The organism is Halomonas litopenaei, from assembly GCF_017303055.1.
In the GTDB taxonomy this organism is placed as follows: Bacteria; Pseudomonadota; Gammaproteobacteria; order Pseudomonadales; family Halomonadaceae; genus Halomonas; species Halomonas litopenaei_A.
In genome coordinates, this window is the sequence record NZ_JAEKJT010000001.1 from 682,523 (window position 1) to 797,865 (window position 115,343).

The 115,343-nt window shown below is 61.1% G+C and carries 97 protein-coding genes and 1 pseudogene (2 of these 98 running past the window's edge); 65 read left to right on the plus strand and 33 right to left on the minus strand.

The features are described 5' to 3' along the window. Together JF545_RS02915 and JF545_RS02920 are read left to right on the plus strand one after the other, a co-directional pair. A protein-coding gene (locus tag JF545_RS02915) for a [NiFe]-hydrogenase assembly chaperone HybE (RefSeq protein ID WP_206938580.1) crosses the window boundary here: on the plus strand, nucleotides 1-328 show its 3' portion. It extends 146 nt beyond the left edge of the window; the window shows 328 of its 474 coding nt (coding positions 147-474); the start codon falls outside the window, past its left edge; it ends in the stop codon at nucleotides 326-328. 136 nt (nucleotides 329-464) lie between these two features. Then, a complete protein-coding gene (locus JF545_RS02920; RefSeq protein ID WP_206938590.1) occupies nucleotides 465-1,232 on the plus strand; it encodes a 3-hydroxybutyrate dehydrogenase in 768 nt (255 codons plus the stop codon). A 69-nt stretch (nucleotides 1,233-1,301) separates the two neighbouring features. On the opposite strand, the gene JF545_RS02925 is transcribed toward JF545_RS02920, so the two are convergent. Together JF545_RS02925 and JF545_RS02930 are read right to left on the minus strand one after the other, a co-directional pair. Then, nucleotides 1,302-1,841 carry a response regulator transcription factor gene (locus JF545_RS02925; RefSeq protein WP_206938592.1) on the minus strand — a complete coding sequence of 180 codons (540 nt, stop codon included), beginning with the start codon at nucleotides 1,839-1,841 and terminating at the stop codon, nucleotides 1,302-1,304. A gap of 21 nt (nucleotides 1,842-1,862) precedes the next feature. After that, nucleotides 1,863-3,122: an ATP-binding protein gene (locus tag JF545_RS02930; protein WP_206938594.1), complete on the minus strand. Its 1,260-nt coding sequence runs from the start codon at nucleotides 3,120-3,122 to the stop codon at nucleotides 1,863-1,865. A 332-nt stretch (nucleotides 3,123-3,454) separates the two neighbouring features. Between JF545_RS02930 and JF545_RS02935 the strand changes: the two genes are divergently transcribed. Further along, complete coding sequence (locus tag JF545_RS02935; protein ID WP_206938596.1) at nucleotides 3,455-4,801, plus strand: efflux RND transporter periplasmic adaptor subunit; 1,347 nt, start codon at nucleotides 3,455-3,457, stop codon at nucleotides 4,799-4,801. Continuing rightward, a complete protein-coding gene (locus tag JF545_RS02940) occupies nucleotides 4,798-7,959 on the plus strand; it encodes an efflux RND transporter permease subunit (protein ID WP_347401302.1) in 3,162 nt (1,053 codons plus the stop codon). The genes JF545_RS02935 and JF545_RS02940 overlap by 4 nt, the downstream gene beginning before the upstream one ends. A 139-nt stretch (nucleotides 7,960-8,098) precedes the next feature. Here the strand turns inward: JF545_RS02940 and JF545_RS02945 are convergent, their stop codons facing one another. From JF545_RS02945 to JF545_RS02955, 3 genes are all read right to left on the minus strand, one after another. Then, nucleotides 8,099-9,649 carry an alkaline phosphatase D family protein gene (locus tag JF545_RS02945; protein ID WP_206938597.1) on the minus strand — a complete coding sequence of 517 codons (1,551 nt, stop codon included), beginning with the start codon at nucleotides 9,647-9,649 and terminating at the stop codon, nucleotides 8,099-8,101. Between the two features lie 579 nt (nucleotides 9,650-10,228). Beyond that, entirely contained in the window at nucleotides 10,229-11,266 is a 1,038-nt protein-coding gene (locus tag JF545_RS02950) for an aromatic ring-hydroxylating dioxygenase subunit alpha (RefSeq protein ID WP_206938599.1), read from the minus strand. A gap of 78 nt (nucleotides 11,267-11,344) precedes the next feature. Continuing rightward, a complete protein-coding gene (locus tag JF545_RS02955) occupies nucleotides 11,345-12,319 on the minus strand; it encodes a PDR/VanB family oxidoreductase (RefSeq protein ID WP_206938600.1) in 975 nt (324 codons plus the stop codon). Between the two features lie 275 nt (nucleotides 12,320-12,594). On the opposite strand from JF545_RS02955, the gene JF545_RS02960 reads away from it, so the two are divergent. The 3 genes from JF545_RS02960 to JF545_RS02970 all read left to right on the plus strand — a co-directional run bounded on the left by JF545_RS02960 (nucleotide 12,595) and on the right by JF545_RS02970 (nucleotide 16,148). Beyond that, nucleotides 12,595-13,503 carry a LysR family transcriptional regulator gene (locus JF545_RS02960; protein WP_206938601.1) on the plus strand — a complete coding sequence of 303 codons (909 nt, stop codon included), beginning with the start codon at nucleotides 12,595-12,597 and terminating at the stop codon, nucleotides 13,501-13,503. 274 nt (nucleotides 13,504-13,777) lie between these two features. Then, nucleotides 13,778-15,367, plus strand: coding sequence for a peptide chain release factor 3 (locus tag JF545_RS02965; RefSeq protein WP_206938603.1), 1,590 nt, complete (start codon nucleotides 13,778-13,780; stop codon nucleotides 15,365-15,367). Between the two features lies 1 nt (nucleotide 15,368). Continuing rightward, entirely contained in the window at nucleotides 15,369-16,148 is a 780-nt protein-coding gene (locus JF545_RS02970) for a TatD family hydrolase (RefSeq protein ID WP_206938611.1), read from the plus strand. Between the two features lie 28 nt (nucleotides 16,149-16,176). Here the strand turns inward: JF545_RS02970 and JF545_RS02975 are convergent, their stop codons facing one another. Then, nucleotides 16,177-17,205, minus strand: a complete 1,029-nt coding sequence (locus tag JF545_RS02975; protein ID WP_206938613.1) for a YgfZ/GcvT domain-containing protein — start codon at nucleotides 17,203-17,205, stop codon at nucleotides 16,177-16,179. Between the two features lie 243 nt (nucleotides 17,206-17,448). On the opposite strand from JF545_RS02975, the gene JF545_RS02980 reads away from it, so the two are divergent. From JF545_RS02980 to JF545_RS03010, 7 genes are all read left to right on the plus strand, one after another. Next, the gene (locus tag JF545_RS02980) at nucleotides 17,449-17,646 is read left to right on the plus strand and encodes a hypothetical protein (RefSeq protein ID WP_206938615.1); all 198 of its coding nucleotides are present in this window, start codon (nucleotides 17,449-17,451) and stop codon (nucleotides 17,644-17,646) included. Next, on the plus strand, nucleotides 17,646-18,053 hold the full coding sequence (locus JF545_RS02985) for an OsmC family protein (protein ID WP_206938617.1): 408 nt from the start codon (nucleotides 17,646-17,648) through the stop codon (nucleotides 18,051-18,053). The genes JF545_RS02980 and JF545_RS02985 overlap by 1 nt, the downstream gene beginning before the upstream one ends. A gap of 184 nt (nucleotides 18,054-18,237) precedes the next feature. Continuing rightward, nucleotides 18,238-20,268, plus strand: a complete 2,031-nt coding sequence (gene uvrB, locus JF545_RS02990) for an excinuclease ABC subunit UvrB (RefSeq protein ID WP_206938619.1) — start codon at nucleotides 18,238-18,240, stop codon at nucleotides 20,266-20,268. Between the two features lie 129 nt (nucleotides 20,269-20,397). Then, nucleotides 20,398-21,216 (plus strand): endonuclease VIII, encoded by an 819-nt coding sequence (gene nei / locus JF545_RS02995; protein ID WP_206938621.1) that lies wholly within the window; start codon nucleotides 20,398-20,400, stop codon nucleotides 21,214-21,216. Nucleotides 21,217-21,357: 141 nt separating this feature from the next. Next, on the plus strand, nucleotides 21,358-22,863 hold the full coding sequence (locus tag JF545_RS03000; protein ID WP_206938623.1) for a fumarate hydratase: 1,506 nt from the start codon (nucleotides 21,358-21,360) through the stop codon (nucleotides 22,861-22,863). A gap of 184 nt (nucleotides 22,864-23,047) precedes the next feature. Next, complete coding sequence (gene cls / locus JF545_RS03005) at nucleotides 23,048-24,481, plus strand: cardiolipin synthase (protein WP_206938625.1); 1,434 nt, start codon at nucleotides 23,048-23,050, stop codon at nucleotides 24,479-24,481. Between the two features lie 236 nt (nucleotides 24,482-24,717). Continuing rightward, nucleotides 24,718-25,635: a LysR substrate-binding domain-containing protein gene (locus JF545_RS03010; RefSeq protein WP_206938627.1), complete on the plus strand. Its 918-nt coding sequence runs from the start codon at nucleotides 24,718-24,720 to the stop codon at nucleotides 25,633-25,635. Nucleotides 25,636-25,676: 41 nt separating this feature from the next. On the opposite strand, the gene JF545_RS03015 is transcribed toward JF545_RS03010, so the two are convergent. After that, a complete protein-coding gene (locus tag JF545_RS03015) occupies nucleotides 25,677-26,768 on the minus strand; it encodes a bifunctional nicotinamide-nucleotide adenylyltransferase/Nudix hydroxylase (protein WP_206938629.1) in 1,092 nt (363 codons plus the stop codon). 149 nt (nucleotides 26,769-26,917) lie between these two features. On the opposite strand from JF545_RS03015, the pseudogene JF545_RS03020 reads away from it, so the two are divergent. Both JF545_RS03020 and yccX read left to right on the plus strand, forming a co-directional pair. After that, nucleotides 26,918-27,814: pseudogene (locus tag JF545_RS03020) on the plus strand (YihY/virulence factor BrkB family protein); the annotation flags it as partial. Nucleotides 27,815-28,012: 198 nt separating this feature from the next. Next, nucleotides 28,013-28,279: an acylphosphatase gene (gene yccX, locus JF545_RS03025; protein ID WP_347401304.1), complete on the plus strand. Its 267-nt coding sequence runs from the start codon at nucleotides 28,013-28,015 to the stop codon at nucleotides 28,277-28,279. 143 nt (nucleotides 28,280-28,422) lie between these two features. Here yccX and JF545_RS03030 read toward each other — a convergent pair whose 3' ends face one another. The 3 genes from JF545_RS03030 to JF545_RS03040 form a co-directional block, all read right to left on the minus strand. Continuing rightward, nucleotides 28,423-29,364, minus strand: a complete 942-nt coding sequence (locus tag JF545_RS03030) for a nucleoside hydrolase (protein ID WP_206938637.1) — start codon at nucleotides 29,362-29,364, stop codon at nucleotides 28,423-28,425. Nucleotides 29,365-29,422: 58 nt separating this feature from the next. Further along, complete coding sequence (locus JF545_RS03035; RefSeq protein ID WP_206938639.1) at nucleotides 29,423-30,334, minus strand: ribokinase; 912 nt, start codon at nucleotides 30,332-30,334, stop codon at nucleotides 29,423-29,425. A gap of 221 nt (nucleotides 30,335-30,555) precedes the next feature. Further along, a complete protein-coding gene (locus JF545_RS03040) occupies nucleotides 30,556-31,488 on the minus strand; it encodes a D-2-hydroxyacid dehydrogenase (RefSeq protein WP_206938641.1) in 933 nt (310 codons plus the stop codon). A 229-nt stretch (nucleotides 31,489-31,717) separates the two neighbouring features. Here JF545_RS03040 and JF545_RS03045 point away from each other — a divergent pair, with 229 nt between their 5' ends. After that, nucleotides 31,718-31,993, plus strand: a complete 276-nt coding sequence (locus tag JF545_RS03045) for an FmdB family zinc ribbon protein (RefSeq protein WP_206938642.1) — start codon at nucleotides 31,718-31,720, stop codon at nucleotides 31,991-31,993. Nucleotides 31,994-32,036: 43 nt separating this feature from the next. Further along, nucleotides 32,037-33,815 carry an aspartate--tRNA ligase gene (gene aspS / locus JF545_RS03050; RefSeq protein ID WP_206938644.1) on the plus strand — a complete coding sequence of 593 codons (1,779 nt, stop codon included), beginning with the start codon at nucleotides 32,037-32,039 and terminating at the stop codon, nucleotides 33,813-33,815. A 132-nt stretch (nucleotides 33,816-33,947) separates the two neighbouring features. Here the strand turns inward: aspS and ubiM are convergent, their stop codons facing one another. Then, the gene (ubiM, locus tag JF545_RS03055; protein ID WP_206938652.1) at nucleotides 33,948-35,216 is read right to left on the minus strand and encodes a 5-demethoxyubiquinol-8 5-hydroxylase UbiM; all 1,269 of its coding nucleotides are present in this window, start codon (nucleotides 35,214-35,216) and stop codon (nucleotides 33,948-33,950) included. 253 nt (nucleotides 35,217-35,469) lie between these two features. On the opposite strand from ubiM, the gene ruvC reads away from it, so the two are divergent. From ruvC to JF545_RS03105, 10 genes are all read left to right on the plus strand, one after another. Continuing rightward, entirely contained in the window at nucleotides 35,470-36,009 is a 540-nt protein-coding gene (gene ruvC / locus JF545_RS03060; protein WP_206938654.1) for a crossover junction endodeoxyribonuclease RuvC, read from the plus strand. Nucleotides 36,010-36,234: 225 nt separating this feature from the next. Next, the gene (ruvA, locus tag JF545_RS03065; RefSeq protein ID WP_206938656.1) at nucleotides 36,235-36,840 is read left to right on the plus strand and encodes a Holliday junction branch migration protein RuvA; all 606 of its coding nucleotides are present in this window, start codon (nucleotides 36,235-36,237) and stop codon (nucleotides 36,838-36,840) included. A gap of 1 nt (nucleotide 36,841) precedes the next feature. After that, nucleotides 36,842-37,870: a Holliday junction branch migration DNA helicase RuvB gene (gene ruvB, locus JF545_RS03070; protein ID WP_206938665.1), complete on the plus strand. Its 1,029-nt coding sequence runs from the start codon at nucleotides 36,842-36,844 to the stop codon at nucleotides 37,868-37,870. 18 nt (nucleotides 37,871-37,888) lie between these two features. Further along, complete coding sequence (tolQ, locus tag JF545_RS03075; protein ID WP_224852098.1) at nucleotides 37,889-38,578, plus strand: protein TolQ; 690 nt, start codon at nucleotides 37,889-37,891, stop codon at nucleotides 38,576-38,578. Nucleotides 38,579-38,593: 15 nt separating this feature from the next. Then, a complete protein-coding gene (gene tolR, locus JF545_RS03080) occupies nucleotides 38,594-39,034 on the plus strand; it encodes a protein TolR (RefSeq protein ID WP_206938666.1) in 441 nt (146 codons plus the stop codon). 8 nt (nucleotides 39,035-39,042) lie between these two features. Continuing rightward, nucleotides 39,043-40,230 carry a cell envelope integrity protein TolA gene (tolA, locus tag JF545_RS03085; protein ID WP_206938668.1) on the plus strand — a complete coding sequence of 396 codons (1,188 nt, stop codon included), beginning with the start codon at nucleotides 39,043-39,045 and terminating at the stop codon, nucleotides 40,228-40,230. A 101-nt stretch (nucleotides 40,231-40,331) separates the two neighbouring features. Continuing rightward, nucleotides 40,332-41,588: a Tol-Pal system beta propeller repeat protein TolB gene (tolB, locus tag JF545_RS03090; protein ID WP_222163897.1), complete on the plus strand. Its 1,257-nt coding sequence runs from the start codon at nucleotides 40,332-40,334 to the stop codon at nucleotides 41,586-41,588. 60 nt (nucleotides 41,589-41,648) lie between these two features. Further along, nucleotides 41,649-42,191, plus strand: coding sequence for a peptidoglycan-associated lipoprotein Pal (gene pal, locus JF545_RS03095; RefSeq protein ID WP_206938672.1), 543 nt, complete (start codon nucleotides 41,649-41,651; stop codon nucleotides 42,189-42,191). A 31-nt stretch (nucleotides 42,192-42,222) separates the two neighbouring features. Next, nucleotides 42,223-43,029, plus strand: coding sequence for a tol-pal system protein YbgF (ybgF, locus tag JF545_RS03100; RefSeq protein WP_206938674.1), 807 nt, complete (start codon nucleotides 42,223-42,225; stop codon nucleotides 43,027-43,029). A 13-nt stretch (nucleotides 43,030-43,042) separates the two neighbouring features. Next, nucleotides 43,043-43,819, plus strand: a complete 777-nt coding sequence (locus tag JF545_RS03105; protein ID WP_206938676.1) for a YciK family oxidoreductase — start codon at nucleotides 43,043-43,045, stop codon at nucleotides 43,817-43,819. Nucleotides 43,820-43,941: 122 nt separating this feature from the next. Here JF545_RS03105 and JF545_RS03110 read toward each other — a convergent pair whose 3' ends face one another. Together JF545_RS03110 and ubiG are read right to left on the minus strand one after the other, a co-directional pair. Next, on the minus strand, nucleotides 43,942-44,604 hold the full coding sequence (locus JF545_RS03110; RefSeq protein ID WP_206938678.1) for an HAD-IA family hydrolase: 663 nt from the start codon (nucleotides 44,602-44,604) through the stop codon (nucleotides 43,942-43,944). Continuing rightward, nucleotides 44,601-45,320, minus strand: coding sequence for a bifunctional 2-polyprenyl-6-hydroxyphenol methylase/3-demethylubiquinol 3-O-methyltransferase UbiG (ubiG, locus tag JF545_RS03115; RefSeq protein WP_409995835.1), 720 nt, complete (start codon nucleotides 45,318-45,320; stop codon nucleotides 44,601-44,603). Before ubiG ends, JF545_RS03110 begins: the two co-directional genes overlap by 4 nt. 150 nt (nucleotides 45,321-45,470) lie before the next feature. Between ubiG and galU the strand changes: the two genes are divergently transcribed. After that, nucleotides 45,471-46,361, plus strand: coding sequence for a UTP--glucose-1-phosphate uridylyltransferase GalU (gene galU, locus JF545_RS03120; RefSeq protein ID WP_206938682.1), 891 nt, complete (start codon nucleotides 45,471-45,473; stop codon nucleotides 46,359-46,361). 4 nt (nucleotides 46,362-46,365) lie between these two features. Continuing rightward, nucleotides 46,366-47,658, plus strand: a complete 1,293-nt coding sequence (locus JF545_RS03125; protein WP_206938684.1) for a nucleotide sugar dehydrogenase — start codon at nucleotides 46,366-46,368, stop codon at nucleotides 47,656-47,658. 7 nt (nucleotides 47,659-47,665) lie between these two features. On the opposite strand, the gene JF545_RS03130 is transcribed toward JF545_RS03125, so the two are convergent. Then, nucleotides 47,666-48,211: a Fe-Mn family superoxide dismutase gene (locus JF545_RS03130; protein ID WP_206938686.1), complete on the minus strand. Its 546-nt coding sequence runs from the start codon at nucleotides 48,209-48,211 to the stop codon at nucleotides 47,666-47,668. A 207-nt stretch (nucleotides 48,212-48,418) separates the two neighbouring features. Here JF545_RS03130 and JF545_RS03135 point away from each other — a divergent pair, with 207 nt between their 5' ends. From JF545_RS03135 to tamB, 3 genes are all read left to right on the plus strand, one after another. After that, nucleotides 48,419-49,288: a hypothetical protein gene (locus tag JF545_RS03135; RefSeq protein ID WP_206938688.1), complete on the plus strand. Its 870-nt coding sequence runs from the start codon at nucleotides 48,419-48,421 to the stop codon at nucleotides 49,286-49,288. Between the two features lie 29 nt (nucleotides 49,289-49,317). Beyond that, nucleotides 49,318-51,192, plus strand: coding sequence for an autotransporter assembly complex protein TamA (gene tamA, locus JF545_RS03140; protein WP_315900678.1), 1,875 nt, complete (start codon nucleotides 49,318-49,320; stop codon nucleotides 51,190-51,192). A gap of 84 nt (nucleotides 51,193-51,276) precedes the next feature. Continuing rightward, nucleotides 51,277-55,278, plus strand: coding sequence for an autotransporter assembly complex protein TamB (tamB, locus tag JF545_RS03145; RefSeq protein ID WP_242520579.1), 4,002 nt, complete (start codon nucleotides 51,277-51,279; stop codon nucleotides 55,276-55,278). 54 nt (nucleotides 55,279-55,332) lie between these two features. Here tamB and JF545_RS03150 read toward each other — a convergent pair whose 3' ends face one another. The 8 genes from JF545_RS03150 to can form a co-directional block, all read right to left on the minus strand. After that, nucleotides 55,333-56,367 carry a hydrolase gene (locus JF545_RS03150; protein ID WP_242520580.1) on the minus strand — a complete coding sequence of 345 codons (1,035 nt, stop codon included), beginning with the start codon at nucleotides 56,365-56,367 and terminating at the stop codon, nucleotides 55,333-55,335. Between the two features lie 147 nt (nucleotides 56,368-56,514). Next, entirely contained in the window at nucleotides 56,515-57,468 is a 954-nt protein-coding gene (locus JF545_RS03155; RefSeq protein WP_206938692.1) for a LysR family transcriptional regulator, read from the minus strand. 120 nt (nucleotides 57,469-57,588) lie between these two features. Continuing rightward, a complete protein-coding gene (locus JF545_RS03160; protein ID WP_206939265.1) occupies nucleotides 57,589-58,650 on the minus strand; it encodes an ABC transporter ATP-binding protein in 1,062 nt (353 codons plus the stop codon). Nucleotides 58,651-58,670: 20 nt separating this feature from the next. Beyond that, entirely contained in the window at nucleotides 58,671-59,693 is a 1,023-nt protein-coding gene (locus tag JF545_RS03165) for an ABC transporter ATP-binding protein (protein ID WP_206938694.1), read from the minus strand. A gap of 10 nt (nucleotides 59,694-59,703) precedes the next feature. Next, nucleotides 59,704-60,645 (minus strand): ABC transporter permease, encoded by a 942-nt coding sequence (locus JF545_RS03170; protein ID WP_206938697.1) that lies wholly within the window; start codon nucleotides 60,643-60,645, stop codon nucleotides 59,704-59,706. Beyond that, on the minus strand, nucleotides 60,642-61,688 hold the full coding sequence (locus JF545_RS03175; RefSeq protein WP_206938698.1) for an ABC transporter permease: 1,047 nt from the start codon (nucleotides 61,686-61,688) through the stop codon (nucleotides 60,642-60,644). Before JF545_RS03175 ends, JF545_RS03170 begins: the two co-directional genes overlap by 4 nt. Nucleotides 61,689-61,788: 100 nt before the next feature. Then, entirely contained in the window at nucleotides 61,789-63,360 is a 1,572-nt protein-coding gene (locus JF545_RS03180) for an ABC transporter substrate-binding protein (protein WP_206938699.1), read from the minus strand. A gap of 560 nt (nucleotides 63,361-63,920) precedes the next feature. Next, nucleotides 63,921-64,568 carry a carbonate dehydratase gene (can, locus tag JF545_RS03185; RefSeq protein ID WP_206938703.1) on the minus strand — a complete coding sequence of 216 codons (648 nt, stop codon included), beginning with the start codon at nucleotides 64,566-64,568 and terminating at the stop codon, nucleotides 63,921-63,923. Between the two features lie 220 nt (nucleotides 64,569-64,788). Between can and gorA the strand changes: the two genes are divergently transcribed. Then, nucleotides 64,789-66,150, plus strand: coding sequence for a glutathione-disulfide reductase (gene gorA / locus JF545_RS03190; protein ID WP_206938705.1), 1,362 nt, complete (start codon nucleotides 64,789-64,791; stop codon nucleotides 66,148-66,150). A 309-nt stretch (nucleotides 66,151-66,459) separates the two neighbouring features. Here the strand turns inward: gorA and JF545_RS03195 are convergent, their stop codons facing one another. The 4 genes from JF545_RS03195 to JF545_RS03210 form a co-directional block, all read right to left on the minus strand. Next, on the minus strand, nucleotides 66,460-66,777 hold the full coding sequence (locus JF545_RS03195; protein WP_206938707.1) for a hypothetical protein: 318 nt from the start codon (nucleotides 66,775-66,777) through the stop codon (nucleotides 66,460-66,462). Between the two features lie 72 nt (nucleotides 66,778-66,849). Beyond that, a complete protein-coding gene (locus JF545_RS03200; protein WP_206938709.1) occupies nucleotides 66,850-67,296 on the minus strand; it encodes a hypothetical protein in 447 nt (148 codons plus the stop codon). A 4-nt stretch (nucleotides 67,297-67,300) separates the two neighbouring features. Beyond that, nucleotides 67,301-72,127, minus strand: a complete 4,827-nt coding sequence (locus tag JF545_RS03205; RefSeq protein WP_206938711.1) for an RHS repeat-associated core domain-containing protein — start codon at nucleotides 72,125-72,127, stop codon at nucleotides 67,301-67,303. Nucleotides 72,128-72,446: 319 nt separating this feature from the next. After that, entirely contained in the window at nucleotides 72,447-75,818 is a 3,372-nt protein-coding gene (locus tag JF545_RS03210) for a type VI secretion system Vgr family protein (RefSeq protein ID WP_206938719.1), read from the minus strand. Between the two features lie 604 nt (nucleotides 75,819-76,422). Here JF545_RS03210 and ectA point away from each other — a divergent pair. The 11 genes from ectA (at nucleotide 76,423) to JF545_RS03265 (ending at nucleotide 87,679) form a co-directional block, all read left to right on the plus strand. Continuing rightward, nucleotides 76,423-77,001, plus strand: coding sequence for a diaminobutyrate acetyltransferase (gene ectA / locus JF545_RS03215; RefSeq protein WP_206938721.1), 579 nt, complete (start codon nucleotides 76,423-76,425; stop codon nucleotides 76,999-77,001). A 91-nt stretch (nucleotides 77,002-77,092) separates the two neighbouring features. Next, nucleotides 77,093-78,358 (plus strand): diaminobutyrate--2-oxoglutarate transaminase, encoded by a 1,266-nt coding sequence (gene ectB / locus JF545_RS03220; RefSeq protein WP_206938723.1) that lies wholly within the window; start codon nucleotides 77,093-77,095, stop codon nucleotides 78,356-78,358. A gap of 136 nt (nucleotides 78,359-78,494) precedes the next feature. Then, nucleotides 78,495-78,887: an ectoine synthase gene (locus tag JF545_RS03225; protein WP_206938725.1), complete on the plus strand. Its 393-nt coding sequence runs from the start codon at nucleotides 78,495-78,497 to the stop codon at nucleotides 78,885-78,887. Between the two features lie 238 nt (nucleotides 78,888-79,125). Further along, nucleotides 79,126-80,115, plus strand: coding sequence for a SphA family protein (locus JF545_RS03230; protein ID WP_206938727.1), 990 nt, complete (start codon nucleotides 79,126-79,128; stop codon nucleotides 80,113-80,115). A gap of 516 nt (nucleotides 80,116-80,631) precedes the next feature. Beyond that, nucleotides 80,632-81,633 (plus strand): TRAP transporter substrate-binding protein, encoded by a 1,002-nt coding sequence (locus JF545_RS03235; protein ID WP_206938729.1) that lies wholly within the window; start codon nucleotides 80,632-80,634, stop codon nucleotides 81,631-81,633. A 227-nt stretch (nucleotides 81,634-81,860) separates the two neighbouring features. After that, nucleotides 81,861-82,487 carry a TRAP transporter small permease gene (locus JF545_RS03240; RefSeq protein ID WP_315900677.1) on the plus strand — a complete coding sequence of 209 codons (627 nt, stop codon included), beginning with the start codon at nucleotides 81,861-81,863 and terminating at the stop codon, nucleotides 82,485-82,487. Nucleotides 82,488-82,489: 2 nt separating this feature from the next. Further along, on the plus strand, nucleotides 82,490-83,770 hold the full coding sequence (locus tag JF545_RS03245) for a TRAP transporter large permease (RefSeq protein ID WP_206938731.1): 1,281 nt from the start codon (nucleotides 82,490-82,492) through the stop codon (nucleotides 83,768-83,770). 41 nt (nucleotides 83,771-83,811) lie between these two features. Further along, nucleotides 83,812-84,954, plus strand: a complete 1,143-nt coding sequence (locus tag JF545_RS03250) for a mandelate racemase/muconate lactonizing enzyme family protein (protein ID WP_206938733.1) — start codon at nucleotides 83,812-83,814, stop codon at nucleotides 84,952-84,954. Continuing rightward, nucleotides 84,951-85,814 carry an amidohydrolase family protein gene (locus tag JF545_RS03255; RefSeq protein ID WP_315900676.1) on the plus strand — a complete coding sequence of 288 codons (864 nt, stop codon included), beginning with the start codon at nucleotides 84,951-84,953 and terminating at the stop codon, nucleotides 85,812-85,814. The genes JF545_RS03250 and JF545_RS03255 overlap by 4 nt, the downstream gene beginning before the upstream one ends. Before the next feature lie 141 nt (nucleotides 85,815-85,955). Beyond that, nucleotides 85,956-86,759 (plus strand): NAD-dependent epimerase/dehydratase family protein, encoded by an 804-nt coding sequence (locus tag JF545_RS03260; RefSeq protein ID WP_206938735.1) that lies wholly within the window; start codon nucleotides 85,956-85,958, stop codon nucleotides 86,757-86,759. A gap of 161 nt (nucleotides 86,760-86,920) precedes the next feature. Next, nucleotides 86,921-87,679 (plus strand): FadR/GntR family transcriptional regulator, encoded by a 759-nt coding sequence (locus JF545_RS03265; protein ID WP_206938736.1) that lies wholly within the window; start codon nucleotides 86,921-86,923, stop codon nucleotides 87,677-87,679. 5 nt (nucleotides 87,680-87,684) lie between these two features. Here JF545_RS03265 and JF545_RS03270 read toward each other — a convergent pair whose 3' ends face one another. After that, nucleotides 87,685-88,221 carry a DUF3833 domain-containing protein gene (locus tag JF545_RS03270; protein ID WP_206938738.1) on the minus strand — a complete coding sequence of 179 codons (537 nt, stop codon included), beginning with the start codon at nucleotides 88,219-88,221 and terminating at the stop codon, nucleotides 87,685-87,687. A gap of 362 nt (nucleotides 88,222-88,583) precedes the next feature. After that, complete coding sequence (locus JF545_RS03275) at nucleotides 88,584-89,510, minus strand: LysR family transcriptional regulator (RefSeq protein WP_206938740.1); 927 nt, start codon at nucleotides 89,508-89,510, stop codon at nucleotides 88,584-88,586. Nucleotides 89,511-89,629: 119 nt separating this feature from the next. On the opposite strand from JF545_RS03275, the gene JF545_RS03280 reads away from it, so the two are divergent. From JF545_RS03280 to yidD, 8 genes are all read left to right on the plus strand, one after another. Continuing rightward, nucleotides 89,630-90,544, plus strand: a complete 915-nt coding sequence (locus JF545_RS03280; protein ID WP_206938742.1) for an alpha/beta hydrolase — start codon at nucleotides 89,630-89,632, stop codon at nucleotides 90,542-90,544. 119 nt (nucleotides 90,545-90,663) lie between these two features. After that, nucleotides 90,664-91,593 (plus strand): alpha/beta hydrolase, encoded by a 930-nt coding sequence (locus tag JF545_RS03285; protein ID WP_206938744.1) that lies wholly within the window; start codon nucleotides 90,664-90,666, stop codon nucleotides 91,591-91,593. A 687-nt stretch (nucleotides 91,594-92,280) separates the two neighbouring features. Then, nucleotides 92,281-93,132, plus strand: a complete 852-nt coding sequence (locus tag JF545_RS03290) for an ATP-dependent zinc protease family protein (RefSeq protein ID WP_206938746.1) — start codon at nucleotides 92,281-92,283, stop codon at nucleotides 93,130-93,132. 60 nt (nucleotides 93,133-93,192) lie between these two features. After that, nucleotides 93,193-94,707: an inactive transglutaminase family protein gene (locus tag JF545_RS03295; protein WP_206938748.1), complete on the plus strand. Its 1,515-nt coding sequence runs from the start codon at nucleotides 93,193-93,195 to the stop codon at nucleotides 94,705-94,707. Nucleotides 94,708-94,710: 3 nt separating this feature from the next. Then, nucleotides 94,711-95,691 (plus strand): alpha-L-glutamate ligase-like protein, encoded by a 981-nt coding sequence (locus tag JF545_RS03300; protein ID WP_206938750.1) that lies wholly within the window; start codon nucleotides 94,711-94,713, stop codon nucleotides 95,689-95,691. A gap of 71 nt (nucleotides 95,692-95,762) precedes the next feature. Further along, nucleotides 95,763-96,260 carry a transcriptional repressor gene (locus tag JF545_RS03305; protein ID WP_206938751.1) on the plus strand — a complete coding sequence of 166 codons (498 nt, stop codon included), beginning with the start codon at nucleotides 95,763-95,765 and terminating at the stop codon, nucleotides 96,258-96,260. After that, on the plus strand, nucleotides 96,257-96,697 hold the full coding sequence (gene hisI / locus JF545_RS03310; protein WP_206938761.1) for a phosphoribosyl-AMP cyclohydrolase: 441 nt from the start codon (nucleotides 96,257-96,259) through the stop codon (nucleotides 96,695-96,697). Before JF545_RS03305 ends, hisI begins: the two co-directional genes overlap by 4 nt. A 232-nt stretch (nucleotides 96,698-96,929) precedes the next feature. Beyond that, a complete protein-coding gene (gene yidD / locus JF545_RS19905; RefSeq protein ID WP_315899984.1) occupies nucleotides 96,930-97,217 on the plus strand; it encodes a membrane protein insertion efficiency factor YidD in 288 nt (95 codons plus the stop codon). 144 nt (nucleotides 97,218-97,361) lie between these two features. On the opposite strand, the gene JF545_RS03320 is transcribed toward yidD, so the two are convergent. Next, nucleotides 97,362-97,781, minus strand: coding sequence for a SufE family protein (locus JF545_RS03320; protein WP_206938771.1), 420 nt, complete (start codon nucleotides 97,779-97,781; stop codon nucleotides 97,362-97,364). 464 nt (nucleotides 97,782-98,245) lie between these two features. Between JF545_RS03320 and JF545_RS03325 the strand changes: the two genes are divergently transcribed. Both JF545_RS03325 and JF545_RS03330 read left to right on the plus strand, forming a co-directional pair. Continuing rightward, nucleotides 98,246-98,674 carry a hypothetical protein gene (locus tag JF545_RS03325; protein WP_206938773.1) on the plus strand — a complete coding sequence of 143 codons (429 nt, stop codon included), beginning with the start codon at nucleotides 98,246-98,248 and terminating at the stop codon, nucleotides 98,672-98,674. Next, nucleotides 98,674-98,832: a hypothetical protein gene (locus JF545_RS03330; RefSeq protein WP_206938775.1), complete on the plus strand. Its 159-nt coding sequence runs from the start codon at nucleotides 98,674-98,676 to the stop codon at nucleotides 98,830-98,832. The genes JF545_RS03325 and JF545_RS03330 overlap by 1 nt, the downstream gene beginning before the upstream one ends. A gap of 89 nt (nucleotides 98,833-98,921) precedes the next feature. Here JF545_RS03330 and JF545_RS03335 read toward each other — a convergent pair whose 3' ends face one another. Further along, complete coding sequence (locus JF545_RS03335) at nucleotides 98,922-100,040, minus strand: tyrosine-type recombinase/integrase (RefSeq protein WP_206938777.1); 1,119 nt, start codon at nucleotides 100,038-100,040, stop codon at nucleotides 98,922-98,924. A 327-nt stretch (nucleotides 100,041-100,367) separates the two neighbouring features. Between JF545_RS03335 and JF545_RS03340 the strand changes: the two genes are divergently transcribed. Continuing rightward, the gene (locus tag JF545_RS03340; RefSeq protein WP_206938796.1) at nucleotides 100,368-101,402 is read left to right on the plus strand and encodes a DNA-binding protein; all 1,035 of its coding nucleotides are present in this window, start codon (nucleotides 100,368-100,370) and stop codon (nucleotides 101,400-101,402) included. A 122-nt stretch (nucleotides 101,403-101,524) separates the two neighbouring features. Here JF545_RS03340 and nfuA read toward each other — a convergent pair whose 3' ends face one another. Beyond that, the gene (gene nfuA, locus JF545_RS03345; protein WP_206938806.1) at nucleotides 101,525-102,115 is read right to left on the minus strand and encodes a Fe-S biogenesis protein NfuA; all 591 of its coding nucleotides are present in this window, start codon (nucleotides 102,113-102,115) and stop codon (nucleotides 101,525-101,527) included. 342 nt (nucleotides 102,116-102,457) lie between these two features. Between nfuA and metH the strand changes: the two genes are divergently transcribed. The 4 genes from metH to JF545_RS03365 all read left to right on the plus strand — a co-directional run bounded on the left by metH (nucleotide 102,458) and on the right by JF545_RS03365 (nucleotide 109,832). Then, entirely contained in the window at nucleotides 102,458-106,159 is a 3,702-nt protein-coding gene (gene metH / locus JF545_RS03350; protein ID WP_206938811.1) for a methionine synthase, read from the plus strand. Next, nucleotides 106,159-107,511, plus strand: coding sequence for an MATE family efflux transporter (locus tag JF545_RS03355; protein WP_206938812.1), 1,353 nt, complete (start codon nucleotides 106,159-106,161; stop codon nucleotides 107,509-107,511). The genes metH and JF545_RS03355 overlap by 1 nt, the downstream gene beginning before the upstream one ends. 130 nt (nucleotides 107,512-107,641) lie before the next feature. Further along, nucleotides 107,642-109,297 carry a nitrite/sulfite reductase gene (locus JF545_RS03360; protein ID WP_206938814.1) on the plus strand — a complete coding sequence of 552 codons (1,656 nt, stop codon included), beginning with the start codon at nucleotides 107,642-107,644 and terminating at the stop codon, nucleotides 109,295-109,297. Continuing rightward, on the plus strand, nucleotides 109,287-109,832 hold the full coding sequence (locus JF545_RS03365; protein ID WP_206938816.1) for a DUF934 domain-containing protein: 546 nt from the start codon (nucleotides 109,287-109,289) through the stop codon (nucleotides 109,830-109,832). Before JF545_RS03360 ends, JF545_RS03365 begins: the two co-directional genes overlap by 11 nt. Nucleotides 109,833-110,063: 231 nt before the next feature. On the opposite strand, the gene smrA is transcribed toward JF545_RS03365, so the two are convergent. Beyond that, a complete protein-coding gene (gene smrA, locus JF545_RS03370; RefSeq protein WP_206938818.1) occupies nucleotides 110,064-110,681 on the minus strand; it encodes a DNA endonuclease SmrA in 618 nt (205 codons plus the stop codon). Nucleotides 110,682-110,859: 178 nt separating this feature from the next. On the opposite strand from smrA, the gene JF545_RS03375 reads away from it, so the two are divergent. From JF545_RS03375 to pdxH, 5 genes are all read left to right on the plus strand, one after another. Continuing rightward, complete coding sequence (locus JF545_RS03375; RefSeq protein WP_206938820.1) at nucleotides 110,860-111,318, plus strand: gamma-glutamylcyclotransferase family protein; 459 nt, start codon at nucleotides 110,860-110,862, stop codon at nucleotides 111,316-111,318. Between the two features lie 134 nt (nucleotides 111,319-111,452). Next, nucleotides 111,453-111,797 carry an arsenate reductase (glutaredoxin) gene (gene arsC / locus JF545_RS03380; protein ID WP_206938822.1) on the plus strand — a complete coding sequence of 115 codons (345 nt, stop codon included), beginning with the start codon at nucleotides 111,453-111,455 and terminating at the stop codon, nucleotides 111,795-111,797. Nucleotides 111,798-111,885: 88 nt separating this feature from the next. Continuing rightward, nucleotides 111,886-112,506 carry an NAD(P)H:quinone oxidoreductase gene (wrbA, locus tag JF545_RS03385; protein WP_206938824.1) on the plus strand — a complete coding sequence of 207 codons (621 nt, stop codon included), beginning with the start codon at nucleotides 111,886-111,888 and terminating at the stop codon, nucleotides 112,504-112,506. Then, nucleotides 112,503-112,895: a DUF2069 domain-containing protein gene (locus tag JF545_RS03390; RefSeq protein ID WP_206938826.1), complete on the plus strand. Its 393-nt coding sequence runs from the start codon at nucleotides 112,503-112,505 to the stop codon at nucleotides 112,893-112,895. The genes wrbA and JF545_RS03390 overlap by 4 nt, the downstream gene beginning before the upstream one ends. A gap of 188 nt (nucleotides 112,896-113,083) precedes the next feature. Then, on the plus strand, nucleotides 113,084-113,725 hold the full coding sequence (pdxH, locus tag JF545_RS03395) for a pyridoxamine 5'-phosphate oxidase (protein WP_206938828.1): 642 nt from the start codon (nucleotides 113,084-113,086) through the stop codon (nucleotides 113,723-113,725). A 128-nt stretch (nucleotides 113,726-113,853) separates the two neighbouring features. On the opposite strand, the gene JF545_RS03400 is transcribed toward pdxH, so the two are convergent. Then, nucleotides 113,854-115,343, minus strand: the 3' portion of a protein-coding gene (locus JF545_RS03400; RefSeq protein WP_206938831.1) for a GNAT family N-acetyltransferase. The gene runs 1,258 nt beyond the window's last position; the window shows 1,490 of its 2,748 coding nt (coding positions 1,259-2,748); the start codon falls outside the window, past its right edge; its stop codon occupies nucleotides 113,854-113,856.

Genomic DNA, 115,343 nt, shown 5'->3' on the forward strand with positions numbered 1-115,343 from the left:
TCATCCAGACTGGCTGCTGGGTGCCTGGCTGACGCCATGTCATCTGTCCCTTGCGCTGGTCAGAGATGTGTCGCAGCCGTCGGCGTCCGAAGCGCCAGGCCTGGGCGACCGTCCCGCCAACGTCCCCACCGATGAGGCTTTCCGTTCTCCATGGTATGTGACCCTGCCACGTGGTGAGTTCGCATTTTATCGGGAGGCGCTAGGCGACAGCTGGCTGTGGCGATGTGAGTTGCTGTCGGATCTGGACGATGTCGATGATATGGGCGAGGCCTGTCGCCTGGCTCAGCGGCTGATGGACCGCGTCATGACGGAAGCTTCCCCAGGCTGAACGATCCCTTGTTTCGACTATGGGATGGCTGGCGCTGCACTGCAGCACTATCTATGCTGGTGCCCTAATGTACGGCGCCGTTAGTGGCGAACCGTACGGGCGATAACCTGCAGACGCCTCGCGCAAGGAGAGAGAGATGAGTGCCAATTCCCCGACCAGGGTCGCACTGGTAACCGGTACCAGCAGTGGCATCGGAGCCGCGGTCGTGGCCGATCTTCGAGCCCAGGGACATGAGGTGCTGGCCGTCGACTTCAACCCGGAAGGGCGCCAGACTGCAGAGGCCGAGGGCGCCGCCTTCTATCAGGCTGACCTGACCCAGGGCGAGGCGTGTCGCGGTGCAGTGGATGAGGCGCTGGCACGTTTCGGTCGCGTGGATATTCTGGTCAACAATGCGGGCATTCAGCATGTCGCACCGATTGTCGATTTTCCCGAAGAGCAGTGGCGCCGGATCATCGATCTCATGCTGACCGCCCCCTTCCTGCTGACCCAGGCCGTGTGGCCGTCGATGCGTGACAATGGCTGGGGGCGGATCATCAACATTGCCTCGGTGCACGCTCAGGTGGCTTCGCCCGGCAAGTCGGCTTATATCAGCGCCAAGCACGGCATGATAGGGCTGACCAAGACCGCTGCATTGGAAGGCGGCGCGCAGGGGATTACGGCCAATGCGCTGTGTCCTGCCTATGTGAAGACACCGTTGGTGGATAACCAGATCAGCGATCAGGCCAAGCTGCATGGCATGGAAGAACAGCAGGTCATCGAGCAAATCATGCTCAAGAACGCTGCGGTGAAGCGGTTGATCGAGCCCAGCGAGGTCGCTTCTCTGGTGGCGTACCTGGCCTCGGATGCGGCTGGCGCGGTTACCGGTGCCAGTTGGAATATCGACCTGGGCTGGACAGCACAGTAGTCATCGCGGCGACGCCACATGGGTCAGACGCCGACAGTCGACCGGCGTCTGACACATCGCACCAGCGCGTCAGCGCCTGACCGGGCGCTTCTGCAGCTTGCGTTGCAGGGTTCTGCGGTGCATGCCTAGCGCTCTGGCGGTGGCTGAGATATTGCCATCGTGCTCCTGCAGAACCTTTTGAATATGCTCCCAGGTAAGCCGGTTGATCGAGGGAGGGTTGTCCGCCACTTCCGTCTCGGGGTTGCCTTCACGCTGCTCTAGCGCGGCCAGCACCTCGTCGGCGTCTACCGGCTTGCACAGGTAGTTGACGGCACCCAGCTTGATCGCCTCCACCGCCGTCGCGATGCTGGAGTAGCCGGTCAGTACCACGACGCGACACTGGGGAACGACCTCCAGCAGTTCGGGCAGCAGTTTCAGCCCGGACTCCTGGTCGAGTTTCAGGTCCAGGGTGGCGACGTCGGGCTGATGACTGCGGGCCAGTTCCAGCGCCTGGGTGGCGTCCAGCGCCACCTTGACGTCATGTCCTCGGCGCTGCATGGCGCGTTCGAGGACGTGGCAGAAGACGTCATCATCATCAATGATCAGTAGCCTGTGTGCGGTGTCTTGCATGATGTCCTCTATCGGGGAGACTCAGCTGACGCGGGGCAGTGACACCTCGGTCAAGGTGCCGCCTTCGGGGTGATTATACAGACTGACGCCACCGCCGAAGCGATTGATGGTGGCATGGGTAAGAAACAGTCCAATACCAAGTCCCTTGCTCTTGGTAGAGACGAAGGTGTCGCCCAGCTGATCGGCAATCGACATGGGAATGCCCGGACCGTGGTCGCGAATGTCGATGACGACCTGATCCGCCGTCCAGTCGAGCTGGATCGCGATGTCGTCCGGTCGTGCATCAGCCGCATTGTTCAGCAGGTTGGTCAGCGCCTGGTCCAGGGTGGTATCGACGGCAATCATCGGTTGTCCCCGGCGTCGCGAGACACTGACTTCATGGGTGACATCCGGCCGCAGGACACGCCAGCGATCGATCACCCCTTCAAGCCAGGTCCTGGCATCGAGTCGTTTGGGCTCATCCTTGCGTTGCAGGTCGGCGCTGTCGACGAGATGGCGCAGGCGGGCCTTGCAGGTATCGACCTGCTGGCGCAGCAGGTCAATATCCTCCACCAGGCGTGGATGGTCGGCATGTTCACTCTTCAATTCGGACAGCACGACCGCCATGGTCGACAGTGGGGTACCCAGCTCGTGGGCGGTGCCGGCGGCCTGTGTTGCCACGGCCAGCACCTGTTCGGAGCGCAGCGCGGCCTCCCGAGTTCGGGCCAGGGCCTGCTCACGATGGCGCAGTGCGTGGGCCATCTTGTAGATGAAGAAGGTGACCAGACCGGCAGACAGGAAGAAATTGAGCCACATGCCGAGCACGTGCAGGTTCACGCTCGAGGCATAGTGAGAGCCCAGCTGCGGTACGGGGTGATAGACCACCATCAGCGCGCTATAGCAGGCCATGGCAGTGATGGCCAGAATCCAGGCATGACGCCAGGGCAAGGTGGCGGCGGCGATGGTTACCGGCACGAGATAGTAGGTGATAAAGGGATTGGTGGCCCCACCAGTGAAATAGAACAACAGCGTCAGGCCGGCGACGTCCAGCAGCAGGTGGAGTAGATACTCGTGGTGGCTGACATCCCGCGGGCGGCCGAGTCGCCACCAGGTGGCGATGTTGATGACGCCCATGGCCACAATCACGGCGATGACGGCAGGGACATCCAGGGCGAAGTCCAGCAGCTCGATACCCACGATGATGGCCACCAGGAAGCCGGTCCAGGTGATTCCCCGCACGAAGGTCAGGCGAACCAGATTACGGTTTGGCGTCGATAGGGGTAGCGGAAGTGCGGCTTGCATGATGTCTCCCTCATTAAGTGGCGGCATGATACCGCATCGCGCAATGGACCGTCGTATGTCTCGAGCTTGCTTGCCGAGATCAAGAGCTTTGGAGCCTGGCGATTGCGTTGTCACCCGAGCTGAGCAACAGTGGCAAGCTGATGTGGCGGCAGCGCTGAGGCCGCGTCGCTGGCCTGGGCAGGCGGAACAACACTGGTAGCGCAATGTCGGCAACGCCATGACAGCGCTTGCGGGAATATCGGTAGCGCAGACATCGCGCTGGTGCGGACATCGACGGCACTCACTTGGCCAAGCCAGCGGCCGTTGATGCAAGAACAAGGGACTGGATGTACATGTTGAAGCGACTGTTACCGCTGTTGATTCTAGGGCTCGGGATCGGAGGATTTCTGCTGCTCAAGGCGACCCGGCCGACGCCGCCTCCGGTGACGGTTGCAGAGCGGGAATGGCCAGTATCGGCAATGACGCTCTCTCTGGGGCGCCACACGCCCAGACTGGCGCTGTATGGGGAAGTGGTCGCGCCCGACCGGGTCGAGCTGATGGCCTCCCTGGATGGGCATATCGCCGAGCGCCCTGTGCGCGAGGGCGAACACGTGGCCGAGGGTGACCTGCTGGTGGCGCTGGCTGACGAGGATATCGACCCGGTGGTGGCGCGGGCGGAGTCTGAGGTGGCGCGACTGGACGCGGAGGTGGAGGCCGAGCAGGTTCGCTTCGACAGCGATGGCAAGGCGCTGGCTCGGGAGCAGGAGCTGCTGAACAATGCCAGAAGCCAGCTTGAACGCATGCGATCCCTGGTCAACCGAAACCTGGCCTCCCGTGCTGAGCTGGACGCCGATGAAAATGACATTGCCCGCGCTCAGGTCACTCTGGTGAGTCGTCAAGGCGAGCTTGACGGTCATCCGGCTAGGCTTGCCAGCCTGGAAGCACAGCGACGCCAGGCACAGGCTGCCTTGTCAGAGGCGCGTCGAGACGCCAGGCGGGCCAGGGTCCAGGCACCCTTTGCAGGGATAGTCAGTCAGGTCCAGATTGCCCCTGGGGACCGTGTCCGCGATGGAGACCCGTTGCTCGAATTGATACCCCTTGCTGGCCTCGAGGTGAGGGCGAGGGTGCCTCGTGGTGTGCAGGCGGAGTTGATGACAGGTCTCGACCAGGGCGTCGACGTCTACGCCTTCGACGATGAAGGGGGGCGCTATCGGCTAAGGGCCTTGTCCGGTCAGGGAGATCCTGCCGGTACGGAAGCCATCTTCGAGGCGCTGCCGTCGACGCCACGTCTGCGTCCTGGGGCATTGGTGTCGCTGTTCGTCGAGCGTCTGGCGGTTGCTGACAGCGCCTTGATCCCGTTCAGCGCCGTGTATGGGGCGGACCGTGTCTATGTGATCGAGCAAGGCCGCCTGGTCCCCATCAGCGTGACCCGGCACGGCGAAGCGCCGGGGCCAGGCGGTGGCTCCTGGATGATCATCAGCGGTGAGGGCCTGGCCGATGGGCAACGCTTGGCCACGACTCACCTGCCCAATGCCATCGAAGGACTGCGGGTGACGGATCTGTCTTCCCGTGAGTCCGAATCAACCTCCCAGCCGCCAGCCCAGCGTCAATCTCAGATCCAGACACCGTCACAGGAACAGAGTACCACCGACACGGCCACGGTCGCCGACACCGCATCCATCGAGGAGGACGCGCCGTGAGCAACGACCCACGGTCCTCGGGTGTCATCGGTTTCTTCACTCGTCATCGGGTCGCCGCCAACCTGGTGATGGTGGTCATGCTGATGGGTGGGGTGCTTGGGCTGAGCCGGATGAACATCCAGTTCTTTCCGGACTTTGCCCTGGACATCGTGTCGGTACAGACGGTCTACACCGGTGCCTCGGCCGAGGACGTCGAGCAGGGCATCACGATCCCGCTAGAGCAGCGGCTGCGCAACCTTGATGGACTCAAGCGGATGACGTCGACCTCCGCCCAGGGGGTGTCGAGTATAACCCTGGAGTTCTACGAGGGGACCGACCCGGTGCTGGCGCTGGACGATGTACGCGAGCAGGTCGACGGCTTCGATAACTTGCCGAGTGCCGCAGAAGAGCCCCGGGTGGCCCGGGCCAAGGAGTATGAACCGGTCGCCCGCCTGCTGGTGTCTGGTGACGTGGATGCGCAGTCGCTGCGGAGCCTGGCAAGGCGCTTCGAGGACGAGCTGCTGGCGGCGGGTATCGATCGGGTGGTCCTTGATGGCATGCCTGAGCAGCAGATCAGTGTGCAGGTGCCCGTGGAGCGTCTGGGGCAGCTTGACTTGACGCTGCCGGAGGTGGCCCAGCGCCTTGATGGCATGTCCGTTGACCTGCCGGCGGGACTTCTCGGCAGCCAGGACGGCGAGCGGGAATTACGTGCGGTGCAGCAGCGCCGTGATGCCCAGGAGTTTGCCGATATCGCGGTGCGTGGCGGACAACGCGTGCGCCTGGCACTGGGAGATATCGCCTTTATCCGTCAGGAAGATCGTCCCCGGCAGATGGCCATGCAGTATGCAGGGCGACCTGCGATCGAGCTGGTGCTGCAGCGCTCCGAGAGCGGCAACTCGCTGGAGGCCGCCACCACGCTGCAGCAGTGGCTGGACACCACTCGGCCCAATCTGCCCCAGAGCATCAAGCTGGATGTCTACGATGAGAGCTGGCAGTTTCTCTCCGAACGTATTGGGCTGTTGATCAACAATGGTCTGGGCGGCCTGGTACTGGTCCTGGGCCTGCTCTATCTATTTCTTCCCGCCAGGGTGGCCCTGTGGGTCGCCATTGGCATTCCGACGGCGTTTCTTGGCGCCATGGCCGTGTTCTGGCTGATCGGTGGATCCGTCAACATGATGTCACTGTTTGCGTTGATCATGGCGCTGGGGGTGATCGTGGATGATGCCATCGTCGTCGGTGAGGACGCTGATGCCCACTTCCGGGCCGGTGAACCCGCGCGGCTGGCCTCATCGGGGGCCGCTAACCGCATGTTATGGCCGGTGGTCGCCTCATCCCTGACCACCGTAGCAGCCTTCATGCCACTGCTGATGGTGGGGGGCATCATCGGCAATATCCTGCGCGATATCCCGGTGGTCATGATCTGCGTTCTGGTGGCCTCGTTGCTGGAGTGTTTCGTGGTGCTCCCGGCCCATCTTCGAAATGCCTTTGGCGTGACTGCCGAGAAGGCTGGCGGGGGGTGGCTTAACCGCCTTAGGGCGCGGTTCGATCGTGGCTTCGATCGTTTTCGAGAGGGGCCGTTTCGGCGCTTCTCCCAGACGACGCTGCGCCATCGGGCCGTGACCCTCTCTGCCGCCACCGCCCTGGTGATACTCACCATTGGTCTGCTGGCAGGGGGACGCCTCGCCTTCAACTTCTTTCCCGCCCCGGAACCCAGTGTGCTGTATGCCAACCTCAGTTTTGTGACGGGTACCGCCAGGGATCAGGTGGAGGAATATCTGGAGGACATGGTCGACGCCCTCGACGACACCGAGCAAGCGCTCGGCGGGAATCTGGTCAAACACGCCGTAGTGCGCATTGGCAGCACCCTTGCGGTGGACGGTAGCGGTCGTACGGGGGATAACGTCGGCAGCATTCTGGTGGAGCTGGTGCCATCGGATCAGCGAGATGTGCGCAACCTGGCCTTCATTCGTGCCTGGCGTGAACGGCTGACAGAACGTCCTGGGCTGGATACCCTGACCATCGTCGAGCAGACCAGTGGTCCGCCCGGCAAGGACGTCAACGTTCGCCTGACCGGTGAATCTGCCGAGGAGCTCAAGCGCGCGGCCGAGTCGCTGGCGCTGAGCCTGGAACAGATACCCGGCGTGCTGGAGCCCGAGGATGACATGCCCTGGGGGCGCGAGCAGCTGATCTACTCCGTCAACGACTATGGCCAGGCCTTGGGCCTTTCGACACGGGAGCTGGGGGATCAGCTGCGGGCTGCCTTCGACGGGGTGCTGGTTCAGACCTATCAGGACGGTGCCGATGAAATCGAAGTCAGGGTGCTGTTGCCGAAGCGGCAGCGTGATCACCTGGCAACGCTACCGCGGCTGATGATTCGGGTTGATGATGGACGTCTGGTGCCCCTGGACCAGGTCATGACGCTGAAGCACCGGCAGGGTTTCGAGGCGCTGAGGCATGCGGATGGTCAGTTGGCCATCGAGGTAGGGGCCGATCTCGACAGCGAAGTCACCAACACCGAGGAAGTGATTGCGGCGCTTGAGGCGTCGGTGCTCCCGGCGCTGTCTGAACGCTACCACCTGCGCTACAGCTACGAGGGCTTGGCCGCGGACCAGCGGGAGACCTTTGCGGACATGCAGACCGGGCTGATCATCGGTCTTGGCCTCATGTACGTGGTGCTGACCTGGGTGTTCGCGTCCTGGAGCCTGCCCCTGATCGTGATGGCAACGATTCCGCTGGCGCTGACCGGTGCGCTGCTCGGTCACTGGTTCATGGGGCTCGACCTGACGATCCTGTCGATCTTCGGCCTGTTTGGACTGTCCGGCATTGTCGTCAACAACGCCATCATTCTGGTCGCGTTCTATCGCATTCAGCGAGAAAAAGGGCTTGGCATCGACGCGGCGTTGAACGAGGCGGTGGTGCAGCGGGTTCGCGCGGTCTTCCTGACCTCACTGACGACCATCGGCGGCTTGACGCCACTGCTGTTCGAGACATCGCTTCAGGCCCAGTTCCTGATTCCCATGGCGGTCACGATCGCCTTTGGCCTTGGGGTGTCGACCTTGCTGGTACTGGCGGTGATTCCAGTGCTGCTCAGCTACCTTGAGCACCTCAGAGAGTGGCTCTATGCCCGCCGCGATGGAACGCCTGGGCAGCCATCGCCAGAGCAACCACAGGAACCTTGATGCTGCATACGCCAGGATAAGGCAGCAGACGGCAGGTGCACGTCCGGCAAGCGGGCAGGTGATCGATTCCAGCATCACCTGCCCGCGGACTCATCAGGCGCCTGCTCTGCGCGCCTGAAAGGTGGGTTGATCCAGCGGCTTATGCCGTCTCAGGTGTCAGGACTTGCTGATGCAGGGTGGCGCCTTCCACGTCCTTGAGGGTAACGGTCAGGGCCAGGCTGTCACCGTCCAGGTCGACCTGGCCGAAGAACTGGTACCCCTCGCTTGGCGGCAGGTTGACGCGACCATCGGCGGGGGCCTTCTGGAACACCACTTGCGGCCCGAAGGTGCCGTCCAGTGTGTTGGGACCAAAGGTGCCTGCGTGAAGCGGTCCGCTGACGAACTCCCAGAACGGGGTGAAGTGCTTGAAGCTGGCGCGCTCCGGTGCGTAATGGTGAGCGGCGGTATAGTGCACGTCGGCGGTCAGCCAGACCACATTGGTAATGCGGTGGTCGGCGATGGCCTTGAGCAAACGCGCAATCTCATGCTCACGGCCGGACGGCAACCCATCATCTGCGTTGGCGACCGCTTCAAAGTTGTCGCCATCACCGACCACCAGGCCGACTGGCATGTCCGAGGCAATGATCTTCCAGGTGGCCGTCGATGCCTTCAGTGCCTCGATCAGCTCATCCACCTGGCGCTGCCCCATCAAGGCCGATGCCGGGTCCGTGGCGGCCTGCTGATTGGTGCTGTTGGCGGCGCGATGGGTGCGCATGTCGAGCATGAACATCTCGAGCTCTGGCCCATAGTGGAAACGCCGGCGGATCATCTCCGGGGCTTCTGGCCGCTGACGAATCGGCATGTGTTCCAGGAAGGCGCGACGCGCTCGAGCCGCCAGCAGGGAGACGTTCTTTTCGCTGTAGCGGGGATCATCAAGGATTTCCCCGGGGTACCAGTTGTTGACCGTCTCGTGATCATCCCATTGGGCAAACATCGGCACCTGGGCATTGAAGCGCTTGAGGTTGTCATCCAGCAGGTTGTAGACATACTGGCCGCGGTACTCTTCCAGGGTCTCGGCAACCTTGCTCTTGGCTTCGGTCATGCGATTGCGCCAGACGCTACCGTCTTCCAGATTGACCGTTTCCTCGAGCGGGCCGTCGGCGTAGATAGTGTCCCCGGAGTGCAGGAAGAAGTCCGGAGACTGCTTGAGCATGGTGTCGTAGATACGCATGCCGCCCCGTGACTCATCGATGCCCCAGCCTTGACCGACGGTATCCCCGGACCACACGAAGCGCACCGAGCGTGCGCGCTGGCCTGGCATGACCAATCGGCCCACTGTGGGCTCGCTCAGGGCTCGGGCATCGCCGAGCGCTGCGTAGCGCACGCGGTAATGCACTTCTTCCATGTCGCCCAGCCCGGTGATATCCAGCTTCGTGGTCAGGCCACTGGTGGGCAGGGCGGTAGGACCCTGTAACGTGCGGGCGTTGGCAAATGTCGGGTTGTCCGCGATCTCCACCAGCATCTGGGCGGGACGGTCTACACGGGACCAGAGAATGGCGCGGTCCTGGGTAACATCGCCGGTCATCACCCCTGAGGTCAGCAGGGGGCGGCGTGCCTCGGCTAGCACAATGCCTGGTGCTGCGGTCATCAATCCTAGTCCCGCGCCGGCCTTGAGGCCTAGGCCGAGAAACTGGCGTCGTGTGGTAAACATGGGGCTCTCCTTGTCATACGGTCCGGGGGATGCTGTCGTCAGCGGGCAGAGGTCGCGACAGGGGGCTATCGACAGGGGGCTTTCGACAGGGGCTATTGATAGGGGCTATCGAGAGAAACTACCGATAGGGACTATCAAGAGACGTTGTCGACTTCCCAGATCAGGTGCCTGGCGTGGGCAATCGGTTGCGTATCAGGGTGGCGACCTGAGGCGGCAACCCGTCTTAAGCGTTGCTGCTCAGAGCCCTTCTGTTTTGTCCCCTCTGTGCTGCTCACTGATTGGACGTGCAGCCAGGCGTGGATAGCGTGGCCTGGATAGCGTGGAGTGGGTCAAACCGAGCGCTGACGACGGGAAATAGTGTCGTGCCGGCGCGTGACAAACTGATCGCAGAGATATGTCACTACGGTGTCTGGTGCCCGTGGCGATGACAGTACCGTTAGTCGGTGGCGTCCAAGGGAGGCTTCCGAAGGAGGCTTGCGTGCAGGCGCTAACCGCCGGCGCCACCCGGCAGACGAGGCTCCCGGGTGGCGCTGGTGGGTGTACGCGCCCGTGAGCGGGCGCCATGGCAGCGATGAAGGATCAGGCAGAGTCGGTGGGTTGTTCTGCCGCGACCCGGCGCTCGACCATCTTGCGGATCCTGGCAGGGGCGTTGTCGATACCCAGACGGACTCGCTCGCGAATGCCGGTGCGATCCTGTTCCTTCTGAATTTCCTCAAGAATGTCGAGGTCCTCGTTGAAGGTCAGGGTCATCAAGTGCTCCACGTCGCGATCTACGTCGTCGTTGGTGGGGTGATAGTTGCGCACGTGCAGCCAGAAGTAGTGGGTGGTCGAGTCGCTTTCAGGCGTCAGGAAATTGAAACTGTAGGAGCGTAGTCCCTTGTCCTTGTTGTCCTCGGTAGGTTCGACGCCGGTATCGATGCCGCCGAAATCGACGTAGGACACCGACGGCATGTGCAGGTAATAGTACTGCCAGCGGTCGGTATTCCCCTTGAAGTTACCCATCTTTTCAAACAGCGGTACTGGCGGCTCATCCTTGATCCAGCGGTAGGCCAGCACGTGGCTGTCACCCTGTTCTACCTTGACGCTGACGTCGCTGGCGCTGGCACCACCAATAGTACGCTTGTGCACATAGGTCGTATGGGCTGGATCCACCAGGTTGTCGGTGATGTTCAGATAGTTCGACTTGAAGTGCAGATACTGGCCATCCACCAGTCCCCAGCCGTCTTCACCGTAGTGGGGCACCTCCACAATCTGCGAGGGGTCGGCAAGCTCTGGTTCACCCATCCAGATCCATACGGCGTTGTAGCGTTCCACGACCGGGAAGGCTCGCACCTTGGCGCTGGGCGGAATATTGGGCTGTCCAGGGATGCGCGAACACTTGCCTGTGCAGTCGAACATCATGCCGTGGTAACCACATTCGACCTCGTCGCCTTTCAACTCGCCCAACGATAGTGGCGCCAGCTTGTGAGGGCAGCTGTCGAGAAGGGCGGCGGGTTCGCCGTTCTCGCGGCGATACATGACCACGGGTTCATTGAGAATGGTGCGTGGCAGTAGCTTGCGCTGCACTTCTTCGCTCCAGGCGGCGACGTACCAGGCATTGCGAATGAATTGAGCCATGGTGTTTCTCCTCTCTTGTTATTCGGTCGTGTTTTTCGGTGGTATCTACTCGATGGGGCTATCAATGGATCAAGGGGGTTACGCTTTGAGTGACAGACTGGGGGTTGTGGATCGCGATACGCAGATGCACATGGAACTATTTGACTCGTGGTCTTCTTCGCTCAGGCAGTAGTCGCGGTGCTCTGGGGTGCCGTCGATGACGTCCACCGCGCAGACCCCGCACTCACCGCGATTGCAGTCGTACAAGGGGTCCAGGCCGGCGGCGATCATCACTTCGAGAATGGTCTTGTCGGGCGGCACCTCGAGGGTCATGCCGGATTCGGTCAGTTCAACCTGGAAGCCGGTGTCACCTGTCTGCTGTGCGGTACTCGCAAACAGTTCAAAATGCACCTGTTCCGCTTCCCAACCGTTGGCCTTGGCCGTTGCAATGACGGCGTCGATCAGTCCGCGAGGGCCACAGACATAGAGGTGCTTGCCGGGGGCTGGGGGGCCCATCAGGGTAGCGAGCTGCAGGCCTTTGCTCGGGTCTCCACCGTCGAAGCACAGGTGAGCATGCTGTCCGCACAGGCTTTCGATATGTGCTCGATAGGCCATAAGCCCCGGCGCTCGAGCGCCGACATGCATCTCATAAGAAGCGCCCTGTGCCTGCAACTGTGTGGCCATCGAGAGTATGGGGGTGATACCGATGCCGCCGGCGATCAGGACGTGGTGCGTGCCATCCTGTGCCAGAGGGAAGTCGTTGCGTGGACAGGATGCGCGAACAGTGACACCTTCCTTCAAACCATGCATGTAGGCGGAACCGCCGCGGCTTTCTGGCTCCAGCTGCACGGCAATCTCGTAGTGAGAGGTGGGATCCTGGCTATTGACCAGGGAGTAGGCACGCTCATCTCGGCTGCCGTCAGCTAGCTGGACCTCTACTTTCAGGTGTGCGCCGGGAGTGAAGGCTGGCAGCGCCTGGCCGTCAGGGGATACCAGCTCGAAGGCTTTGATGGTGGGGGTCAGCTGGCGAATCCGGCGTACGGTCAGTGTGAGGCGAGTCTCTGCGGTTGGCATTATTGTTTCCTCTCTTGGCATCACGGCTGACTCCACTGTAGGAAGCCCCGACCACGAGAAAAACGCGGATATTGGAGAAAATAATTGCGTCGATGGGATAGTGGCTGGAGTCGTGTCTGAGATGGCCCTCAAGAGAGCCCTTAAGAGAGCCCTTAAGAGAGCCCCGCACGACACAAGACGTCAGCTGAGCGACGGTTATGCTGGCGCTGAGCAAGGTGACGATAGCCAGGATCGGCTCTAATCGTGGGTGTCCATGGAACAAGGAAGCGAGCGTCATGACCTACCCGAATGCCAACAGCATGCTGTGGTTCGCCTGCATCGTGGATCTAGGAAGCTTCGGGCAAGCCTCTGAGCGGCTGGGAATACCCTCCAGCACCTTAAGTCGCAAGTTGAGGGAGCTGGAACGCAACCTGGGGATACGGCTCCTGGAGCGCACCACCCGGCGTATGCACCTGACCGAGGCCGGCGCAGTGTTCTATCAACACTGTGTGGCCATGCGGCGGGAAGTCGAAGATGCACAGCTGGCCGTGGGCCAGCTGCAGTCGACCCCGAGTGGTGTGCTGAAGGTGGCGTCGCTCTACACCTTTGGTTCTCAGTACCTGGCGCCGCTGTTGGGAGGTTTTCTGCAGCAGTATCCAGATATCCGCCTGCAACTGACCTTGAACGATACCGCGGTGGACCTGCTTGCCGAGGGAACGGATATCGCGCTTCATGTGGGGCCGGTGGAGCAGGGGGGCTATCGCTTTCGTAAACTGGGCGAAGCGGTGATGCGGCTGTACGCAAGCCCCACGTATCTGGACCGTCATGGACGGCCTAGACACCCGGACGAACTGGTCAACCACGTAACGCTTGCCCAGTCGCCCAACCCCGAGAGAGAGCGGGTGGTGTGGCAGCTCTGGCAGCCGGAGCATGAAGCCCTGCGTGTGCAGCTAAGGCCTGCGCTGGTCTCCAATGAACCGCTGTCGGCGCTGAACACTGCTCTTGGGGGGCATGGTATCTATTTTGGGACCTCGCTGATGGCCAGGCCCCACCTCGCGGAAGGGGCCCTGGAGGCCGTACTGCCGTCCTGGCGTGGCCCGACGCTGGAATTCCACGCGGTGTTTCCCAGTCGTAGTGGGCTGCCACCCAAGGTGCGCGTGTTTATTGACTATCTGGCGGAGCATATAGAGGAGAGTCTGGCCTAGGGCTCGTCTGAAAAGTGCCTGCACTCATCGCTTACATTCAGGCTTATCGACGTTTCGGAGGAAACATTCAGAGAAACGGGACTGAGCCGTTGGGCTTCATCGACGGTGAGCCGGGTCAGCAGGTCGTCCCGGGCCCAGGCTGAGGAGGCAACCACAGCGGATGTCCTGTCTGGGTGGATGCAGGCAGGGGCCTCGTCGCGGTATCATGGCGACTTTGCACACGGCGCCAAAGTGCCCGTGTCCCCACTCGACGAGCAAGCAGGCGTAAGTCTTCATGTCCAACCCCAAGCAGGCCCAGGAAACCGGGCTTCGGCGTACCTTTGCCATCATCAGTCACCCGGATGCGGGTAAGACCACCATCACCGAAAAAATGCTGCTGTTCGGAAATGCCATCCAGATGGCGGGGTCGGTGAAGAGCAAGCGTGATGATCGTCATGCCACCTCGGACTGGATGAAAATGGAGCAGGAGCGGGGGATCTCGGTGACGACCTCGGTCATGCAGTTCCCCTATGGCGGACGCATGGTCAACCTGCTCGACACCCCCGGGCACGAAGACTTCTCTGAAGATACCTATCGCACCCTGACCGCGGTGGACTCTGCCCTGATGGTCATCGATGGCGCCAAGGGGGTCGAGGATCGCACCATCAAGCTGATGGAGGTCTGCCGCCTGCGTACCACCCCGATCCTGACCTTCGTCAACAAGATGGACCGCGATATCCGTGACCCCATAGAGGTGATGGACGAGGTCGAGACCGTGCTGAACATCCAGTGCGCGCCCATGACCTGGCCGATCGGGATGGGGCGCCAGTTCAAGGGCGTCTATCACCTCTACAATGATGTCATTCACCTCTACACCCAGGGGCAGGGCAACCGAATCCCCGATGACAAGCGCATCGAGGGATTGGACAGCCCCGAGGTCGACGCCGTGCTCGGGGAAGATGTGGCTGAAGAACTGCGCATGGAGGTAGAGCTGGTGCGCGGTGCTTCCCATACGTTCGACCTTGAGGCGTACCGCCGTGGGGAGCTGACGCCGGTGTACTTTGGTACAGCGATGGGTAACTTTGGTGTGCGCGAGATGCTCGATGGCTTTGTCGAGTACGCGCCGCCGCCCCAATCGCGGGAGACCGATGTGCGCGAGGTGCCCGCTGAAGACGAGCGCTTCACTGGGTTCGTGTTCAAGATCCAGGCCAACATGGATCCCAACCACCGCGATCGCATTGCCTTCCTGCGGGTATGCTCGGGCAAGTATGAGAAGAACATGAAGATGCGCCACGTGCGTATCAAGAAGGACGTCAAGATTGCCGACGCCCTGACCTTCATGGCGGCAGACCGTGCGCATGTGGAAGAGGCCTGGCCGGGTGACATCATCGGTCTGCACAACCACGGCACGATTCAGATCGGCGATACCTTCACGCAAGGTGAGGATATGCGCTTCACCGGGATTCCGCACTTCGCACCTGAGCTGTTCAAGCGCGTGCGGCTGAAGGATCCGCTGAAGATGAAGGCCCTGCAGAAAGGCCTGCAGCAGCTGTCGGAAGAGGGGGCGACCCAGGTGTTCATGCCGGTGGACAACAATGACCTGATCCTTGGCGCGGTGGGTACCTTGCAGTTCGATGTGGTCGCCCATCGCCTGAAGGAAGAGTACAAGGTCGATTGCATCTACGAGGGCGTGAACGTCAATACTGCGCGCTGGGTCTACTGCGACGATGCCAAGATGCTTGAGGAATTCAAGCGCAAGGCTAGTGCCAACCTGGCCATCGATGGCGGTGGTTATCTCACCTATATCGCGCCGACCCGGGTCAACCTGCAGATGACCCAGGAGCGCTGGCCGGACATTCGATTCCGCGAGACCCGCGAGCACTGACATGTTGATCGACGCCCATTGTCATCTGGACAACGCGGCATTTGATCCCGATCGTGACGCTGTCCTGGCCAGGGCGCGTCACGCCGGCGTCGATCAACTGGTGGTGGCGGGCACCCATCGCCAAGGATGGCAGGCAACCCTGCAGCAGAGCCATCACGATCGTGTGCATGTTTGCCTGGGGTTACACCCGGTGTTTCTTGCCCATCATCACCTGAGTGGTGGTGACGACGATCTGGCGGCGCTGGCACGGGCCCTGGATCAGCATCCCGAGTGTGCCGCCGTGGGTGAATGCGGTATCGATGCCCGCTTTGGCGATACTCTCGAGCAGCAGTGGCGACTGTTCGATGCCCAGCTGGCGCTGGCCAAGGAACGCGACTTGCCGGTGGTGGTGCACTGCGTGCGGGCCAATGACGAGGTGGCCAAGCGGCTGCGTCAGCTGGCGCTGCCGGCCGGTGGCGTCATTCATGCCTTTTCCGGGTCCGCGCAGCAGGCGAGCCGGTTCCTGGACCTGGGTTTCGTGCTGGGCCTGGGGGGAGCGGTGACCTATCCGCGCGCGGCGAGGCTGAGGCGGGCCGTCGTCTCGCTACCTGATGACGGTTTCCTGCTGGAGAGCGACAGTCCAGACATGCCGCTATGCGGCCATCAGGGGCAGCGCAACGAGCCTGCCAGGGTGGCCCAGGTATGCGACTGCGTAGCCGAGCTGCGACGGCAGACCAGCGAGCGGGTGGCAGACTGCAGCAGCGCTAACGCCCGCAGGTTGTTTCGGCTGCCACCTGGGTGATGGCAGCCTCGCTGTATCGTTCTGAGACCTAGACCAGCGTCTCCGGATCAAGCCGTTCCACCGCATAGGGCAAATGCAGCAACTTGCACTTCTGGCCCTCGGCCTCAAGCGCCATCTCCTCCGCCTTGGTGTTGAGGACGGCCAACACCTCTACCTGTGCGTAGGCGTCCAAGGCGCTTGCGATGACCTCACCCTGTCGCTTTCCTTCTGCATCCAGCACGTCGGAGCCTGCAGCCGGTAATTGAGTGCCTTCAAGCTGGGCCCGGTAGAGACGCTTCTTTACCTGGCCACGGAAGTGCGCTCGGGCGACGACCTCCTGTCCGGTGTAGCAGCCTTTCTTGAAGCTGATGCCGGCCAGCCCCTCCCAGTTGAGCATCTGGGGCAAGAAGCTGTCCTGCTGGTTGGCGTCAATGAAATGCAGCCCCGCCTGAATATCCGACAGTCGCCAGACGTCATTGCCGACAATGCTGCATTGCTGCGCCAAGCGCTCGAGCAGGGACCTGGCATCTTCCTCCTGAAGCATGATGACGTAGCGATCCCGTTGGCCCGGGTGCGCCAGTACCATCAAGGTGTCCTGGGTGGCCTGATGCCATACGGCTGGCGCTTTAAGGTCACAGTCGACCTCTGCCAGCGCGGCGGCCTCCTGCCCGATCAGGCCGATCATGGCCAGATCATCCCGTTGCTGGAGGGATACCTTGTAGAAGGCGGCAAACTTGCCAAGATGGTTGGCCATTGGGGCGATCAGGCTGCGATGCATCAGCAGGCGATAGTGGTCCGGCGCGGCCTGAATGAGCTGCCCATTGGCCAGCATGCGTCCCTTGGGCGTGCAGAAGCAGGTCAATGGCGCGAAGTCGCCGTTGGCATGCTGGACCTGGGCACTGGTCTGCCCTTGCAGAAAAGCGCTGGCATCGGCGCCGGTGATGTCCAGAGCACTCAGGTGCACCAGCGGTGTGACCACGGTGCCGTCGAGGGCCTGTCGAGGCCCGTCGGGGGTAGTAAACTCGACCTGATCCGGGCCGCTGATATGACCGCCTAGCGCGGTGATCCAATCCGTCATGAGACCGTCCTGTCCGGCGGTAAGAAGTGGGCGCAGCATGTGAGCATCATGCATGTCATGCGCATGCGTGCAATGTGAGGGCGGACCCAGTGTTTTGCAAGCACGCGACCGCCGCCTGTCGGGACGCCGTCTTGTCCCTTCCTGTATTCGAACGGTCGAGGCCGGACGATTGCGCCGCTGTCAGTCATGGCTGCCCATGCTAAGCTTTCGGGTTCGTCCACAGCGTTCAGGAAGTGATATTCGATGGCTCAATATTCTCTTGAGTTTAAGGGCGTGGATAGCGCCGAGCAGGTCAACCAGATCACCACCGCGCTGATGATGCTCGATGGTGTCGACAGCGTAGAAGTCGGTCGGCACGGGGCCGAGGTGGAGGGGAGAGCGCGTCGAGAGGCACTGATTGAGGCGATCAAGCGCCTCAAGCTCGGCATCGAGGTGAAGTGATGACCATCCATGTCACCACCGAGAAAGACGGCAAGCTGAGGCAGCGCGTTTCCATCGAGAGCTTCGACGACATTCTGGTCGACGTGCCGGTGCCCTATGGCGGAGACGGCCTGGCACCGGACCCACACGACTACTTCGACCTGTCGTTAGGCGCTTGCAAGGCCATCACCGCCCAGATGTACGCTCGCCGCAAGGAATGGCCCCTGGAGGGGGTCAGCGTGGTGGTCACCCGCGATGAGCGTGATGAACGCAAGGGGATCTACCGGCTCGATGTGGCGATGACGTTTCACGGAATTGCCGACGCTCAGATGCAGGCACGGCTGGAAGAGATCAGCCACAAGTGTCCCATTCATCGGCTGATGACCAGCTCCACGGTCGAGATCACCACGCGCACCCTGGCAGAGTGAGCGCGTCAGGGCGCCGCTATTGCCTGGCTTCCGCCGCACCCTGGCTTTCGTTGCACCGCTTTACGGCACGTTGGTCGTGGCAGCGATGGTGTGTAGCTAGTGTCGGAGACGTGGGGGTGGCGGTGGGGCTTGAAGGATGGTCGCTTCGCCCCGACCTGTTGAATATCCCTCTGCAGGAGTCACGATGAGCAAGTCGTTCCGTCTTTCATCCAAGTTCAAGCCCGCCGGCGACCAGCCCAACGCTATCTCCGGGTTGGTCGGTGGTCTCGATGCAGGCCTGGCCCACCAGACCCTGCTGGGGGTTACCGGCTCAGGCAAGACCTTCACCATGGCCAATATCGTCGAGCGGCTCCAGCGGCCGACGATCGTCATGGCACCCAACAAGACGTTGGCCGCCCAGCTTTACGGCGAGTTCAAGGCGTTTTTCCCCGATAACGCGGTCGAGTATTTCGTCTCCTACTACGACTATTATCAGCCTGAAGCCTACGTGCCATCGTCGGACACCTTCATCGAGAAGGACGCCTCGATCAACGATCATATCGAGCAGATGCGACTGTCCGCCACCAAGGCACTGCTGGAGCGCCGTGATGCGTTGATCGTCGTCTCGGTCTCGGCGATTTATGGCCTTGGGGACCCGGATCAGTACCTGAAGATGCGCCTGCACTTCACTCGTGGCGAGTTGATCGACCAGCGGGGGTTCCTGCGGCGTCTGGCGGAACTTCAGTACACCCGTAACGATATGGACTTCAAGCGCGGTACCTACCGGGTGAGAGGCGATGTCATCGATATCTTCCCGGCGGATGCCGAAGACGAGGCGGTCCGGGTCGAGCTGTTCGATGACGAGATCGACTCGATCAGCCTGTTTGATCCGTTGACCGGCGAAGTGCGTGGCAAGGTCCCGCGCATGACCATCTATCCCAAGAGCCACTACGTGACCCCCCGGGAAACCATCCTTGCGGCGATGGACCGGATCAAGGAAGAGCTGGTGGAGCGTCTGGCCTTCCTGCGTAAGGAAGATCGACTGGTCGAGGCTCAGCGCCTGGAGCAGCGCACGCTCTACGATATCGAGATGATGCTTGAGTTGGGCTACTGCAACGGCATCGAGAACTATTCCCGCTACCTGTCTGGAAGGAATCCCGGTGAGCCGCCGCCCACCTTCTTCGACTATCTGCCGTCCGATGCACTGCTGTTCATTGATGAGTCCCACGTGAGCGTGCCCCAGGTAGGAGGCATGTATCGGGGTGACCGCTCGCGCAAGGAAACCCTGGTGGAGTATGGCTTCCGACTGCCCTCGGCGTTGGACAACCGTCCCATGACCTTCGAGGAGTGGGAGCGGATCTGCCCTCAGACGATCTTCGTGTCCGCAACGCCCGGCCCTTACGAGGCCGAACACGCCGGACAGATCGTCGAGCAGGTGGTGCGACCCACCGGACTGCTGGATCCACAGATCGAGGTCAGGCCGGCGTCGACCCAGGTGGATGATCTGCTGTCCGAAATTCGGTTGCGTACCGGCGTCGGTGAAAGGGTTCTGGTCACGACCCTGACCAAGCGCATGGCAGAAGATCTGACGGAGTATCTGGACGAGCATGACGTCAAGGTTCGCTATCTGCATTCCGACATCGATACGGTCGAACGGGTCGAGATCATTCGTGATCTGCGACTGGGCAAGTTCGATGTGCTGGTGGGCATCAACCTGCTGCGAGAAGGCCTCGACATACCAGAGGTGTCTCTGGTTGCCATTCTGGATGCGGACAAGGAAGGCTTCCTGCGTGCCGAGCGTTCGCTGATTCAGACGGTCGGACGAGCCGCGCGTAACGCCAACGGCAAGGCCATCCTCTATGGCGATCGGATCACTGACTCGATGCGCAAGACCATTGACGAGACCGAGCGTCGTCGCGCCAAGCAGATGGCCCACAACGAGGAGCACGGCATCACGCCCCAGACGGTCACGCGCTCCGTGGCTGATATTCTGGAGGCTGCTCAGGCTCCCGGTAGCCGCAAGAGCAAGGGGCGGGGCAAGGATCGCAAGGTGGCCGAGCCGGAAGCCACCTACGACGTGTCCAGCCTGTCGGGAGATGAATTGCGCAAGGAAATGACGCGGGTCGAGGACGCTATGAGCGAGGCCGCCGCCAACCTCGAATTCGAAGAGGCTGCGCGTTTACGCGATCGCTTGCACGAGTTACGCGAGCGTCAGCTTGCCCTGGGGGCGATGTAGGGCAGCCTGTGGGGCCGACATGATGGCGAGGGATGAGGCGACGCTGTCGCCTGCCGTTGGCAGGTAGCGCCCCTCACGATTCGCTTGATGGCCAATGGTTGCCGCCCCCGGTGTCCGACAGGAGGCAGAATGCCAGAAGGTCCCGAGATTCGACGCGTCGCCGACCGGCTGGGACAGCAGTTGCAAGGTCGCCGGCTCGATCATGTATGGTTTTCCTTCGCCGAACTAAAGGTCCAGGCGTCGTCGCTGATAGGGCGCAAGGTGTCATCGGTGGACTGCTGGGGCAAGGCGCTGCTGATTCACTTTGACGATCAACGAACGCTGTATTCACACAACCAATTGTACGGTGTGTGGAAGCTGCACCGGCGTGATCGTCCCCCGTCTACGCGGCGTTCGCTGCGGGTATCGCTGGCAGCGGGGCAGCACGCCGCCAGTCTCTATAGTGCATCTGATGTCTCCCTGTGGCAGCACGATGCACTAGCCGATCACCCGTTTCTTAGCCGATTGGGGCCAGATCTGCTCACCCACCAGGTCAGTCCTGAGGATATCGAAGAGCGTCTCGACGCCCCGCAGTGGCGCGGTCGGGCGCTGGGAAACAGTCTGCTTGACCAGGGGCTGCTGGCCGGTATCGGCAACTATCTTCGCTCAGAGATCCTGTTCTTCGCCGGCGTCGCTCCGGGGCGGCGCCCCCGGGATCTGTCGACTCAAGAGCGCCAGCAACTGGCGCGCACGATCCTTGACATCACGCAGCAGGCCTACCGGCAGGCCGGGGTCACCAACCGCGCTGAGTGGGTGTCCCTGGCCCGGCAGCAGGGAGCCACGCGGCGGGGGTGGCGGTTTGCGGTGTTCGAGCGGGATGGCAAGCCATGCCACGCCTGCGGCGGCGAGATAGAACGCATCAGCATGGCCTCGCGTCGGCTGTATCACTGCCCGCGCTGCCAGCGCTGAACCGTCTTTCACGCCAGTCTGGGTCGGGGAGTGGCTGCCTAGCGCAGCGCATTGCGCTACACTAGCGCCCCTCGCAAGCCTGCCGTGCTGCCTCCGCGTGGCCAAGAGAGCGGGCGTACCGACCCAGCCAAGGAGTCTGCCATGACCGTGATTCGCCAGGACGACCTCATCACGAGTGTCGCCGATGCCCTCCAGTACATCTCCTACTATCACCCGAAGGACTTCATCGACGCCATGGCGGCCGCCTACGAGCGTGAGGAGAACCCGGCAGCGAAGGATGCCATCGCCCAGATCCTGATCAACTCGCGCATGTGTGCCACGGGGCACCGCCCGATCTGCCAGGACACCGGGATCGTGACCGTGTTCGTCCACGTCGGCATGAATGTGCGCTTCGAAGCGGACATGAGCCTCGACGACATGATCAACGAGGGCGTGCGTCGTGCCTACAACTTTCCTGACAACGTGCTGCGCGCCTCGGTTCTGGCTGATCCTGATGGCAAGCGCCAGAACACCAAGGACAACACCCCCGCGGTCATCCACCACAAGCTGGTGCCGGGTGACAAGGTAGAAGTCCACGTCGCGGCCAAGGGCGGCGGCAGCGAGGCCAAGTCCAAGTTCGCCATGCTCAACCCGTCCGATTCCGTGGTGGACTGGGTAATGGAGCAGTTGCCCAAGATGGGGGCTGGCTGGTGCCCGCCGGGCATGCTGGGTATTGGTATCGGCGGGACCGCTGAAAAGGCCATGGAGCTTGCCAAGGAAGCGCTGCTGGATCCGATCGATATTCAGGATCTTCAGGCCCGCGGAGCATCCAGCCGCGCCGAGGAGCTGCGTCTGGAGTTGTTCGACAAGGTCAACAAGAGTGGTATCGGCGCCCAAGGTCTGGGTGGACTGACCACGGTGCTGGACATCAAGGTCAAGGATTACCCGACCCACGCAGCCAACAAGCCGGTGGCGATCATCCCCAACTGCGCCGCCACTCGTCATGCCCATTTCACCCTGGATGGTTCCGGGCCTGCTGCGCTGAAGGCGCCCAAGCTTGAGGACTGGCCCGAGATCACGCGCGAGGCGGGTGCCAACGTCAAGCGCGTGAATCTCGATGAGGTGACCGCCGAGGACGTCCAGAGCTGGCAGCCGGGTGATACGTTGCTGCTGAACGGCAAGCTGTTGACCGGGCGCGATGCGGCTCACAAGCGCATGGTCGATATGCTGGCCAAGGGCGAAAGCCTGCCCGTGGATCTGAAGGGGCGCTTCATCTACTACGTCGGGCCGGTGGATCCGGTGGGTGATGAGGTCGTCGGACCTGCAGGACCGACAACTGCGACCCGCATGGACAAGTTCACCCGCACCATGCTTGAGCAGACTGGCCTGCTGGGGATGGTCGGCAAGGCCGAGCGGGGACAGCTTGCGATCGATGCCATTCGCGATAATCAGGCGGTGTACCTGATGGCCGTTGGCGGCGCCGCTTACCTGGTGTCCCAGGCGATCAAGGCATCCCGCGTGGTAGGCTTTGAAGACCTTGGCATGGAAGCCATCTACGAGTTTGAAGTGGAAGACATGCCAGTGACCGTGGCCGTGGACAGCCAGGGCACGTCGGTGCATCAGACCGGCCCGGCCAAGTGGAAGGAAATCATCGCCGAAGCGGTGTGACCCTGCCGCTACGACGGCCGGGGAGGCAGTGGCGTGATCCCAACGTCGCCTCTGGCGATGCGCGGCTCATGCGCTGACGAGATACGACGGCTCCGCCACCTGGCGGGGCCGTCGTCGTTACCGGTATGCTGGTGCCGGCACGAGGATGCAATACGGTGCCTTGTCACATGGACGGAGACCCGCGATGACCTCATGGTTGATTGGTGTGGCCATCTTTTTGATACATGTCGGCGGCGCCATTTCCGCTGTCATGGCGCTGATGTCGAGCCGTACCTCCCAGGGCGCGATTGCCTGGATCATCTCGCTGCTGACGATGCCCTATCTGGCCTTGCCCGCCTACTGGGTATTTGGGCGTCCACGCTTTTACGGCTACGTATCCGCTCGTGGGCAGCGCGACACCTTGCTGAGACGCGTGCTGCTGCGCTACCGAGATCGGTTCGACTCCTATCTGGTCAGTTCAAGCCATGCCGATGTCAAGGCGGTCGAGAAGCTGGCCATGATGCCGTTGACCAGCGGCAACCGCACCGAACTACTGATAGATGGTGAGCAAACCTTCGATAGCCTGTTCGCGGGTATCGATGCCGCTCGCTCCTACATCCTCATCCAGTTTTTCATTGTGCGAGATGATGCCCTTGGGCGACGCCTGCAGCAGCACCTGATGCGTGCCGCCGAGCGTCAGGTACGGGTCTACTTCCTGTATGACGAGATCGGTAGTCGCCAATTAAGCGAGGGTTACCTGCGGGACTTGCGCGACGCTGGGATCAACGTCAGCGCCTTCCATTCATCGCGAGGCTGGCGTCACCGGTTCCAGCTGAATTTCCGCAATCACCGCAAGATTCTGGTGGTGGACGGCCGCGAGGGCTGGCTCGGAGGGCTCAATGTCGGCGTCGAGTACCTCGGAGAAAATCCGCGACACGGAGCCTGGCGAGATACCCATCTCAAGTTGACCGGCCCCAGCGTGCTGGGTCTTCAGGAGGCCTTTTGGGAAGATTGGCACTGGGCCACGGGGACCATGCTCAGCCTGTCGTGGGCGCCGGCTGTCGATCATCACGACGCCACTGACGACAGTGACCGTCAGGTGGTGATCGTGCCCTCTGGTCCTGCCGATCCTCAGGAGACGGCCAGCCTCATGGTGCAGCATCAGATTCACAGCGCGCATCATCGGCTGTGGGTGACCAGCCCCTATTTCGTGCCGGACGAGGGGGTGCAGGGGGCGCTACGACTGGCGGCCATGCGCGGCGTCGATGTACGTATCATGATGCCGGAGCGTCCGGATCATCTGCTGGTGTTCCTGTCGGCCTTTGCCTTTCTGCCGGACATGATCAAGGCCGGTATTCGAGTGTTCCGCTATCAACCTGGTTTTTTGCATCAGAAAGTCATGTTGATCGATGACGAGGCCGCCAGTGTGGGCACCGTGAATCTCGATAATCGATCCTTCAGGCTGAATTTCGAGATCACCGCACTGGTCCCTCACCGCGGGTTCGCCAGTGAAGTGGAAGCCATGCTGCAACAGGACTTCGCCAATTGCCGTGAGGTGACGCTCGAGGAGATGCGTGCACGTCCTCTGTGGCGCAAGCTGGTGTCCCGCGCCGCGTATCTGTTGGCGCCGGTGCAGTAGGGTTCGGTTTTGTTGCAGCATGGCATGGCTGCAAGGTACGGCTTAAAGGCACGGCTTCAAGGTACGGTAGCGGTGAAAGTGCGGCGGTCCCGATACAAAGTCCGGGACGATGCTTGGGCATGGGCCTGGTTTCGGGTACATTGAGCCGCTTTGGCATCCATCACAGCCATTTGCCCTCTCGAGAGCGTTAGTCGAAGAGGGCGACGTTGGACGGGGCAACAGTTCAAGGAGTACCGGTGAATCTAGAAACGAAATGGCTCGAGGACTTCGTTGCCCTGTCCAACACTCGGAGCTTCTCGGCCTCAGCGCGTCAACGCCACGTCACGCAGCCCGCTTTCAGTCGCAGGATTCGCTCTCTTGAGCAGGCGGTAGGGGTCACACTGGTAGACCGCTCTACCACGCCGATCGACCTGACCCCCCAGGGGCAGCTGTTTCTGGTCACGGCGCGCAACATCGTCGAGCAGCTCAATGAGTCGTTGGGCCACCTGCGTGGCCTGGCCATGGCCAATGAGGCGCTTGATGTGGTGGCCGCGCACTCTCTGGCCCTCAGCTTCTTTCCGCAGTGGATTTCCCGGCTGCAGAAGGGGTTGGGTGAGCTGCCCACCCGACTGGTCGCGATGAACGTGGGGGAGGCCATTCACGTGCTGCGCGAAGGCAATTGCGACTTGATGCTGGCCTACTATGATCCCTATGCCAGCATGCAGTTGGATGGGGAGGTCTTCCCATCGTTCTCGATCGGCAGCGTCAAGATGATTCCGGTGTGTCAGCCGGACGCCAATGGCGAGCCACGCTTCTCGCTTGACGGCGATGCGTCGCTGCCCTATCTGGCCTATACCCAGGGTGCCTTCCTTGGCCGCAGCGTGCGTATGCTGCTGAAGAATGACCCCTTGCGGCTGCGCTTGCGCACCGTATACGAGACGGCGATGGCCGAGGGCTTGAAGGCTATGGTGATGCAGGGGGTAGGGATGGCATGGATTCCCGATTTCTGCCTGCGCCAGGAGCTGAAAAACGGCACCGTGGTCAGGGCTGGCGGTGAGAAATGGGATGTCCCGCTGGAGATTCGCCTGTACCGATGTTCGCTGGTGCACAAGCCGGGCGTCGAGAAGCTGTGGCGTCAGATGATGAAGCTGCCACGTGACTTCCTGGAGGCCTGATGCTGGCCAGGCCTCGGTGGTGGGTGAGATAGCGCTCGTGGTCAGGAGCGCCGGTCGGCAGGCAGGCCAAGAAAGTTCTGAATGATGAAGAAGTGATCTTCGAACAGACTCTCCGGCTCCAGTTCGGCCAACGGTACCCAGCGAGCATGATCTCCGCCCTTGACGGGTTTGATCCGAGGAAGGTTCTGGTCAGGGCGCAGCGCAAAATAGAAGGCCTCGGCCAGGGTCCTGCCACGCCAGCTGCGATGGGGCTCGTCGAACAGGCGTTGTCCCCTCAGTGATCCCTTCAGCACCGGCTCCGGCACTTTCAAGCGGATGCGCTCCCGCAACTCCCTTAGACAAGCATCCATCAAACGCTCCTGGGCGCTGATAAACCCCCCTGGCAGGGCATACAAGCCCTTGCCCGGGGCCGAGGTGCGCCTTGCCAACAGCACGTGACCCGACTGCACCACTACGGCGCATACGGTGACAAAGATCGGCGGGTAGGGCGCCTGGGCCCAGGCCGCGCGATATTGATCAAGTAGCTGTTGTTCCTCTCCCAACTGGCGGTAGGGTTTGCTGTCCATGAACTCATGGACGTGCTCAACCACACCGGGTGGAAGGTCATGGCTGGCGTTAGTGGAGAGATATTCCACTGCGGAGCCCTGTGAGCGGAACAGCCGCTCACGAATCTGGCTGGCAGAGATCGCTTCTACCAGCGGCACGCTGACGGACTCCCACTGGGGAAACAGCGACAGGTAGTAGCTTGACTGTCCTCTGCTTGCGCCGATCAGACCGATTCGCGGCAGTCTCGCGCTTTCGGGGTGCGCCAGATCACGCACCTTGCGCTGTACGTCGTGGACCCAGACGTCGTCGTTGTACAGTGCGTCGAGCAACGGCACGATTTCGAGTCGGGCGTTGTCCTCGTCGTCGAAGGCGCTACGTAACATCTGGCGGCGCTCGTCGAAGCGCCAGGGGTTACGTAGAGATCGCGCCTGCCAGGCAGACCCTACCAGGACGATCACCTGGCGCGCCTGCTTCAGCGCCGCCCGGATCACAGCGAGATGGCCCAGGTGCGGCGGCTGAAAGCGGCCAATGAAGACAAGGCAGTCGAAGCTGGCCTGGGACGATGGGCTGGCCGGGACGGGGGGCATGAACGACTCCTGTATCGCAGACGCCGCCATTATGGTGGGGTGGGGCAGGTCGCGCAAACCCCTACATGAGACAGGGTGTTGAACATCGATTCTGCGTTGTCTCGCGCTCTTCGGTATGCTGACAGCAAAGAAAATGACGAGGGAACGTTATGATCATTCCATTCTTCGCCTTCTGGTGGGGAGTACTGCGGCGGTCCGTGGCGCTCTGGCTAGAGCGCAATGCTTTCAGCTATGCAGGGTCCCTGGCGTTTTACACGCTGTTCTCCCTGGCCCCCACGGTGATCATTGCGGTGACGGTGATTGGGGTAGTGCTCGGTGAAGAGGCGGCCCAAGGACAGATATTTGCCCAGCTGCAGGGCACCATGGGACCCGACGCCGCCTCTGCCATCGAACAGGCCGTGGCTCAGTCGCGGATTCAGGAGTCCGGGCTGTTGCCGACCTTGCTGGGCTTTGGCGCCTTGATCGTTGGTGCCACCACCGTGTTCGGTCAGATGCAGTTTTCACTGAACACCATCTGGGGAGTAGCGGCCCGTCCCACCAGTAACAGTGCCTGGATCTTCGTGAAGAACCGGATGCTGTCGTTGACCATCGTGCTCGCGATCGGCTTCATTCTGTTGGTTTCGGTAGGTCTTGGGGTCTTTGTGAGGGCGGCATTGAAGGCCGCTGATGACCTTCTTCCCTATGTCAGTCTACTGACCAGGGGCATTGAGTTTGCCGTGTCGGTGGGGGTCATTGCCGCCTTGTTCGCCACCATCTTCAAGGTCTTGCCGGACGTGGTGTTGCGCTGGCGTGATGTCATTGTCGGGGCCGTGGTCACCGCGTTGCTGTTCTCGGTAGGACGCTCAGGTATTGCGCTGTACCTTGCCTACAACGCCACTGCATCGACTTACGGCGCAGCGGGCTCTGTGGTGGTGGTGTTGCTGTGGGTCTACTACTCCTCCTTGATCCTGCTGTTCGGCGCCGCCTTTACCAAGGTGCACCTGGTCGCCCGCCACAAGCCGATTATTCCTCGCAACAGTGCCGTGCTGGTCAAGCAGGAGTTGATGGATCAGCAAAGCGTGAAGGCCCAGTGGAGCGCTGAAGAGCAGCGTGAATTCGAACAGGAGGCGCAACAGCGTCAGCAAGAGGTCGACACGCTTGAGCGCGTCGATGGGATGTCCGAGCATGAAGTAGGCGGCACAGGCCATGCAGCCACCGCCCAGCAGCACGATCAGGCGCTGGAGGACGATATGGAGAGTGACATGATGTGCCTGGAGGCCGTTGTCGAAGGGCAGGTACAAGGCGTGAGTTTTCGCTGGTCGACTCAGCAGCAGGCCCAGGCGCATGGGCTGGTTGGGCACGCGCATAATCAGCCTGACGGCAGCGTGGAGGTACTGCTGTGCGGCCCTCGTCATGAGGTCGAGCAGGTCGCTGAGTGGCTGGAGCAGGGTCCGCCCCAGGCCACGGTGACCCGAGTGATGCGTCAAGAGGTGATGCTCTCGTCGATGCCCGAGGCATTCACGACGGGCTGACGCGAAGGCGACAGCGACAGGGGGCGGTCACCGAGCGGTCGGTGGCCGCCCCCTTTGCTTGGGCGCCATGCGGCGTTGCCCCTTGCTAGATCAACGGGGCAACGAGCTAGTGCAAGATGCGTCGACGCCAGCGGCGTGCTGGGTTAGCCGAGCGTATCTGCGATCCATTGGCTGACCGCAGCGCCGTCTACCTCGAGACACACCTGCGCAAGAGGAGTGCCGGACCAGCGAGGCTCGATGAACTGGCGACCCTCCGCGGCAAGAATGGTCTGGCCCTCCGCAGCGCCCTCGGTGACCACGGTGAGGTGGCCCCGGGTGGTCTTGAACAGCTCCGGGCGTACCAGCCAGGCCAATGCCACACTGTCGTGAGGGCAGCAGCCGTCGATACCCAGGGCATCACGGTAGAAGGCGCGGTAGAAGTCATAGCTGCCGGCGAGGACGCGACCGAGATTCCCCTGGGCAGCTTCAATGCGGGACATGTGGTCGGGGGTAAGGATGCAGCGATGGGTGACGTCGAGTCCCACCAGGGTCAGCGGCCAGCCCGCCGTCAGTACCTTTTGCGCGGCGTGGGCGTCATTGAAGATGTTGGCTTCCGCCACCGGAGTGACATTGCCCCCTTCGCGGATGGAGCCGCCCATGACGACCACTTGGCGAACCAGAGTGACAATCTCTGGCGCCAGCTGAAGTGCTGCGGCCAGATTGCCCAGGGGGCCCACGGCGACAAGTGACACCTCACCTGGACGTGCGCGCACCGTATCCACGATGAATTGAGCCGCGTTGCGTGACTCCGCCTGGCCGGTGACGGGTGGCAGCGGAATGTTGCCAAGCCCATTGTCGCCGTGAATATGTTTCGGTGCCGGGTGTCGCGGCTTGACCATTGGGCATGCCGAGCCCTGGGCCACTGGCACGGGCTGGCCCGCCAACTCACCGAGCAACAGCGCATTGTGGGTGGCGGTATCGATATCGACATTGCCAAAGGTGGTGGTCATGCCCAGCAGGTCAATGTCGGGATGACGCAGGGCGATGGCGATGGCCTGAGCGTCATCAACGCCAGGATCGGTATCAAAGATGATCGGATACTTCACGATAGCTCCTGTGCAGCAGGCGTGGTGTGGTGCCACGCCTACGCTGAAGAAGAATGGCTCAGCGGATCTGGTGCTGACCGGATGAAAGGGCGCTGTCCACTTCATGGCGCGCGGGAACGCTGGTGGCAGCGCCTTGGCGTTGAACACCCAAGGCGGCTGCGGTGGAAGCGAGGGCCAGGCACTCGGCAACGCTTGCCTGCTCCTGCATGGCGGCCAGATAGAAGCCAATGAAGGTGTCGCCGGCTGCTGTAGTGTCGACGGCCTTGACGCTGCTGGCGGGCTGAAAGTGCCGCTGATCGCCGTGCTGGTACCAGGCGCCTTCGGCTCCCAGAGTCAACACCACTGCCGTTGTTGGAAGCTGTTGCGCCAGGGCGTCCAGCAAGGCCTCGGCAGAGGCGTCATCCTCGCATTCAGCGAGCCAGGCGGCTTCGCCGCGATTGACGAACAGCAGATCGACCAGATGCAGCGGTAGACGCTTGACGTCATCGCTCATCGGCGCAGGGTTGAAGGCGATCTGGACGCCACGCTGATGTGCCAGCTGGATGCTGTCGGCGAGTACGCTGCACTCATTTTGCACCAACAGCCAATCACCGGCTGAGCAAGCCCGCATCAGTTCGGCGATATCCTCCGCCTTGAAGTGATGATTGGCGCCGGGGAAGAGCAGAATGGCATTTTCCGCGCTGTCGTCCACCTGAATGATGGCGTGTCCGGAAGGGCCTGGCACGTGCTTGACGCCGGCAACGTCGACGCCAGCATCCTGCAGTAGCTCGCGAGCCCAGCCATCCTGTGCGTTGAGGCAGCCCCAGTGCTGGACCTGGCCTCCCGCTTTGGCAAGGGCCAATGATTGATTGGCGCCCTTGCCGCCAAGACCGACACGGTGTTCGTGGCTGGCAAGGGTTTCTCCAGGACGCACCAGATGAGAGACGCGGTAGACATGGTCGAGGTTGATCGACCCGTAGTTATACAACATAGGGTGTCCGATGACGGTATGGGCTTAGGGCTTGTGCGAAAAGTGCCTGCGCTTGGTGATACGGCGTTAGCGCGAAGTATCGGAGTGAAGGCCGGTGTGTGCAAGCGCAGTCGACGGTAGATTCATGTTTATACCGTTATCTTCATAGGCAAGCACCTTATTGAGGTGCCCTCGAGTAACATCAAGGTTAGACAAGGGCACCAGGGCACAACGCAAGGTCGTCAGGCGTTTCGCAAGTTCTCGGCGGTCAGCCGCACAATGTTCTGTCGCGCTTCCGGGGTGATCCACGCACTGTGTGGCGTCACCAGTAGATTGAGCCGCGGCGTCTCGTTGAGCGCGTCAATCAGCGCATGACCATCGCGGGGTGGCTCTACCGGCAAGACATCCACGGCCAGGCCGGCCAGACGGCCATCACGCAGCGCCGCCAGTGCGGCTTCCTCGTCGATGACACCACCGCGGGCGCAATTCACCAGCAGCGCGCCGGCCTTCATGCGTGCAAGGTTGTCGGCGTTGATCAGGTGGCGGCTGTGTTCGGTCAGGGGACAGTGCAGGCTGACCACATCGGCCTCCGGCAACAGTTCGGCCAGGGCGGGGCGATGGTCGTTGGCTTCATTACCTGGACGTGCACTGAACGTCACCCGCATGCCGAACGCCTCGGCCAGAGAGGCGACGCGAGACCCAAGCTCACCCTGGCCGACCAGCACCAGATGCTTTCCTTCGAGCTGTACCGTGGGATGCCCCATCATGCAGAAGAAGGGACTCTCACCCCAGCGTCCTTCAGCAACATCGCTGGTGTACTGTGGCAGGCGAGTGGCCAGCGCCAGGATCAACATCAGGGTGTGCTGGGCGACGCTGGCGGTACCATAGGCGCTGACGTTGTCGACCCGAATGCCGCGTTGCCGGGCGACCTCCATATCGATGTTGTTGGTGCCCGTTGCCAGCACGCAGATATGCTTCAGCGAGGGCAGGGCGTTCAGCGTATCGGCGTCCAGCACGACCTTGTTGACGATCGCAACATCAGCACCGTCGAGGCGCGCGCGGGCCTCGGCGGTGGTGCTGGTGGGGTGGACGTCCAGGCTGTCGAGCTGCTCGCGCAGGGGGGTCAGGTCAATGTCGTCGCCCAGGCTGTCGGCATCGAGTAGAACGGCTTTCATCACGGCTCCTCTTGTCATTGGGGGTAGCATGGCCGAGTTTGAGCGGTTTGATCGCACAGGGCTGTGCCTCATGGGGTTCAGCGCGCTATAATACGGCCCCTTGATCTGGGCTTGGAATTGCTTTTGGCCGGCCCTATATCGCATGTCGGGACAGAGAGCTGCGGAAGATGTGCCGCTGTGGCGTCTCTGTTCCTACTTTTAGGGTTGATGCGAACGGAGACCTCAAACCATGCCCATCTACGAATATCAGTGCAAGGCCTGTGGCCACCGTCTCGAGAAGCTGCAGCGAATGAGCGCCGCTCCCTTGAGCGATTGTCCAGCCTGTGAAGCCCCCGAGCTGAATCGTCTGGTCTCTGCCGCAGGCTTTCGTCTTGCCGGCGGTGGCTGGTACGAAACCGATTTCAAGACCGGCGGCAGCAAGAAAAACCTGGCGGGCGACAGTGGTGCCTCGAGTGGCAGCAGTGGCTCCGGTAGCTCGTCCTCCAGAGACGGCGCCGCCGCCTGAGTCTCGATCCGTCCAACCTTCACGCAACATGACAGGAATCAACATGCGCAGCCATTATTGCGGCCAGCTCAACGAAACCCTGGTAGACCAGACGGTCAGCCTGTGCGGCTGGGTGCATCGCCGCCGTGACCACGGTGGGGTGATCTTCCTAGACCTTCGCGATCGTGATGGCATCGCCCAGGTTGTGGTCGACCCTGACACTGCCGAGGCCTTCGCCAATGCCGACCGCGCCCGCAGCGAGTACGTGCTGCGCATTCAGGGCCGTGTGCGCATGCGTCCCGAAGGCACCCAGAACCCGAACATGCCGACAGGCCTGATCGAGGTGCTGGCCAAAGAAGTAGAGGTGCTCAACACCGCCGCAACGCCGCCGTTCCAGCTGGACGAGCATGGCAAGGTCGGTGAGGAAATTCGCCTCAAGCACCGCTACATCGATCTGCGTCGCCCTGAGATGATCGAGAAGCTGCGTCTGCGTTCTCGCATCTCCCACAGCGTACGCGCCTTCCTCGAAGGCGAAGGCTTTCTGGATATCGAGACCCCGGTACTGACCCGCGCCACCCCTGAGGGTGCCCGCGACTACCTGGTGCCTAGCCGTACCCATGCTGGCAACTTCTTTGCGTTGCCGCAGTCCCCACAGCTGTTCAAGCAGCTGTTGATGGTGGCGGGCTTCGATCGTTACTACCAGATTGCCAAGTGTTTCCGCGACGAGGACCTGCGGGCGGATCGTCAGCCTGAATTCACTCAGATCGACCTCGAGGCATCCTTTGTCGACGAGTCCGACATCATGGGTATTACCGAATCCATGATCCAGGGCCTGTTCAAGGATGTGCTGGATGTCGAACTTGGCGACTTCCCGCGGATGACCTGGCATGAGGCGATGCATCGCTTCGGCTCTGACAAGCCTGATCTGCGTATTCCGCTCGAGCTGACCGATGTCGACGATCTGATGAAAGACGTCGACTTCAAGGTCTTCTCTGGTCCTGCCAACGCCGAAGACGGTCGTGTGGCAGCGCTCAAGGTGAGTGGCGGTGCCAAGCTGTCACGCAAGGAAATTGACGAATACACCAAGTTCGTCGGTATCTACGGAGCGCGCGGTCTGGCCTGGATCAAGGTCAACGAGCGTGCGAAGGGTATCGAAGGTCTGCAGTCGCCGATCGTCAAGTTCATGGAAGACGTGATCGAGACGCTGCTTGACCGTGTCGGTGCGGAAGATGGCGACATCATCTTCTTCGGCGCCGACAAGGCGCGCATCGTCAACGAGGCACTGGGAGCGCTGCGGGTCAAGCTGGGCGAGGATCTCAATCTCTACACCCAGGCCTGGGCACCGCTGTGGGTCGTCGACTTCCCGATGTTCGAGGCGGATGACAACGGGCGTCTGAGCCCGCTGCACCACCCGTTCACGTCACCAGCCTGCAGCCCGGAAGAGCTCAAGGCCAATCCGGCGGGGGCCCTTTCACGCGCCTATGACATGGTGCTGAACGGTACCGAGCTGGGTGGCGGCTCCATTCGTATTCACGATCAGGCCATGCAGAGCGTGGTGTTCGAGATTCTCGGGATCGGTGAAGAAGAGGCCCGTGAGAAGTTTGGCTTCCTGCTCGACGCCCTGCACTATGGCGCGCCGCCCCACGGTGGCCTGGCATTCGGTCTCGACCGTCTGGTCATGCTGATGACCGGTGCGCGCACCATTCGGGAAGTCATTGCCTTCCCGAAGACGCAGAGTGCCGCGTGCTTGATGACGGACGCACCGGGCGATGTCAGCGCCGATCAGCTCAAGGAGCTGAACATTCGTCTTCGTCAGAAGGCCAAGGCCGACAGCGCCGAGTGAGACAAGCCGCCCAAGCCGTCACCTGGGCGCTTGCACCAGGGGCTTGTTTCGACAGGTCCGCCTGGCGCATGAATGACGCAGAACCCCCGCCATATGGCGGGGGTTCTGCGTTTGTATAGCGGTCATTCCTGCTTACTGCTGGCGAGATGGCGCCCCTGAAAACAACAGGGAAGGAAAGGGCGCAGGTGGCAGGGGCAGTGACGGCAGCCCAGGGAGTGGAATCGGCCCTGCTCGACTGGGCGCGGTCTGAGCAAGCTGCTGCGCTAGCCAATGGCGGGCAGGAGACAGTCGCTCTCCCGCTCGTAAACCAAGGTGTCGCAGGATGCGAGCATGGGGGCGTTCATCGGTATATAGCCCGACGATGGCCTGGGTCGCCTGATACAGCGGCCAAGTGGCGAGACGATGCTCCCGTTCATAGCCGACCAGCAGATGGGGGGCGGCGATATCCTTACCCTGCTGATAGGCGCCGATCAACCGTCGGGCCAGGCGGTATTGGCTATGTATCCCGAAGTTGAAGCCATGGGCGGTGACAGGATGCATGCCCACCGCCGCATCGCCGACCAACGCCAGGCGAGTGCCGACAAAGCGTTCCGCATAAGCGCTGACCAAGGGGTAGACGTGAGCTTCACCGTCGACGGTCATCGCTCCCAGTCGGTTGGCGTAGCGCTGTGTCAAGGCAGCGGAAAGCGCTTCTGAGGGAAGTGACGACAGTTCTGCCATCTGCCGGCTGGGCAGGGTGACTACCGCGGAAGATAGATGAGAGGTCAACGGTAGTAGCGCCAGTGTCTGGCCGTGATCAAACCACTCCCAGGCAGACTGGTCGTGAGCGCGTTCGTGGTGAACGCGGCACACCATCATGCTGCGTCCATTGTCCCGCATGCGTGCGGCGATCCCCATTTGACGGCGAGTCTCGGAAAAGCGGCTGTCGGCGGCGACCGCCAGCCGCGCTGTCACTTCCTCACCATTCTCTAGACGAAGCCGCGCGCACTGAGCATCTGTGTCAATCTGCTTCAGGGAAGAGAAGTGCCACTCGATGCCATCGATTCGACTTGCCTCATCGTAGGCCGCCTGGCGGATCAGATGGTTGGAGACCATCACGCCGAGGGGATGATCGGGATCGTGTGGATCCACCTTCATCGAGAACTGCGATGCACCATTGAAAATTCTTGCGCTCGCCAGTGGATACACCTGCTGCTGGGGAATCCGCTGCCATACGCCTAGCGTTTCCAGCAGACCCGCAGACGCTCGGGTGACGGCGATCTCGCGGCCATCTGGTTGGGGGGTGGAGAGCTGGTCCTGGCGCGCGCGCTCAATTAGCGCCACGTCCATTCCAGCGCCCGCCAGTGCACGCGCCAAGCAGATGCCAACAGGCCCCGCGCCTACGATGGCCACATCTTTCATACCTGACTCCTGTGTCGGATTCGCTGGTCATTTGAAGGAACGATAGAATGGTGCGCATTACGCTAGCACAGCCTCAGACGCTTTCGTCTGCATTGTGCGGTTATCTTGATCTGGTCAAGGATGGCAGCGCCACGACCCTAAGGACATAAATGCTAGATTTTTCCACCAATTCAGGCCAAGGCCATGCCATTCTTGCGGGCGATGACAACGGCCGTGGCACGTGTGTCCAGTACGCGGCACAGGAGAGACAGGGATGATTGTGCTGGGCATTGACCCTGGTTCACGTGTGACAGGCTACGGTGTACTTGACGCCAGCGAGCGACAGCCACGCTATGTGGCCAGTGGCTGTATTCGCCTCAAAGACGACGCCCTGGCGCAACGGCTCGCCCAGGTCTACGCCGGCATCAGCGAGTTGATTGGCCTCTACCGCCCAGGCGCCTTTGCTATTGAGCAGGTGTTCATGTCGAAAAATGCCGACTCCGCGTTGAAATTGGGACAGGCCCGAGGGGCTGCAATCGTGTGTGCCGCCAACCACGGTCTTACCGTCAACGAGTATGGTCCACGACAGATCAAACAGGCGGTGACCGGTTCCGGTGGCGCAGAAAAGACCCAGGTGCAGCATATGATCACCGCCACCCTTGGGCTGTCGGGCACTCCTCAGGCAGACGCTGCAGATGCATTGGCGATTGCCTTGACGCACCTCTACGCGTCCCGAGGACTGGTCAATGAAGGCAATTATGGCGGGCGTCGCGGCGGTGGTCGCGGACAATCCTGGCGGCAGTACCGTCCCTGACGATAGCGTTGGAGCCGTGCCCTTGGATGAGCGTCTCTTTATGCAGACACCTTGATTTTCGAACAGTGTTTGTCACGCTAGCGATGGCTATCGGGTAGCCGTATAGTGGGCGCAGCCAAGGGGTAGTCCGGTGGCATGTTACGGCGTTGCACCAGCGAACTCCGGCCCCGGTCTCGGTTACACTGGTGGTCACCTACACCGAATGTTCAAGGAAGTTATAGCGCCATGATTGGACGCATCACAGGCACATTGCTCGAGACTCAGCCCCCCTGGCTCGTGGTGGATGTGGGAGGGGTCGGCTACGAAATGGAAGCCTCAATGACGACCCTGGTCGCACTGCCCGGTAGTGGTGAGAAGGTGTCGTTGTACACCCATTTGACCGTACGCGATGACGCTCATCTTTTGTACGCCTTTGCTCGCGAGCAGGAGCGGGCGTTGTTTCGGGCCCTGATCAAGGTCAACGGCATCGGGCCGAAACTGGCATTGGCGATTCTCTCGGGCATGGAGGAGGACGCCTTCGTGCGCTGCGTCATGGAGGACGACGTGAAGGCTCTGACACGTCTACCTGGCGTGGGCAAGAAGACCGCTGAACGCCTGGTCATCGAGATGCGAGACCGCTTCCCCCATTGGCAGCATCCCGACAGTCTCCCGCTGGAAGGACAGCCTGCGGCACCCACGTCCTCCACGTCGTTGCTGGCGGATGCGGAAGCAGCATTGGTCAGTCTCGGCTACAAGCCTACTGAGGCGAGCCGCATGCTGTCGGGACTCGAAGGGGAAGGCAGTACCGAAGCCATGATCAAGGCGGCACTGACACGCCGCATGGCGGGCTGACATGATTGAAACGGATCGCCTTATCGCCGGAGACACCCTGGAAGGCGAGGGTCGGGTGGATCATGCCATTCGTCCCAAGCGTCTCGCCGATTACATCGGTCAGCCGCGAGTGCGCGAACAGCTCGAGATTTTCATCCATGCGGCCAGAGCCAGGGACGAGAGCCTGGATCATACCTTGGTATTCGGTCCTCCTGGTCTCGGCAAGACGACGCTGGCGAACATCATCGCCACGGAGATGGGGGTTGGGCTGACCTCGACGTCTGGTCCGGTGCTGGAGAGAGCCGGAGATCTGGCTGCCATGCTGACCAACCTGAAGGCCGGCGATGTGCTGTTCATCGATGAGATACACCGGCTCTCTCCTGTGGTCGAAGAGATCCTCTATCCGGCGATGGAAGATTTTCAGCTGGATATCGTGATCGGTGAAGGGCCGGCAGCGCGCTCGATCAAGCTCGATCTGCCTCCTTTTACCCTGGTCGGCGCCACGACCCGGGCAGGCCGGCTGACCTCGCCACTACGCGATCGCTTTGGCATTGTTCAGCGCCTGGAATTCTATGCCATCGACGAGTTGACCGAGATCGTGGCGCGTTCTGCGCGCTTGCTCGAGGTAGAAGCCGACCTCGCCGGTGCCAGAGAGGTGGCGAGACGGTCTCGGGGCACGCCCCGAATTGCCAATCGCCTGCTGCGGCGGGTGCGAGACTTTGCCGAAGTGAAGGCGGGAGGTCATATCACCGCCGACGTGGCCGACCAGGCCCTGAACATGCTGCATGTGGACCACCATGGACTGGATCATATGGACCGCCGACTGCTGCTGGCGATGATCGAAAAGTTCGAGGGTGGTCCGGTAGGCGTGGACTCTCTGTCCGCTGCCATCGGAGAAGAGCGCGACACCATTGAAGATGTCATCGAACCCTATCTGATTCAGCAGGGTCTGATGATGCGAACCGCAAGAGGCCGGGTGGTTACCCGCCAGGCCTGGACCCATTTTGGCATGGCCCCGGACGACCGGGCCCTTGACGCTTCCAACGACTGATTTGAGACGAGGATTTCCGTGAACGACTCCATGTCCATTCCCCACTTGATCATGAACGCCAGCGGCGTGGTCCAGTTCGTCATGCTGTTGCTGATGATCGGTTCCGTGCTGTCCTGGATCGTGGTGTTTCAGCGCAGCTTCGTCATGCGGCGTGCCCGCAAGGCTCACCGCGCGTTCGAAGATCGGTTCTGGTCCGGCGTCGACCTCAACGAGCTGTACAAGAATGCTCCGGCTGAAGGCGATAGCCAGGGGGCTGAGCACATCTTTCGTGCGGGTTTCCGTGAATTCAATCGGCTGATGCCCAAGACGCGCAGCCCGCAGGCGATCCTTGACGGCGTTCAGCGCAGCATGCGGGTGGCCTGGTCCCGCGAAGAAGAGCGCTTGAACCTTCATCTGGTCTTTCTGGCCACCGTCGCCTCGGCCAGTCCCTATATCGGTCTGTTCGGTACCGTGTGGGGCATCATGGGCTCCTTCCAGTCGCTGTCCATGGCCCAGCAAGCGACCTTGGCCACGGTGGCACCGTGGATTGCCGAAGCGCTGGTCGCTACCGCGATGGGCCTGTTTGCGGCCATTCCTGCGGTTATCTTCTACAACCGCCTTTCTGCCGAGTCGTCACGCTTGCTGGGCAAGTACGAAGACTTTGCCGAGGAGTTTCACTCCATCCTGCACCGCAACCTGCAGGGCCGTCCCGACGCAAGTGCGGCCTGAGGAAGGAGACCCTCCATGCTAGGACCCTTCAATCGCCGTGGGCGCAGCAAGCCCATGGGGGAAATCAACGTCGTGCCCTTCATCGACGTCATGCTGGTGCTGCTGGTGATCTTCATGATTACCGCACCCATGCTGACCCAGGGGGTGAAGGTCGATTTGCCACAGGTGACGTCCGAGCCGATCGAGGATGTCGAGAACAGCGAACCGATCATCGTGTCGGTCGACAAGGAAGGCCAGTATTTCATCAGTCTTGGTGGAGACGAGACGCAGGTCAGCCTGGATGAGCTCAGTGATCGCGTCATTATTCTGCTGGAGCGCAAACCCGGCACGCCGGTGATGGTGCGTGGTGACCGCAATGTGGCATATGGCCAGATAGTGACCCTGATGAGCACGCTGCAGGTGGCTGGCGTCGCCAACGTAGGGCTGATTTCCGAGCCCCCGCCCCAGGAAGGCTAGGAGAGCTCATGGCGAAACCACAACGGCGAACGACCAGCAAGCGCGCCGGAAGCGTCGGCTACGGCCTGCCGACAGTGCTGGCCGTGGCATTGCACCTGGGGCTGCTCATCCTGAGCGTGATCAAGTGGCCGACCAGCGAGCCTGAGACGCCCAATAACGCTATCGTGCAGGCAACGCTGATCAGCACCGAAACACGGACGGATCAGGCGCAGCAGGCTGCGGAGGCACGTACCCGTGCGGCGGAACGTCAGGCAGAGGAAGAGGCCAAGCGTGACGCCGAGCGACAAGCCGAGCAAGAGGCTGAACGCAAGGCTCAGGAAGAGGCTGAGCGTGCAGCGCAGCAGGAAGCGGAACGGCAAGCTCAGGAAGAAGCGGAACGGCAGGCCCAGGCGGAAGCGGCGGAGCAAGCACGTGCTGAAGCAGAGCGTCGCGCGGCTGAAGCGGAAGCTGCCGAACAGCAACGGGCGCAGCAGGAGGCTGAGCGTGAAGCGGCACGTGAGCAGGCCGAGCAGGAGCGCCAGGCGGAAGCCGAGCGCAGACGTCAGGAAGAGGCCGCTCGTCAGCAGGAAGCCGAACGCCAGGCCCGCGAGGAGGCCGAGCAGAAAGCAAGAGAGGAAGCCGAGCAAAAGGCCAGAGAAGAAGCTGAGCGCCAAGCCCGCGAAGAAGCCGAGCGCAAGGCCAGAGAGGAAGCCGAGCGTCAGGCCAGAGAAGAAGCTGAGCGCCAGGCCCGCGAGGAAGCCGAGCGAAAGGCCAGAGAGGAAGCCGAGCAGAGGGCCAAAGAGGAAGCCGAACGCAAGGCCCGGGAGGAGGCTGAGCGCCAGGCACGGGAGGAAGCCGAGCGGCAGTTGCAGCGCATTATCGAAGGCGATTCCGATGCCGTCTCCAATGCCGAGCAGGGCGCCGAGGCCGCCAATGGTTTCATTCAACTGGTGCGACGTGCCGTAGAGCAAGCCTGGGTCATCCCGCCTAATGTCGGCAATGGCACCACGGCCGAAGTTGAAGTTCGGCTTGGTCCCTCCGGGGAAGTGTTCGCGGTGAGCATCCGTCGCTCCAGTGGCGATGCCGCCTTTGATAATTCGGCGATTCAGGCGGTGGAGTCGGCCGCGCCATTTTCCGAGCTGCGGGACCTTCCCAGCGGCGTGCAACGCGACTATCGTCAATTCAATCTGCGGTTCAGACCAGGAGACATTCGCTGATGAGAGCATTGAACGCGAGTTGGTGGGCAGGAACAGAGCGTCGATCCGGTGGTCATCGACGTGCGCTTTGCAAAGGACTGGCTTCGGTCGTGACCGGCGCCATGCTGTGGCTGGTTGGCCCCGTGGCTTCTGCAGACCTCACCATCGATATTACGCGGGGTAACGAGCGCGCCACGCCCATCGCTGTGGTTCCCTTCGCTGATCAGGCCGGTGGCTTGCCCGAGGACATCGCCCAGGTCGTCTCCGACGATCTGGAGCGCAGCGGCTACTTCGAGCCTCTGCCCCGCTCGGCGATGTTCAACCAGCCCTCCAGCAGTGACGACGTCACCTATGGCGACTGGCGTAGCCTGGACTCCCGCTATCTGGTCGTAGGCAGCACCAGCCAGGAAGGTGGACAGGTCAAGGTGCGTTACGAACTGCTCGACGTCAGCGGCGAAAGTCGTCTGCTCGGAGAGACTGTGACGGCCTCAAGCTCCGACCTGCGTGGGGCGGCCCACTATATCAGTGACCAGATCTTCGAAGAGATCACCGGTATTCGCGGCGCGTTTTCAACCCGTATTGCCTATGTCACGTCCCAAGGCGTGGGTGATAACACCCAGTATGGTCTTTATGTGGCGGATGCCGACGGTCGCAACAGCCAGCAGGTGCTGACATCCGATGAGCCGATCATGTCACCGGCCTGGTCTCCTGACGGCGGCAAGCTGGCGTACGTATCCTTCGAGACCGAGCGTCCGGCGATCTATGTTCAGAACCTGGCTACCGGACAGCGGGCCAAGTTGACCGACTTTGAAGGTCTCAATAGCGCGCCGAGCTGGTCCCCGGATGGCCGTCGTCTGGCCATGGCGCTGTCCCGCGATGGCCAGCCTGAAATCTACGTGATGGATATCGGTTCTCGTAACCTGCAGCGTGTGACCAACTCCAGCAGCATCGAGACCGAACCGGCCTGGAGCCCCGACGGCAGCAGCCTGATCTTTACCTCTGACCGCTCCGGAGGTCCACAGATCTATCGTCAGAGCGTCAACGGCGGCAACGCCGAGCGTCTGACCTATACCGGTAGCTACAACGCGCGTGGACGCCTGTCTCCGGACGGCAAGACGCTGTTCTTGATCCACCGTGGCAACAATGGTTATCAGGTGGCGAAGCAGGATCTGGACAGTGGGCGCCTGGTGGAAATTAGCGATGCACAACAAGCTGAATCTCCCAGTATCGCGCCCAATGGCACCATGGTAATCTTCGCCACCCAGCAGGGTAGTACGGGGGTGCTGGGGGCGGTCACCGCCGATGGACGTGCGCAGTTCCGCCTGCCAGCCGCCCAGGGTGATGTGCGTGAGCCGTCCTGGTCCCCGTTCCTCAACTGATTCGTTGGTAGCCTCGGCCCACGAATCGACTTTGATGCATCAAGCAAGGAGAGTGACACGATGTTTCTGAAGCCCTACGCCCGTTCGCTGGCAATCGCCGCTTCCCTGGCCGTGCTGGCCGGCTGTTCCAGCACTGGCGGCACCCAGGACGGCAGCGCCGCCGGAAGTGGTTCCGGCACCATGGGCGGATCCGGTGTCGGCACCGGCACCGCAGGCAGCGGCCAGGTAAGCGGCTACGGCACCGATGGCTCCGGCCAGATGTCCGATGCACGCATCCCTGAAGTGCGCACCATCTACTTCAACTATGACAGCGACGCGATTCGCCCTGAGTTCGAGTCAGTGGTCAATGCCCACGCTCAGTACCTCAGCCGCAATCCGAATGCCTCTGTCGTGTTGCAGGGCCACACCGACGAGCGTGGTACCCGCGAATACAACCTGGCACTGGGTGAGCGTCGTGCCGGATCTGTCGAGCGCTACCTGCGCCTGCAAGGCGTCAATCCGTCCCAGGTGGAAGTCGTCAGCTACGGTGAAGAGCGCCCGGCGGCTCGCGGTAGCAACGAGGATGCCTTTGCACAGAACCGCCGCGTGGTCTTTGCTTACTAAAGGTCACTGACGTCGGACGTGGGAGAAGTCAATGAGACACAGTCTTAAGGGACTGTGCGGCGCGGGAGCCTTGGTGCTCCCGTTGTCCGTCATAGTACCCGCCATCATGTCACCAGCGCTGGCCCAGCAACCGGTTGTCAGGGATCTTGGAGGCAGCAACAGCTTTTATGATCAGACGGCCACCCAGGCCCAAGCCAGCGGTAACCTGGCCTTGTTCAACCAGGTCGAACAGCACCAACGGGAGCTGAGAGAGCTGCGCGGGCAGATCGAGGAGTTGCGCTATCAGCTTGATCAGCTGAAGCAGCAGAGCCGCCAGCAGTACATGGACCTGGATCAGCGCCTCAGCGAGCTGCCTGCCCAGGCGCCGCAAGCCTCGTCCTCAGCGGCCGCTGCCGACACTTCCGAGCCGAAGGGCGACTCGACCAGTAACTCATCCCAGCAAGCGGGAAGCGGCGCGAGTGACCAGGCTCGCGAGGCGTATCAGGCCGCTTTCTCCAAGGTCCAGTCACGCAATTTCGATCAAGCCATCAGTGATTTCGATACCTTCGTGGATCGCTATCCCGACAGCAGTCTGACCGGCAATGCCTACTACTGGCTGGGTGAGTTGCATTCGGCCCAATCGTCGTTTGGCGATGCCGAAAAGGCCTTTGACACCGTGCTGGAGAGATTCCCCGACAGCAGCAAGGTTCCCGATGCGATGTACAAGCTGGGACTGCTGAAAGCGCGCCAGGGGGATACGGATGCGGGACATGCGCTGCTGAAGTCGGTGCAGGAAGACTATCCTGATAGCAATGCCGCATCGCTGGCCGATGACTACATGCGCCAGAGCGGGGCCTGATCGAGGAATCGCCATGAGTGACCATGAGACCGCCTGCAAGATCGACTATCAAGCGCCCAGTGACTTGCTTAACGATCGCATCGTTCTGGTAACCGGCGCCGGAGACGGTATTGGTCGAGTTGCCGCGATCGAATACGCTCGCCATGGTGCTACCGTGATTCTGCTGGGTCGCACCACGTCCAAGCTTGAGAAGGTGTATGACGAGATAGAAGCGTCGGGGGGACCACAGCCGGCGATCTTCCCGCTGAACTTCGAGGGGGCAACGCTCAAGGACTATCACGACATGGCTGAGGCGTTGAACAAGGAGTTCGGTCGTCTCGACGGCATCCTGCACAACGCCGGGCTCCTGGGCAAGATCACACCCTTCGAGCAGTACAATCCTGAGCTCTGGGAGCAGGTGATGCAGGTCAACCTGCAAGGGCCGATCTGGATGACCCAGGCCCTGTTACCATTGCTGACCCAGTCCCAGGATGCCTCCGTCATCTTTACCTCCTCCAGCGTCGGTCGCAAAGGGCGGGCCTACTGGGGAGCCTATTCGGTGTCAAAGTTCGCCACCGAAGGGTTCTCGCAGGTGCTGGCCGAAGAAATTGAGCACCTCGGGACGCTCAGGATCAACACGCTGAACCCTGGTGCGACACGCACGGCCATGCGCAAAGGGGCTTATCCCGGAGAAGATCCGATGACCCTGCGCACACCGGAAGACATCATGCCTACCTACCTGTGGCTGATGGGACCGGATAGCAGGGGCTGCAATGGTCAGGCCTTCGACGCTCAACCACCAAGGCGTTGAGTGTGACTTGCTGCCATTGCCTTGAGCTGCCTCAGGTGGTGCAAGATGCAAGGCAATGGCAGCGTGGACCTGAGCTTAGTGACGACGGCGTGGCCGTAGTCGGTCTCTCCACTGCCGTCGTGTCAGGGCAGGCTGAGCGCTTCCACGACCGCCTCAGCAGTGTCGAACCAGCGATCCGCTGGCCACTGCCGAATGTCGTCTTCCTCTGCGATATAGCCATATCCCACTGCGATAGCGGTCATGCCGGCCGCTCTGGCGGCTTGCATGTCGCGCACGTGGTCGCCCAGATACCAGCACTCTTGCGGGGCCACTGACAGGCGCCGTGCTGCCTCGAGCAATGGTTCCGGATGGGGCTTCTTGTGGGGTAGGTCATCGGCACACAGCAAGGCTCCAGGCTGCAGTCCCAACGCCTCGACCAAGGGCTCGGCGTACAGGCGCGGCTTGTTGGTGACGATGCCCCAGGGACGCGAGCGATCGCTCCAGTGCAATAACAGGCGGTCGAGGGGCGGAAACACCTGGCTGTGGTCGGCGACAGCTTCCGCATAGAAGTCGAGCAATGTCTGGCGTGCTGCGGCGTGATCAGGATGCGACGGTTCCAGTCCCAGGGCGAGGGTCACCAGTGCACTGCCGCCATTGGAGACTTGAGCGCGGATGCATGGGTAGGGCAGCGCCTCCTGACCATGCAGTTGGCGCAGTCGATTGGTGGCCATCGCCAGATCAGGCGCCGTATCGACCAGGGTGCCATCGAGATCAAACAGCAGGGCCTGGGGCGATGACTGACTCATGCCACCTCCTTGCGGCAATGCATCAGATAGTTGACCGAGACATCATCGGCAGAGAGCGAGAAGCGGCGGGTCACCGGATGGTAGACCAGCCCTGTCTGTTCGCAGACCTTGAGCCCAGCGTCACGGCACCAGCGAGCCAGTTCCGATGGGCGGATGAAGCGCGCATAGTCATGGGTCCCGCGGGGCACCATCTTGAGCAGATATTCTGCTCCCAGGATGGCCAGGGCGTAGGACTTGGGGTTGCGATTGATCGTCGACAGCACCAGTTGCCCACCCGGCTTCAACAGTGAGGCGCAGGCCCGGATGATCGCTTCGGGATCGGGGACATGCTCCAGCATCTCCAGGCAGGTGACGACATCGGCACTTGCTGGAGCTTCGCTCGCCAGATCCTCGACGCTGACCAGCCGGTAGTCGACGTCTACGTCGTTCTCCCGGGCATGCTGTCGAGCGACCTCCAGCGAGGCGTCGGCGAGGTCAATTCCGGTGACTCGGGCACCGCGTCGTGCCATGGCCTCAGCCAGGATGCCACCGCCACAGCCCACATCGATGACCTTGCGACCAGCCAGCCCAACCCTGGCGTCGATAAAGTCCAGGCGCAGCGGATTGATGGCATGCAGCGGCTTGAATTCCCCTTCGGGATCCCACCAGCGATCCGCCAGCGCAGAGAACTTGTCGATCTCGCTGTGGTCAACGTTGGCGGAAGGGGTATCGGACATGTTCATTAGGTTCTCCAAGGCAAGCCGCCAATGTCAGCGGACCACATTCGTCTGATACGCTATTCTACGCATTCCCTGTTCCAAGTCCCATGGTGCACGTCGCCATGGATGACACTAGAACCACCTGTTTTCGACAAGAAGGAAGTCTCCATGATCCGCAAGGCCGTTCTCCCTGTCGCTGGTTTTGGCACCCGCTGCCTGCCTGCGTCCAAGGCCATCCCCAAGGAAATGATCACCATCGTGGATCGCCCGGTGATTCAATACGTGGTCCAGGAGGCCGTTGCGGCAGGTATTCGTGACATCGTCCTGGTGACTCATGGCACCAAGAGTGCCATTGAAAACCACTTTGACAAGCACTTCGAGCTGGAAGCCGGGCTTGAGGCCAAGGGCAAGACCGAATTGCTCGAAGAGCTGCGGGCCATCGTGCCTGCCGACGTCAATATCATCAGCGTGCGCCAGCCCGAACCGCTGGGTCTGGGACACGCCGTGCTATGCGCGCGCCCAGTGATCGGCGACGACGAACCCTTTGCCGTGCTGCTGCCGGACGTGCTGGTGGATGACGATGGTCTGAGCCGCAATGACCTGGCCGGCATGATCGAGGCGTTTGAACAGACCGGGCGCTCCCAGCTGATGGTCGAGGAAGTCCCCCGCGAGCTGACCTACAAGTACGGCATTGTGGCACCCAAGGGCGAACCGCCCCAGCCGGGCGAATCCTGCCAGCTCGATGGTCTGGTAGAGAAGCCCAAGGTGGAAGAAGCGCCTTCCAACCTTTCGGTGATCGGTCGTTACCTGCTCCCGGGACGGATCTTTCCGATGCTGGCCCGCACCAAGCCGGGCGCCGGCAATGAGATTCAGCTGACAGACGCCATCGAGGAGCTGCGCAACGCTGAAGGCGTTGACGCCTACCGTATGCAGGGCACGACGTATGACTGCGGTCACCAACTCGGCTATCTTGAGGCGATTCTGGCTTACGGTCGCCGACATGCTCGCTATGGCGAGGGCTTCACGGAGCTGTTGAAACGCTACGCTGCCGAGGACTGATGCCATGAAAGTGGTGATACATGGAAGTGAACTGTCAGCCGCCACCGCCGCCGCTGCCTTGTCCTGGGTGGGTCATGATGTCGTCTGGCGTCCTCTGGACCGCCGCTGGGACGAGCTGAAGGACAGCGGATGGCTCACTCGTGAGCCATCCGTGCTCGCGCATCTGACAGCGGCCATGGAGGCCGGGCACCTCAAGGTAGATCACGACGACCCGCCGCCTTACGCCGCCGTGGACGTCTTATGGCTTGCGCTGTCGCCCACCCAGCGTGATGAGGCGGCACGACTGGTCAAGGATGCGGCCGAGATGTTGGCCAACGGGGCGGTGATTATCAACAATGCTACCTTCCCGGTAGGTGATACCGAGCGTTTCGAAGCGCTGCTGCCCGATAAGGACGTCATGTCGGTGGCGTTGCCCGACACCCTTGAGGAAGGCCGCGCCTGGGACACCTTCACTCGGGCAAGAAGCTGGCTGCTGGGCTGCGACGATGATCGTGCAGAGCGCCAGGTCCGTGAACTGATGCGGGCGTTCAACCGTCGGCATGAGGTGTTCAAGCGCATGCCTCGGCGCGCCGCCGAGCTGACCAAGCTGGCCATCAACGGCATGTTGGCGACGCGGATCAGCTATATGAACGAGATGGCCGGACTGGCGGACACCCTTGGTGTCGACGTCGAGTACGTGCGCCAAGGCATGGGGGCAGACCCCCGTATTGGCTATGAGTACCTGTACCCGGGCTGCGGTTTTGGCGGTCCCAATTTCAGCCGCGATCTGGTGGGGCTGGCAGATGTACAGTCGGCCAGCGGTCGCCACTCTGAATTGCTCGATCAGGTCCTCGAGATAAACGAGCACAAGAAAGAGACGTTGTTCCGCAAGCTGTGGACCCATTTTCAGGGTCGTCTGGAAGGCCGCCGTGTGGCGATCTGGGGCGCCGCCTTCAAGCCCGGCACGGCGCGGATCGATCACGCTCCCGTGCTGACGCTGCTGCGTGCCCTGTGGGCCCAGGGCGTACACGTGCATCTGCACGACCCGGCAGCGCTGCCGGAGGTGCAGGCAGCGGTGGGTGATCATCCGCTGCTGACACTGCACTATGGAGACCCCCTCGACGCCTGTCAGCAGGTAGATGCGCTGTTGCTGGTGACCGAGTGGAAGGCTTACTGGAACCCGGATTGGCAGCTCCTGCACCAGCGCCTGAACGAGAAGCTGATCCTCGACGGGCGCAACATCTTTGACCCCGCGTATGTCGCGGGGCAGGGCTTCCATTACCGCGGCATCGGCAGGCGTGCAGACCCCGTCTGTTGAGTCTTCCTCAATCCTGAGCGTTGCGAGCGGCAAACGGCCAATTGATCAGAGGCCACAGCCGCTCCAGCGCCTCACTGTCGCCCAGGACGTCCAGTACCAAAAGGGGTTCACCCTCTATCGTCATAGGCTCACCTGTCCCGGTGGTGGCGATGACAAGGGAATCGTCCTGACGCAGAACCCACACCCAAGCGGCGCTCTCTCCGGCCTTGCCCAATATCCTGATGCAGGCCTCCTTCATTCCCTCGACACTCCCGTACTGACGCTGAATCATCGTCGCCAGTGGCTCCACCAAAGGCTCCGGGCGCGGTGTCAGGCAGTGCCAGAACAGGGTCAGGTTCCACGCCTCCTGAGCGTGATGACGCACCTCTTCACTGGCCGCTCGCAGCCCGTCGTCAAGTGACAGCGCTGCTTGCCCTTGCACGGCCGCCCAGCGGTTGAGAACCCGCAGATGATCGAGATGATCGCCCATGTAGCGGTGTTCGATCCAGCTCTTGGCAAGCCGAGGCTCCAATAGATGGCTGTCGTAGGGTAGTGCGGGTAATTCGAAGGACATGATAGCTCCTGAACAGGTCTTGCCACGGGGTCCAATAGCGGCGTCAATAGCATGTTGACAGCAGAGAAGCGCGCAGCGCCGTGCGTAATGGTGGTAAAAAACCTTACACTATCAGCCAACTGTTGGCTGCCAGCGACGTGACGTACGGTTCTCGGATCGCTACAGGTTGTGTTCGCGCCAGCTCCTCATGCAGATCAGGAGACCCCTATGGCTCACCCCCCAGACATCGGACGCCCGGGCAGTATCGTGCCGGATCCGGGCGAAAGCGTGTCCGCTACCCGTTATCGGCAAGCACCAGCGCCCAGGCTGTGGCCTTTGTGGCTGCTGATGCTGTTGGTCGTAGGTGGCCTGGCGGCGGGTAGCTGGTGGCTGTGGCAGGAACGCCAGCGGCTTAATCAGGAATTGAACCGTCTGCGCGGAGAACTCTCCAACGTTCACGCTCGCTTCGAGGCCGAACAAGGGGAGGGCGACCTGATAGCAGAGTTCGAGCGCCGCCTGGATGGGTTGGAGAGCGCCAATGAGACTCTCGACCAACGGCTAGGGGAAGGCCTTGCTGGAGTGGAGGACGCACTTGCCGAACAGGCACAGGCATCGCTGGACCGCCAGGAAGTCAACGCAGAAACTTTGCAGGATCTAGATGTGAGACTGTCCACTCTCAGCGACACCCTGGCATCGGCCCGCTCGTCACTGGCAGCGGTAGAACGGGCCGGCGACAGCGCCAGAGGTGCCCTCGAGGCGCGCATGGACAGGTTCGACGACGCCCGCGAGTCATTTGCTGGACGGCTGGCGTCCGTCACTACCCGGGTAGATGAAGTGGTCAGCCGACTGGATACTCGTCTCGGCGAGATGCTGCCACGGGTAGAAATCGCTGAAAATCGCCTGTCCGAGGTGACGCGTGACGTTGAAGGCTTGCGCCAATCACGCCAAGATGTGGCCGAGGAGCAGCAGGCGCTGGAGGCCAGGATCGGACAGCGAATCGACGCCATGGAAGACAATATGGCGTCGCTGGCCGCCGATCTGCGCGACCTGCGCCAAGCTCAACTCGCCTTCAGCGCACAACTGGAAGCGCTGCGTTGATCCAGTACCCACGTCAGGAACGCTACAACATGATGGAACATCGTGCTCCCGCTCGCCGGAGACTGGGTGCTGTTGCCTTGGGACCGGGCCTGCTGCTGCTGGTGGCACTGCCGACGTTCGCCATGGATGCCGAGGTCCAGGGTATCGAAGGACGAATCGCTGACAACGTCGAGGTCTACCTCGAGGGGCTGGATGGCAGCCAGTACCGCGTCGAACGCCTGCGCAACGAAGTGGCGCGCCTGACCCAGGAAGCCATGAGGGTGTACGGCTACTATGAGCCGTCCATCGAGATGCGCTTCGATCGTGATGAAGAGCCACAGGAAGTCTTCCTGACCATCGACAAGGGAGATCCGGTGCGCCTTGAGGTCATCGACTTCACGCTGGAAGGGGACGCGAAGGATGATGCGCCCTTCCAACTGGCGATCGACGCCTACCCGCAAGAGCTCGGCGACATCCTCGAGCATGCTCCCTATGACAGCCTCAAAAGCCGACTTCAGGGGCTGACCATCGAGCGCGGGTACTTCGACTGGCAGTTTACTGATGAACGTATGGAGATACGCCCCTGGGCGGATAGTGCACGCATTTACCTGGGCATGGACAGCGGCCCTCGCTATCGCTTCGGTAATGTCTACATCAAAGGCAGTCACATCGTCGAAGATCGCCTGCGCAATCTGGTCCCCTTTGACTACGGTGATCCCTACCTGGCCAGCGATGTGGCCGAACTGAACAACCGACTGAGCTCGACCGAGTGGTTCGGCTCGCTTACGGTTCGCCCCCGGCTGGAGCGCCAGAAAGGCAGTCTTGCTCTGCCGGAGCACGATGGCTGGTGGTACTCGGTTGATGTGAGCGAGATCCCGGCACCGTTCTCTGGTCCCCGGATTAGCCGAAAAGCCTTGGCCAGCGCACTTTCCCTCTATCCGCCTGCGCTACCCACAATGCCCGTGGATGTCACCGTTACCCCCGCTGATCGACATCAGTTTGAGGCGGGTATCGGCTTTGCCACGGATGTAGGGCCCCGGCTTCAGTTCTCCTGGGAGCAACCGTGGGTCAACCGCTACGGGCATAGCTGGGACAACCAGGTCTACCTGTCTGCACCCGACCAGCAGTTCAGCGGTACCTATCGCATCCCCCTGGAAGACCCCCTCAATGACAGCTATCGGCTGCAGTACGGTCTGCGTAATCAGGATATCGAGGATACCGAGAGTTTCGAGAGCACCGTGGACTTCGGGCGCCACTGGGTCTTTGAAAACGACTGGGAACAGACGATCTACGTGCGTACCACCTATGAGGACTTCACCCAGGGCGAGCAGTCCGATCAGGTGCTGCTGTTGTACCCCGGGGTGAAATGGTCCCGGGTGCGCACCCGCAATCCCCAGTTTCCGACCTGGGGCGACCGCCAGAACCTGGAGCTTCAGTATTCTCATGAGTCCTGGGGGTCGGACGCGGAATTCTTTCGCATGACCGGTGACACCGCCTGGATTCGCAAGCTGGGTGACGACAACCGCTTTATCGGCCGTCTGGGCGTAGGCGCGATCAACACCGATGATTTCGACAAGATCCCGCCATCACTGCGCTTCTTTACCGGTGGCGATACCAGCGTGCGTGGTTACAGCTACGAATCCCTGTCCCCGGAGGATGAGAACGGCGACCTGGAAGGCGGGCAGCACGAATTTACCGCCAGCGTCGAGGCCCAGCGCCGGATCACCGGCAAGTGGTGGGGGGCCACCTTTGTCGACATTGGCGATGCGTTTTCGGAGTGGTGGCCCAATGACCTCAAGAAGAGCGCTGGGGTGGGTGTGAGATGGATCTCTCCGGTGGGGCCGATACGTTTTGATATCGCGCATCCCTTCGATGACGAGGACGATAATTTCCGCCTGCACTTCGCCATCGGACCAGAATTTTAAGGCCAGCCGGCGCCAGCCCCCTGACAGGAGGGCGCCAGCCCCTGCAATGAGGCTTCAATGAGAAAAGGACGCGCCCTCTGGGCCTTGACACGATTATTGATCTGGCTGCCGTTCAGCCTGATAGGTCTGGTGCTGCTGATTGTCGGCCTGGTGCTGAGTCCGTGGGGGACACGGATGGCCCTGGATCAGGGCAGTCGCATGGGCGTGCTGGAGTATTCGTCGGTCCAGGGAGCGTTGCTCGACAGCTTTGATCTTGAGGGTTTTCGACTGGAAGCGGGCAGTGTACGGGTGAGCGTCGACTCCCTGTCCCTGGCGTGGGCGGAGGACTGCCTGCTCAATGGTCGGCTGTGTCTCGACCACTTGCGCGTGTCAGGCACCGATGTACGCCTGGGCGAGAGTGATACGGTCGCCGAGCCTGAACCGGAGCCAGTGCCGTCCAACGAACCAGCGGCGCCGCTATCGTTGCCCTTTCCGGTCGAGATTCGCGAGCTGACGGTGAGCGACGTTGCGGTTCACCTGGCGGATGGGACGCAGCTGGCCTGGGAGAGCTTTACCACTGCGGCAGTAGCCGAAGGCGATACGCTTTCCGTCAGTCCCACGCGTCTGGCGGGACTGCATCTTACGCTGCCATTGACGCCTGGGGCCATGCTGGCCCTCAGCGATGCGGAGCACGACGGTCCGAAGGTAAGCGCCGACGCCATTGATGCGGCGATCGCCGTTCGTTCTCCGTTGCCTGGCAGCGCTGCGGCAGAGCTGGAAGGTGCCGCCTCCAAGGCCGATGACATTCCTCTGGATCAGCGTGAACGGCTTGTCCTGCCCGAGGTCACTCTGCCCCTGGCCATCGAAGTGCCGGAGCTGGTGGTGGAGGACACTACCATCGATGGCGCCTTTGACTACCAGGTAGAGCGACTGGACCTGAGCCTGCTGGCACGGGGACAGGACGTCACGATTGAGCCGCTGGCCGTGGCCACCCAGGACGCCGATGCAGAGCTCCAGGCCAAGGCCACGCTTAGCGGCGACTACCCGCTAGAGGTTCACTTTGCCGCGGACCTGTTCCTGCCCGAGATTTTTCCCGCTCTTGATGGCGAGCGTGTCGAGCTTTCCGCCAATGGCAGTCTTGCCGAGCTGGAGCTCAATTTGACCACGACTGGCCCCGTCTCCACGCAGCTGGTCGCCCGCCTGGATGCCCTCGACCCGACGCTACCGTTCACCGCGGCCTTTTCTAGCCCTCGTCTGCAATGGCCGTTGCCGGGCATGCAGCCGGCCCAGCCGGACGCCGAAGGGGACGAGACCGAAGCCACCGATGTCGATCCTTGGGTCGCTGAGGATATCGATCTGTCCGTCGACGGCTCCCTGACCGGATATCAGCTGAAGCTGGCCCTCGCGGCCGAGGGGCCTGATCTGCCGAGAACCACCCTGGCCGTCGATGGTCAGGGCGATCTGTCACACTTCTCCTGGGCACCGCTTGAACTCGCGCTGGAGGGAGCAGGGCAGCTGCGCACGCAGGGCAATGTCGACTGGTCGGATGGCGTAGCCGTGACCGCCACGGCCGCTCTGGACAACCTTAATCCTGAGCCTTTTGTCGAGGGTTTGAAGGGTAATCTGAGCGGCACCCTGGACGTCGCCTTCACCCAGCAGGACGAAGGTTGGGAAGTCGATGTTCCTGATATCGATATCCAGGGAACGCTGGATGATCGCCCCTTGTCCTTGGAGGCCGCGCTTGCCGGCAACAGTGCCATGCGCTGGGATATCGATCGCCTCGATTTCCGCCAAGGGGACAACCAGATTGAGGCCAAGGGCCAGGTCAGTGAAGCCCGCCTGAACGTGGATGCAGAGCTTGCCTTACCCGACATGGCCAGCCTGTATCCTGGGCTGTCGGGGCGTCTGTCTGGCAATATCCAGGCACGAGGCAGTCTTCGTTCACCACAGCTGGAGCTCGCCATCGAGGGGAGCGGTGTCGGCTATCAGGAAAATCGTGTTGGCGAGCTCGCCCTGGCCGGTCGTGTCCGCGGCCTCGATGACCCCCAGCTGGATGTAGGGCTGTCCGCACGTCAGGTAGACGCTGGTGGCCAGCGTTTCGAGGATATCGCCCTCGACCTGGATGGTCGCCTGTCCCAGCATCGGCTGGAACTCACCGTCGACGGCAGTGACGAAGGCCCGCTCAACCGCCTTGTGCTGGCCCTGGACGGTGCCATGAACGATGCCCGCGATCGCTACCGGGGGACACTGACGCCGCTGGAGATTACCTTGCCCCAGGGCGATATTGCACTGGATGGGCCTCTGGCCTTCGATGCCAATCTGGCCCAGGGCTCTGTGCGCACCGATCCTTTCTGCCTCGCCCGCCAACAAGGTGGGGCGATCTGTATCAGCGAACCGCTCAGCGCCTCGGCAGATGCCGGCAAGCTGACCCTCGACATCAACGAACTGCCCATGGACCTGGTCAATGAGGCGCTGCCCGAAGGCTGGGCCATCGATGGCGATACCGGTGCACGTGTGGTGGCAGGGTGGTCAGCGGGCGGCAGCCGCTGGCAGGCAGATGCGCAGCTCGACAGTGAAGTCAGCGTGACCGGTGTGGATGCCTATGGCCAGCCCTGGTCGGTGCCTGCCACACGGCTGTCATTGAATGCTGACGCCAGCGACGCCCGCGTCGATCTCAACGTCGATCTCTCCCTGGCCCAGAGCGGTGACATCACTCTGGCCCTGACGATCGACGATCCCGTGGGTCGTGGTGGACTGGACGGCAACCTGTCGATAGACGGCGTCAGCTTGTCACCGTATCGCCCCCTGGCAGCGGGACTGGATCAATTGGAAGGCACCTTGGCCGGCAACATTCGTATTGCGGGCAGCCGCGAGGCACCGGATCTCAGCGGGGAGCTGAGCTTGACGGGTCTCAAGGCTCACGGAGGAGACATCCCTGTCGCGGTGACGGATGGTCGCCTCAATATCGATCTGACCGGCGACAGCGCACGTATCTCTGGCTATGTCGATGGTGAAGAAGGGCGCCTCAACATCACCGGTAACGCCGCCTGGCCAGGCGGTAGCTGGGAAGCCAATCTGGCGCTGTCCGCGGTCCAGGACCCGTTGCTGGCCGCGATGCCTGCCTATGGCCGGCTCAAGCTGGCTCCTGACCTGACGATAACGGCGAACCCCACCCGCCTGCGTATTCGCGGTGAGGTGCGTATTCCCTGGGCCCGCCTCGACATCGGCGAGGTGCCGCCGTCGGCAGTGTCCCCAAGCAGTGACGAGATCATCATCACTCGCGAAATGGACGAGCAGGCCAGAGAGGCCGAGCGTCAGGCCGAAGAAGACCCGGTGGGTGCCTCCACCGCCCAGGCCATGGCGGAAGCGGGTATGGCCATCGATATCCGTATCAGACTGCTGCTGGGTCCTGACGCCCGTTTAAGTGCCTATGGCTTGCAGACGGAGCTGGCCGGCGACCTGGAAGTGCGTCAGAACGCCGGCCCGCTGCAGCTGTTTGGGGATGTCAGCCTGGTCGATGGGCGCTTCCGGGCCTACGGCCAGGACCTGCAGATCCGCCAGGGTAAGGTGATCTTCGCCGGACCGCCTAGCGTGCCGACGCTGGACTTTGAGGCCATTCGCAATCCAGCCAGCACCGAGGACGGCGTGGTGGCAGGTCTCAAGGTGACCGGGACTGCCAGCCAGCCGGACCTGGAGATCTTCTCCGAACCCGCCATGGACGAGTCCCGTGCTCTGTCCTACGTGCTTCGCGGACGCGCCCCTGATGACAGCGGTGACGCCAGCGGTGCGCTGACCTCGGCACTGATCGGCTTGACCTTGGGTAAGACAGGCGGCGCCGTCGGCGCCATGGGTGAGGCCTTCGGCATCCAGGACCTGTCACTAGATACCTCCGGTAGTGGTGAAACCAGCCAGGTGGTCGTCAGTGGCCGCCTGACCGATCGTCTTGAGGTGGGCTATGGCGTGGGCATCTTCTCGCCCATCGCCGAACTCACGCTGACCTACCAGCTGTGGCGAAGCCTGTACCTGGAGGCGGTATCCGGTGCTGCCCAGGCGGTTGACCTGATCTACACCTGGAGCCTGCCGGGCAACCCGCCAGAGCTGCAGTAAGCGCTGTGCAACAACCCAGCAGAAGCCCCGACCAAGGTCGGGGCTTCTGCTGTTTCAGGTCAGGGACAGCTCCTGCAGATAACGTTCCAGTCGCTTGCCTAACCAGTAATCGGGGCGGTAGCCGTCTCCGGGCGCCATGAACCCCACATGCCCCCCTTGCTCCGCCAGCTCCATGGTGACCATGGGGGAGCGCTGCGGAAAACGATCGATCAGATCCGCTGGCATGAACGGATCATCCTTGGCGTGGAGCAGCAGCGTCGGCACTTGAATGCGATCCAGCACGGGACCGCTGGAGGCCCTGGTGTAGTAGTCCTCGGCATCACGAAAGCCGTGCAGCGGTGCCGTGATCAGGTCGTCATAGTCACGCAGGCGCTTGAGCTTTCTGACTTGTTCCGCCGTCGCGACAAGGGGAAGCTCCCCGCGCTCCAGTCGAGGCAATACCTTGCGCTTCAGTGATCCGAGCAGATGGCGTTCGTAGACCCGCGAGAAGCCTTCACCCAATCGTTGGGCGCATGCGGCAAGGTCCAGCGGCGCGCTGATGACCAAGGCCGCATGAAGACCCAGTGCATCACACTCTGGTTCGGCCAATAGCCGCAGTAGCATGTTCCCGCCCAAGGAGACGCCGGCGACGACCTTGGGAGCCCCGGGAAAACGCCGAGACAGGCTATCCAGTAAAACCCGAGCATCCCCGGTGTCGCCGCTGTGATACGCCCTGGGCAGGCGGTTGGGTCGACTCCCACAGCCTCTGAAATGCATCAGCAGCGGGCGATAGCCCTGGTCTCTGGCCGCCGCCAGCAGATCGTGGGCATAGGGAGAGCCCATGCCTCCCTCAAGGCCATGGAACAGCACAAACAGAGGGGCCTGCACATCCGCCGGTTCAGGCGTCACCCATGCCAACTCAACTTCATCACCGTCCGGCAGCGTGAAGAATTCCTGGCGCCACTCAACCCGTTGCGGTCGCAGCAGGCGGGGTAACAGCGTCTGTACATGGGGGTTGGATAACCATCGAGCGGCACGAAAACGAGAGGGTACCAGGCTTGCCGAGCCATCGGCGTTGATCGACGCAGGGTTGGCTGTGGGTTGGGGCAAAGGAATATCTCCAGTCAGCCAGCGGCGCTGCAGTGACCGCTGACATTCACGTCAAGGTGTCCTGTGGCGAAAGTCCTGGCAGTAACCCAACGATCATTTACCTGCCAGGAATCAGCAAGACTACATCAGGAAGGCTACATCAGAAGACTAGGGCACCAGCGCCCGTGCGCGCAGGACTTGCCACGCGGTATCGACCGCTGCACGTCGTGTCGTGAGATGTCGGTAGAGTCGAATATCAAAGCTCACGACCCAGCGCTCATCTCCTGCAGGCACCAACTCGCCGCTCGCGAGGGCCTGGGACAAGCTGCGTTCTGGCAACCATCCTAGGCCATAGCCAAGGCTGACCAGTTCTCGGATATTGCCACTCTGGATGCTCTCGTTGAGCACTGTCAGGGTGGGGGAATCTCCCAGTCGATCAAGGTGGGCGCGTATCGCCGCATCGATCATGCCTCGTGGATGATAGGCGATCAATGGCAAGGAACGCCCCTTACCAGACTCCTTGCCGATCCCTTTACCCGCGTCGTTGCCGCCTCCGAGAGCGAACCTGGGCTGGCCTCGGTCATCGGCAAGGCTGACGGGAATGAAACGTTCACGCCCGATGACGCAGTAGTCGGTATCCTCATTGGCCAGTTCCAGCGGGCTGCCCGTGGTCGGCCAGTAGCATAACGCCAGGTCGATTTCCCCGGAGGCCAAGCCCTGGAAGTAGTCACCCACCAGCCAGGCGGTGGCACGCAGATAAGGCTGTATGGGCGGTGGTTCGCGCCAGTGCTGAAGCCATTGTGGCAGGAATTGGGCAAGTAGGCTCTGGGGCGCACCGAGACGCAGCTGTCCAGCCTGCTCCTCCGCCATCTGTGCCAATCTCTGACGAGTCTGGTCGACGCGACGGGTCACGTCGTGGCACATGCCGAGAAAGGCCTCACCCGCGGGCGTCAGTGACAGCGGCAGGGTCTGGCGATTGATCAGCGTCGTGCCCATCTCCTCTTCCAGCAACTTGATGCGGCGAGAGAAGGTAGGTTGGGTCACATTTTGCTCTTCGGCGGCGCGAGAAAAGTGTCGCGTACGGGCCAAGGCGAGAAAATCTTCCAGCCAACGTATTTCCATGGAAGGGTCACCTGTCCAGCAATGCGACGATTGTGCCAGATAACGTCATGCCGGGCGTACCCGGCATGACGAAAACGGAGGTACTACGACTGCCACAGACGTCATAGCAAAAGGCGGGCATCACGTAAGACGACCTTCCTCGACACCATGGCAGGCCACTTGCCCGCCGTCATCCGTGGCGATCAGTGTCGGGATTTCCCGACGGCAGCGATCATTGGCATGGGGACAGCGGCCATGGAACACGCACCCCGACGGCAGATTGACCGGCGTCGGCACTTCCCCCTGCAACCGCAGGTGCTGGGGACGGTCGTCTTCCAGTCGTGGAATCGCCGACATCAGGGCCTGGGTGTAGGGGTGACGTGGGCGAGCAAACAGCGTCGCCGTAGGTGCTACCTCACAGACCCGGCCCAGATACATCACGGCCACCCGAGTGCCGAAATGTTCCACCACTGCCAGGTCGTGGGTAATGAACAGATAGGTGAGATGATGCTCGCGCTGTGCCTCCATCAACAGATTGAGCACCTGAGCCTGGATCGAGACATCCAGCGCGGAGATCGGCTCATCGGCAACGATGAACTCAGGATCAACCGCCAGTGCCCGAGCAATGGCAATACGCTGTCGCTGGCCTCCGGAAAACTCATGCCCATAACGGGAACCCCAGTCTGGGGCGATGCCGACCGATGACATGACCTCGTGGACCTTCTCGACCACCTGAGCTGGCTTCCAGTCGGGATGATGCAGACGGATGGGCTCTTCCAAGGTCTGCTGAATGGTCATGCGCGGGTTCAGCGAGGCGTAGGGGTTCTGGAAGATCATCTGCATGCGCTGGCGGTAGGGCAGCAGTGCCTTGCTATCCAGATGGTCGATACGCTCTCCGGCGTAGCGAATCTCACCGGCGCTGGGTGTCAGCAGTCCCATGACCGTGCGTGCCACGGTGGACTTGCCGCAGCCCGACTCGCCGACCACGCACAGGGACTCACCGCGGCGAATATCGAGGTCAACGCCGTTGATGGCATGCACGTGATGCTGTTCACGCACAATACGCCCTCGCCGGAACTTGAGCTGTTCAAGAAAGTCACCGGACAGCGAAAAACGCTTCTCCAGCCCCCGGATCTCGAGCAGGCTATCACCGCCTGGGGCGGGTTCACGCTGAGTCGACGCATCCTGATGCATCGGCGCCATGGCGGCTTGAATCGTCTGGCTCATGAGTTTTCCTCCCTGACCTCGATACGCTCGGCATCCTGCATCTCGGCCACCATGTGGCAGGCCACCTGACAGTTGCCGGAGCTGACGAAGGCCGGTACCTCAGTCTTGCAGCGACTGCGCTCGCTGCCGTCCTGACGTGTTGCAAAGTCACAGCGTGGATGAAACGGGCAGCCGCTCGGCAGCTGGCTCAACGACGGCATGCTGCCGCGAATCTGGTTGAGCCGTTCTCCCGGCGTCGCCATTTGCGGCAAGGCATTGATCAGACCCTGGGTGTAGGGATGCTGGGGGTCGTTGATGATTTCTCGGGTCGGGCCTTGCTCAATGACACGCCCGGCATACATGACCAGCATGCGCTGCGTGACCTGGCTGACCACCCCCAGATCATGAGTAATCAGGATCAGGCCGACGTTATGCTTTTCGCAAAGCTCGAGCAGCAGCGCCATGATCTCTGCCTGGATCGTGACATCCAGTGCCGTTGTCGGCTCATCCGCGATGATGATGTCCGGGTCCAGCAGCAGGGCGATGGCAATAATGATGCGCTGACGCATGCCCCCAGACAGTTCGTGGGGATATTGATCCAGCCGTTTCTCTGGAGAAGGGATCTGTACCTGTTCGAGCTTGCGCAGGGAAATGGCGCGAGCCTCGCGGCTGGAGATACGGCGGTGGGCCTTCAAGCACTCCACCATCTGCTCGCCGATCGACAGCACCGGGTTGAGGGTCATCATCGGATCCTGAAAGATCATCGAGATCCGGTGGCCACGAACCTTGCGTAGCTGGCGGTCACTGAGTCCCGTCAGCTCGAGCCCGTCAAAGGTGATGCTGCCCCCCGCAATGTAGCCGGGCTTGGCAATCAGATTCAGTAGGCTGAAAGCGGCAACGGACTTGCCAGCACCTGATTCCCCCACGATGCCCAGGCGTTCACCACGGTCCAGGCTGAAGCAGACGTCGCGCAGCGCCTTGACGTCGCCCTGACGAAGGGCGAAGCGCACGTCGAGATGATTGACGTCGAGTAGTGCCATGGTTGTCCTCCTAGCCCTTGTACAGTCGTGGATTGAGCACGTCACGCAGCCAATCGCCGAGCAGGTTGATGACCAGCACCAGCACCACAAGTACCAGGCCGGGGATCAGGGTGATCCACCAGGATCCCGACTGGATATAATCGAAACCGGACTTGATCAGCGAGCCAAGGGAAGGCTGCGTCTCGGGCATGCCAAGCCCAAGAAAGGACAGCGCAGCTTCGGAGATGATGGCATTGGCCACCTGGACCGTTGAGATGACAAAGATCGGTGACAGGGTGTTGGGCAGGATATGGCGGAACATGATGCGTCGACTGCGCAAGCCCATGACCCGCGCTGCATCCACATATTCCTTGGACTTCTCCGCCAGCACCGAGGCACGCACGGTACGCGCATATTGTGGCCATTCCGCGAGGCCAATGATCAGCACCAGCAGCCACATGGCGTAGTCCGAGTAGGTGGCACCGCCAAAGATCGCCTTGAACAAGGCGCCAACCACGATGGCCACCATCAGCGTGGAGAAGGACAGCTGAATATCCGCCAGGCGCATCAGGAAGGCGTCGACGCGCCCGCCCAGATAGCCGGCCAACAGCCCGAAGCACACGCCCAGGGCTGCCTGCAAGGCCACCGCACCGAAACCAATGACCAGCGATACCCGCATGCCATAGAGAATGGTGGACAGCATGTCGCGGCCCTGGGAGTCGGTACCCATCAGATACTGGGGGTCGGCCCCATCGATCCAGAAGGGCGGTAGTTCTGAGGCCAGAATATCGATCTGGGCCAGGTCATAGGGGTTGGCCGGGGCCAGCCATGGAGCCAGCAGGGCGGCGAGGACCATGACGACGAACACCAGCAGGCTGACCTGGGCGATCACATCGCGTTTGAAACTGTACAAGAGGTAGGAGTCGCGAAACCGCTCCCACCGAGTGCTGGTCGCAGTGCTGTGGGTGCTCATGCGGGCTTACCTGTCAGCTTGACGGTGGGGTTGACCAGGCCGTAGACCAGATCGACCAGAGTATTGGTGATCACGAAGATCAGGCCGACGATCATCAGGTAGGTCACGATCAATGGGATGTCCGAGCGCTCGATGGCATCGAGGAACATCAGGCCCATGCCGGGCCACTGGAACACCGTCTCGGTCAGAATGGTGTAGGCCACCAAGGTACCGATCTGCACGCCACCAACGGTGATGACCGGCAGCATGGTGTTCTTGAGCGCATGCAGGAAGTAGATGCGACGCATCGAGATTCCCTTGGCACGGGCGAACTTGACGTACTCGGACTGCAGCACTTCCAGCATTTCTGCACGAATCAGGCGAATGAACAGCGGCAGCATGATCGACGCCAGGGAAATCGCCGGCAGCACCAGGTAGGTCAGGCCTTCCAGGGAAGCGAAGTTGGTGCTCCAGGTACCGAACACATGGACAGGATCACCACGTCCATAGGCCGGCATCCCGCCTTCGGTAGACACTAGCCCGTTAAGCCAGGCGCCCCAGCCAGTGTCGGCCGGAAAGGGGGTGAAACTGACGCCAATGGCAAACAGTTGAATAAGCACAATCGCGGTGAGAAACACCGGGATGGAGATACCGATGATCGACACCCCCATAAAGAACCGGGACAGCCAGGCGCGAGGCTTGATGGCGCTGTAGACCCCAATGGGAACCGACAGGGCGATGATCAACAGGGTGGCGGCGAAGACCAGCTCAAGCGTGGCTGGAAGGTGGCGCAGGATCACCTCGGTGGTCGGCTCGTTATAGACGTAGGAATAGCCGAAATCAAACTGGGTGGCATTGGCAGCAAAACGCAGATATTGCACGAAAAACGGATCGTTGAGGCCCAGTTCCTCACGCAGCGCTTCACGCTCGCTCTCGGGTACCGATTGTCCGACCATCTGCTGGATCGGGTCACCCAGATTGTCTTGAATGGCGAAGGCAATCACGCTGATGACGAACATCACCAGCAGCGCATGAAAAAGGCGCTTGATCAAAAATGCGATCATTTGGCGTTACCAGGGTACAGGCCCTCAGCTCCGCGAGGTTGTCACGAAGCTGAGCGCACTGAATGGGAGCGAAGGGCACCAGGGTGCGGTGCCCGTAGGCTTACTCTTCGTTGATGACCAGGTCACCCAGATAGGGGAAGTTCAGCACGTTGACCACCGGCTCGATGTCGACATTGGCGGCCGAAGCCCAGGCCAGGTCCTGCCAGTGCAGGGGAATGAAGGCGGCATCGTCGTACAATCCCTGCTCCAGCTGTTGCAGCATCTCGCCACGCTTCTCGAGATCCAGCTCCAGGTTGGCGTCGACCATGAGCTGGTCGAGTTCCGGGTTGCAGTAGTTGCCCGCATTGTACTGACCCGCCCCGGTGTCGGCGTTGGGGCATTCGGTCAGGTACTGGTGGAAGTTGGCGGAATCCTCGGTATCCGAGTGCCAGCCAATCATCATCATGTCGGCGGCGCGGTCGTCGTACTCTCCCCAGTACTGGGCTTTGGGCAGGGTCTTGAGGTCCACGGTGACGTTGATGCGAGCCAGCATGGCGGCAACCGCCTGGGCGATCTTGGCATCGTTCACGTAGCGGTTGTTGGGCGCCATCATGGTGATGGAGAAACCGTCCTCATAGCCTGCTTCGGCCATCAGTTCCTTGGCCCGGTCCAGGTCGAAGCGCGGCTCGAGCTCCGGGTTGTGGCCGGAATAGCCGTCAGGCGAGAACTGGGCAGCCGGGGTGGCAAAGCCTTTCATCAGGCGATCGGCAATGCCTTCCTGGTTGATCGCGTAGACGAAGGCCTGGCGCACGCGGGGGTCTTGGAACGCCTCGACCCGGTCCTGGTTCATGTGGAACAGGATGATGCGAGTGCCGGACATGGTCACCAGGTTGGTGTCTTCGTCACTCTCGATGCGCTCGAGATCGTTGGGCGGCACCGGAGCGATGAAGTCGACATCGCCGGACAGCAGGGCGGCCACACGGGTGGCATTCTCGCTGATCGGCGTCAACGTGATGTTATCGACGTTACCCGGAGACTCGCTGTCCCAGTAGTCATCAAAGCGCTCGAAGTCGACCCTGACCCCTTGCTGGCGGTTGGTCACCTGAAATGGGCCGGTACCCGACACATTGCGCGAGGCATAGGAGTTACCGTTCTTGACGATCTCATCCTTGGCCTTGCCGTCCTCTGTCTCACCAGAATAGAACTGGCTATCCATCGGGAAGATATAGGTCGCCATGTTGAGGAGCAGCGGGTTGGGCCGCTTGGAGACAATCTCGACGGTATGATCGTCAATGACATTGACGGTTTCGATGGGCTCGAAGATGGCCTTGAAATCGCCGCTTTGCTTCAGGCGATCAACGGTCCAGGCGACGTCTTCCGCGGTGAATGGGTTACCGGAGTGGAAAGTGACGCCTTCGCGCAGGGTGATGCGCATGGTGGTGTCGTCGATCTGTTCCCAGTCGGTCGCCAGGCGAGGCTCGAACTCGAAGTCCTTGGTCCAGCGCACCAGCGGGTCAAAGACCATGTGTGACAGCTGCAGGATACCGCCAGACAGCTGCTCGTGGATGTCCAATGACACCGGATCGGCGTCATAGGCCATACGCAGGGTAGTCTCAGCGACTGCCGCCTGAGGCAGGGCAGCCGTCAACATGGCCGCGCCCAGAGCGCTGGCCAGAAGGGTCTTCTTGAACATGGAAGGTGGTCCTGCTTGTTATTGAGGTTGTTGTAATGGCTAGTCGGACGCTTGGCGCAATTGGCACATGCCGCCTAGTCAATGTCCACCAACAACATAGTGAGATGTGCCGTTTAAACACAATCGAAATTCTGATAACCCCCATGCGAGGATTGAATAGAACACGATGCATGTCATGCAGGCAGGAAGGGGGAAGGGCCACGGCAGCCGCGCAGGGTCCGCTTATAGTGCCTTGTTGTTCACCCGCTGGGTCTGCGCGTCATCCCGGAAACCGAAGATCCTGTGGACGGGCTGCCCACTGAACGATGTCCACTGAACAATGCCCGCTGAGAGAGCGCTAGTCATGGGTGAGCCGCCTATGGACCTGCTATCAGCAGTTGCACTCGTCGCAGTTCGTCTTGCGCAGTTCGTCTTTTGCGGTTCGTCTTTCGCAGTTCTCCTTGCAGCACGACCTTCCTCAGCGAATCCATACTGATGACGCGCGAGAAAACCCCCGCTCGGCGAAGGCCAGGCGGGGTAATGCACCAAGCTGACGACATCGTAGCTGGTCGGAGGGGTGATCAATCCTGCGACGGGGTGACGCGATCGATCCGATAGAGTTGGGCAACCTGATCGAGGCCGTGGACACTGCACTCCAGGTCCGTCACCCGGCCGTCGCTGAGGCCATAGACCCAGCCGTGAACCGACAGCTGCTGTCCGCGCTGCCAGGCACGCTGAATGATCTTGGTGCGGCAGAGCGTCTTGACCTGCGACTGGACGTTCAATTCACACATACGGTCGACCTGCTCATCCAGCGGCAGCTGCTCGAGCTGAGGGCGGTGCATGCTGTACAGCTCACGTACGCTGTGCAGCCAGTTGTCCACCATGCCATTCTCGCCACCGGTCACTGCCGCACGCACGCCGCCGCAGTTGTAATGACCCACGATCATGATGTGACGTACCTTCAGCACGTCGACGGCAAATTGCACGACCGACAGAGCATTCATGTCGTTGTGATAGAGCAGGTTGGCAACGTTACGGTGGACGAACACCTCACCCGGAGGGAGATCGATGATCTGGTTGGCCGGCACGCGGCTATCCGAACAGCCAATCCACAGGTACTCGGGGCTTTGCTGCTGGGCCAGACGAGAAAAGAAGTCGGGGTCATCCTGGCAGACCTTGTCAGCCCAAGCCCGGTTTCTTTCAAGGAGGTTGTCGATATCACTCATGTTCTTTCCCCGTCTGTGCGAATGGTGACTAAAGTGGTGCATGTTTTTACCCCCGTCGGCCAAGGTGGTCAAGCACCCTCCCGGGGTAAGCGTACCGCTGGTATCATGGCAGCCTGCCGCCGCGAGCGGACCATCTGTCCTCTCCGGTGTCCTCAACCTGGCTATTCGTAGGCGAGGACGTTGGAGCGAGCTGACGAGAATCGGATTTCAGGAGACGCAAGTGTCACAATACGACTACGACCTCTTTGTCATTGGTGCCGGCTCTGGCGGTGTACGCGCGGCGCGCACCGCAGCAGCAACAGGAGCCAAGGTGGCCGTCGCTGAAGATCGCTACCTGGGTGGCACCTGCGTCAACGTAGGCTGCGTACCGAAGAAGCTGTATTCCTACGCCGCCCATTTTCATGAGGCCTTCGATGATGCAAGGGGCTTCGGCTGGGAGCTCAATGAAGCCCCCAGTTTCGACTGGAACACGCTTCGCGACAACAAGATCGGGGAGATAAAGCGTCTCAACGGTATCTACGGCAAGCTGCTCGACAACGCAGGTGTGCGCCTGATCAATGGCCGCGCCAAGGTGGTCGACGAGCATCGTGTCGAGGTCGCAGGTGAAACCATCAGCGCCGAGAAGATTCTTGTGGCGGTGGGTGGCTGGCCATGGGTGCCGCCGTTCCCGGGCAGTGAGTTGGCCATGAACTCCAACCAGATCTTCGACCTGGACCACTTCCCTAAGCGTTTTCTGGTCCTCGGTGGTGGCTACATCGCCGTCGAGTTTGCCAGCATCTTCAACGGCCTGGGCGCAGATGCCCATCTGGTGTATCGCGGGGAACTGTTCCTGCGCGGCTTTGACCAGGAGGTCCGCGAATTCACTCGGGACGAGATGGCCAAGAAGGGCGTTAACCTTCACTTCAACACCAACATCGAGTCTCTCGAGAAGGTCGAGGGCGGCATCAAGGCTACCCTGACCAACGGCGATGTACTGGAAGTGGATGCGGTGCTGTCGGCCACCGGTCGTAAGCCTCACCTGGAAGGCCTGGGACTGGACCGTCTTGATATCGCCCTCAACGAGAATGGCTCGATCCAGGTCAACGATCGCTTTGAGACGTCGGTGCCGTCCATTCTGGCGCTAGGCGACGTCACCGGCGGGCCGGAGCTCACCCCGGTGGCCCTGGCCGAGGCCATGCACCTGGTCGCTCACCACTATGGGGATGCGCCCAAGGCACCGATGAACTACGACAACATCGCGACAGCGGTGTTCTGTCACCCGAATATTGGCACCGTCGGCTTGTCCGAAGAAAAGGCACGTGAGATATACGGCGATATTCGTGTCTACACAGCCGACTTCCGTCCGATGAAGCACACCCTGTCCGGCAGCGATGAGCGCTGTCTGATGAAGCTGATCGTCGATGACAAGAGCGACGTGGTGGTGGGCGCCCATATGGTCGGCGAAGAGGCTGGTGAAGTCATTCAGGGCATCGCCATCGCCGTGCGTGCCGGACTGACCAAGGCCCAGTTCGATGCCACCGTTGGCATTCACCCCACCGGCGCAGAAGAGTTCGTGACCATGCGGACTCCCACCCGCACTTGAGGCATCGACTGTAGCGGCAACGCGGACAGCACTGGCTCACCTCTATAAGGCACCTTCGGGTGCCTTTTTTGTTCAATGCTTTGTAGGGATACGGCCAGTGTATGCGGGGAGGGAGGGCGCGGCACCATCCGCGATGGACTCAAGCCGACCCTGACGGCAGCTCAGCGTCAGGGTGCGGCCATCGCGCTGACGTTGCTCCACCAGGCGGAAGTGAGCACGCTGACCGCGGTTAGACTCGGCAATGTGGCGGTAGCGCTCCTGGCTACCGTCTCAAGGGGAGAAATCCGCACACAATAACGAGCAATCCATCTAATTCCAAACGATTGTTGACTCTCCTGGAATAGTCAACTGCATAGCCTCAGGACCATTATATGATGCGTCATCCATGCTTATAATAAGCTTTGCGCCGCTTTTTAGCTTAATCACCACTCTAGCTTTGTCCTCTTCAATATCACTGACGATGTCGCCCGTGCTGATTACTCTTGCTTCTCCATTTTTGCTTGTGATGATGAAATTATTGTAAATCGTTAGACAAGCTCCACCAGTCACAACAAGGGATGCCTCACCTTCAGTCAAGATGGATTCTGTGACTACTCTTCCGGTTAAGCTATCTGTAAGATATGGCATAGGGGCGCCTAAATGTTCGAACTCTGCAGCCAACGTCGAAGAGACTTTCTAAGTATAATGGTGCAGGAATAGCTAACCATCCAAGAGATTATTAGCAACATTCCGCTTAGATAGCTTTTGCTCAAAAAAGTGATGCAGTATAGTCCAAGACTTGTCATCATCCATACCTAGCTTCTCAAGATAGAGAAGCAGCCAGTCTAAGGATTCATTTAATGAATTCTTGTCACTGGGAGTCGCAAGAAGACTTAACGCAAGTCTGGCTTTTAAAGCGCGCTCAGAGTTAATGTTGCGCTTTCCAGATTTTCTTTCTTCATCATTAATTATGTCAAATAAATTATCCCTGACAGCTTGTATATCATAATTGCATTCTTTCCCTAGCAAATACCCATTGACTAGAGCTACCGGGTTACAGTGTTCTTGGCTAAAGGTGATATTAAACTCCTCAATCAGCATAAGACCCAGATGTCGATATTCCAATAACGCCTCATGCATACATTCGGACCAAGGAATGTCGTCCATACAGTTAATTTCCATCTTCTGAGACTCCAAATTCTCTAAGGGTATCTTGGCAAGAGCGACAAGCTGGCTTACGCGTGCCATGTCCTCCCCCAGATCTCCCGATATTGACAGTACTGATAGTTCCCCCTCTAGGATCTACCCCTTCATTTAGGGCTTTCTCTATACAGACGACTTCTGCACAGCCTCCGAGCCAATCTTCTCTTTGGCCATTCGGGGTTCCCATTAGTACACCAGTCATTTCACCCGTGTGAGCTACTTCTTCACCGCTCACTCCAGTATACGTATGGTCACCAACTGTAAGAACTGATGCAGCACCACGTGACTGTCCACGTATTTTGGCTTCGTCTGCAACCTCAGTTGCTGTAATACGCTTTCTGCCACTCAACCCCAGCGGATCCACCCAGCCCGTGGGGTTGGGGGCGTAGACGTAGAGGTTATCACCTCCCGCCAGGCCGATGGGGTCCTGGGTGGTGAAGCGGCCTATCTCTGGATCATAGTGCCGATGGCGGTTGTAGTGCAGCCCGGTTTCTTCATCGTGATACTGGCCCTGAAAGCGAAAGGGGTTGTCGGTTTGGGCTGCATTGCCCTGGCCGTCGCTGGCGTGACGCAGCTTGCCCCAGGCGTGGTACTGGCCCACCCAGGCGAGCTGTCCGTCTTGGGTGGTGAGTTCCAGTGGGGTGCCCAGGTGGTCGGTCTGCAGGTAGTAAAGGGTAGGCTCGCCGGGTTGGGTGTCGTGATACAGCAGGGTGTCGTCGGTGCCCGTGCGCATCGTGACCGGCACGGCGTGATAGTGTCGCTCGATTTTGGCCGCGGGAATAAAGCTCTCTGGCTCGAACAGGTAGTTGGCCTGATACACCGGGGTGAGGCTTGGGTTGACCAGCTCGTAGCGGCATTGGGCCACCGGCAGGGCGTGGGGCCGCTCGGGGTTCTCGGAGGTTAGCTCCAGCGGCTGGCGTCCCGGCACGTACCACAGGGCGGTGTCAAAAGGAGTCTGTGCTCGGCCTTCGAAGCGTTCTTCGCCGATCAGCAGGTCTCCATCCCAGGTAAACACCGTTAGCTCAATGGTGGTGTGGTCTAGGGTGGTGTAGCCAGGCTCCGACGGGTTGCGCTTGGCGCTGCCGGCCCGCTCGACTCGCTTCCAGATACGTCGTCCCAGCCCATCATAGGCGTAGTGGGCACGCAGCATCGGTGGGGTGTCATCGCCTGCTGCAGGGGCGCTACGGTAGTGGTTGGCCTCGATCAGTCGGTGTTCGGCGTCGTACTGATAATGCCAGGTCTCACCATTGGGCGAGATACGCCGGGTCAGGTTGCCATGTGGGTCGTAGTGGTAGTGGGTGCCCGCGTAGCGCTTGAGCAGGTTGCCCATGGCCGGGGAGAGCTTGGGGCTTCCGGGATAGCCGACGCGCACGAACTCTTCGGTGCCGCCGTCCAGATGGTCACGACGACGCTCGCTCCACCAGCGGGTGGCACCGTGGGGGCTGGTGGGGTGAGGCGTCGTTTCTGTACCTGAAGACTCCGCAGTGTCGGGTGGGTCGATCAGGTTGCCGGCCGGATCAAAGGCGAAGACTTCCTCCAGCCCTGGCGCACTGGCTTGTCGCAGGCGCCCCAACGGATCGTAGCCGTACCGGGTGGTGCCGCGCAGGCTGTCATCCACCTGGCTGAGCAGGCCATTGGCGCTGTAGTGCCACTGGCGGGTGAGCGTGCGGCCCTGCGCTGTTCTGCTATGTCCTTGGGGGAGCTGATCCTGGGGAGAGCGGGGCGTACGAATCTGCTGCTCGATCAGGCGTCCGACCGGGTCATACGCCGAGTGAATCTCCTGGGCCCCTTGGCGGCGGCGAATATCCCGATGCAGGTCGTCACGCTCGAAGGCGATCAGTTCCTGCTGATCCAGGCTCATGGCATGCACATGGCCGGAGCCATAGCGCAGCCAGGCCAGGGTCTGGCCGTTGGGCAGGGTGGTGGTCTCGCGGTGGCCGAGGACGTCGTAGGTATGCCGGGTGACGCTGGCATACTCCCCACCGGTCGGCAGTTGATGACGCTGCACTTCGGCGATCAGGTTGTCGGCATGGTCGAAGTGGAAGCGGGTCTCACTGCTCGGATTGGCGGCCCTGGACAGTCGCCCGAGCAGGTCATAGCCATACCGGGTGATGAACTCGGCCTGTTGGCCGATCTGTGTCTTGCGCTCCAGCACGCGGCCCAGGTTGTCGCGCTTGAAGGTCATCACCTGGTCGCCGTCGACGCGCTCGATCAACGCGCCACCGGCGTCGTAGCGGTACTTCAGGGTGCGTCCATCGAAGCCGGTTTCTTCGATGAGCCTGCCGCCGCCGTCATAGACAAACTGCCAGCGATCCCCGTTATGGTTGGTCAGCGCGCTAAGCCTCAGCAGGCGGTCGTAGTCGTAGGTGAAGCGCTGGCCCATGGGATCGAGACGCTCGATCGGCAGCCCTTTTCCATTGTAGCGGTAGCGGGTACGTTGGCCGGTCGGGTCCTGGTACTCGGTCAAGCGGCCGTCACCGTTGTAGCTGAAGTGCTCCACGGCACTATCGGGGTGCTGGGCACTGAGCACCAGGCCGGTCGGGTCGCAGGTGTAGCGTGTCACGTGGCCAGCGGCATCACGGCGCTGGGTCAGCAGGCCGCGATGGTCATAGGCGAAGGTAGTGGTCTTGCGGGAGCAGTCCGACGCGCTGGTCAGTCGCCCATAGGCGTTCCAGGCGTAGTGGTAGGTGTTGCCGGCGGCGTCGGTCATGGCCGTCAACAGGCCACGCTCGTCGTGTTCAAAGGTGGTGGTGCGCCCGTTGGGGGCGATCTCCTCCAGCGGCAGACCGCGCTCATCAAAGCGCATCTGGCGTGCGCGACCATCCGGCTCGGTGACCTTGATGGGCAGGCCATCGGCGTCATACTCGATGCGGGTGGTCAGGCCCTGGGGATCGGTGATCTCGATCAACCGTCCGCTATCATCGTAGCGATAGTGACTGGTGCGGCCTTCACCGTCGATATGGCGGGTGAGGCGACCGTGTTCATCCCAGCGCCAGTGCTCGCTGCCAAGCTCCGGGTTGAAGGGGTGAGTGATCGACTCGATCTGGTTGTGATAGTTGTAGCGGTAGTAGGTGATGATGCCGTCAGCATCGGTGACCTTGGTGTACCACAAGCCCCGGTGGTACTCGAAGTGGGTGTCTTCACTGCCGTCTTCCAGACGATTGCGGATACAGCGGGCGTCATGGGCGGAGGGCAGGGCACCGTCGGCCTTGCCCGGCCAGTCCCACTCCAGCAGGACGGCCAGTCCATCGCGATGGGTGTAGCGCGTGACCAGATGGTGCTGGTACTCGTACTCACGGGTGTAGCCGCGGATATCCCGGCTTTCGATCAGGTCGCCGTCGTCACTGTGGGTATAGCGGACCAGGACCTCGGGTTCATGAGCCGGTGTGCTCTGACCGCCGAGGGCCTCCGGCTGCGGATAATGGCGCACGACCTGGGACATCAACCCTTGCTCAGAGTAGCTAAAGCGCAGCTCCAGCGCGGCACCATCCGTGATGGATTCGAGCCGACCCTGGTGGTAGTTCAGCGTCAGGGCGCGACCATCGCGCTGACGTTGCTCCACCAGGCGGAAGTGAGCACGCTGGCCGCGGCCGGACTCGGCAATGTGGCGATAGCGCTCCTGGCTGCCGTCCAGATAGTGAAGCAGGTAGTGGGCGGCGTCCGGGTGCTCGATGGTCAGGTTGTCGCGGGGCAGGAAACGCTGCTCTCCCACCGCCAGGGGCTCGATGGGCAGTGCGCGGTTCAGGCTGTCGATAAAGGTGAGGGTATCGCCCTCGGTTTCCAGACGCAGGTGGAAGGGCGAACTCCAGCGGGCACCCAGTTCGCTGTCATCCAGCTCATCGATGCTGGAGCGGTAGTAACGGGTCCACTCGACATCGACCAGCCCCGGCACGTTGAAATCGGTGTGCCAGAGGTTCTCATCGCCCATCACATAGTCGATGGGGTTGTTGGTCGTCGTGCGGGGAAGCACCGCGTTGAAGTTACAGGCACAGCCGCTCGGGGTACGGCTGGGCGTCGACGCTTCATGGGTGGTCTGGATTTTTTGTGCCCCTCGGCGAGAGGTGTTTTGCTGGCCGGCAATCGCGGTGGTCTGGTGTTGGACACCCCCCGTTCTTTTACGACGGTCTACCGCCGCCTCTGCAAGCCTTCTTACCACTGGCAGAAGTTCGCCTATACCAGCGTTTATCAGCCGCTCAGCCATGCCGCCAAGCTCATGTAGAAAATTGATGAGTTGCTGGCGATCGTCGCCAAAGGCTTCAAGCAGGCGATCAAAAGCGATAAAGATGATGCGCTTGCCTTTCTCCAGGATATTCCACCATTCGGGGTTGTCGTCGATAATTCCTGCCTGCTCCGCAGCGCCGACAGGGTTCTGGATATATCGCTGGAGTATAAAGATAAGGTTGCGAAGCTCAGTCAGCAGCTTTGGTTTCTGCGCATTGATCCAAGGTTCGAGGTTTTCCAGAAAATCGAGGGCTTCACCAGCGGCATAGTTGAAGAAGATGTCAATGACGACCTCTATCCCGTCATTGCGGGAAAAGGCCAGCAAGCCTTCGCGAACGCCCACGCGTACAGGGCGAGAGGCATTGCCAACGGCAGGCACGAGACCAATGGCATCAATCACCAGCACTGCCCAAAGCATCGCTTCAGGCTGTCTTGTATCGTTGTCGTAGATGTTCCCGATATCTCGAGCAACGTCACCAATGGCCATGACGTTACCGACGACGGGCAGCATATACGCGGCCTGAATCAGCACGTCTAGCGCGGTGATGCTATCCTCCTCAACCTCCATAAGCATCACTGCGTCAGGGGTTTCACCTTCACTATATGCTTCGGAAACAATGACACGGTTCTTGTTGAGATACTCTCTTAGCTCACGCTCATTAGGGAGCATTGGTGCAGATTCAGCTTGATCATAGAGATCATTTAAGGCATCAAAATTACGGGTCGACATGCGCAATTTTCCCTGTCCATGTGCTGCTTTATAAGCGCTATCCTTATGGCCAGTCTGGGACGCCTTTCTTTGGGTGGGAGTCTCCAGGCCAGCCAGCGGCGACTATCTCTGTGTCGCCAGGCAGTTCGCTGACGTACCCAGCGCTATCCACTGGCCAGATCTACTAGGTTTTTTTGCGTGGCCCCCCTGGCCAACCAGGGGAGGACAAGGGGCTGTCGGTTGGCCGTGAGGCGCGATCCTGAAGCGTGTCCTTAAGTCCCCCATCGAGTAGATCATCGGGAACGTCGTCCTCTTTGAGGATCTTGTTGAAGGCCTTTTCGAGGACGGCCTTCTTGGCCCGCTGTTCGAGCTGGTGCCCGGCCTTGTCGACGACCTTGCCGATAAAGTTGTCCCTCTCATGGGGTCGGAGACTATCTGGCAACACGTCCTTCAACGGGGGTAATCCGGCCGTCACGGCTGAGGCCAGCAACGAGGGTAATGACGATGGCGAAGGACCCGGCCCGCCGGGGGAGGAAAGGCCTGCCGGGGGAGACATTGATGTTCCTTTGTTCTGGCCGGGGAACATTCCTCGTGGGCTGCCCTTAGCTGACGCGACAGGCCCCGTTGACGGCACGTCGACGCGGGGTTTGGCGGGCGGCGTGCGTGGCCAGGCCTGGGGCCGCTTCTCGATATCCCTCGGGTCTTGGAAGTACTCGACCTGAACGGCTCCTGTGGGGACGCCGGTGAGGGTCGCCTTGCCAGCAGCATCAAGTACGCCATGGCGGATCGAGCCATCAGCGAGAATGGCGCGATAGCGCGCTCCGGGAACCGGCTGGCCGTTGCCGTACAGGTGTTCAAGCTCCAGATTGGTGGGCTCGGTCACGGGCAGGTTGGCCAAGGGGTAGCTCAGACTCGCGGGCCCCCCAAGCAGGTGCTGCCCGCCCTTGACGTCGATCAGCCCCGGCGCATGAATCTCGATATCGCCGCCCTTAAGGCGGATATAGCCCCCGCCGCTGGTGAGCAGAATCTCTTCGGCGGCGGCGATGTGAACGGCATCCTCGGTGGAGGTGATGGTGACCTTCTTCTCGGCGGTCAGGGCCATCTCGTCAGACTGGGCCTGGACATCGACCTTGCCCTGGGCGGCGAACAGCTTGATGCCGGCGCGCTGGACAAACAGCGAGAGCTTCTCGGACAGCGAGCCGATCAGGCTACGCCCGGTGGCCAGGTTGATGTCTTCACCGCTGGTCACGCTGAGCGACTTGCCCTGCACCAGGTGCGTCGACTGCGGCGTGCTGGCGGCGATACCGGCAGGGGAGGCCAGGTGCAACCAGGGCGCCTTGAGGCTGCCGGCCTCACCCTGGCCGCCTTGGCTTGCACTCTGGGCGCTGCTGCCATCGAAGCGGTGTCTGGCGGCAGTGCTGGCGGGGCGACCGTGGCGCCCCTGGGCGTCGTCGCTGGCCTTGTGCAGGTCATTGAGGCTCGCCAGCGGTTCGGCCTGGTGGTCGACGGCACTGTCACTCAGCGTATCGGCAAGCTGCCAGGCGGCTTGCAGTTCACGCCAGGCCGGTGGCAGGTCGAGCTGTTCACCGCCAGCCCCGAGCTGGCCCCAACTGGTCAGCAGCAGGCCCTCGTTGGCACGTACGGCGCCATAGGCGTCGGTGCGCAGCTCAAAGCCGGTACCGCGAAAGTCGCCCCGCGTATTGCCCTGCTGGTGAATCAGATAGCCCAGGTTGAGCTGACTCTTGGCATGTTCGGAATTGAGCCGTACCCGCTCCTGATCGGTGGCGTCGTCAAACACCAGCTCGTTGTACTTGCCACCGCGATAGGTCTTCGACTTGAGGCCGGACAGCAGGCCGTTGGAGTGCCACTCGGGTCGCTCGTCACCGTTGTAGAGGCGTCCGGTGATCAGCGGGCGATCCGGGTCACCCTCGAGGAAGTCGACAATGACCTCCTGACCGATGCGCGGTACGAACACCCCGCCCCAGCCCGCGCTGGCATTGGGTGAGGCGACGCGCAGCCAGCAGCTCGACTGGGCGTTATGGGCGCCTTCGCGATCCCAATGAAACTGCACCTTGACCCGGTTGAGACGGTCGGTGTGGATCTCTTCCCCTTCGGGGCCCACCACGATGGCAGTTTGGGGGCCACCCACGATGGGCCGGGGGTGGTCAAGGGTCGAGCGGTAGGGCAGGAGCCGCCGCTGGGCCTCGAAGTCGACCAGAAAGTGGCCGGTCCCGGCGCGCTGATAGTCACCCTGGTGAAGACTCTGGCCATCAATCGCGTGATCCAGGCCGTGGGCGCGACGGGCGTCCGTCAGCTCCTGCTGCAAACTGCCCGGCAGGGTAGAGAGGTGAGCCGACACCGGCAGGGCGTTCTCGGCGTACAGCTTCAGCGCCAGCACTAGAAACTCGCGTTCGCTGGCATCGCCCCGGTCATGCTGGTGGTGCTGGGTCAGGGTGAAATGGCCGCCGACCTGCAGCTGGCGGGCGCCACCGGCACCAAAGAAGCGCTTGGCGCGGGATTCCAGTGCCTCGAGGCGGTTGGCGCCAAGACGCTCACCCCGATCATGGTCCGCATAGTAGTACTCGCCGGGAACGTCATAGACCTCGGTAGGAGGCAGGTTACCCTGGGCGCGGATGGTGTGCTGAGTGGTGGTGGTATCGCGCCGCGGGTGCTTGTAGTCGAAGGTGGTCAGGCTGACCCGCGTCGGCTGCTGGACCCGCGTGCCGCCCCACTGGGTGATGGCGTCCTCGGCCTCGGTCGCTGCCTGGCGATGAAAGCGAATGGTCTGGGGGGCGACGGCGGGACAGGTCATCACATCGTCGGTGATCACCAGGCGGTGGCTGACCTCGCCTGCGCCCCTGGCGCTGTCGGAGGACGCATTGGTGAAGGGGTGGTGCTCGAAATAGTAGAACAGTCCTTCCTGTTCCATCAGGCGATTGACGAAGTGGTAGTCGCTCTCCCGGTACTGCACGCAATAGCTGCGGGCGGGGTAGTCCCGGCGCAGGTCGAAGCGATATCCCCCCTTGGCCTCAGTGTGGCCGTCGAACACCGCTTCGATGATCTCGACCACCGTCTTGTCCTGAAAGATGCGGCTGTCGCGGCCAAGGCTGAGCATGGCAAGCCAGGGCACCAGCTCGAGCTGATAGTAGAAGACGCCGCCGTCTTCACCGAGCAGGGCGGCGGATTCCACCAGCCCGGAAAGCTGGCGGTAACTCCCGTCGGCCTGGCGAATCTCCAGCGTGGCGGGTTGAGCGATCAACGACTTGAGTTCGATATCACCACGCTGGGCGATCACGTCCAGACGATAGCGATAGGGTCGCGACAGCATTTCCTCCCCGACCAGGCGATGGGGAATCAGGGCGTGGCGGGATGAGGAATGGCCGGATAGCTGAAGCTTGAGCAGCCGGTGGTCCTGGGTCAGAGGGACATCAAAGGCAGCCAACAGCTCATGCAAGCGGCGGGGGGAGGGCGGGGCATTCGTGCCAGGCTGGTCAGAAGCGTCAGAGTTATCGGAAGTGCCAGAAGGCGGCTGACCGGAGGAAGGAGGTATCCACATGTCAGTGCCCTCCCGTCTTGCCGTCATTTACGAGGACACAGCCCACCCAGTGGACATTTCCCAAGCGACATGAACGCGACAACAACGGCATGCGAGATCCTCCCTGACAGCGCACGGGGCCATAGACACGGGGCTATAAACACGGAGCCATAGACACGAGGCCCTGGATGAGAAGGATCCTAAGCATTGTGAAACCGTGACGCAGCGAGGAGCTGCGCACTTTCAGACATTGCCCATAGTGGGAGCGCGAATCCGCGAAGTTAGTGACAGGTTGTGGCGGATTTCACAGCAGTTGGCGTTGCTGAGGCGATGAGAAAAACGGAAGCTGGCCGTTCGTCAAGCGCCTTCTATACTCATTGAGGTACGTATTTCATGATCCAGGAGTGTCGATACGCACCTCAAGAACGGGGGCCTGGGCTGACATTCGAGTCGCTGGCAAGCGTTGGCGGCTACTGCCGGTACCAAGGCGCCCAACCACGGGCGCTACGGTGCTCGCATAACATTTTGTTATGATTCTGAGGCTTAAGAATAATCCAGATTTTGAAATGTCATAATCGACTGTTATAATGGCTGTCCAAATTCGCTACAGCGAAGCATAACGAACATGACTGCAAGCACTGAGCCCTTCACACCTTCCGCCGACCTCGCCAAGCCCACCGTGGCAGATGCAGTGGTCGGGCACGAAGAGGCGCCGCTGTTTATTCGCAAGTCCAATCCCGAAGACGGCTGGGGGATTTACGAGCTGGTCAAGTCGTGCCCCCCGCTGGACGTCAATTCCGCCTATGCCTATCTGCTGCTGGCGACCCAGTTCCGTGACAGCTGTGCGGTTGCCACCAACGAGGAAGGGGAGATCGTCGGCTTCGTTTCTGGCTACGTGAAAAGCAATGCCCCGGACACCTACTTCCTATGGCAGGTAGCGGTGGGCGAGCAGGCCCGCGGAACCGGACTTGCAAGGCGCTTGGTCGAGGCCATTCTGACGCGACCAGAATTCACCGAGGTACACCACCTCGAGACCACCATCACGCCTGATAACCAGGCCTCGTGGGGATTGTTTCGACGCTTGGCAGATCGCTGGCAGGCCCCGCTTAACAGTCGCGAGTATTTCTCCACTGATCAGCTAGGTGGTGAGCACGATCCCGAAAACCTCGTGCGCATCGGTCCGTTCGATACCACACGTATCTAGCTCCATCACTTGATGGCGAGGCGTGTACCGACGCTTCGCCATTCTCTCCTCATTCAGATTCACTGCTTACGAACCCGACAGGAGGTCACCAATGCAGACCCAGATCCTCGAACGCATGGAATCCGACGTTCGTACCTATTCTCGCTCCTTTCCGGTCGTCTTCACCAAGGCGCAGAATGCTCGCCTGACAGACGAGACCGGTCGCGAGTACATCGACTTTCTTGCCGGTGCAGGTACCCTCAACTACGGGCATAACAACCCGCACCTCAAGCAGGCGCTGGTCGACTACCTGGCCACCGACGGCATCATTCACGGTCTCGACTTCTGGACGGCCGCCAAGCGCGACTATCTCGAGACCCTCGAAGAGGTGATCCTCAAGCCGCGTGGTCTTGACTACAAGGTCCACCTTCCTGGTCCGACCGGCACCAATGCGGTGGAAGCGGCCATTCGTCTGGCCCGCGTGGCCAAGGGACGTCACAACATCGTGACCTTCACCAATGGCTTCCACGGCGTCACCATGGGGGCGCTTGCCACCACCGGTAATCGCAAGTTCCGTGAAGCCACCGGCGGCATCCCGACCCAGGGCGCATCCTTCCTGCCGTTTGATGGCTACATGGGCAGCGAGACAGATACGCTGGATTACTTTGAAAAGCTCCTGGGTGACAAGTCCGGCGGCCTGGACGTGCCTGCGGGCGTGATTGTGGAAACCGTTCAGGGGGAGGGCGGTATCAATGTCGCCGGGCTCGATTGGCTCAAGCGACTCGAAAAGATTTGCCGCGACCACGATATCCTCTTGATCATTGATGATATCCAGGCGGGCTGCGGCCGCACCGGCAAGTTCTTCAGCTTCGAACACGCGGGCATCACACCGGACATCGTGACCAACTCCAAGTCGCTGTCCGCGTTCGGCCTGCCGTTTGCCCACGTCTTGATGCGTCCCGAACTCGACAAGTGGAAGCCCGGCCAGTACAACGGTACCTTCCGTGGCTTCAACCTGGCCTTCGTGACCGCTGCAGCGGCCATGCGCAAGTACTGGAGCGACGATACCTTCGAGCGTGATGTCCAGCGCAAGGCACGCATCGTCGAGGAACGCTTCCAGAAGATTGCCGCCTGGCTGAATGACAAGGGTTACACCGCGTCGGAGCGGGGCCGCGGACTGATGCGTGGCATCGACGTTCAAAACGGTGAGGTGGCAGACAAGATTACCGCCAAGGCCTTTGAAAACGGCCTGGTCATCGAGACCAGTGGCCAAGACGGTGAAGTGGTGAAGTGCCTCTGCCCGCTGACCATCACCGATGAAGACTTGCTCGAAGGCCTCGATATCCTCGAGCGCAGTACTCACGAAGCGCTTAGCTGAGATCCTCAGGACCGGCTCATCCTGGCTTAGCCCAGAGATAGCCACGGCCTGATAAGATCGAGGGTCATGGTGGCACCAACGTCCCGAGGGATGGTGCACCATGGCCTGTCGAAACCCCCTGACAATGGAGTGTTCAATGATCGTTCGTAACTTGGAAGAAGCACGTCAAACCGATCGCCTGGTCAAGGCAGAAAACGGTAACTGGGACAGCACCCGACTGATGCTCGCCGATGATGGCGGTCAGTGCTCGTTCCATATCACGCGTATCTTCGAAGGCACCGAGACTCACATCCATTACAAGCATCACTTCGAGGCGGTCTACTGCATCGAGGGTGAAGGTGAGGTCGAGACTCTGGCCGACGGCAAGATCTGGCCGATCAAGCCAGGTGATATCTATATCCTGGACCAGCATGACGAGCACCTGCTGCGGGCCAGCAAGACCATGCACCTGGCCTGTGTCTTCACACCAGGACTGACCGGCAAGGAAGTGCATCGCGAGGATGGCTCCTACGCTCCGGCCGATGACTGAACGGTGTGATGGCCATAACAGCCAAGCACAACAGCGGCGCCCCTGGTGGGCGCCGCTGTCGTTTTGAGATCCCAACGTTGGCGCAGATTGAAACAAGACGCCGTCACTGACGTCGCTGCCAATTCGGCCACGACGTCTCGTTGGATCCGTCGCTACGTCAGGCAATTTGCAAATTGTGCCAAAAAGTTGGGCAGCCCCCCTATACTTTGCTTCACACCATCTGATGGAAGCGCTGACCATGCCTGCCCGTTGTCTTGCTGCCGACTACCGCTACCCCCGCCTGGAAGGGCGCCCGTCCCGTCCTTGGCTATCGGTGTTCGCAGCCCCGTTGCTCCTTTCGATCACGGCCTCCGCCCACGCCTCAGAGGGCGCAAGCAGTATCTATGTTCCCGGGGCCTATAACGATTTTGCTGCCGGGCTTGCTCCGCCGCCCGGCGTCTACGCGCGCAATGATCTGGTGCGTTACGAAGGGGAGATCGGTGCCAGACCTTTGGGCGGTAGACTGGATGCGGGCCTTGAGCAGACCCTGTGGTTCAACCTGCTGAAGCTTACCTGGGTCACAGACGTGGAATGGCTGGGGGCTACCTACATTGCTGGCATCAACATTCCCTATGTGTTTGATGTCAGCGTAGATCTCAACGCCGAATTTGCCGGGCAAGAGCGCTTCAGCACGGGCAGCAATGATGGCTTCGGTGACCCGTACCTGGTGCCCATTGCGTTGAATTGGGCCAACGGCGCGCATCACACCACCGCAGCGGTGGGAGTGAATATTCCGGTGGGACGCTACGACGAAGATGATCGCATCAATCTGGGGCGCCACTACTGGGCCATCGACCCGACAATCACCTATAGCTGGCTACCGGCAAGCGGCTGGGACCTGTCACTGACGGCTGGCATCCTGTTCAACTTCGAGAACGATGCCACCGATTATACGACCGGGGACGAATTTCACCTGGATGTGTTGGCCGCCAAATATGTGACGCCGGGTTTCGGCCTTGGCGTAGCCGGTTATGTCTACGAGCAGCTGGAGTCGGACTCCGGGCCGGTGCCCGACCGTCTGGATGATGGCTTCCGCAGCAGCGGAGCAGGGGTGGGGCCGGCCTTCATGAAGAGTGTCTCCCTGGGGCAGACACCGGTCACGCTGATCGGCAAGTGGCTTCACGACGTGTCCTCGGAAAATCGCTTTGACGGCGACACGGTCTCCTTGTCCGCCGCCTGGGCCTTCTAGAGCCCTTGAGCAGGGCTGGAAGGCTGCTTGAGACACGCTTCGGTCCAGAAACTAGCGCACATGCCAATGGTGATAGCCGCGTCACTTACCGAGCACCACATGACACCAGGGCGCTCCTGCTTGCGAGCGCCAGGCTCAGGCCAGGCCGTGCCCATATCGGCTCTGGAATTGCGGATTTACAACTATTGACACCTTGCGTGTTTCCGCTGCCCACCAAAGGTCACTGGTGGTGTCTGGCATCGGCGCGCTGCAGCTTGGACTCGCCGAGGCTCCGTAACTCGCCGAGATAACACTCGCGCTCATATGTCCCGTTGCTGGCTCACGGGAAGACCTTGCACTTTAGTCAAAAGATGTTATTTGCGACTTGCGATCTGGATGCTCAAGACACTACTTTGTCATACATAATATAACAACGTCAGGTGTGAGCCTGGCGCCGGACGGAGGGCCGCAGGGTAGGGGCATTCCTCCGGGCCAGAGATGACAACAACAGCAATAACGTCGATACGAGGTCTCGCCATGTCTTCTGCACGTCATGCCACCAACGCCGCCATTCTTGCTGCCGTTACTGCCAGCGTGGGACTTGTTGCTACCCCCGCCATGGCGGAACAGTGGCGGGGATGGAACATTCACCCACCGGAGTATCCCAATAGCATTGCGCTCGAGACCTTTGCCAAGCAGGTCGATGACAAGACCGACGGCAGGATCACCCCCAAGGTCTACCACAATGCCGTATTGGGAGATCAGCCCGACGCCATAGAGCAGACGCGCAATGGAGCGCTGGACTTCGGCAATTTCAACATGGGACCGATGGGGCCCATGGTGCCTGCGGCCAATGTGCTGTCACTGCCGTTCATCTTTGAAAGCGAAGAGGCCATGTATGAGCTGATGGACGGCGAGATCGGTGACCGCTTCGCTGCTGCCATGGAAGAGCAAGGCTTGATCGCTATTGGCTGGTTTGGCGCCGGATCACGCAGCCTCTACAACACCGATCATCCGGTGCAGACCCCTGATGATGTCAAGGGCATGAAGGTGCGGGTGATGAACAACGACCTGTACGTGGAGATGATCGACGCTCTTGGCGGTAATGCCACGCCGATGGCCTACGGGGAGGTCTATCAGTCGCTGACCACGGGTGTAATCGATGGTGCGGAAAACAATTTCCCCTCCTATGAGTCCAGCGGTCACTACGAGGTAGCCCGCTATTACTCGCTGACCAATCACCTGGTGATTCCAGAGTGCCTGTGCGTGGCCAGAAGTAGCTGGGAGCAGCTCTCGGCCGACGATCAAGCGGCCATCAGGGAGGCAGCGGCGATCGCCACCAGCGAGCAACGGGAGCTGTGGGCCCAGCGCACCGAGGCCAGCCGTCAAAAGGCGCTTGATGCCGGCGTCGAAATCAATGAAGTGCCCGACAAGACGGCCTTCCAGACGCTGATGGAACCGGTCTATGACGGCTTCCTGAGCGATAACCCCGACCTTGCATCTCTGGTCGATGACATTCGCGCGGCGCAGGCCGACTAACCTCACGGACGCGCTGACATCGTCAGCCCAAGGAAGCACTGACGACATCAGCCGAGCGCAATGACACGCAAGGCTCCGGAAGCGAAGAAGTCGGAGCCCATGCGGCATAGGTGAGGTGTTCGAGCACCGCGCAACGCAACAACTCATGCGCTCGGGCGATGACGCCGTGTTTCCTCTGCGATCAGGCTAGGCCGGCCCCTGCATGGGGCCGGCAGGGAGGTATCTGTGTGAAAGCACCCCATCAATCGTCTTCGGCGGAGCCAGTACCCAGCGCCTCGGAAGGGTCAACGTCGACGCGCCGCGGGGCCTTTCCGCCGGCGTCGCCTGAATCCCGCTCGATTCGCTATCAGCGGCAGCCGCCGGATACGCTGGACCGGCTGCTGGATAGCCTGGCCCACGGCTGCATCATGGTGGCAGGGGTCTTGCTGGTGTTTTTGATCATCACCTTCGGCTGGTTAGTGTTTGGTCGCTACATCCTCAATGACACGCCCACCTGGGTGGAGCAATCCGCCTTGCTGTGCGTGGTGTACATCACGTGCCTTGGCACCGCAGCGGGGGTTCGCCACAACGCTCATCTGTCCATCGATCTGTTCAGGGATGCCATGCCCGGACCGATAAAGACGCTGATGCACCATCTTGCTGACCTGTTTGTGCTGGCCTTTGGCGGTTTCATGGCGTGGCAGGGCTGGCTGTTGATGATGACCAACCTGGCCCGGCCGATTCCCATGCTCGGGCTTTCTGAAAGTTGGCGTGCGGCCCCCTTGGTGATCTGCGGCGTGCTGATGTCGCTATTCGCCCTGGTCAACATTGTCCGGCGTCTCGCTGGCCACCCGACATCCACACAGGAGACCTGAACATGGGACTGGCGATCGTCTTTGGGCTGTTCGCACTCGGGCTTGCGGTGGGTGCTCCCGTTGCCTTTGCGGTTGGGTTAGCTGCTGTAGGCGGCTTCCTCTACGAGGGCCTACCACTGTTTGTCGCGTTCCAGCGGATTCTCTCTGGTATCTCGGTATTTTCCCTGCTGGCGATTCCGTTCTTTATTTTCGCCGGCGAACTGATGCTGCATGGGGGAATTTCCCAGCGTCTGGTCAGGCTCGCCTCCGCTGCGGTGGGCCGTGTGCGAGGCGGACTGGGGGTGGTTAACGTCACCTCATCGATGCTGTTCGGCGGCATTTCAGGGTCTGCGGTGGCCGACACCTCGGCGCTGGGCTCCATTCTGATTCCGGTCATGAAGGAAAAGGGCTATGACGCAGACTATGCGGTCAATGTCACCGTCACCTCGTCGGTGGCCGGCGTCGTCATCCCCCCCAGTCACAACATGATTCTGTATGCCGTGGCAGCCGGTGGCGGTCTGTCCATCACCCAGCTGTTCATGGCGGGCATCGTGCCGGGCATCGTGATGTGCGCGCTACTGGCCTTGGCTGCCTATCTGGTCGCGGTGAAACGAGGGTATCAGGGCGAGCCTTTCCCCGGCTGGCAGGCGCTGGTGGTCAGCCTTGCGGCGGCACTGCCAGGACTTCTGACGGCGGTGATCATCGTCGGCGGCGTACTCTCCGGAGTGCTGACGGTGACCGAGTCCGGTGCCTTCGGTGCGATCTACGCCATCGTCATCACCGCACTGGTCTATCGCGAGCTCAACTGGGCCTCGTTCAAGCAGGCTGTCTACCAGTCGGTGCGAACCACCGCGCTGGTGATGATTCTGGTGGGCTGCGCGTCAGCCTTTTCCTATCTGCTCGCACTGTACAGCGTGCCGGAGCTGCTCACCGAGGCGCTGCTGGGCATCAGTGACAATCCCATCGCCATTCTGCTGATGCTCAACCTGATCCTGCTGGCTCTGGGCATGATCATGGACATGGCCGCACTGATTTTGATCTGTACACCGATTTTTCTGCCCATCGCCACCCAGTTCGGCATGGATCCGATCCAGTTCGGCATCATGATGATGATGAACCTTGGCCTCGGCCTGTGCACGCCACCGGTAGGCGCCTGTCTATTCGTCGGCAGTGTGGTGGGCAAGATCAAGATCGAGCAGACCGTACGTACCATCTGGCCGTTCTATCTGGCGTTGTTTGCTGCGCTGATGCTGGTGACCTATGTACCGGCACTGTCCATGGCGCTACCCAACTGGCTGCAATGAACGCCCCTAGACCCACTGCAGAAGACGTCGGAGCATCGCCCATGAAGATAGCCAAGGTACAGACCCATCTACTGGATCATCCTCTTGACCAGGCCTTCGAAAGTGCCTCCATGCGCTTCGAGCGCCGCCAGCACTGCCTGGTCGAGATCACCTGTGAGGATGGCACCGTGGGGTGGGGCGAATGCCTGGGGCCCGCCCAGGCCAACGCGGGGGTGGTGGCCACCTATGCTTCGTCCCTCATCGGCACCAACCCCCTCGAGCATGAAAAGCGCTGGCTCGAGCTGTACAACCGGTTGCGCGATCAAGGCCAGCGTGGACTGACCATGACCGCGCTCAGCGGCATCGACATCGCCTTGTGGGATATCAAGGGCAAGCACTATGGGGCCAGCATTGCCGAGTTGCTGGGAGGCCGCTTCAGAGAGCGTGTAGAGGCCTACGCCACTGGATCCTTTCGCCGTGACGGCGTCGATCGCGTCAGCGATATCGCGGCAGAGGTCGCCGGCTATGCGGCGGAAGGCTTTAACGGGGTCAAGATCAAGATTGGCTTCAACGTCGAAGAGGACCTGCGGGTCATCGCTGCGGTGCGGGAAGCCATCGGTCCTCGGCGTCGCCTGATGATCGACGCCAACCACGGTTACGATCTGCTCGAAGCACTTGAAGTGGGACGTCAGGCGGCGGCCTTCGGGGTGGACTGGTTCGAGGAGCCGGTACTGCCGGAGCAGATAGCGACCTATCGCGCGGTGCGTGAAGGTCAGCCGCTGCCGGTGGCAAGTGGTGAAAACTGGCACGGCCGCTATGCCATGCAAGAGCCGCTCGCCAGTCGGGCCATCGACATCTGCCAGCCGGATATTTGTGGGGTAGGGGGCTTCACCGAAATGCGCCGGGTGGTGGACATGGCCGCGCTGCACGGCGTGCGGTTGATTCCCCATGTGTGGGGTACTGCGGTGTGTATTGCCGCCAGCCTTCAGGCCATGGCCGCGCTGCCACCCAACCCACCGAGACGCGAGCCTATCGAGCCCATCATGGAGTTTGACCGTACCCACAACCCCTTTCGGCAAGCCGTGGTGCTTAAGCCTTTGGAGCATGATGCCGGCTGGGTGTCGATCCCCGATGGTCCTGGGCTTGGCATCGACATCGATCGCGACGCCCTGACACGTTTCGCCCTCAAGGAGACAAACCTGTGATTCCGGCCAATACCCGTCCACTCGAAGGACGCCACCCTCGGCTGGTAGCCCCGGCAGGTGCTACCGACTGTCACGTGCACCTGTATCTCGAGGGCTTTGAAGCTCAGCCAGGCGGACCGCCGATCAAGGAACTGGCGACGGTCGACGACTTGCGTCGCTATCAACGCTGGATGGGGCTGGACCGTGTGGTCGTCACCCAGTCCAACGCTTACCAGTTCGACAATGGCGCCTTGCTGAGCTCCCTCGACCAGCTCGGCCTTGATAGTGCCCGTGGTGTGGCCGTGGTGGCCCCCGATACCTCGATGAGCACTCTGGAGCAGTGGCACGCGCGAGGCATCCGTGGTGCCAGGATCATGAACTTGCCCGGTGGCGCCGTGCCGATCGCTCAACTCAAGCAGATCGAGCCGCTGATCCGTCCACTAGGTTGGCACTTGATGGTGCAATTCAATGGCCGAGAGCTGGACCAGCACTTGCCAACCTTACAAGGCATCGACTGCCCGTACATCATTGACCACATCGGCAAGTTCATGGATCCAGTTCCCGCTGATGACCGCCGCGTAGACGCGATTCTGCGATTGCTGGATCGGGGCAATGCCTGGTTCAAGATCTGCGCCGGCTACGAATCGAGCGTGACCGGAGGACCCCACTACGAGGACGTGGGCGCGATTGCTCGAAGGGTGATCGCCCACGCGCCAGAGCGAATCCTGTGGGGCAGCAACTGGCCACATGTCGGCGTGCCACGGGAGCAATACCCGGACGACCCTGACCAGCTGGATATTCTGTTGAGCTGGGCAACACAAGCGCAACGTCAGAAGATCCTGGTCGATAACCCGGCCACGCTGTATGGGTTTGCCAGCTGAATGCTTGAGAACAGGCTTGTCGGCAGAGTAACGGTGGATGGACCGGGCCGTGAATGGGCATGAGCATCAGCACGCTCAGCCTGGCCGGGATTGAGATAACCGTCGAGACATTCAACGGGCGTACAGATCAAGGAGACTGACATGCTGAATCGACTACTGGTAACCGGCGCAGCGGGTGGACTGGGCCAGGCCCTGCGACCGCACCTGGGCCGTCTTGCTCGCCACGTTCGGCTGTCCGACGTGGCGGAACTACCAGGCGGGTCAACGGCAGATAACGAGGAAGTCGTGCGGGCAGACCTCGCTGATGGTGCTGCGGTCATGCGCCTGGTCGACGGCTGCGACGGCATTCTTCACCTCGGTGGCGTTTCGGTAGAGCGCTCCTGGCAGGAGATTCTGCCCGCCAACATCATGGGTACCTATCATCTCTACGAGGCGGCTCGGCAGCAGCAGTGCTCGCGCATTGTCTTCGCCAGCTCCAATCATGCCATCGGCTTCTATCCACGCACCGAACGTCTGGATGCCCGGGTTCCGCACAAACCGGACTCTTTGTATGGGGTGTCAAAGTGCTTCGGCGAGGACCTGGCCAGTCTGTATTTTGACAAATTCGGGGTGGAAACCCTCGCCGTGCGGATCGGCTCCTGCTTTCCAGAACCGGCCGACACTCGAATGCTGGCGACCTGGATGAGCGTCGACGACTTCGTGGCATTATTGGAGCGCGCCTTCGTTGCACCCAAGCTCGGCTATACCGTGGTGTATGGCGCATCCAACAACGCCGAGCAATGGTGGGACAACCGCGAGGCGGGATTCTTGGGCTGGGTACCCAAGGACAGCTCGGAGCCCTGGAGAGCCCAGACGGAGGCAAGGGAAGGGCGCCTGGACCCGAACGACCCTGCCGTGCGCTTTCAGGGCGGCAAATTTACCGCCCAGGGCCACCCGGATGATTGAACCAATGGGCACAGTGGCGCATCGCCAAGGCGGGCGACCCTGTACCAAATAATGAGGAATGTCGGCGGTGATCGCCTAAAAGACCCGCCGTCAACACCCTGTTACAATGACGCTTTGCGGAAAGACGTGCGTCCTGCATGCGCACTGAAGAGGAATCGACCATGGCAGCCAAGCCTGTACCCCGAACGGAACCGGTACCGCTCAACGTCAAGAAGCTGACCCGTGAGGGCAGCCTTTCCATGAATGTGGCTGACCAACTGGAGGGGTTGATCACCGCTGGCACCATCTCTGTAGGCGAAAAACTGCCCACGGAGAGCGGTCTGTGCGACTCCTTTGGCGTCAGCCGCACGGTGATCCGTGAAGCGGTGGCCCATCTGAAATCCCTGGGCCTGGTCGAGGCCAGGCGTGGGGTTGGCACCACCGTTATTCGCCAGGCGCCCGCAGAAGCCATGCCAGCGAAGCGCATCAGGCCGACCACCGTAGAAGATATCCTGCACGTGCTTGAACTGCGCTTGAACCTTGAGCCTGCGGCGGCGGCATTGGCCGCCGAGCGCCATGAGCTGGCGGATGTCGATCGGCTTAAAGAATCTCACCAAGCCTTCGTCAAGGCGCGCCAACAGCACAGTCAGGCACGCAACGAGGATTTCGACTTTCACCATGCCATCGCTCAGGCGACGCACAACCCGTTTTTCCCCCAGGCGCTGGAACAGCTGGATCTGAGCGCCATTCCGCGCTCGAAACTCGCGTCCAGCGAAGTCAATGCCGAATCCAGCGTGACCTATCTAAAGCGCGTGGAGGCGGAGCATCAGGACGTGCTTGACGCGATCCTGTCACGCCAGCCCGATGCTGCCAGAGCCGCCATGGCACGACATCTGGAGCGCGCCCGCGAGACCTACCAGCAGTTCAAGGAAAAAAAGTAGGAGGGTTAGGGAGTACGCTCGAACACCAGTGTGACTTCCCCGAGCGTCACACCGAACTTTGACATGGTGGTGCGATTGATCAATCGACCGTCTGGCTGCAGGTACATCCAGTCATCCATGGTGAAGGTGATGTCCCGCTCGCCGACACGAACCTCGAGTGGGTAGCGCATGTGGAAGGCGTGACCCGCCTGACGTGCCATGACAACGCCCTCGACGTCGCTGGCACGGCCTTGCCAGCGTCCACCGTCACCTCGCTCGAAGGTCCACACCCGACGGTCCTTTTCACCGTCCGCGTAGGTGAATCGCTCATCCAGGGTCAGGGTATCGCCGTCGACGCGACCTTCAATGTCGACGGTGAAGCGTCGCTGCACCTCGCCGCTGTAGTCTTGGACCATGCCCCAGGCTCGCGTCTGGCCGTCGAAGTACTCGGCGATATCGAGCCGCGGCGTCGTTCCAGCGTAGCGTGCGACGTCGACATTGGCGCAACTCACCAATATCAGAAGCACGGCCAGCCCGGCGACCCATCGGATTTTACTGTACATTGCAAAGATCCTTGTAAAAGTGTCGTACAGTAAATATAGGGAATAACGGGTGGGACTGCCATCAGTGAGCCATTCTTCTATAGTTCGCATAATCTATATTATGTTAAATACGCAGTGTGAAGGGAGATGTGGAAAGCATCGACCTGGATAGCCCAGACCCGAAAACGCTGGATCCAGAGATACCAGGCTTGATCCAGAGATACCAGGACTGGTGGCATACCTTGAGCTCAGGCATCGCCTTGGGTAGCTGCTTTAAGCCAGCGAATGGCCCGCGAATGGCCCGCGAATGGCGAGACAGCACTGAGCCCTACCCTGGCCCGTCCTTCATCAGGGATCAATGCCAAGAGATCCTTTGCACGCGATCACTTCCGCTCGAAGCTCGATCGCTGGTCTACCAGGAAATCAATCAGTGCTCGGATCTTGGCAGGCATGTGCGCTCGCGATGGCACGTACAGATAGAACCCGGAAAAAGGCTGACACCACGGCTGCAGTACCCGAACCAAGGTTCCGTCCGACAGTTGCTGACGGACGCACAGATCCAGATGCTTCACCAAGCCGACCCCTCTGACTGCAGCATTCAACATGCTGTCGTCATCATTGAAGATCACGTTTCCTTTGGGTTCAAACACCAGGCTTCGCCCGTCTGGCTCTGGTGAGGTAAAACCCCAACGATCGATCGCACCGCTTGACGCGAATCGATAACCCAGACAGTTGTGCTGGACGAGATCGGCTGGCGTCGTCGGGATACCGTGCCGCTTGATGTACTCGGGAGAGGCAACGATGGCCATCTCGATCGGCGGTGTCACCGGCACAGCCACCATATGCTCATCCAAGCTCTCCCCGAGACGCAATCCGGCATCCATCCCTTCGGAGACGATGTTGGAAAAGCCATCGTTCATGACGAGCTCCAGTCGCAACTTTGGGTAGCGAGCGAGAAATTCGTCCATTCGAGGTTCCAGCAACAGTCGGGACGCGACCCGGGATGTATTGATCCGGATGACCCCCGACGGCTCCGCCTGGGCCTCGCCCACTTCTGAGACGGCCCGCTCAATGGACCCCAGAGCTGGCTTCAGCGAGTCATAAAGTCGCTGCCCTTCTTCAGTCAATGACATGTTCCGAGTGGTTCGATTCAACAGACGAACGTTCAGCTGCTGCTCCAGAGTCTTGAGCTGCTGGGACAGCGCGGCACGCGACACTTCCATCTCGGTGGCGGCCCTGGTGAAGCTGCGATGGCGGGCAATGTGGAAGAACCACACCAGTCCCGGGTATTGCGTGGGATCCAAGGGCATATTGGTAACCGTGACTTAACAGTCATGTCATTATAGAGCCGTTTATCGAAAACAGTAGAGCTCCTAATCTTGTCGGTATTGAGCGGTACACACCCGATGATCCCGATAGGAGCCTCAGCATGAAAAGCGTCAGCATCCCGACCCTCAACGGCCAAGGTACCACCCTCGCCGCGGATATTCATTTCCCTGCCGGCTTCGATGACGGCAAGGCTTATCCCGCCGTAGTGGTCTCGCACCCTGGTGGCGGCGTAAAGGAGCAAACCGCCGGCTTGTACGCCAAGCACCTGGCGGAGGGCGGTGTTGTGGCCATCGCCTATGATGCCTCGTATCAGGGTGCGAGCAGCGGCGAGCCCCGCCAGCTGGAGAACCCCCACGTGCGCACCGAAGACATCAGCGCCGTGATCGACTATCTGACTACCCAGTCTTACATCGATGCCGAGCGCATCGGCGCTATGGGGGTCTGCGCCGGCGGGGGCTACACCGCTAACGCCGCCATTAACGACCGCCGCATCAAGGCGCTGGGTACCGTGAGCGCGGTGAATATCGGCCAGATGTTCCGCAACGGATGGGATGGCAGCGTCGCCGATGCAGATGCCCTGCCGCTGATTCAGCACGGCTCACAGGCCCGTACCGAAGATGCTGGCAACGGTGATCTGGCCACCCTGCCCCTGGCACCGATGCGCCGTGAAGACGCGCCGAACGAGGAACTGGCAGAAGCCTGGGAGTACTACCACACCCCGCGCTGCCAGCATCCGAATGCGCCCGGCTTTATGACGGCTCGAAGCCTCACCCAGATCATCACCTACGATGCCTATCACAAGGCTGAGGCCTTTCTGACCCAGCCCCTGCAGGTGGTGGCCGGCAGCGCGGCGGGCAGCAAGTGGATGAGCGATGACCTGTATGCGCGCGCCGCCAGCCAGGACAAGCGCTTCCATGTGGTGGAGAACGCCAATCACATGTCGCTGTATGACGTACCCGGTTACGTCGAGGAAGCCGTATCGGTGTTGGCCCCGTTCTTCCGGGAAACACTGTAAAGCCAGAGCTTTCCAGAGCTATCCAGACCAATGAGAAGGCGGGCGCCAAAGTGCCTGCCGGGTGCTTCAGCTACCACTCTTCTGTCTGTCAAACCTCACCATTCGTGAAGGAGTCCGTCATGAGCCATGTTCAGAACGTCAGCTACCAGAATCTCGGCTGGGAAACCTCGGCTGATCTCTACCTGCCGCCGGCCTTCGATGAAAAACGGCGCTATCCGACCATCGTCAGCACCCATCCCATCGGCAGCTGCAAGGAACAGACGTCCGGCAATGTCTACGCGAAGGCGCTCGCCGAGCAAGGCTTCGTAGTGCTGGCCTTCGATGCCAGCTTCCAGGGTGCCAGCGGCGGCGCACCACGCTATATCGAAGACCCGGCGATTCGCGTCTCCGACATCCGTTTCGCCATCGACTATCTGGTCACCCTGCCCTATGTCGATGCCGAGCGGATCGGCGCCATCGGCGTATGCGGTGGAGGTGGCTACACCATCCATGCAGCGATGACAGATCATCGCATCAAGGCTCTGGTCTCAATCACGGGGGTGAACTTCGGTCGACTGATCCGCGAGAGCTTCAGCGAGTTCGACCCGATCGGCGCGCTTCAAGCCATGGCCCAGCAGCGCACGGCAGAGGCCCAGGGCGCACCACGTCACATCATCGACTATCTGCCGCCGTCGGTAGAGGATGGCCGGAACAACGGTATCAACGACATCGACGTGCTGGAGGCCACCGACTACTACAAGTCGCCCCGCGGCCAGCAACCCAATGGCGCCACCAGTGGGCTGTTCTCTTTCAACAGCGCCGCGATGGGCTGGGACGCCTTCCTGCAGGCGGAAGTACTGCTGACCCAGCCGTTAATGGTGATCATCGGCGACAAGCCCGGCGGCTTCGGTGCCTATCGCGATGGTTGGGAGATCTATGGCCGCGCCGTCTCAAAGGATAAGCATATTGTCGTCGCCGAAGGCTGGTCGCACTACGACCTCTATGACCAACCCGAACCGGTGCGGCAGGCCCTCGACGCCCTGGTGCCGTTCTTCAGGGAGCGACTGTGATCCCCAAGCGGTAATCCCCTGCACATCGCTCTCCCACGCTCGCTCCGGTGAGAACACCGGGGCGATCCCTCTACAAGGTGCACCTGGTGGCCTTGGACAACCCGCCAAGGCAGGCGAGGAAACCCACGTCCGGAAGGCCATGGATATGTCACAAGACCCTGCCAGGAATGCAATCCCCAATAAGTTATGGCACATCATCTGCACCACACCAGGATGGTTTCCTCGGCATGAAGGGGCCTGACAGTGCTGTAAAAGCCAATTGAGTATGAACCCGGCATCACTGAGCAGACAAGACAGCGCGAATATCGCTCAGTGATCCTGGTTCTGAACGAGAGCTGAAACCGATAATTGGCACAACATTTACCTTAGAGTGCTGATATACCGAGCGTTGCTGACGGCTTGGTCGGTAGCTATGTTCACTTACATGTTGCGAGGACGCCCGTGCTGGGCTGGATATGACGCACGGACTTCGCTCCTGCGACCTTCCCGCGACGCCGCCAGTGCGTCTCGCCTTCACCAACCACGCACCCAGCGGGACTTGAATCCTCCTTTCGCCCATGTGCCAGCATGGACAGCGCAGGCATCGCTCCTTATCATCCCTTCAATTTGGTTCATTCGGATGCGTCATTAGGGCGCAGGCCGTCAGCCAAACCTTTTTGCCGATGCCGATACAAGGACGCTAGCGTCATGCCTCTTCGACCGACCTGTATGATTCCTCTGGCCGCCGCTGTCATGCTGGGAGGCTGTGCTCTGGCACCGGTCGATACACAACCGCCCCCCGAGCCTCTTACGCCGGCAGAATTTCACGCTGAAATGCAGCGGCTGGAAACCCGCCTGGCCGGCCAGTGCAACATTACCGAGGATGTGCTGAGCGCCCAGCGCGCCCAGGACCTGCGCATGACCGCCGATATCCGTGAAGTCGGCAGTCTGCTCCGCGGCGTCCGCAGCGACCTTGAGGCATTGGACCGAGACACCTCACAGGCCAATGTTCAGGTTGCCCAGTGTGAGGCCTCTACCGAGTCTGGCATCGACAACAAGGAGCTGCTCGGGCGCAGCGAGTGGGTCGGCTTGCCCAACGTCGGCACGTATCTGAAGGCCAGAATCGACTCCGGGGCCAACACCTCGTCGCTGTCCGCCACCGATGTCACCACCTTCGAACGAGATGGTGATGAGTGGGTTCGTTTCAAGCTTGGGCTGAACGACAAGGACTCTGTGGTCGAATCGGTGCGAGACAAGTGGATCGAAGCACCGGTCAAGCGCAATGTCACCATCGTTCAGGCCAATGGTGAGGAAAGTCGTCCGGTGGTCAGCCTGCTGATGACCCTTGGTCCCATTCGTGAACAGGTAGAGTTCACCCTCAATGACCGTACCCACCTGAGCTACCCGGTGCTGCTTGGGCGGCGATTCCTGCTCGACATTGCCGTTATTGATGTGGCTCGCCACTACCTGCACGACCGCCCCGAATTCCCAGGAGGGGAATCCGCCAGCGAAGCTGCTGATGAAGAAGCGGCCGATCGTGATGATCAGGAACAGCCCTGACCGAACGCTGTGTGCCAGCCCTCAGCTGGCTGGCCTTTCGCTCCCGTTTAAGGAAGACCCATGTCCAGATTGCCCTTTTATCTGATCGTCGCCCTGCTGATGGTGGTCGGCATCGCTACAAGCATCCATCGCCACGTGGAATTCGAGGTGCCATGGACCCCGGGTGAACAGCGCCAGGTCTGGGAAATCGAGGCTCAGGTCACCTTTGATGGCGATGGCAAGCCGGCCAAGGTGGACATGGCTCTGCCCTCCTCCCAACCGGGTTTCCGGGTGCTGACTGAACACACCGCGTCCCCGGGCTACGGGCTTGCCTTCCTGCAGCAGGATGGCGCGCGCCGTGCGGAATGGTCCACCCGTGAAGCCAGCGGTGACCAGCGTCTCTATTACACGGCCCAGGTCCTGGTGACCGAAGGCGGACGCAAGGCATCAGAGCCGCCTCCGCCTCCGCCCGTCAGCGATGTGGCGTGGCAACGGCCCTACGATACTGCCGCCCAGCAGGTCATCGACCGTGCCTGGGACCGCTCCTCGGATGCCTTCACCTTCGCCCGGGAACTGCTGAGCGAATTTGCGGACAACCGTCAGGGCGAGAACGCCCGTCTGCTGCTGACTCAGTTTGATCGTGTCCCCCTCGCCGTCCGTCTGCTCAACCAGGCGGGAGTTGCCGCGCGTGAAGTCAACGGCCTGATGCTCGAGAGCGGACGCCGCCGCCAGAGTCTGACTTCCTGGATCGAAGTCTACGACGGTGACCAGCGCGCCCTGTTCAACCCTGCCACCGGTGAACAGGGCAAACCCGACAACCTGCTGATGTGGGAAAGCGCCGGCAACGCTGTTCTGGAAGTGGAAGGCGGCAGCGACTCGCGGATTTCCTTCTCCATGCTGGTCCGCAATCAGCCCGCTGCGGCAGCGGTCAGAAGCCAGCTGGCGGAAGACAGTGACACCCTGCTCAACTTCTCGATCCACAGCCTGCCGTTGGAAGAACAGGCGCTGTTCCAGACCATCCTGCTGATTCCCATCGGCGCTCTGGTGGTGGTGCTGCTGCGGGTACTGGTGGGAATCAAGACCTCGGGCACCTTCATGCCCGTGCTGATTGCCCTGGCCTTCATCCAGACATCCCTGCTGACCGGCCTGATTGGCTTCCTGCTGGTGGTAGCGGTAGGCCTGGTGATTCGTAGCTACCTGTCGCACCTGAATCTATTGCTGGTGGCGAGGGTGACGGCGGTGATCATAACGGTCATCGCCATCATCTCCATCTTCACGGTCTTGTCCTATCGATTCGGGCTCAATGCCGGCCTCACGATCACCTTCTTCCCGATGATCATTCTGTCCTGGACCATAGAAAGAATGTCCATCCTGTGGGAGGAAGAAGGCCCCAAGCAGGTACTGATTCAGGGTGGTGGCAGTCTGCTGACAGCGGTGCTGGCTTACCTGGCCATGAACAATCCCTGGATTCGCCATATCACCTTCAACTTCCTCGGGCTGCAGCTGATCCTGATGGCCTTCATCCTGCTGCTGGGCAACTACACCGGCTATCGCCTGCTCGAACTCCGGCGCTTCAAGCCGGTGACGGAGGACTGATTCATGCGTGATTGGACCAGCCCAGGCAAGCTGAGGGCCAAGGGGATTATCGGTATGAACCGGCGCAACATCCGCTACATCGGCCGATACAATAGCCGCAAGCTTTACCCCCTGGTGGACGACAAGCTCAAAACCAAACTGCTCGCTCAGGAGTATGGCATCACCACCCCCGAGTTGATCGGCACGGTGTCTACCCAGTTCGGCGTCAAGCGGATTGGCGACATGCTGGCGGGCCATAATGGCTTCGTCATCAAGCCGGCCAAGGGCAGCGGCGGCAAGGGCATCCTGGTGATCGAACGTGTCGAAGGCCGGCATTTCATCAAGCCAAGCGGCGCCGAGCTCGATATCGAGGACATCGAGAGGCACGTCTCGAACATCCTCTCCGGTCTTTACTCCCTCGGCGGAGCACCCGATGTGGCGCTGGTCGAGGCGCTGATCAACTTCGACACTTCCTTCGCGGCTTACACCTATGAAGGTGTGCCGGATATTCGCGTCATCGTGTTTCAGGGATATCCCGTCATGGCGATGATGCGCCTGTCCACTGCTGCTTCGGATGGTAAGGCTAACCTCCACCAGGGGGCAGTAGGCGTCGGCATCGATATCGCCAGCGGACGAGCTGTTCGCGGCGTCCAGTTTGACCGCGCGCGCACCGACCATCCCGATACCGGGCACGAGTTGGCCAGCTTGCAAATTACCGGCTGGACCACCTTGCTGGAGCTGGCCTCCGGCTGCTTTGAAATGACCGGTCTTGGCTACTTGGGTACCGATATGGTGCTCGACCGAGATCGCGGCCCGATGCTGCTTGAGCTCAACGCGAGGCCAGGCCTGGCCATCCAGATGGCCAACGGTGAGGGGTTGCGTCGTCGCCTGGACCTGATCGAGGCACAGACAACGTCGCGCAATGCAGCCGAACGGGTCGCCTTCGCCCAGCACCATTTTGCTCGCCAAGGAGAGCTGCAGGACAGCCCAGCCGAAGCCATCTGACCCGCCTGCTTGCTGGCTCGCACCTGAGCCAGCAGGTAGACTGACATCTGGATTTGCACTTTTAGGCCCCCATGACCGATACCGCCCTGCTGCAACAGGCTGAAGAACACTGCGCCCGACGTGGTGTACGCTTCACGCCGATTCGTCGCCGCGTGCTCGAGCTTATTGCCGACGCCTGCGGTGGACTGAAGGCTTATGATCTTCTGGACCGGCTGGCCAAGGACCATGCGGCCGCGCGGCCGCCGACGGTCTATCGTGCTCTGGAGTTTCTGATCGAACAGGGGCTGGTCCACCGCATCGAGTCCTCCAATGCCTATGTGGCATGCCCGTGTCCTGAGCATGCTCATCGCTTTCAACTGCTGATCTGCCGTCAGTGCGGGCTCGTGGAAGAACTGCATCTGGACGATATCAATGAGGAGTTGTCCGCACGAGCTCGATCCCTGGGTTTCAAGGTACAGCGTCAGACCATCGAGCTTCACGGCCTGTGCCAGCAGTGCCAATCCCGCGGCGACGATAGCTCAGCCCACAATGGAACCTCTACCCATTCCACCGACAACGGAGCCCCATGAGCGATTTCATGAAACGCCTCGAGAGCGAACCCAAGGACAGCTGCCACTCCCTCGAAGAGGTGCTGAACCACGTTCGTTTCAATGGGGACGGGCTGCTGCCTGCCATTGCCCAGCAGCACGATAGTGGCGAGGTGCTGATGATGGCGTGGATGAACCGCGAGGCCCTGCAGGAAACCCTGAGCACTGGGCGCGTATGCTATTACTCACGCTCGCGCAGCAAACTGTGGCGCAAAGGGGAGACCTCCGGGCAGCAGCAGCATTTGAGAAGCGCTTCGCTGGACTGTGATGGCGACACCCTGCTGCTTCAGGTCGATCAGACCGGACCTGCCTGTCACACCGGACGTCGTAGCTGCTTCTACGTGGGACTGGAGGACCAGCAGGCGCGCATCACCAGCGCCCCGCTGATGGACCCCAATGAGCTCTACAACAAGAAGTGATGCACGCCGTGGCAGTCAATCAAGCACTGCCCAGGTGAGCGATGGTAACCGGGTCGACCCTCACACGGGCGAGACGGGCACTCCGGCACAGCATGGCGCCCGCCCTGCTCCGCCGCCGCCCCTTCTACAGCATCATGCAGGCTGTTGCTGTGGCGAGGAGCATGCAGACGCCTCCCCCTCGGCTCCTTTGCAGCAGACACCTGGAGAGCTAGCACTCCCCCGTCAACAGGGGATCAAGCGCTGGCTGTCACTGCCACTGCTCGGTGTCATCCGTGTCTATCAGACGGTGATCAGTCCGGTGCTGGGGCCACGCTGTCGCTACTGGCCGAGCTGCTCTCACTACAGCCATGAAGCCATCGTCGTGCATGGCCCACTGCGGGGTGGGTGGTTGGCAGTGAAACGCATACTTCGCTGTCATCCCGGTGCCGAGGGTGGCATCGATCCCGTGCCGGGCGGGCCCAGTGAACAGCTGTGTCGCGATGATCCTGAGCTGGATGATCATTTTCGGCCTCGCCCTTAGCGGAACCTATAGGGAGACACTGCATAAATGCCTACGCAGACGAGTCGCGGCGCTTGGCGGGCCTACGCAACACTCCCTTGACTCTGCCAAGCCCGGCGGAGCGACAGCTTTCGTGTATCTCTAGCGCTCGACCTTGCCGGACCGTTACGCCGCCTCTTGCTCGGCGACGCGATAAATCCTCTGCAGCATCGCATTGAGTCCGTTACTACGGGTCGGCGACAGGTGCTTGTCGAGCCCCAGATCCTTGAGAAAATGAGGACTGGTGGCGAGGATGTCGGATGGCGTGCGCTCATTGTAAATCCGCAGCAGCACCGCAATCAGCCCAGATACGATAGCCGCATCCGAAACGGCAGCGAAGTGCAGCAGGTCGCCCTGACGCTCGTGGCGCATCCACACATTTGACTGACAGCCCTGGATCTTTAGCTCATCCCGCTTGTCTTCTTCAGCAAAGGGCGGCAGCGCCTTGCCCATGTCGATGATGTACTGATAGCGATCCATCCAGTTGTCGAACAACTCGAATTCTTCCAGCAGCTCCTGCTGGGCCTGTTCCGCGGTAGTGGTCATGGAAACTCCCTGAAATAGCTCGCGCCAGTATACCTTTACCACGCCCCCGGCGTCGTCCCTCCCGCGGCCACCCTTCTACTGCGAACATGAAGACCAACCGCGGACATGAAGACGACAGCGAGCGTGCTAGACTGTAGCCGCTTTACCCCCAGCGATGAATGCATGGTATCGCTATCGGCGATAAGCCAGGCTCGGAAACGCTCGACCATGCTCCATTGTCGGTAACATCGGATACCTGGCCACAACGTGGTGACTCGCTGTGATGCGTCGACTTGATGTCTCGGTCGTAATACATCGGGCATGACAACCCGGTTATAACGGCCGGGTATTCGCCACTCGTTCTGGCAAGTAGGTGTTAGCGGCCCGGTTTCACGAGCTGGGCTTTTCAGAAACGGGCTTTTCAGAGCTGGGCTTTCAGAACTGGGCATTTTAGAACTGGGCTTTAGCGCCGCCACGGAGTCTATATGGCAGAACACCCTCCCGAAGGACCGGGAAAACGACAGCCCCGCGACCGTCGGCTTGCCGCTCTCGAGAAGCAACTTGACCGCTACCTGGAAGACGCTCGCTCGCGCCATGCCTTGGCTGGCAAGGAAACGCCTGAGCACGAACGTGGGCTGACATCGCAGCAACTGGAAGACATCATCGCGCACCTGGCCGCCCAGCGACGGGCCAAGCGTGCGGCAATCCTGACCAATTTGCTTGACCTGGCGGACCGAGCAGGCACCACCGTGGGTGCATTGTCCTTGATCGCCCTGTTCTTTGCCGACAAGGACAGTCATGCCACCCTGGTCGTGGCCAACACCGCAAAGCCGCTATGGGGTGCCTGTATTGGCTTCGGGCTCGCACTCGTGGCATCCTATGCAAAGGCCCTGCTGACCTGGAGGGATAAGTAATGACCTTTCACATCGCCATGCTGATCATGCTGGCCGCCACACTGGCACTTGCCGTGGCAGCCTACCAGCTAGATCGCGGCTACAAGTCAGACGTCAAGGCACTGACCGAGCACGCCGATCGCTATCTCGCGCGTAAGCGCGGCCATTTCAGGCCCTGAAACCGTTCTGTCAGATTGTTCCTGAAACCAGTCCTCGTAGAACCCAGCCTCTGAAATCCCAGCCAGACGCCTGGCCATGCTGGCCATGGCTAACGCGTCAATCGGTGCAGGGACTGCTGACGGTGCCACTCTTCATCTTCCGAGTGAAGGTAGATCGCCGTTGTGTCCAGGCGTGAATGACGCGCAGTCTCAGCCAGGTAGCGCAGCTCCACCCCGGCCTGGGCCTGATGGGTCAGCCCGGTATGCCTCAGCCAGTGTGGCGTAGCCTCGCGCAGTTGGGCAACGTAGCGCGCCTCACCGCCCTCCTCTTCCAGCGCCTCTGCTGCCTCGCGAAAGGTCTGGCGAATCATCCGATAGAGCTGGTTGTCGCCCAGCGGTGTCTGGCCATCGAGTCGACGCAAGATCGGACCTTGCGCTGTGCCCAAGGCATCTGACACTCCATAGAGCGAGCGGGCTTCCTCCAACAGCTCCTGCATGTCTGGTGGTACCGGAATCTGGGCAAACTTTTGCCCCTTGCCGACGACCTGCCACCACCACCGCCCCTCTCTCGAAACGATGTCATCAAAGCGTGCGGCGCTCATTTCGCTGATGCGCGGGGCCAATAGATAGCCAAAACCCAGTATCAGCCTGCGCCTGAACCAAAGGTAGCGCATGCGCTGCGTCGCCAGTAAAGGCAACGGGCGACTCGCCCAGGACCATAGCCAGTCCCATAACGCACGCTCCAGATAGCGTTCGATCCTGCGCTGGCCATTATTGAGCCTCCGCCGCTTGTCGCGCATCAATCGAAACGGATTGCGCGACAGCCAACCGGCCTCCACCAGCCAGGCCATCATGCCCTGCAGGATCACCAGGCTCTGGCGCCGACTCGACGGTGACAGAGGCCCGCGAAAGGGCCTCCAGCGTGGATCTTGGCGCGGCCTGGTCGGCCCAACCCAGTGCTCCGCAGGCACCGGGTTGGCCAGGAATCGTTCGAACTCGTCGATGTCGGCGCGACGCAAACCCGCGAGGACCTGCTGGCGCTCGGCCAGCCACAGCAGCAGCCGCTCAGCCTCCCGTCGGTAGGCCCTGAGGGTTTGCGGGCTTGCCGCGTACTCCTGCAACCAGCAGGTGACAGCCTCCCAGTCGTCATTAGCCTCGATTAGCGCGCCTGGGCGATCCGCCTCCCGCGCTGCCAGCCACTGAGAAGACTCCGCGCGCCAGGCAGCCATGCCACCTCCGCCAGATCTGTCGTTATCTGCCATTGATAAAGCCCGTCACCACCATGGATTGAACACCCTCCCTGCCCCTTCCATGCTGCCCCTACAGCGACAATTATTCAAGATAAGGCGCGTAATCTTGATTTTTCAGGCGTTATCATAAATATTATTACGTTTACGTATGTAGTGTAATTACACTAGAATCGTCGCATGCACAGCGCTGAGGCGATGGGCCGCGGTCGCCGCCGTGGCCAATGGACACACTGGATCGTAGTCAGCACCCCCGCATTCAGGCATGATCTGCCGCTGGCGCTAACATGCCCGCTCAAGGAGACCCCGATGGCCCGCACAGGGATTACCTACGACGACGTACAGCGAGCGGTGGACACTCTGCTGAAGCAGCAGGAAGCCCCTAGCGTTCAGAAGATCCGCGAAGTGCTTGGGACTGGCAGCTTCACCACCATCAGCGAGCATCTGCGCGAATGGCGGTCTCGGCGTGAGGAGCGGCGTGATGTGCCACCGCCTCAGGGGATGCCCGCAGAACTCGTGTCACTGGCAGAAGAGTTATGGACCAAGGCACAGGAAGCGGCAGCCGAGAACCTCGCCCATTACCGCCAGGAAGCTGACCGTAACGTCGAGGCGGCACTGGAGAAGGTCGCTACCGCCCACCGTCGCGCGGAAGACGCGGAGCAGCGCGAGAGCGCCCTTGCTGCCCACCTTTCCTCGGTGGAAGCGCGCCTGCAGGAGGCTGCCAGTGAGGCGGCTCACCTGACATCGGCAAAGCAGGGACTGGAGGAGCTGCTGACCAAGGAGCGCGAGCGCCGTAGCCAGCAACAGGATCAACTCGAGCGCCTGCAACAGGACAAGGAGCAGGAAGCAAGGGAATTCCAGCGTGCGCTGGAGGAGCAGCAGCAACAGCAGCGCGAGAAGCTCGCCCAGGAAGAGCAGCGTCACGAAGCGGCAGAGGCACGCCTGATGGCGATGCTGGACGAAGCCCGTCGCGAGCGACAGGCGCTGGAGAAATCCCATGCCCAGCGCTTGAAGCAAGCCGAGCAGCGCCACGACACGCTACAGCAGCAGCTACACGCCCTGCGCGGGGAGCTTGCGGATGAGGAAAAACGGCATCGAGAAACGCAGCTGGAGCGATCTCGTTCGGAAGAGGCGCTGCGCGCACGCGGACATGAAGTGGATTTGCTCAACGAACGCATCGAGGAGCAGCGTCGCCTGATAGCGAGCCACACAGAGCGACTGAAGGGACTGGAAGAAAAGCTCGACGAGAAGATCTGGGCGCTGGCTCGGCAGCAGCGGGAGCAAGATGCTGCCTCACCAAATGATGAATCCAAGCTCAAGCGAGACCAAGGCCGCGACAGCTGACGCGCCCTGTGCTCCATAAAAAAAGCGCCGCTCCAGAGAGCGGCGCTTTTTGCATTCGGCATACAGATGGGTGACGCCGATGCCTCGCCAGCCATCGCGGCCGACGATCAACTGAGCATGACTTACCGATAATAGGCGTTGGTGGTATCGGTGTGATCGGTGACGTCACGGATACCGGCAAGCTCGGGAATCCGCTCCATCAAGGTCTTTTCGACCCCTTCCTTTAGCGTCAGGTCGACCGCGGCACAGCCCTGGCAGCCACCACCGAAGGCCAGCACGGCCACCTGATCGTCGGTCAGCTGGATCAGCTTGATCTCGCCACCATGGGCGGCCAGGCCCGGGTTGATTTCGCTGTACAGGATGTAATTGATACGATCCTCGAGCGGGCTGTCGGCATTGACCTTCGGCATCTTAGCGTTGGGCGCCTTGATCGTCAGCTGCCCACCCATGCGATCCGCATTGAAGTCGACAACGGCCTCCTCCAGGAACGGAATGCTGTTGGCGTCCAGGTAGACGGCGATCTTGTCGAGCTCAAGCCGCTCGTCACTGGGCTCTTCCTCACCCGGACGACAGTAGGCCAGACACGTTTCTGCGTAGGGGGTACCCGGCTGGGTGATAAAAATCCGCACCGCAATACCGTCGACGTTCTGCTTCTCGAGCAGTTCGGCCAGGTAATCCTGTGCGCTGTCGGTGATCTGGATGTTCTCGCTCATGGCTCTCTCACTGGTTCGCCCCGCCTTGACTCAAGGCTCGTGGCCACTGCGGGTTGGATGACTGCATGGTAAGCCCAAGCTGGCCCAGACTCAATCCCGAGTAAAACACTCAAGAATGTCTCGCAACGGTGAACGGATCCGGCATCGCGACAACAGCGCCATTGCCCCTGCCGCCACGGCCAGCGCTTTGGTAAGATGTGCGCCTTTCGAACGGATCCCCCGGCGACTTGCCATGTCTGCGCCAATCACATGGGGGCCGAGCCACGCCAACGCAAGCGGTGGCATATAAAAAATTCTGCGTCAGTCGACCTGACTAGCGTCCAGCTGGAGACCCACCTTCCCATGGCCGTAGCCGCACCAACCGCTCAGACCGCCCGCCTCGTCGACAGCCTTTCCCAGCGCATCCTCATGCTGGATGGTGGCATGGGAACCATGCTGCAGAATGCAGCGCTGAGCGAAGAAGAGTTTCGTGGAGAGCGTTTCAAGGACTGGCCCTCGGACGTCAAGGGTAATAACGATCTGCTGGTCCTGACCTGCCCGGACCTGGTATCGCGGATTCACCGCGACTACCTGCTGGCCGGCGCCGATATTCTCGAGACGAATACCTTCAATGCGACCCGCCTGTCGCAGTCCGACTATGGCATGGAAGCCCTGGTGCCCGAGCTCAACCGCGAAGCGGCTCGTCTGGCCCGCCAGGTGTGTGATGAGGTCGAGGCGGACACTGGGGTAGCTCGCTACGTCGCCGGTGTACTGGGCCCGACGTCGCGGACGGCGTCCCTGTCTCCAGACGTGAATGACCCCGCCAAGCGAAACGTGACCTTCGATGCTCTGCGCGACAACTACCGCGAGGCGGCTCTGGCATTGATCGACGGTGGCGCCGATCTGATCATGATCGAAACGATCTTCGATACCCTGAACGCCAAGGCCGCGATCTACGCGCTGGAGGAGATCTTCGACGAAACCGGCCAGCGCCTGCCGGTAATGATTTCGGGCACCATCACCGACGCGTCAGGCCGCACCTTGTCAGGGCAGACGACCGAGGCATTCTGGAACTCCGTGCGCCACGCCCAGCCGCTGACCGTGGGCCTCAATTGCGCCCTGGGCGCTGAAGAGCTGCGGCCGTACATCGAGGAGCTGTCCACCAAGGCCGACACCTTCGTATCGGCTCACCCCAACGCTGGCCTGCCCAACGAATTTGGCGAATACGACCAGACGCCTGAAGAGATGGCCGCCATCGTGGCCGAGTTCGCACGCAGCGGCCTGGTGAATATCATCGGCGGCTGCTGTGGCTCCACACCGGAACACATTGCGGCGATCCACCGTGCCATCAAAGACCTGACGCCGCGTCAGATTCCACAGCGCAGCCGCGCCTGCCGCCTGTCAGGCCTCGAGCCGTTCAACATCGAACATGACTCGCTGTTTGTGAACGTCGGTGAGCGCACCAACGTCACCGGCTCGGCGCGCTTCAAGCGCCTGATCAAGGAAGAGGATTACACCACTGCGCTCGAGGTGGCACTTGAGCAGGTCGAGAACGGCGCCCAGGTGATCGATATCAACATGGACGAGGGCATGCTCGAGTCCAAGGATGCCATGGTGCGCTTCCTCAACCTGATCGCCGGGGAGCCGGACATTGCTCGCGTGCCGATCATGGTCGACTCCTCCAAGTGGGACATCATCGAGGCGGGCCTGAAGTGCATTCAAGGCAAGGCAGTGGTCAACTCGATCTCGCTCAAGGAAGGCGAAGACGCTTTCCGCCACCAGGCCACCGAGTGTCGCCGGCATGGCGCCGCGGTCGTCGTCATGGCGTTCGATGAAACCGGCCAGGCGGACACCTTCGCGCGCAAGACGGAGATCTGTCAGCGAGCCTACAACGTGCTCGTCCATGACATCGGCTTTCCTGCTGAAGACATCATCTTCGACCCCAACATCTTTGCCATTGCCACCGGCATCGAGGAGCACAACAACTACGCCGTCGATTTCATCGAGGCCACCCGCTGGATTCGTGAACATCTGCCCCATGCCATGGTCTCCGGCGGCGTATCCAATGTGTCCTTCTCGTTTCGCGGTAACAATCCCGTGCGCGAGGCCATCCACTCGGTCTTTCTGTACCACGCCATTCGCGCGGGCCTGACCATGGGGATCGTCAACGCGGGGCAGCTGGCGGTGTATGACGACCTGCCCGAAGCCCTGCGTGAAGCGGTCGAGGACGTTGTCCTAAACCGCCGTGACGACAGCACTGAACGCCTCCTCGATATTGCCGATCAGTACCGCGGCGATGGCTCCAGCGGCGACAAGAAGGAGGATCTGGAGTGGCGCAGCTGGGAAGTGGAAAAACGCATTGAACACGCGTTGGTGAAAGGCATCACTGCCTTCATTGAAGAGGACACGGAGCTGGCCCGCCAGAGAGCCAGCCGCCCTATCGAGGTCATCGAAGGGCCGTTGATGGACGGCATGAACGTGGTGGGCGACCTGTTCGGCGCCGGCAAGATGTTTCTGCCCCAGGTGGTCAAGTCGGCGCGAGTGATGAAGCAGGCCGTCGCCTATCTGATCCCCTATATCGAAGCGGAGAAGAGCGAGGACACCCAGGCCAAGGGCAAGATCGTCATGGCCACGGTGAAGGGCGACGTCCACGACATCGGCAAGAACATCGTCGGTGTGGTGCTTCAGTGCAACAACTATGAGGTCATCGACCTTGGCGTCATGGTGCCTGCCGACAAGATCCTGAAGACGGCCCGTGAGGAGAACGCCGATATCATTGGCTTGTCCGGACTGATCACGCCGTCCCTGGACGAGATGGTGCACGTGGCCAAGGAAATGCAGCGACAGGGCTTTTCGCTGCCGCTGCTGATCGGGGGCGCGACCACGTCAAAGGCCCACACCGCGGTCAAGATCGAGCCCCAGTATGATGAGCCGGTCATCTACGTGACCGATGCCTCGCGCGCCGTGGGCGTCGCGGGTCGCCTGCTGTCTCCTGGCCTCAAGGAAAGTTACGTCAAGGAAGTGCGTGAGGAGTATGAAAAGGTACGCGAGCGCAACGCCAAGCGCCGCCCCAAGGCAGCGGACCTTTCCTACCGTGACGCCTGCGCCCGCAAGCCCGTGCTGGACTGGCAGGGATACACCCCCCCGGCACCGACCTTCACCGGCCTCAAGGTCTTCGACGACTATGATCTTGACGACCTGGTCGCACGGATTGACTGGACGCCTTTCTTCATGAGCTGGGAGCTGGTCGGCAAGTTCCCGAAGATCCTGGACGATGAGATCGTCGGCGAGGCTGCACGCCAGCTGTTCGACGAGGCTCAAGTCATGCTGCGCAAGTTGATCGACGAGGGGCGCATCAAGGCCCGCGGCGTGATTGGCCTGTGGCCGGCCAATACGGTGGATGATGATGTCATCGAGGTCTACGCCGATGACAGCCGCAGCGAGGTGATCGAACGACTGCATCACATTCGCCAACAGACTACCAAGAACCGCGAGGGGGTCTGCTATAGCCTGGCAGACTTTGTCGCCCCCAAGGACAGCGGGACGCCGGACTGGATCGGTGGCTTCGCCGTCACCGCAGGACATGGCGTCGAGGCCCTGTCCAACGAGTACAAGGCCCGCGGTGATGACTACAACGCCATCATGGTTCAGGCCCTGGCCGACCGCCTTGCGGAAGCCTTCGCCGAACTGATGCATGAGCGGGTACGCAAGGAGTTCTGGGCCTACGTACCGGAAGAGCAGCTGGACAACGAAGCGCTGATTGCCGAGAAGTATCAGGGTATTCGACCGGCCCCTGGCTACCCTGCCTGCCCGGACCATACCGAGAAAGCCACCCTGTTCCGCTTGCTTGATGCCCCTGCCAACAGCGGACTCGAGCTGACCGAAAGCTTCGCCATGTGGCCCGCCGCAGCGGTATCCGGCTGGTATTTCTCGCACCCGCAGTCAAAGTACTTCTCTACCGGCAAGATTACCCGCGACCAGGTAGAGACACTGGCGACCCGCAAGGGCATGGCGCTGGACGAGATGGAGCGCTGGCTCTCGCCCGTGCTGTCCTACGACACCTGATGCGCGTGGCGTCAACCTGCAAGCTGCTGCCAGAGCTCAGCCGCTGGAACATGATCCTGCGGCTGGCGCTCCCCATCATGGCGGGCATGCTTAGCCAGAGCCTGATGAACCTGGTGGACGCCGCTCTGATAGGGCGGCTAGGCGAGACGGAACTGGCCGCCGCAGGGGTGGGAGGGTATGCCATGTTCATGGTCACGGCCTGCCTGTTTGGGCTGTCCTCCGGAGTCCAGGCCCAGGTTGCCAGGCGTCACGGAGAGGCGGATGTCAGCGCGGGATCTCGCGATCCTCGTGCAGAACCCCTGGTATCTGGACTGGCGCTGGCCGCCCTGCTTGGTCTGCCTCTCATGCTGCTGTGTCTATGGCAGGCCCCAACCCTCATCGGTTGGCTGAATGATGATGGCGCCGTCTCTGCTCTCGCCGTGAGCTACTTTCGCTGGCGGGTGATAGCGTTGCTGCCGGTGGCCATGATCTTCTGCTATCGAGGCTACTGGAACGGTATCCAGCAGACCGGGCTGTACCTGCGCATCATGCTGATCATGCAGGCGGTCAACCTGGTGGCAAGCGTTGGACTCATCTTTGGCTATTGGGGACTGCCGGCCATGGGCGTGAGTGGCGCTGGCCTGGGCAGCAGCCTGTCGCTGTTAGTCGGTCTCGGCATCTGGGCCTGGCTCAGCCGCCGCGCGGGAACGCCCCGTCGCCCCTGCCCCAGGACACTGGCAACGACGCTTCGCCTCGCCACCCCACACTCCTTTCAGCAGCTCTGGTTTGCGGCCGGCTACGCCGTGCTATTCTGGATTCTTGGCCAGATCGATACCGCCAGCGTCGCGGTCGGCCATGTTCTGGTCAACCTGTCGCTACTGTTGATTCTGCCGGGTGTTGGCCTGGGCATGGCGGCGATGAGTCTAGTGGGGGAAGCGCTGGGCAATGCCTCGCCGGAAAAGGCCCATCGCTGGGGCTGGGACACGGTCAGGGTGGCCTGGCTACTGCTCGCCCTTCTGGCCCTCCCCATGTTGACGATTCCCCACGCCGTCCTGGGCCTGTTCCTGCACGAGCCCGACCTGATCACGCTCGGGGTTGCCCCGTTGCGGTTGACCGCCATGATGATCGTGATTGACGCCGTCGCCCTGGTGTTCACCCAGGCATTGCTGGGTGCCGGGGCCAATCGCACGGTCATGCAGCTGACCCTGGCGTGCCAATGGCTGGTGTTCTTGCCGCTGGCCTGGTGGTTCGGCGTCCATGAAGGTGCTGGCCTATTGGCGGTATGGTGGTGCCAGCTCGGCTATCGCGCCCTCAATTCACTATGCTTTGCCATCATTTGGCAACGTCGCCGATGGCAACAACTGGCGGTATGAGGGTATGCTGACAAGCCTCTTATTACTATTTTCACCCAAACTATAAATATTTATTCTTTTATCGCATAATGGCGTGCAGGTAGAGTAACCCGCAACGTCCCGTCATTCCCTGGCTGCAGGAAAGCGCAGAATGTATCGCTACGACAATCATGACCAGACCCTGGTCGACGAACGCGTCGCACAGTTCCGTGACCAGATGCGTCGCTATCTCGAAGGCAAGATCAGCGAGGAAGAATTCCTCCCGATTCGGGTGCAGAACGGTCTGTACGTGCAGCGTTACGCGCCCATGCTGCGCATCGCGATTCCCTACGGCATGCTGGCCTCTTACCAGCTGCGCAAGCTCGGTGAGCTGGCTGCTCGCTATGATCGTGGCTATGGGCATTTCACGACGCGTACCAACCTTCAGCTCAACTGGCCGAAGCTGGAAGACGTGCCTGACATGCTGGCGGAGCTCGCCAGTGTGCAGATGCACGCCATCCAGACCAGCGGCAACGATATCCGCAACACCACCACCGACCAGTTCTCCGGCATCGCCGGGGACGAGGAAGTGGATCCGCGGCCTTGGTGCGAGCTGATTCGCCAGTGGTCGACCTTCCACCCGGAGTTCTACTACCTGCCGCGCAAGTTCAAGATCGCGGTGACCGGCGCTGCCCAGGACCGTGCTGCCATTCAGGTGCACGACATCGGCCTCAAGCTGTGGCGCAACGACGCCGGGGACGTGCGCATCAAGGTCCTCGTCGGAGGCGGCCTGGGGCGTACCCCGATGATTGGCGAGACGCTCTGCGAAGACCTGCCCTGGCAGCATCTGCTGACGTACCTGGAAGCGGTACTGCGGGTGTACAACCAGTTCGGTCGCCGGGACAACAAGTTCAAGGCGCGCATCAAGATTCTGACCAAGGCCCTGGGCGTCGACGAAATGCGCCGTCGGGTCGAGGAAGAATGGGCGCACCTGAAGGACGGCGTGCAGACCCTCAATCAGCAGGCAGTGGACGACATGGCCGCTCATTTTGTCGATCCGCCCCGCCGTGACGTGGACGCATCGGCCATCGAGGCCTTCGAAGCGTTGCGCCGCGACAACCGCGCCTTTGCCCGTTTCGTGACCAACAATGTGACCGATCACAAGGTGCCTGGGTACAAGGCCGTCACGCTGTCTCTCAAGCGCAGCGGACAGTCGCCTGGTGACGTCACCTCAGAGCAGATGGCGCAGATCGCCGATCTGGCTGACGACTACAGCTTCGGCGAACTGCGTGTGACCCACGAGCAGAACCTGGTGCTGTCCGACGTGGCCGTGGACCAGATTGAGGAGCTGTGGCACAAGCTGGAAGCGCTTGGCTTGGCCAACCCCACCGTGGGCACCCTGGCCGATCTGATCTGCTGCCCTGGCGGTGACTACTGCGCCCTGGCCAACGCCAAGTCAATTCCGGTGGCTCAAGCCATCCAGGAACGCTTCGAAAGCCTCGACTTCCTGTATGACCTCGGCCCGCTGGACCTCAATATCTCCGGCTGCATGAACGCCTGCGGTCACCATCACGTTGGCCATATCGGTATTCTTGGTGTCGACAAGAAAGGCGAGGAGTACTACCAGATCTCGCTCGGTGGCAGCCAGGGCAACGAAGCGTCATTGGGCAAGATCCTTGGCCCCTCGTTCTTCCGTGAAGACGTGCCGGACGTCATCGACAAGGTGCTCAAGGTGTATGTTGGCGAGCGTCAGCCCGACGAAGCCTTTATCGACACCTATCGCCGTATCGGCCTGAAACCCTTCAAGGAGTTTGTCTATGCAGCCTGAAGCCACCCTCCAGGACACGCCCCAGCGTCCGCTCATCAAGGAGCGTCGACTGGCTGAGGACTCCTGGGTTCGCCTGGAAGACGAAGCCTCTGCCGACCAGCCCAGCAGCATCGTGCGCCTGGACATCTGGCTCGCCGCTGAGCGTCGCGACGACCTGGCCCCCTGGTTGCCCAGCGACACGGTGCTGGATGACGATACCGTGGCCGAGCTGCGCAAGGCGCCACTGATCGCCATCGACTTTCCCAAGTTCACCGATGGTCGCGGCTACACCCTCGCGCGCGTGCTGCGGGAACGGTACGGTATCAGCGGGGAAATTCGCGCTGTAGGCGATGTGCTCATCGACCAGCTGTCCTATATGGCTCGCTGTGGCTTCGATGCCTTCTCCCTGCGCGAAGATCAGATCGTCGAGGATGCGCTGAATGCCTTGACCATCTTTTCCCGCCACTACCAGGTGTCTATCGACAACCCGGAACCGATGTTCCTTCGCCGCCAGCGTGAAGCGCGTGAGCGCCAGCGTGACACCGCCGTCGCCTGATACGTCAAACGACGCAGGAGCATTGAACCGCTGATGTGCCAGCACTGATCTGCTGTCACCTAGGGTTCAAGACAACAGCGCCGCCCAATGGGGCGGCGCTGTTGTTTGGTGAAGCTTATTGACGTAGAGGTTGCTTGTTACCGTCAGGGTTGGCAGCAAGTCCCCGCCGAGAGGTACTGGACACTAGGGGCTAAGGACTGAGGACTAAGGACGAGACACTAAGCACCAGAACTAGCCCCGACGTTTTTGCTGGCGTTCCCGGTTGGCCGATCGCGCACGCTCGCTCTTGCGTAGCATCACCCAGGTAGCGCCCAATCCTCCATCCCCCTCTTGCGCAGAAACAAAAGCGTGAACCTCCTCCAGCGTAGGTAGCCACTTGGCGAGACAGGATCGCAGCACATTGGCCGCGCCATCGATCTCTCGGCTGCGCCCGTGAACGATGAGCACGGAGCGAAGATCAGCAGCGTAAGCATCGCGAATAAACTGCGGCAGGCTGGCACGGCACTCGTACAACGGTCTGCGCAACAGATGCAGGCTGGCCTGCACCGGGTAGCCCCCCTGGCGCAAGCGCTCCATCACGCCAATCTGAATGCCATCTCGCCGAAACTCAAGCGGATCATAGGGAGGCACCAGGTCAACGAAGTCGTCACTCAAACCGTCCGCGCCATCGTTGCCACTCAGGGCATGGCGCCGCCTGGCGATCTGTGACTCGGTTGGAGCTGCTGGCCGATGACCTGCATCGGCACGATTCTGGCTGCGGCGCAGTGGCTGGACATCCCCCATCATGGTCTTGAAGTCGATATCGTCATGGCCATGGTCAGTTCCGCTGGCATGGAAGGAATCGGTCATGGGGCACCTCCTCGTCATCGGGTCTTTATCCTAGCAAGCCAAAGTCGATCATCGATAGACTATCGTGCAAACGCCCTGCCATCGTCGGCGCCAGGCGTCTTCTTCCCGTGCAGAACGTTGTGCACGGCTTCCTGGCCACGCTACAGTGCCAACGCTCATCCCTTTGCGGTCACTGCTTATGTCGTTGCTGTCACGCTGGATCCCTCGTCTGTGCCTTGCTCTGGTCATGGCCGGCATCCTCGGCCTTGGCTGGCTGTGGTACACCTACAAGAGCCCACTTGGCTACACGCCACCAGCGCAAGCGACAACCGTCAGTTCGGCTCGTTCAGAGCTCGACTTGGCGGATGAACATCGGGTCTTTGTCTACGGCACCCTGCGCTGGCCGTGGGTGCGCTGGCTGATTACCGGTGACGACCTAGAGACAAGCCCTGCACTATTGCGTGGGTTTGAGCGGGTTGGCCTGGACCTTGAGCCCGCGCCACAGGCCTACGTGCCTGGTCAGCTGTTACAGGTCGACGGCGACGAATTACGCGCCCTCGATCGCTACGAGCGGCTGGGCCAGCGCTACGAGCGGGTCAGGGTGGCGCTGGCCAATGGTACGCCGGCCTGGGTCTACCTGCGTCTGGATCCTCACTGACGCGCAAGTTCGTCGAGACGATGCGCTCACCCATCTCGCCGCCCAGGTCCTTCGGTGCGGGATACGCACAGCGTTGTGGGGCCCGGTGCCGGGGCATTACAATGTGAGCCCTTTCTCCTGCCGTCGGAGCTGTCATGGCCACTCTCGTCCTGCTGCATAACCCGCGCTGTTCCAAGTCGCGTGAAGCCCTTGCCCTGCTCGAGGAGGCCGGGATAGAGGCGCAGGTCCGGCGTTATCTGGACGATCCCCTGAACGGCCAGGAGCTGCGCGAGCTGATCGCGCGTCTGGATGGCTCTCCTAGGGACCTGGTCCGCACCAACGAGACCGAGTGGAAAACGCTGGGCGCCGATCGTGACGACCCGGAACAGGTTATTGCGGCGATTCAGGCTCATCCGCGTATCCTCCAACGGCCGATTCTCGATGACGGACAGCGTGCCGTGATCGGACGACCACCCGAAGACATCAAACGCCTGTTCTAGCACTCCGCGGCCATTGATCTCCGCCTTTTTCATGGGGTGAACGCCCTGCCCTCAACGCCGTTTACTGGTCAACTCAATAGGAAACCGCATGTCGGATTTGCCCTACGTACTGGTCCTCTACTATTCACGCCAGGGCGCCACACGCGCTCTGGCAGAGCGGATTGCCGCCGGCGTGGAGTCGGTCGCGGGAGTGGATGCAAGGATCCGCACGGTTCCTCCGGTGTCGCCCACCTGTGAGGCGGTAGATCCGGAGATTCCCGAGGAAGGTGCTATCTACGCCGAACTCGATGATCTGCGCCATGCCAGCGGCCTTGCTATCGGCAGTCCTACGCGGTTTGGCAACATGGCTGCGCCGCTCAAGCACTTTCTCGACAGCACCAGCGAGTTATGGCTGTCCGGTGCACTGATCGACAAGCCGGCCACCGCCTTCACCTCCACCTCCAGCCTCCACGGTGGGCAAGAAACCACGCTGATGACCATGCTCGTGCCGCTGCTGCACCATGGCATGGTTTACGCTGGCCTGCCCTACAGTGAGACGGCTCTCACCCGCACTCAAGGCGGCGGCACTCCCTACGGTGTCAGCCATCTCGCTGGGGTCCGCAGCGATCGTCCGCTGGATGAACACGAGCGCGAACTCGCCTTTGCCCAAGGCGAACGAATCGCCAGGTTGACGCTGGCGCTCTCGGCTGCCCGCAAGGCGGCATCATGAGGGCCTGGCTCGAGGAACTGGAACGACGCAAGGGCCTGGATCAGCTCACCACGAGAGCACGCCAGGTAGTGCTGGTAGGGTTTATCGCACTGCTGGCCATGATGATCTATCGAGGGTTCTCGGTAGAGGCCGACGGCAATCGATTCGGGCCGATGATCGCCTTCGTCCTGCCGTTGATCCTCTTTCTGCCTTCCATCCTTACGCGGCGACCGCGTGGACACGCCTGGCTTGCCTTTGTCAGCCTGCTGTACTTTGCTCAAGGAGTCATGGTCGCAAGCCTGCCAGGGCTGGGTGGTCGCGGCATCCTGGAGGCTGTGGTGGCGCTGGTATTGTTTGCTGGCTGTACCGCCTACGCCCGCTTTCGTTCGCGCCAGCTACGCCAAGCCTGAACCAGTTGGCATCTCCCCATGCGTCCTGGTTGGCCGTTGGCGTGGTGCAACCCGACGGCCTGGGTGTGCGCTGCCTAAACGATGACTTGGCAAGGCGACAGCGACTTTCGTGGATGCGATGATTCGGGTAGCGGCCAGCCGAACACAACTCACGTTCACTGCTTAATTGGATACCACTGGAGACACTCATGACCCGTGATATTGCGGACATCCGACGCGACTATGAAGGCGGTATTCTCGACGAAGGCAGCGTACCGAACGACCCCTTCACCTTGTTCGACGAGTGGTTTGCCCTCGCGCTGGATAGCGAACCCCAGGACGCCAATGCCATGACACTATCTACGGTAGATAGTCAGGGACTGCCCCATGCGCGGATTGTGCTGCTCAAGGGCATCGATGCCAACGGCATGGTGTTCTACACCAATTACCACAGCCATAAGGGCAGCGAGCTGGCCAATGTTCCCCATGCCGCACTGACCTTCTGGTGGCCCTCTCTGGCACGTCAGGTACGGGTGGAAGGACACGTCGAGCGCGTGGCGGAAGAAGAATCAGACGACTATTTCTCCAGTCGGCCCCGGGGCAGCCAGCTGGGTGCCTGGATCGCGACACAAAGCGTGGTGATTCCTGACCGCGGCTGGATCGAACAGCGCCAGCAACGCTTCGAAAAAGCCTACGAAGGTCAGGACATTCCTCGACCCGTACATTGGGGCGGCTATCGCGTCGTACCGGAGATGATCGAATTCTGGCAAGGGCAACCCAGTCGCCTGCATGATCGCGTGCGCTATCACCGCCGCGATGATAGCTGGGAGGTGGCTCGCCTGGCTCCGTAGAAAGAAAGCAGGCTGCTCTAGGAAGCATCTGTCGAAGAGAGTCTGTCGACAAGAACCTCGAGAGCAACCCTTCTTGAGAACTCAGGCCCACCGGCGCATGGAAGGATGCTGCGCCGGTGGCGGCGTGATCATTCCACCGGCCGTTCCAGGCGGTGCCGCTGCCAGTCACTGGTGGGCTCGTTGAGTCGCAGAACGGCATCCACCACCTGCTCCTCCATGTTGAAGCGCTGACGGAACCCCAGATGTTTCATCAGTGCCCGCATGGGATGATTGTCGATCATGATCTTGCCGAACATTTCCAGGGTACCGACACCCTTGCAGTAGCGGATCATCTTCTCCATCAGCCGACTGCCAATACCCAGCCCCTGAAGATCATCACGAATGATGATAGAAAATTCGGTGCGAATGTTGTCGGGGTCATTCCACACGCGCACCACCCCCAACATTTCCTTGCTGCCATCCTCGCACAGACGCTCTGCGATAAAGGCCATCTGGCGGTCGTAGTTGATATGGGCCAGGCGTGACAGGTCGCCTTGGCTCAGGTCGGTCTTGTTATGGAAGTAGCGAAAGCGAATACTCTCTTCCGACAGCTGACGGTGGAACTCGGTGATCAGCGGCGCGTCCTCGGCACGGATGGGGCGAAACTCCACTTCCCATCCATTGCGTAGTGTGACCGATTCTCGCAACTCCTCCGGATACGGCATGATCGCAAATCGCGCGGGCTGACCCAGGTCCATGGCGAAATCCACCGCCACCATGCCATCACGGTTGAGCAGCAAGGGGTTGATCTCTAGCCCCCGCAACCTGGGCAGGTCGGTTGCCATCTGCGACAGCGTCACCAGCACCTGGCAAAGACGCTGCGTGTCACGTTCGGGATCGCTTGAGTGCTCACGAATCAGCCGGTAGGCATGGGTGCGGCCTACCATGTCGGCCGCCAAGGTCATGTTGAGCGGCGGCAGCGATACCTGTCGGTCGGCCAGGATATTCACCTTGTAACCGCCGATGCCAAAGACGATGAGTGGGCCGAACACCGGGTCGCGAGTGATCCCGGCACACAGCTGCATGGAATGTTTGCCCCGCTGCATGGGCTGGAGACAGAATTCGCGCACCTGAAAACCTGGGAACTTCTCGGACACTTTCTCGCTGAGACGATCCATGGCGGCTGCGACGTCCTCGGGTGTGGCGATGTCCTGAATCAAGCCAGCCGACAGTTTGTGAGGATGCTGGCGGTAGCGGAATGGCCGACTGTTGCCATCATGTACCACCTTCAGGGCAAAGGGCCCCTCCATGGCTCGGGACAATTGCGCCGCGTTATCTGTGCTGTCGGGATAGAGGCTCTTAGCCACCGGCAGGCCATAGGCCTTGAGCACCTCGGCCGTCTCACTATGGGCAAGACTTTCCCTGCCCTCGGCCAGCACCCGATCGATCAGTTGATGACAGCGCTGGCGCACCTCTGCCGCAGTGGAAATGGGAAGACTTGGCGGCGTCTGCTGCAATAGCGATTGGACTCTCTGATAGTCCACCATGTGCATGAATGCCTTGACCGCCTTCTCAGGAGACAGGTAAGTGGGGATACCGGCTTCATGACAGAGATGACGGGCGTCGACAGCCTGTTCGA

Coding starts and splice junctions, on each gene's coding strand:
- JF545_RS02920 (WP_206938590.1), top strand. CDS start 465: ATGAGTGCCAATTCCCCGACCAGGGTCGCACTGGTAACCGGTACCAGC.
- JF545_RS02925 (WP_206938592.1), bottom strand. CDS start 1,841: ATGCAAGACACCGCACACAGGCTACTGATCATTGATGATGATGACGTC.
- JF545_RS02930 (WP_206938594.1), bottom strand. CDS start 3,122: ATGCAAGCCGCACTTCCGCTACCCCTATCGACGCCAAACCGTAATCTG.
- JF545_RS02935 (WP_206938596.1), top strand. CDS start 3,455: ATGTTGAAGCGACTGTTACCGCTGTTGATTCTAGGGCTCGGGATCGGA.
- JF545_RS02945 (WP_206938597.1), bottom strand. CDS start 9,649: ATGTTTACCACACGACGCCAGTTTCTCGGCCTAGGCCTCAAGGCCGGC.
- JF545_RS02950 (WP_206938599.1), bottom strand. CDS start 11,266: ATGGCTCAATTCATTCGCAATGCCTGGTACGTCGCCGCCTGGAGCGAA.
- JF545_RS02955 (WP_206938600.1), bottom strand. CDS start 12,319: ATGCCAACCGCAGAGACTCGCCTCACACTGACCGTACGCCGGATTCGC.
- JF545_RS02960 (WP_206938601.1), top strand. CDS start 12,595: ATGACCTACCCGAATGCCAACAGCATGCTGTGGTTCGCCTGCATCGTG.
- JF545_RS02965 (WP_206938603.1), top strand. CDS start 13,778: ATGTCCAACCCCAAGCAGGCCCAGGAAACCGGGCTTCGGCGTACCTTT.
- JF545_RS02970 (WP_206938611.1), top strand. CDS start 15,369: ATGTTGATCGACGCCCATTGTCATCTGGACAACGCGGCATTTGATCCC.
- JF545_RS02975 (WP_206938613.1), bottom strand. CDS start 17,205: ATGACGGATTGGATCACCGCGCTAGGCGGTCATATCAGCGGCCCGGAT.
- JF545_RS02980 (WP_206938615.1), top strand. CDS start 17,449: ATGGCTCAATATTCTCTTGAGTTTAAGGGCGTGGATAGCGCCGAGCAG.
- JF545_RS02985 (WP_206938617.1), top strand. CDS start 17,646: ATGACCATCCATGTCACCACCGAGAAAGACGGCAAGCTGAGGCAGCGC.
- uvrB (WP_206938619.1), top strand. CDS start 18,238: ATGAGCAAGTCGTTCCGTCTTTCATCCAAGTTCAAGCCCGCCGGCGAC.
- nei (WP_206938621.1), top strand. CDS start 20,398: ATGCCAGAAGGTCCCGAGATTCGACGCGTCGCCGACCGGCTGGGACAG.
- JF545_RS03000 (WP_206938623.1), top strand. CDS start 21,358: ATGACCGTGATTCGCCAGGACGACCTCATCACGAGTGTCGCCGATGCC.
- cls (WP_206938625.1), top strand. CDS start 23,048: ATGACCTCATGGTTGATTGGTGTGGCCATCTTTTTGATACATGTCGGC.
- JF545_RS03015 (WP_206938629.1), bottom strand. CDS start 26,768: ATGCCCCCCGTCCCGGCCAGCCCATCGTCCCAGGCCAGCTTCGACTGC.
- yccX (WP_347401304.1), top strand. CDS start 28,013: ATGTGCCTGGAGGCCGTTGTCGAAGGGCAGGTACAAGGCGTGAGTTTT.
- JF545_RS03035 (WP_206938639.1), bottom strand. CDS start 30,334: ATGTTGTATAACTACGGGTCGATCAACCTCGACCATGTCTACCGCGTC.
- JF545_RS03040 (WP_206938641.1), bottom strand. CDS start 31,488: ATGAAAGCCGTTCTACTCGATGCCGACAGCCTGGGCGACGACATTGAC.
- JF545_RS03045 (WP_206938642.1), top strand. CDS start 31,718: ATGCCCATCTACGAATATCAGTGCAAGGCCTGTGGCCACCGTCTCGAG.
- aspS (WP_206938644.1), top strand. CDS start 32,037: ATGCGCAGCCATTATTGCGGCCAGCTCAACGAAACCCTGGTAGACCAG.
- ubiM (WP_206938652.1), bottom strand. CDS start 35,216: ATGAAAGATGTGGCCATCGTAGGCGCGGGGCCTGTTGGCATCTGCTTG.
- ruvC (WP_206938654.1), top strand. CDS start 35,470: ATGATTGTGCTGGGCATTGACCCTGGTTCACGTGTGACAGGCTACGGT.
- ruvA (WP_206938656.1), top strand. CDS start 36,235: ATGATTGGACGCATCACAGGCACATTGCTCGAGACTCAGCCCCCCTGG.
- ruvB (WP_206938665.1), top strand. CDS start 36,842: ATGATTGAAACGGATCGCCTTATCGCCGGAGACACCCTGGAAGGCGAG.
- tolR (WP_206938666.1), top strand. CDS start 38,594: ATGCTAGGACCCTTCAATCGCCGTGGGCGCAGCAAGCCCATGGGGGAA.
- tolA (WP_206938668.1), top strand. CDS start 39,043: ATGGCGAAACCACAACGGCGAACGACCAGCAAGCGCGCCGGAAGCGTC.
- tolB (WP_222163897.1), top strand. CDS start 40,332: ATGCTGTGGCTGGTTGGCCCCGTGGCTTCTGCAGACCTCACCATCGAT.
- pal (WP_206938672.1), top strand. CDS start 41,649: ATGTTTCTGAAGCCCTACGCCCGTTCGCTGGCAATCGCCGCTTCCCTG.
- ybgF (WP_206938674.1), top strand. CDS start 42,223: ATGAGACACAGTCTTAAGGGACTGTGCGGCGCGGGAGCCTTGGTGCTC.
- JF545_RS03105 (WP_206938676.1), top strand. CDS start 43,043: ATGAGTGACCATGAGACCGCCTGCAAGATCGACTATCAAGCGCCCAGT.
- JF545_RS03110 (WP_206938678.1), bottom strand. CDS start 44,604: ATGAGTCAGTCATCGCCCCAGGCCCTGCTGTTTGATCTCGATGGCACC.
- ubiG (WP_409995835.1), bottom strand. CDS start 45,320: ATGTCCGATACCCCTTCCGCCAACGTTGACCACAGCGAGATCGACAAG.
- galU (WP_206938682.1), top strand. CDS start 45,471: ATGATCCGCAAGGCCGTTCTCCCTGTCGCTGGTTTTGGCACCCGCTGC.
- JF545_RS03125 (WP_206938684.1), top strand. CDS start 46,366: ATGAAAGTGGTGATACATGGAAGTGAACTGTCAGCCGCCACCGCCGCC.
- JF545_RS03130 (WP_206938686.1), bottom strand. CDS start 48,211: ATGTCCTTCGAATTACCCGCACTACCCTACGACAGCCATCTATTGGAG.
- JF545_RS03135 (WP_206938688.1), top strand. CDS start 48,419: ATGGCTCACCCCCCAGACATCGGACGCCCGGGCAGTATCGTGCCGGAT.
- tamA (WP_315900678.1), top strand. CDS start 49,318: ATGATGGAACATCGTGCTCCCGCTCGCCGGAGACTGGGTGCTGTTGCC.
- JF545_RS03155 (WP_206938692.1), bottom strand. CDS start 57,468: ATGGAAATACGTTGGCTGGAAGATTTTCTCGCCTTGGCCCGTACGCGA.
- JF545_RS03160 (WP_206939265.1), bottom strand. CDS start 58,650: ATGGCGCCGATGCATCAGGATGCGTCGACTCAGCGTGAACCCGCCCCA.
- JF545_RS03165 (WP_206938694.1), bottom strand. CDS start 59,693: ATGGCACTACTCGACGTCAATCATCTCGACGTGCGCTTCGCCCTTCGT.
- JF545_RS03170 (WP_206938697.1), bottom strand. CDS start 60,645: ATGAGCACCCACAGCACTGCGACCAGCACTCGGTGGGAGCGGTTTCGC.
- JF545_RS03175 (WP_206938698.1), bottom strand. CDS start 61,688: ATGATCGCATTTTTGATCAAGCGCCTTTTTCATGCGCTGCTGGTGATG.
- JF545_RS03180 (WP_206938699.1), bottom strand. CDS start 63,360: ATGTTCAAGAAGACCCTTCTGGCCAGCGCTCTGGGCGCGGCCATGTTG.
- can (WP_206938703.1), bottom strand. CDS start 64,568: ATGAGTGATATCGACAACCTCCTTGAAAGAAACCGGGCTTGGGCTGAC.
- JF545_RS03195 (WP_206938707.1), bottom strand. CDS start 66,777: ATGCCATATCTTACAGATAGCTTAACCGGAAGAGTAGTCACAGAATCC.
- JF545_RS03200 (WP_206938709.1), bottom strand. CDS start 67,296: ATGGACGACATTCCTTGGTCCGAATGTATGCATGAGGCGTTATTGGAA.
- JF545_RS03205 (WP_206938711.1), bottom strand. CDS start 72,127: ATGCTTATGGAGGTTGAGGAGGATAGCATCACCGCGCTAGACGTGCTG.
- JF545_RS03210 (WP_206938719.1), bottom strand. CDS start 75,818: ATGTGGATACCTCCTTCCTCCGGTCAGCCGCCTTCTGGCACTTCCGAT.
- ectA (WP_206938721.1), top strand. CDS start 76,423: ATGACTGCAAGCACTGAGCCCTTCACACCTTCCGCCGACCTCGCCAAG.
- ectB (WP_206938723.1), top strand. CDS start 77,093: ATGCAGACCCAGATCCTCGAACGCATGGAATCCGACGTTCGTACCTAT.
- JF545_RS03225 (WP_206938725.1), top strand. CDS start 78,495: ATGATCGTTCGTAACTTGGAAGAAGCACGTCAAACCGATCGCCTGGTC.
- JF545_RS03230 (WP_206938727.1), top strand. CDS start 79,126: ATGCCTGCCCGTTGTCTTGCTGCCGACTACCGCTACCCCCGCCTGGAA.
- JF545_RS03235 (WP_206938729.1), top strand. CDS start 80,632: ATGTCTTCTGCACGTCATGCCACCAACGCCGCCATTCTTGCTGCCGTT.
- JF545_RS03245 (WP_206938731.1), top strand. CDS start 82,490: ATGGGACTGGCGATCGTCTTTGGGCTGTTCGCACTCGGGCTTGCGGTG.
- JF545_RS03250 (WP_206938733.1), top strand. CDS start 83,812: ATGAAGATAGCCAAGGTACAGACCCATCTACTGGATCATCCTCTTGAC.
- JF545_RS03260 (WP_206938735.1), top strand. CDS start 85,956: ATGCTGAATCGACTACTGGTAACCGGCGCAGCGGGTGGACTGGGCCAG.
- JF545_RS03265 (WP_206938736.1), top strand. CDS start 86,921: ATGGCAGCCAAGCCTGTACCCCGAACGGAACCGGTACCGCTCAACGTC.
- JF545_RS03270 (WP_206938738.1), bottom strand. CDS start 88,221: ATGTACAGTAAAATCCGATGGGTCGCCGGGCTGGCCGTGCTTCTGATA.
- JF545_RS03275 (WP_206938740.1), bottom strand. CDS start 89,510: ATGCCCTTGGATCCCACGCAATACCCGGGACTGGTGTGGTTCTTCCAC.
- JF545_RS03280 (WP_206938742.1), top strand. CDS start 89,630: ATGAAAAGCGTCAGCATCCCGACCCTCAACGGCCAAGGTACCACCCTC.
- JF545_RS03285 (WP_206938744.1), top strand. CDS start 90,664: ATGAGCCATGTTCAGAACGTCAGCTACCAGAATCTCGGCTGGGAAACC.
- JF545_RS03290 (WP_206938746.1), top strand. CDS start 92,281: ATGCCTCTTCGACCGACCTGTATGATTCCTCTGGCCGCCGCTGTCATG.
- JF545_RS03295 (WP_206938748.1), top strand. CDS start 93,193: ATGTCCAGATTGCCCTTTTATCTGATCGTCGCCCTGCTGATGGTGGTC.
- JF545_RS03300 (WP_206938750.1), top strand. CDS start 94,711: ATGCGTGATTGGACCAGCCCAGGCAAGCTGAGGGCCAAGGGGATTATC.
- JF545_RS03305 (WP_206938751.1), top strand. CDS start 95,763: ATGACCGATACCGCCCTGCTGCAACAGGCTGAAGAACACTGCGCCCGA.
- hisI (WP_206938761.1), top strand. CDS start 96,257: ATGAGCGATTTCATGAAACGCCTCGAGAGCGAACCCAAGGACAGCTGC.
- JF545_RS03320 (WP_206938771.1), bottom strand. CDS start 97,781: ATGACCACTACCGCGGAACAGGCCCAGCAGGAGCTGCTGGAAGAATTC.
- JF545_RS03325 (WP_206938773.1), top strand. CDS start 98,246: ATGGCAGAACACCCTCCCGAAGGACCGGGAAAACGACAGCCCCGCGAC.
- JF545_RS03330 (WP_206938775.1), top strand. CDS start 98,674: ATGACCTTTCACATCGCCATGCTGATCATGCTGGCCGCCACACTGGCA.
- JF545_RS03335 (WP_206938777.1), bottom strand. CDS start 100,040: ATGGCTGCCTGGCGCGCGGAGTCTTCTCAGTGGCTGGCAGCGCGGGAG.
- JF545_RS03340 (WP_206938796.1), top strand. CDS start 100,368: ATGGCCCGCACAGGGATTACCTACGACGACGTACAGCGAGCGGTGGAC.
- nfuA (WP_206938806.1), bottom strand. CDS start 102,115: ATGAGCGAGAACATCCAGATCACCGACAGCGCACAGGATTACCTGGCC.
- metH (WP_206938811.1), top strand. CDS start 102,458: ATGGCCGTAGCCGCACCAACCGCTCAGACCGCCCGCCTCGTCGACAGC.
- JF545_RS03355 (WP_206938812.1), top strand. CDS start 106,159: ATGCGCGTGGCGTCAACCTGCAAGCTGCTGCCAGAGCTCAGCCGCTGG.
- JF545_RS03360 (WP_206938814.1), top strand. CDS start 107,642: ATGTATCGCTACGACAATCATGACCAGACCCTGGTCGACGAACGCGTC.
- JF545_RS03365 (WP_206938816.1), top strand. CDS start 109,287: ATGCAGCCTGAAGCCACCCTCCAGGACACGCCCCAGCGTCCGCTCATC.
- smrA (WP_206938818.1), bottom strand. CDS start 110,681: ATGACCGATTCCTTCCATGCCAGCGGAACTGACCATGGCCATGACGAT.
- JF545_RS03375 (WP_206938820.1), top strand. CDS start 110,860: ATGTCGTTGCTGTCACGCTGGATCCCTCGTCTGTGCCTTGCTCTGGTC.
- arsC (WP_206938822.1), top strand. CDS start 111,453: ATGGCCACTCTCGTCCTGCTGCATAACCCGCGCTGTTCCAAGTCGCGT.
- wrbA (WP_206938824.1), top strand. CDS start 111,886: ATGTCGGATTTGCCCTACGTACTGGTCCTCTACTATTCACGCCAGGGC.
- JF545_RS03390 (WP_206938826.1), top strand. CDS start 112,503: ATGAGGGCCTGGCTCGAGGAACTGGAACGACGCAAGGGCCTGGATCAG.
- pdxH (WP_206938828.1), top strand. CDS start 113,084: ATGACCCGTGATATTGCGGACATCCGACGCGACTATGAAGGCGGTATT.